The sequence below is a fragment of the Prevotella sp. P3-122 genome (assembly GCF_002251365.1).
In the GTDB taxonomy this organism is placed as follows: domain Bacteria; phylum Bacteroidota; class Bacteroidia; order Bacteroidales; family Bacteroidaceae; genus Prevotella.
This window is the reverse complement of record NZ_NPJH01000076.1, coordinates 1-99839: the sequence shown is the minus strand read 5'-3', so window position 1 is coordinate 99839 and position 99839 is coordinate 1. Positions and strand designations below refer to the sequence as shown.

The 99839-nt window shown below is 45.5% G+C and carries 86 protein-coding genes and 1 pseudogene; 40 read left to right on the top strand and 47 right to left on the bottom strand.

Annotated features, from left to right (window positions below; all coding sequences use genetic code 11):
- From CIL02_RS11730 to CIL02_RS11655, 14 genes are all read right to left on the bottom strand, one after another.
- Positions 1–1250 (bottom strand): YcaO-like family protein (locus tag CIL02_RS11730; protein ID WP_094401908.1); only part of this gene is annotated, 1250 nt, incomplete at its 3' end.
- 3 nt (positions 1251–1253) lie between these two features.
- A complete protein-coding gene (locus CIL02_RS11725; RefSeq protein WP_094401906.1) occupies positions 1254–2642 on the bottom strand; it encodes a radical SAM/SPASM domain-containing protein in 1389 nt (462 codons plus the stop codon).
- A 74-nt stretch (positions 2643–2716) separates the two neighbouring features.
- Positions 2717–2899 (bottom strand): hypothetical protein, encoded by a 183-nt coding sequence (locus CIL02_RS11720; protein ID WP_094401904.1) that lies wholly within the window; start codon positions 2897–2899, stop codon positions 2717–2719.
- Positions 2900–2943: 44 nt separating this feature from the next.
- Positions 2944–5232, bottom strand: coding sequence for an outer membrane beta-barrel family protein (locus tag CIL02_RS11715; protein WP_240513672.1), 2289 nt, complete (start codon positions 5230–5232; stop codon positions 2944–2946).
- A 23-nt stretch (positions 5233–5255) separates the two neighbouring features.
- Positions 5256–6236, bottom strand: a complete 981-nt coding sequence (locus CIL02_RS11710) for an IS982-like element IS1187 family transposase (RefSeq protein WP_094401902.1) — start codon at positions 6234–6236, stop codon at positions 5256–5258.
- A 272-nt stretch (positions 6237–6508) separates the two neighbouring features.
- Positions 6509–7906, bottom strand: coding sequence for a leucine-rich repeat protein (locus tag CIL02_RS11700; RefSeq protein ID WP_094382715.1), 1398 nt, complete (start codon positions 7904–7906; stop codon positions 6509–6511).
- 53 nt (positions 7907–7959) lie between these two features.
- Positions 7960–9669 carry an MAC/perforin domain-containing protein gene (locus CIL02_RS11695; RefSeq protein WP_094401898.1) on the bottom strand — a complete coding sequence of 570 codons (1710 nt, stop codon included), beginning with the start codon at positions 9667–9669 and terminating at the stop codon, positions 7960–7962.
- Positions 9666–11060, bottom strand: a complete 1395-nt coding sequence (locus CIL02_RS11690; RefSeq protein WP_094382717.1) for a hypothetical protein — start codon at positions 11058–11060, stop codon at positions 9666–9668. The genes CIL02_RS11695 and CIL02_RS11690 overlap by 4 nt, the downstream gene beginning before the upstream one ends.
- Before the next feature lie 235 nt (positions 11061–11295).
- Positions 11296–13485 (bottom strand): peptidase domain-containing ABC transporter, encoded by a 2190-nt coding sequence (locus CIL02_RS11685; protein ID WP_094382718.1) that lies wholly within the window; start codon positions 13483–13485, stop codon positions 11296–11298.
- A 5-nt stretch (positions 13486–13490) separates the two neighbouring features.
- Positions 13491–15767, bottom strand: coding sequence for an outer membrane beta-barrel protein (locus CIL02_RS11680; RefSeq protein WP_240513671.1), 2277 nt, complete (start codon positions 15765–15767; stop codon positions 13491–13493).
- 118 nt (positions 15768–15885) lie between these two features.
- Positions 15886–17172, bottom strand: a complete 1287-nt coding sequence (locus CIL02_RS11675) for a radical SAM/SPASM domain-containing protein (protein WP_094382719.1) — start codon at positions 17170–17172, stop codon at positions 15886–15888.
- A 61-nt stretch (positions 17173–17233) separates the two neighbouring features.
- On the bottom strand, positions 17234–17428 hold the full coding sequence (locus tag CIL02_RS11670; protein ID WP_094382720.1) for a hypothetical protein: 195 nt from the start codon (positions 17426–17428) through the stop codon (positions 17234–17236).
- A gap of 624 nt (positions 17429–18052) precedes the next feature.
- Complete coding sequence (locus CIL02_RS11660) at positions 18053–18418, bottom strand: hypothetical protein (protein ID WP_094401893.1); 366 nt, start codon at positions 18416–18418, stop codon at positions 18053–18055.
- Between the two features lie 739 nt (positions 18419–19157).
- Entirely contained in the window at positions 19158–21242 is a 2085-nt protein-coding gene (locus CIL02_RS11655) for a hypothetical protein (RefSeq protein WP_170935085.1), read from the bottom strand.
- A 438-nt stretch (positions 21243–21680) separates the two neighbouring features.
- Between CIL02_RS11655 and CIL02_RS11650 the strand changes: the two genes are divergently transcribed.
- The 4 genes from CIL02_RS11650 (at position 21681) to CIL02_RS16135 (ending at position 36847) form a co-directional block, all read left to right on the top strand.
- Positions 21681–24656 carry a T9SS type A sorting domain-containing protein gene (locus CIL02_RS11650; protein ID WP_094401889.1) on the top strand — a complete coding sequence of 992 codons (2976 nt, stop codon included), beginning with the start codon at positions 21681–21683 and terminating at the stop codon, positions 24654–24656.
- A 34-nt stretch (positions 24657–24690) separates the two neighbouring features.
- Complete coding sequence (locus tag CIL02_RS11645) at positions 24691–33915, top strand: SpvB/TcaC N-terminal domain-containing protein (protein WP_240513670.1); 9225 nt, start codon at positions 24691–24693, stop codon at positions 33913–33915.
- A gap of 357 nt (positions 33916–34272) precedes the next feature.
- Positions 34273–36231, top strand: a complete 1959-nt coding sequence (locus CIL02_RS11635) for an RHS repeat domain-containing protein (protein ID WP_240513668.1) — start codon at positions 34273–34275, stop codon at positions 36229–36231.
- 421 nt (positions 36232–36652) lie between these two features.
- Positions 36653–36847: a hypothetical protein gene (locus tag CIL02_RS16135; RefSeq protein WP_141210225.1), complete on the top strand. Its 195-nt coding sequence runs from the start codon at positions 36653–36655 to the stop codon at positions 36845–36847.
- A gap of 340 nt (positions 36848–37187) precedes the next feature.
- Here CIL02_RS16135 and CIL02_RS11625 read toward each other — a convergent pair whose 3' ends face one another.
- The 3 genes from CIL02_RS11625 to CIL02_RS11615 all read right to left on the bottom strand — a co-directional run bounded on the left by CIL02_RS11625 (position 37188) and on the right by CIL02_RS11615 (position 39215).
- Complete coding sequence (locus CIL02_RS11625; protein ID WP_094401883.1) at positions 37188–37955, bottom strand: hypothetical protein; 768 nt, start codon at positions 37953–37955, stop codon at positions 37188–37190.
- Positions 37952–38425 (bottom strand): hypothetical protein, encoded by a 474-nt coding sequence (locus tag CIL02_RS11620; RefSeq protein WP_094401881.1) that lies wholly within the window; start codon positions 38423–38425, stop codon positions 37952–37954. The genes CIL02_RS11625 and CIL02_RS11620 overlap by 4 nt, the downstream gene beginning before the upstream one ends.
- A 142-nt stretch (positions 38426–38567) precedes the next feature.
- Positions 38568–39215: a M23 family metallopeptidase gene (locus tag CIL02_RS11615; RefSeq protein WP_094401879.1), complete on the bottom strand. Its 648-nt coding sequence runs from the start codon at positions 39213–39215 to the stop codon at positions 38568–38570.
- 246 nt (positions 39216–39461) lie between these two features.
- On the opposite strand from CIL02_RS11615, the gene CIL02_RS11610 reads away from it, so the two are divergent.
- The 16 genes and pseudogenes from CIL02_RS11610 to CIL02_RS11535 all read left to right on the top strand — a co-directional run.
- The gene (locus CIL02_RS11610) at positions 39462–40208 is read left to right on the top strand and encodes a DUF4099 domain-containing protein (protein ID WP_094401877.1); all 747 of its coding nucleotides are present in this window, start codon (positions 39462–39464) and stop codon (positions 40206–40208) included.
- A gap of 12 nt (positions 40209–40220) precedes the next feature.
- The gene (locus CIL02_RS11605; protein WP_094401875.1) at positions 40221–40439 is read left to right on the top strand and encodes a hypothetical protein; all 219 of its coding nucleotides are present in this window, start codon (positions 40221–40223) and stop codon (positions 40437–40439) included.
- 12 nt (positions 40440–40451) lie between these two features.
- A complete protein-coding gene (locus CIL02_RS11600) occupies positions 40452–42074 on the top strand; it encodes a hypothetical protein (RefSeq protein ID WP_094401873.1) in 1623 nt (540 codons plus the stop codon).
- Between the two features lie 21 nt (positions 42075–42095).
- On the top strand, positions 42096–43337 hold the full coding sequence (locus CIL02_RS11595) for a toprim domain-containing protein (protein ID WP_094401871.1): 1242 nt from the start codon (positions 42096–42098) through the stop codon (positions 43335–43337).
- A complete protein-coding gene (locus tag CIL02_RS11590) occupies positions 43334–43834 on the top strand; it encodes a PH domain-containing protein (RefSeq protein WP_094401869.1) in 501 nt (166 codons plus the stop codon). Before CIL02_RS11595 ends, CIL02_RS11590 begins: the two co-directional genes overlap by 4 nt.
- A complete protein-coding gene (locus CIL02_RS11585) occupies positions 43815–44507 on the top strand; it encodes a hypothetical protein (RefSeq protein WP_094401868.1) in 693 nt (230 codons plus the stop codon). The genes CIL02_RS11590 and CIL02_RS11585 overlap by 20 nt, the downstream gene beginning before the upstream one ends.
- Positions 44508–44517: 10 nt before the next feature.
- Entirely contained in the window at positions 44518–45204 is a 687-nt protein-coding gene (locus CIL02_RS11580; protein ID WP_094401866.1) for a hypothetical protein, read from the top strand.
- A gap of 26 nt (positions 45205–45230) precedes the next feature.
- Positions 45231–46157: a hypothetical protein gene (locus tag CIL02_RS11575; RefSeq protein WP_094401864.1), complete on the top strand. Its 927-nt coding sequence runs from the start codon at positions 45231–45233 to the stop codon at positions 46155–46157.
- Positions 46158–46169: 12 nt separating this feature from the next.
- Entirely contained in the window at positions 46170–46796 is a 627-nt protein-coding gene (locus CIL02_RS11570; protein WP_094401862.1) for a hypothetical protein, read from the top strand.
- Between the two features lie 51 nt (positions 46797–46847).
- Positions 46848–47672, top strand: a complete 825-nt coding sequence (locus CIL02_RS11565; RefSeq protein WP_094401860.1) for a M23 family metallopeptidase — start codon at positions 46848–46850, stop codon at positions 47670–47672.
- Entirely contained in the window at positions 47666–47962 is a 297-nt protein-coding gene (locus CIL02_RS11560) for a hypothetical protein (protein ID WP_094401859.1), read from the top strand. Before CIL02_RS11565 ends, CIL02_RS11560 begins: the two co-directional genes overlap by 7 nt.
- A complete protein-coding gene (locus CIL02_RS11555) occupies positions 47962–49827 on the top strand; it encodes a hypothetical protein (protein ID WP_094401857.1) in 1866 nt (621 codons plus the stop codon). Before CIL02_RS11560 ends, CIL02_RS11555 begins: the two co-directional genes overlap by 1 nt.
- A 22-nt stretch (positions 49828–49849) precedes the next feature.
- A complete protein-coding gene (locus CIL02_RS11550; RefSeq protein ID WP_094401856.1) occupies positions 49850–52540 on the top strand; it encodes a zincin-like metallopeptidase domain-containing protein in 2691 nt (896 codons plus the stop codon).
- 2 nt (positions 52541–52542) lie between these two features.
- The gene (locus CIL02_RS16910) at positions 52543–54111 is read left to right on the top strand and encodes a glucosaminidase domain-containing protein (RefSeq protein WP_094401854.1); all 1569 of its coding nucleotides are present in this window, start codon (positions 52543–52545) and stop codon (positions 54109–54111) included.
- 21 nt (positions 54112–54132) lie between these two features.
- On the top strand, positions 54133–54771 hold the full coding sequence (locus CIL02_RS11540; RefSeq protein ID WP_094401852.1) for a hypothetical protein: 639 nt from the start codon (positions 54133–54135) through the stop codon (positions 54769–54771).
- A 1-nt stretch (position 54772) separates the two neighbouring features.
- Positions 54773–55843: pseudogene (locus CIL02_RS11535) on the top strand (ArdC family protein); the annotation flags it as partial.
- 235 nt (positions 55844–56078) lie between these two features.
- Here the strand turns inward: CIL02_RS11535 and CIL02_RS16395 are convergent.
- The 8 genes from CIL02_RS16395 to CIL02_RS11500 form a co-directional block, all read right to left on the bottom strand.
- Complete coding sequence (locus CIL02_RS16395) at positions 56079–56237, bottom strand: hypothetical protein (RefSeq protein ID WP_160246872.1); 159 nt, start codon at positions 56235–56237, stop codon at positions 56079–56081.
- 739 nt (positions 56238–56976) lie between these two features.
- On the bottom strand, positions 56977–58401 hold the full coding sequence (locus CIL02_RS11530) for an OmpA family protein (RefSeq protein ID WP_094401848.1): 1425 nt from the start codon (positions 58399–58401) through the stop codon (positions 56977–56979).
- Between the two features lie 28 nt (positions 58402–58429).
- Positions 58430–59905 (bottom strand): MobV family relaxase, encoded by a 1476-nt coding sequence (mobV, locus tag CIL02_RS11525; RefSeq protein ID WP_094401846.1) that lies wholly within the window; start codon positions 59903–59905, stop codon positions 58430–58432.
- A 230-nt stretch (positions 59906–60135) separates the two neighbouring features.
- Complete coding sequence (locus tag CIL02_RS11520) at positions 60136–60966, bottom strand: hypothetical protein (protein WP_094401845.1); 831 nt, start codon at positions 60964–60966, stop codon at positions 60136–60138.
- Between the two features lie 52 nt (positions 60967–61018).
- Entirely contained in the window at positions 61019–61633 is a 615-nt protein-coding gene (locus CIL02_RS11515; RefSeq protein ID WP_094401843.1) for a hypothetical protein, read from the bottom strand.
- 23 nt (positions 61634–61656) lie between these two features.
- Positions 61657–62010, bottom strand: coding sequence for a hypothetical protein (locus CIL02_RS11510; protein ID WP_094401842.1), 354 nt, complete (start codon positions 62008–62010; stop codon positions 61657–61659).
- 19 nt (positions 62011–62029) lie between these two features.
- Complete coding sequence (locus CIL02_RS11505) at positions 62030–62479, bottom strand: hypothetical protein (protein WP_094401840.1); 450 nt, start codon at positions 62477–62479, stop codon at positions 62030–62032.
- A gap of 20 nt (positions 62480–62499) precedes the next feature.
- Positions 62500–63414, bottom strand: coding sequence for a hypothetical protein (locus CIL02_RS11500; protein ID WP_141210224.1), 915 nt, complete (start codon positions 63412–63414; stop codon positions 62500–62502).
- 535 nt (positions 63415–63949) lie between these two features.
- Between CIL02_RS11500 and CIL02_RS11495 the strand changes: the two genes are divergently transcribed.
- Together CIL02_RS11495 and CIL02_RS11490 are read left to right on the top strand one after the other, a co-directional pair.
- Positions 63950–64576 carry a recombinase family protein gene (locus CIL02_RS11495; RefSeq protein ID WP_094401837.1) on the top strand — a complete coding sequence of 209 codons (627 nt, stop codon included), beginning with the start codon at positions 63950–63952 and terminating at the stop codon, positions 64574–64576.
- A gap of 169 nt (positions 64577–64745) precedes the next feature.
- Entirely contained in the window at positions 64746–65633 is an 888-nt protein-coding gene (locus CIL02_RS11490) for a bacteriophage abortive infection AbiH family protein (protein ID WP_094401835.1), read from the top strand.
- 88 nt (positions 65634–65721) lie between these two features.
- Here CIL02_RS11490 and CIL02_RS11485 read toward each other — a convergent pair whose 3' ends face one another.
- From CIL02_RS11485 to CIL02_RS11465, 4 genes are all read right to left on the bottom strand, one after another.
- On the bottom strand, positions 65722–66087 hold the full coding sequence (locus CIL02_RS11485; protein WP_094401921.1) for a hypothetical protein: 366 nt from the start codon (positions 66085–66087) through the stop codon (positions 65722–65724).
- Positions 66088–66541: 454 nt separating this feature from the next.
- The gene (locus CIL02_RS11480; protein ID WP_094401834.1) at positions 66542–68254 is read right to left on the bottom strand and encodes a ParB/RepB/Spo0J family partition protein; all 1713 of its coding nucleotides are present in this window, start codon (positions 68252–68254) and stop codon (positions 66542–66544) included.
- Positions 68255–68688: 434 nt separating this feature from the next.
- Positions 68689–69204, bottom strand: coding sequence for an SLOG family protein (locus tag CIL02_RS11470; RefSeq protein WP_094401832.1), 516 nt, complete (start codon positions 69202–69204; stop codon positions 68689–68691).
- Positions 69194–69766 (bottom strand): phosphoribosyltransferase, encoded by a 573-nt coding sequence (locus CIL02_RS11465; protein ID WP_094401830.1) that lies wholly within the window; start codon positions 69764–69766, stop codon positions 69194–69196. Before CIL02_RS11465 ends, CIL02_RS11470 begins: the two co-directional genes overlap by 11 nt.
- A gap of 8 nt (positions 69767–69774) precedes the next feature.
- Between CIL02_RS11465 and CIL02_RS16390 the strand changes: the two genes are divergently transcribed.
- Entirely contained in the window at positions 69775–69948 is a 174-nt protein-coding gene (locus CIL02_RS16390) for a hypothetical protein (protein WP_170935084.1), read from the top strand.
- A 210-nt stretch (positions 69949–70158) separates the two neighbouring features.
- On the opposite strand, the gene CIL02_RS11460 is transcribed toward CIL02_RS16390, so the two are convergent.
- The 5 genes from CIL02_RS11460 to CIL02_RS11440 are packed head-to-tail and all read right to left on the bottom strand — an operon-like array spanning position 70159 to position 71895.
- Positions 70159–70632, bottom strand: coding sequence for a hypothetical protein (locus CIL02_RS11460; RefSeq protein WP_141210223.1), 474 nt, complete (start codon positions 70630–70632; stop codon positions 70159–70161).
- 36 nt (positions 70633–70668) lie between these two features.
- A complete protein-coding gene (locus CIL02_RS11455; protein WP_094401827.1) occupies positions 70669–70950 on the bottom strand; it encodes an LPD28 domain-containing protein in 282 nt (93 codons plus the stop codon).
- Between the two features lie 22 nt (positions 70951–70972).
- Positions 70973–71368, bottom strand: coding sequence for a hypothetical protein (locus CIL02_RS11450; protein ID WP_206073495.1), 396 nt, complete (start codon positions 71366–71368; stop codon positions 70973–70975).
- Positions 71365–71610, bottom strand: coding sequence for a hypothetical protein (locus CIL02_RS11445; protein ID WP_094401919.1), 246 nt, complete (start codon positions 71608–71610; stop codon positions 71365–71367). The genes CIL02_RS11450 and CIL02_RS11445 overlap by 4 nt, the downstream gene beginning before the upstream one ends.
- Positions 71611–71622: 12 nt before the next feature.
- A complete protein-coding gene (locus tag CIL02_RS11440) occupies positions 71623–71895 on the bottom strand; it encodes a hypothetical protein (protein ID WP_094401825.1) in 273 nt (90 codons plus the stop codon).
- 1013 nt (positions 71896–72908) lie between these two features.
- Here CIL02_RS11440 and CIL02_RS11430 point away from each other — a divergent pair.
- Genes CIL02_RS11430 through CIL02_RS11415 form a run of 4 tightly spaced genes read left to right on the top strand, consistent with a single transcriptional unit; the run spans position 72909 to position 76140 of the window.
- Positions 72909–73568 carry a hypothetical protein gene (locus CIL02_RS11430; protein WP_240513666.1) on the top strand — a complete coding sequence of 220 codons (660 nt, stop codon included), beginning with the start codon at positions 72909–72911 and terminating at the stop codon, positions 73566–73568.
- A gap of 57 nt (positions 73569–73625) precedes the next feature.
- Positions 73626–74639, top strand: coding sequence for an alpha/beta hydrolase (locus tag CIL02_RS11425; protein WP_094401822.1), 1014 nt, complete (start codon positions 73626–73628; stop codon positions 74637–74639).
- A 35-nt stretch (positions 74640–74674) separates the two neighbouring features.
- Entirely contained in the window at positions 74675–75457 is a 783-nt protein-coding gene (locus CIL02_RS11420; protein ID WP_094401820.1) for a helix-turn-helix transcriptional regulator, read from the top strand.
- 59 nt (positions 75458–75516) lie between these two features.
- Entirely contained in the window at positions 75517–76140 is a 624-nt protein-coding gene (locus tag CIL02_RS11415; protein WP_094401915.1) for a CatA-like O-acetyltransferase, family 2, read from the top strand.
- 399 nt (positions 76141–76539) lie between these two features.
- Here CIL02_RS11415 and CIL02_RS11410 read toward each other — a convergent pair whose 3' ends face one another.
- The 3 genes from CIL02_RS11410 to CIL02_RS11400 form a co-directional block, all read right to left on the bottom strand.
- Complete coding sequence (locus CIL02_RS11410; protein WP_094401819.1) at positions 76540–77073, bottom strand: hypothetical protein; 534 nt, start codon at positions 77071–77073, stop codon at positions 76540–76542.
- Between the two features lie 12 nt (positions 77074–77085).
- On the bottom strand, positions 77086–77280 hold the full coding sequence (locus CIL02_RS11405) for a hypothetical protein (protein ID WP_094401817.1): 195 nt from the start codon (positions 77278–77280) through the stop codon (positions 77086–77088).
- Positions 77281–77755: 475 nt separating this feature from the next.
- On the bottom strand, positions 77756–82771 hold the full coding sequence (locus CIL02_RS11400; protein ID WP_094401815.1) for an N-6 DNA methylase: 5016 nt from the start codon (positions 82769–82771) through the stop codon (positions 77756–77758).
- Positions 82772–83178: 407 nt separating this feature from the next.
- On the opposite strand from CIL02_RS11400, the gene CIL02_RS16385 reads away from it, so the two are divergent.
- Positions 83179–83346, top strand: coding sequence for a hypothetical protein (locus tag CIL02_RS16385; RefSeq protein WP_170935083.1), 168 nt, complete (start codon positions 83179–83181; stop codon positions 83344–83346).
- Positions 83347–83458: 112 nt separating this feature from the next.
- Here CIL02_RS16385 and CIL02_RS16130 read toward each other — a convergent pair whose 3' ends face one another.
- The 9 genes from CIL02_RS16130 to CIL02_RS11360 form a co-directional block, all read right to left on the bottom strand.
- Positions 83459–83659: a hypothetical protein gene (locus CIL02_RS16130; RefSeq protein WP_141210222.1), complete on the bottom strand. Its 201-nt coding sequence runs from the start codon at positions 83657–83659 to the stop codon at positions 83459–83461.
- A 40-nt stretch (positions 83660–83699) separates the two neighbouring features.
- Positions 83700–83867 carry a hypothetical protein gene (locus tag CIL02_RS16380; protein WP_170935082.1) on the bottom strand — a complete coding sequence of 56 codons (168 nt, stop codon included), beginning with the start codon at positions 83865–83867 and terminating at the stop codon, positions 83700–83702.
- Positions 83868–83893: 26 nt separating this feature from the next.
- The gene (locus CIL02_RS11395; protein WP_240513664.1) at positions 83894–84175 is read right to left on the bottom strand and encodes a hypothetical protein; all 282 of its coding nucleotides are present in this window, start codon (positions 84173–84175) and stop codon (positions 83894–83896) included.
- Positions 84168–84416 carry a hypothetical protein gene (locus CIL02_RS11390; protein WP_094401911.1) on the bottom strand — a complete coding sequence of 83 codons (249 nt, stop codon included), beginning with the start codon at positions 84414–84416 and terminating at the stop codon, positions 84168–84170. Before CIL02_RS11390 ends, CIL02_RS11395 begins: the two co-directional genes overlap by 8 nt.
- A gap of 341 nt (positions 84417–84757) precedes the next feature.
- Positions 84758–85156, bottom strand: coding sequence for a single-stranded DNA-binding protein (locus CIL02_RS11385; protein ID WP_094401813.1), 399 nt, complete (start codon positions 85154–85156; stop codon positions 84758–84760).
- Between the two features lie 789 nt (positions 85157–85945).
- Complete coding sequence (locus tag CIL02_RS11380; protein WP_094401811.1) at positions 85946–86122, bottom strand: ribonuclease P; 177 nt, start codon at positions 86120–86122, stop codon at positions 85946–85948.
- A gap of 410 nt (positions 86123–86532) precedes the next feature.
- Positions 86533–87231 carry a hypothetical protein gene (locus CIL02_RS11375; protein ID WP_141210221.1) on the bottom strand — a complete coding sequence of 233 codons (699 nt, stop codon included), beginning with the start codon at positions 87229–87231 and terminating at the stop codon, positions 86533–86535.
- 4 nt (positions 87232–87235) lie between these two features.
- Complete coding sequence (locus CIL02_RS11370) at positions 87236–87664, bottom strand: hypothetical protein (RefSeq protein ID WP_240513662.1); 429 nt, start codon at positions 87662–87664, stop codon at positions 87236–87238.
- Positions 87665–88055: 391 nt separating this feature from the next.
- Positions 88056–88532, bottom strand: coding sequence for a hypothetical protein (locus tag CIL02_RS11360; RefSeq protein ID WP_094401806.1), 477 nt, complete (start codon positions 88530–88532; stop codon positions 88056–88058).
- Positions 88533–89132: 600 nt separating this feature from the next.
- On the opposite strand from CIL02_RS11360, the gene CIL02_RS11355 reads away from it, so the two are divergent.
- Together CIL02_RS11355 and CIL02_RS11350 are read left to right on the top strand one after the other, a co-directional pair.
- Entirely contained in the window at positions 89133–89852 is a 720-nt protein-coding gene (locus tag CIL02_RS11355; RefSeq protein WP_094401804.1) for a hypothetical protein, read from the top strand.
- Complete coding sequence (locus CIL02_RS11350) at positions 89839–90867, top strand: ComEC/Rec2 family competence protein (protein WP_094401803.1); 1029 nt, start codon at positions 89839–89841, stop codon at positions 90865–90867. Before CIL02_RS11355 ends, CIL02_RS11350 begins: the two co-directional genes overlap by 14 nt.
- Before the next feature lie 144 nt (positions 90868–91011).
- Here the strand turns inward: CIL02_RS11350 and CIL02_RS11345 are convergent, their stop codons facing one another.
- Positions 91012–91593, bottom strand: coding sequence for a hypothetical protein (locus tag CIL02_RS11345; RefSeq protein WP_094401801.1), 582 nt, complete (start codon positions 91591–91593; stop codon positions 91012–91014).
- An 857-nt stretch (positions 91594–92450) separates the two neighbouring features.
- On the opposite strand from CIL02_RS11345, the gene CIL02_RS11340 reads away from it, so the two are divergent.
- From CIL02_RS11340 to CIL02_RS11295, 10 genes are all read left to right on the top strand, one after another.
- A complete protein-coding gene (locus CIL02_RS11340; protein ID WP_094401799.1) occupies positions 92451–92666 on the top strand; it encodes a hypothetical protein in 216 nt (71 codons plus the stop codon).
- A gap of 17 nt (positions 92667–92683) precedes the next feature.
- On the top strand, positions 92684–92878 hold the full coding sequence (locus CIL02_RS11335) for a hypothetical protein (RefSeq protein ID WP_094401797.1): 195 nt from the start codon (positions 92684–92686) through the stop codon (positions 92876–92878).
- On the top strand, positions 92875–93075 hold the full coding sequence (locus CIL02_RS17005; protein ID WP_094401795.1) for a helix-turn-helix domain-containing protein: 201 nt from the start codon (positions 92875–92877) through the stop codon (positions 93073–93075). The genes CIL02_RS11335 and CIL02_RS17005 overlap by 4 nt, the downstream gene beginning before the upstream one ends.
- Positions 93076–93200: 125 nt before the next feature.
- The gene (locus CIL02_RS16550) at positions 93201–93767 is read left to right on the top strand and encodes a hypothetical protein (RefSeq protein ID WP_094401793.1); all 567 of its coding nucleotides are present in this window, start codon (positions 93201–93203) and stop codon (positions 93765–93767) included.
- A 3-nt stretch (positions 93768–93770) separates the two neighbouring features.
- Positions 93771–94925 (top strand): DUF2800 domain-containing protein, encoded by a 1155-nt coding sequence (locus tag CIL02_RS11320; protein WP_094401791.1) that lies wholly within the window; start codon positions 93771–93773, stop codon positions 94923–94925.
- Positions 94926–94959: 34 nt separating this feature from the next.
- Positions 94960–95547 (top strand): DUF2815 family protein, encoded by a 588-nt coding sequence (locus tag CIL02_RS11315; protein ID WP_094401789.1) that lies wholly within the window; start codon positions 94960–94962, stop codon positions 95545–95547.
- A 95-nt stretch (positions 95548–95642) separates the two neighbouring features.
- Positions 95643–97595 (top strand): DNA polymerase, encoded by a 1953-nt coding sequence (locus tag CIL02_RS11310; RefSeq protein WP_094401787.1) that lies wholly within the window; start codon positions 95643–95645, stop codon positions 97593–97595.
- 51 nt (positions 97596–97646) lie between these two features.
- A complete protein-coding gene (locus CIL02_RS11305) occupies positions 97647–98315 on the top strand; it encodes a DUF1566 domain-containing protein (RefSeq protein ID WP_170935081.1) in 669 nt (222 codons plus the stop codon).
- A gap of 57 nt (positions 98316–98372) precedes the next feature.
- Positions 98373–98657 carry a hypothetical protein gene (locus CIL02_RS11300; protein WP_094401784.1) on the top strand — a complete coding sequence of 95 codons (285 nt, stop codon included), beginning with the start codon at positions 98373–98375 and terminating at the stop codon, positions 98655–98657.
- A gap of 275 nt (positions 98658–98932) precedes the next feature.
- Positions 98933–99745, top strand: coding sequence for a DNA cytosine methyltransferase (locus tag CIL02_RS11295; RefSeq protein ID WP_240513660.1), 813 nt, complete (start codon positions 98933–98935; stop codon positions 99743–99745).
- Positions 99746–99839 lie beyond the last annotated feature (94 nt).

Genomic DNA, 99839 nt, shown 5'->3' with positions numbered 1-99839 from the left:
TTATTATATAGCTCTGTAATGTCCGTACAAATACTGCTAAGACCAGGGGCAATTACATAATAAGTAGGAAAGCCCAAATACGAATTATCCCTTATATACAAATTACTACCTAAATGTTCAATTAGCTTACAACCATACTTTAAATCAACTAAATTATCTATCCCTAATGATTCATTAAATCCAGAGAAATGATACGATGGACGTGCAAAAAAAATAGATTCTGGCCAATTCCCCGTTCCATTTTGGAGCATTTTTGAATAACATTCATAATCATTACTCGTCTCTTGTTTCAACAAAGGAAGTCCAATAAAACCGTGCTTTGATTGATATACCTCCGTTAAACACCTCTCAAGTGCTATAGCCGGAACAAAATCTGCTCCTAATTTAAAATTATATGTATTATTTTTGTGATTAATGATTAACAATCCTATTACAGGTAATCCTTTCCCCAAAGAACAATCTTTAATTATAAATTCATAGCCATAGCGTTTTCTTAATAGTTCCATTTTTTCATATACTACTGTATCTTTGAAAAGTTCAATGTCTAATGTGGGTGGCGTTAAGTGATTAAAAAATATTTGTGATGCTGAATATCTTTCAAAGATCTCACACATACCTTGGAGGATTGCTTCTGATGGAGTATTGCCTGCACACATTCCATTTGAGCCAGTTGTCATTAATGCCCAATTTATAGGATATAAGATTTCTTTTCTTTCAAATACAGAATATACTGGAATCATTAGAGCTTGCTCATCTTTCACAATTCTCTTTATTTCGCTATAAATGTCTTTGTCTTCCTCGATATGGTAAAACTTTTTCAAATCATTTCGAAAAGCTGCAATTACAGTATCAGCATTCCAGAATGTTTCATTTGCATCAAAAATAAAATCGCTCTGTAACTTTTGATCAAAAATTGCTCGCTTAATAGGAGATGTTTCATCATGAGTTTCTAAAATGTTTTTCACCACAAAATTCAGAAGTGTTTGATTATAAACAATTCCATTCTGTAGTCTTTCCATAAATTCAGCATATCCACTGGCAAGAGCATATTCATAAGAACGTCCTTTACCATTTGTTCCAATATCCAATACGGATAGAGAATCATTATTAACAGTTAATCGACAGGCATAAAGACCATCTTTGACGCATGAACTTTCTTTTAAAAGAATGCCTGTTTTATTTAAGATAACTCTGATTCTGTAAATAGTTTCTTCTGGAGAAACAGCTTTGTATTGTTTAAACTTCATCATAATTTAATTGAATATAAAATATCTTGAACTTATTATATTTTGTTGTAATAAATACATATACTTTGGCAGTATCAACTTAGTAAACTCACACATGCTATGAGGCTGAAATAGATCTCCAGTCCTATAATATGAGTCAGATGGACATTTGAATGGACATAGTCTGTTTATTTGGCATAGTTTACATTTCTCTATTGAGTTGTTATTCCTATGAGATAGTTTGGTAAAATTGTCATTCTTTATATTTTCAGTTGAAAAATCTCCAATTCGAATATTACCGAAACGAAAACTAACATCTCCTACAAACTCATCACATGGATATATGTCACCATTAACATCAATGGCAAACAAGTTTTTTCCAGCACTACATGGTGTTGAGAAACATGCTCCCAGTGGCTTATGAGATAAACTATATATTAAAACACTAATTGTTCTTTCTGATATATAATCCTCCAAAACATGATGTGCATTATAATCATTTATATAACAAGCAAGTTTTATATAAATATCAACAAGCTCATTTACTAATACCTCGGTATTCTTATCAGCACCCCGCCCCTTAGATAAAAAGAAATTGAACCCAAAGTGTTTTACTCCTTTGTCAACAAAAAAAATTACACTATCAAACAAATCTCTATAATTTTCTTTTGTTATAACTGATAAAAGGCCAATTAATATATTGTTATGCATCAATACATCAATATTATCAAGAACCCTTTTTAAAAAATTATTATTGTCTTTGCCAAATCTATTTATGTTCGCTTGTTTATTAAAGCCATCAAGACTTATTCCTATTTTAATTTTATTGGATTTAACGAAATTAACTATTTGCTTGGTGATTAAAATTCCGTTTGTCTGTATTGAATAAGAAATGTTCTTAAATCTACTATTTAGTTTTATTATCATTTCAACAATATTATCCCAACACAATAAAGGTTCTCCACCATGAAACACAATGGATATTTTTTGGTTTTCATTATTTCCAACCAACTTCGTAATATCTGCTATTATAGAAGCGGGAGAGAACTTTACATATGTTTTTTCATTAGAGTATGCATAACAATATTTACAATGTATATTGCATCCATTCGTTGTATTTATAATTATTGTTATGACTCTTTCTGCTTCCCTAATTACTTGCTCTGTATAATATGATTTATTGTTAATTTCAAGAATCCCTTGATGAAAAAGCGTTTTCAATAATGATAAATGAGACTTGCTCAAATGTAAATCTCGAAAGTGAATCGTTTTACCAACAAACATTGAAACAAAATCTATATCTTCAGCACTTATTACACTCCAACATCCATTAACAGGATTCACTATATAAAACAGATTATAATCAACTATTTCGCGAATAGAACATGTTTTAGCTATTTTGAAAAAATACTCCATAAAAAAGATTTAAAATGATAGCAAATTCCTAAAGCATTTCTGCTCAGACAGAATTTGCTATCACATTTTACTCATTAAAACGATTTACTCCAAATAGTAACAGTATGATCTTTGTCTATATTTGTAGCACTTGACAAATTGTTGTCTTCATTCGCTACAACAGGAGAAACACCACCTACGACCTTAATAGATTCACTGTCTTCGAACTCATTCCATAACGATGCAGCATCGTCATTTACTAAAAATCTTTTCTTCATAATTGAAAATTTTTAAATTAAACATTGATTATTACTCACTAGGACTAATGTCCAAAGCGAGATGTGTCTATATTTTTTCCTTTTGTATTTTTAAACCCACCAAACTTGTAAACTAATTTAGCATATACAGTTCGGGAATAAAAACAATTATCCGAAATAAGATTTTGGCCTTTGTAGTCAACTGTTAGTTTTGGTGATGAAGTGTTGAAAATGTCGTTACAATATACACTTAAAGACATTTTCTCTTTCGCAAAATTCCACTTTATCCCAGCGTTTACAGAAGATATTATGCCAACATCAAAAGTTCCTTGTATAACAGGGGATTGAACATTAGCATTCAACTCGAACAATAAATTTTTATTTACTATAAACGTATTGTCTATGCGCCCCATAAAAGCGAGCTTTTCTCGATTAAAGGGTATGTTAAAAAAATTATCACATCGTTGATGTAGATACATTCCAACTCCTGTTAATCTTGTTTCCAGCCATTTACTGATGCTTATAGGCACTATTATGTTAATACCCGCATTTTGCATATAATTCCAATTCATGCTTTTATATATCAAAGCAAGCCTTTCTGTAGATTGATAAGGAACTTGAGCAAAGAAATCATTTGTATATGAATAAAAGGCTCCTACTATATATTTTTTGTTATAAATGTATGTTGCATTCAAATTATAATTCGTAGAAGGTCGTATTCCGGGGGAACCTTGAATTTCAGAATAACCGTCAATATAACTTACCGAAGATAACATCGACCAAAACTTTGGATATGTTTTATCTGTTGATAATCCCAATTGATAAATGTGTTTTGAGTCTTTGGCATAATTGATAGAACATTGTGGGTATAAAGCCCATTTTTGGTAGTCTCCTATTTTATAATACTCACCCTTTACCGAAATACTAAAAGAAAGCCCTTTTTTAAATTGTTTAGAAGTAGAAAAGTAAAAATCTGTTTTGTATTCTTTTAGTTTGGAGTCTGTGTTCTGTACTTGATTTGCGGTTTCCGCTACATGATAAAATTGATAATCCCTATCGTATGAATAGGTGTAAGATACCCCATACCCGATAGTCCATCCATTTTTAATGGAATGACTTTGGTCTGCATATATTGCATATCTGTCAATTGTTTGCGCACTTTTGGAAGCAATCTTACCTATAGCTCCATTATTATAATCAATATTAAGATTTTGTCGGTCATCCGAATTATAATGCGTATAATCAATACCTACAGACAACCCTATTCCCAATTTTGAGTTTAACGCAATATTATGCATATTGGTGTTTGCGTCCTTATTACTAAAGCTGTTCTGGAAATCACCAACAGTATGGCTCTGATTTTTTTTATCGGGTGAAAACATCGCCGTATAAGCAACATTTATATCATTCTTATCATTGAATTTATAATCAAATGATGTTCTTATATCGTGTTCCCAATATTTACTGCTTATTCTTTCCGTTTGATTTATATCGTATAACACGTCATGTAATGTATGGTGAGATTCTATTTCCGAGTATTGCATATTTTTCTTTCTATTGATTCCATACATAACATCTAATGTCGTTTTAGGTGTGGCCACTCTTAGGTTTGCGTTTACTCCGCCATCACTAAAATATTGATTTGCATAATTTGCCGCAATTTCACCTTCAACGCTACTATTTTTAGGACGTTGCATAACAAGATTGACGACAGCACCATTGACGTGATATTGGGGTGGGGCATTATAAATAATTTCAGCCTTTTCAACTCGATTCGCAGGCATGTTGTTAAGCATAGTATATAGTTGATCCATTGTTAGAGTGGAAAGTTTTCCATCTATCATGACTGAAACCTTATTGGCTCCAATGAGTGATATAGATGAGCTTGTTGAAGATATACCAGGTAGTTTATTCAATAAATCCCAAACATTATCTGCAATTTTATTTTGGATTAATTTTTTCACATCATAGATAAATTTACCATCCTCCACTTTTGCATAAGTTTTTTTAGCGGAAACAACTACTTCGTTAAGAAATTGTTCCGCTGAGGTCATTTTTATCATTCCTACATTACCATTATGAAATGTTTGTTGAAAGGTTTTGTAATTGATATGTTGTATTGTCAAAATAAATGGAATAGTATTTTTAGAAAATGAGAATGTCCCATCTTCTTTTGAAACCACTGCCTCAACAAAAGTAGAATCTACCGTTTGCAAAACAATAGTTGCACTGGCTATAGGAGTAAGAGTCGTGTCAACAATCTTACCGGCAATCTTTTGTGCCATTGTATTCAATGTTCCAATAAAGGCCAAAATAATAAAGATTACTAATTTTAAATTTGTTTGATTTTTCATATGGTTTCTACCTGTTGGCGGAATTAATTTAGTGCATACTTAATTCTGCCAATGGGCTTGTCGTTAATGAAGTTTACGTATTGCAGAATGGTAAGTGCACTAATTTTGCCAATGATTCTGGCAAACAAACCATTCGTTATTTTCGCGTAGTTCCTGATGACCAGGAACTGGTCTGTAAGTTGAGAGAATATTGTCTCAATCCTCTTTCTTGCCTTTGCAAACGGAATGAATGTTGGTTTCCAATCCTTTTGGTTGAGCCGATACGGACACTCCAGTCTTATGTGTGCGGTTTCGAACAAGTCAAGCTGTACGTCAGCTCCAATATACCCTTTGTCACCATAGATGCTACAGTCGTGATAAGTATGTTTTACATCCTTCATATAATGGAGGTCAGCTACACTTGCCTTTGACAGATCATAGGAATGGATAACTCCACTTAACCCACAGAGAGCGTGTAACTTGTAACCAAAATAATACGTGTTCTGCGAAGCACAGAATCCGAAGTCGGGAGCTTGAGAGAAATTTCCGGTACGCCCCATCTTGCAACGTTTTCCTCTTGCAACCCTACAAACCTCTATCGGCTTGGAGTCAACAAAGAATTGTTCCTCTCCGCCATCCATTTCCATGGCAATCCTCTTGCGCAGTTCCTCACACAGGCCTGCCGTTTTCTTCCTGCGGTCATTGAACTGTCTCCTTGATATGAGATTGGGAATGCTGTCCTTGTATTCTTGCAATTTATAGTCGAACAACCACTTCTCACTATCAATGCTCTCGGTCTCTGCCGTCAGGGATAGCGCCACCACTTCCAAATCCGAAAACTTGGGAACAGGACCACGACGTGGAACATTACCAGATTCGTTGATGAGATTTTCAGAGAATTGCTTGCATATCTCAAGTATTTTGACGAATTTTGTATAAAGGTTGTACATACGATGGTTTGAACTTAATGTTTTGATCACCACTAAGTTACTAAAAATCAGCGATATGTACAACTTTTTACTCATATTTATCAACTTAAATTAATTCCGCCAACGGGTATGGTTTCTATATATTTTTCATCGTTTCGATTACATTAATATATGCTGAAAAATGCTTTCTCCTTGCGAATGAGGGTAAGGCATAAAACAGACAACTAATAACAATATAAGGAATATAGCAACGATTATCACCGTTCCCCATCTTACAAGCGATGGAGGAATTTCGCCTAAAAGGTTGCGAAACTTCTCTGAACGCAACTCTATATCAGACGAAGTGTTTTTTTTAGTGTCCATCATATCTATTCTTCAATTATTTCTTTAAAATTACACCAATTTCGGGTGTTTCTGTACAACTCAGCAGTACCTTGGGGCACAAAAAGTGAACATCCTTCAGTTTTAGGTACTATTTTTATTTCAAGAGGATCCAACCATTTAAGATGGAGACGTGAAACAGAACAACCTAAAAAAGCCTCACTTGATACATTCATTACAGTTATTGGAATATTCAAGTCCTTCAATAAAGATCCAGTCGTAAAGGCTTGGTTTCCTATTGATGAAAGATTCGAATCAGCATTAATTTGTATTTCTTCCATCCCAACGCAGCCATAGAATGCCATGCTATTAATTTCCTCTACAGAATTGGGAATTTTAATTTGTTTCAAATTTTTACATCCCTTAAAGGCTGAAGCACCTACGATTTTCAAACTTTTGGGAAGAACTACTTCCTTGACATTAACGGCATTTGTGAACACGCCAGAGGGAATTTCTGCATATAGAAAGATTTCTTCGTATTTTTTCTCAGGTTTCCATCCGTAGTATTCAAATGGATTTCCTAAACCGGCAACTATAGAACATTCAGAGAGGTCAATACTTACAGGATTTTGTAAATTGTTGTTTTCTTGTTCTGAGAACAAACTTCTTATTACCGGGAAATCAAGGCCATTAATCGGACCAACAACTTTAAAAGAACGTATGCATTCAAGATTGCCGACATTATTTCCCAAAAGAATCTGAAGACTACCTGGCTTATCGACAGATATTTCAACCTTGTTTTCAAATGGTGCAGGCTCTTGAATAAGACAAGGACCACAACCTTTTATCACAGGACGACCATTGATTTTAAAATCCAGAGATGCAATACGCCCCAATCCTTCGTTCTTTTCAAGAATCAAGAATACATCGTATTCATTCTCATTGACCGCTTTAATTTCTTTGATTTTTATCCAGTCCGCATTTTGTGGATAGATTTCGGCAGCCGGAATAGAACCAGACTGTACCCTTACTCTAATTTCTCCACTCTCATAATTATGGCTATAACAATCTTTTTCCGGTATAACATTTGGAACTCCTTCTTGGGTTATGGGAATAATGATTCTTTCTCCTTGGGAATACACAACCACATTTCCTTGTCTTGAAAAAATTTCGGAATTCTCCAAAACACTGACACATAGTTCTCCAACACCATCTGTCAAAGATAGTGAAACGTCAATCCATGATTCGTCCGAGGACACAGAAACATCTGAGTATATAGAGGTAAAACTCAAAATTACTTCCGCCTGATTGTGATTAAGATTAATTCCTTCCCTTACAATAACCAATGCGTCCTCAGACCATGATATATTTTCAATTTCATTGTCATGGCATCCAGACATAAACAATGTTACTATGACGCCTAATAAATATTTGATCAATCTCATTGTATAGTGCGTTTAAGAGGAGAGACAAGTATTTGTCCCTCCCAAGTTATTATTTAAAGACCGATTATCGTATAATTCTGAAGTATCATCATGGAAATCTTACGCTTTGGTAATGACTCCACCCACTCACGTATTCCATAATAATCCAAAACATAATCTTCGTAATCTTCATCATAAAGATATGACAACGCTATTTTGTTGGTAGGATCATAAATATACCGCATATTAGAATTTGTATCTTCATACAGGTACATATTATCCTCATTAAAACCATTCATGCGAACACAAAGAGGTTTACGTACATTCGGATTATAAGTGGTATTGTAATTTGTTGAAAATTGCAGTCCCTGAAATATCGTTTTTTTCTTGGCATATATTTCCTGAACTTTGTTCATCATCGTTTGGTTATTGTTATTAGCACGAAGTTCGTTGTCTGTTGAGCTGTTATATGCTCCATCACTTAGAACAATTTTGTCTCCTTGGCGTGTGGTCATCACAGCTGCCACCTCATATAATTTTTCACCAGATGATGTTGTTCTTGCTAGCACCTTTACTATCTCGAATTTTGGATCTTGAACTTCATCTAAAGATTCAAGAAAGCCGTTTGTCGTGTCATCCATTCGGAATTTGAAATTTTTCTCCAATACAAAATCTGACATTGGATATAATCCACATTCCTCTTCATTATAACCTGATGTTATATCTATCATAGTATAAGTATTACTATTATTCAGTGAATTTAACCATGGAGTTAAATCTATCGACAGGTTATCTAACTTCGTAGGTGAAACTATGGTCTGCAAAGTAGGTGTTCCTCCAAATGTTTGAATGTAGATTTCTGTATTTTCTGTTTCATACTGAGAAGAGCTACCGGATCCTGTATTTTTCCCAAAAGAAAGAGTTCCTGATGCAGAATTGGAATCAGATCCGGATTTCCATGAGAAAGAGGCATTAATATCTTTTGTCAACCCCTTCTCTCTTGACTCGGAATCAGATCCGGTCTCAGACTTTCCTGCATAAAAAGCTGTAGCCTTACCTCCAGTAATATAACTACGGAGTACGAATGGCCCATAAGAGTCTATCAGGTTTCCTATTGTCCCACGATATAAATCAGTAAGGAATGTTTGGCTCAAGCATTCACGGGCATAAATTTTCCTTTTATCTATCGTTGATAATAATTCATATTGACTTCCTTTAACTTCTATATTTAATTCGCCATAAACACATTTTAAACCAAAGGAAGAGGCTGATTTAAAAAGTTCAGTCATCTTCTTTTCTCTTCCAATTTTGAAAAGTCCTACATTCAGACTAAAACCACTCTTTACTGTTTTTGATATTTGGCTGTTCGTTTCATATCTCGACATTCCATTATAAGTAAATGAATAAGCCGAAGAAGACCTCAAAGGTTTCGCTGTAATCAATGAAGAATATTTAGCTTTAATTCTTCCAAGATCAAGAACAGGAAACTTTACATTTTCTATATCACCAAGTATGGAGTTCCCAATTGTGTATGAATATCCAAGCATCAATTCAGAGTCTCCTATCAAACCTCCATTATTAGAACCACTTCTTGTAGCGTTATTGTCTAATGCTTTGAGTGGAAGTTTTTTGACATGCGGTACCGAAACTTGCCTGTCCTGAAGAATAATATTCTCAGTATTATCATTGCAATCCAATGAAGACATATAATTGTCATCATTGGTGCAGCTTACCATTAAAAAAATGGATATAACTACCGTTAATATGCTTTTAAGTCTATTCATAATTGTGGATTTATAAGTATTAATGAATCTTTCTTTATAACAAACATAGGCTCTTTAAGGATGATATCTCCGTCTGAACCAATAGGTGTATAGGTAATTGTCTCCTCGGGGGCTATTTCTTCCGGATTCTCTACAATACTACCAGACCAAGTACCTTTTAAAATACATTCTCTTCGGTTTCCTCCTTCTTCATATACCGCTTTAGCAGTATATTTTACAGTTACGTTGTATTTTACAAATTTCAGAGTGACTTTAGCTATTGAAGATGGATTACAGCGAATAGGATGACTATATTTAATAGGCCTATCTATATATTGGGTATTAGTGTTGATGAAATTAGCATCAACAGGACTGTCTGGTTCTGGTGAAATTACGATACCAGCAACAACAGAGGGACGTTGAAATTTTATGTCTTGATTACTGAAGTTAAGATTCACATTCCACGTGTTACGATTAAAATAAGAATTTTCAGTCTCATGAAAATCAAAAGGAACATTTATTTCTTTTTGTTGAGACGATGTATTTTTTACAGTAACCGTTTTTGTGAATGAGGATTGGGAAACTGTAGTTGAATTCACATCATATTCCAAAGAATAAATTTCAAATTTCTTGTCAGGAGTGATTATAAACTCTTGTTGCGCTTTGTTAGAAACTCTTTTTGCGTAGCGAATTTTATTGCCGCTTACAGCCTCTAAAACATAATAGAAGATTGACCATGAATTGTTTGGGTCTGATTGTCCAAGATAACTCTCGCTTTGAATTGCATAATAGTTTTTGTATGAATCGGATTTCAAAAGGTCCCAACCACAACCCATCAAAGAACCACTATTGTCTTTCGATGCCATTAAAATCTTATCATCAGGTTTGTTGGTATAGTACCCAACAGTCAGAGGTGTCCCGGATGCTTCAGAATAGATTAAATATGGAACTCCTGCTGAAGGAGGTAGAACCTTTATGTAGAAACGATTTTTAGTTGCATCATTAGAATTGTTCAATATAACCTCTTTTCCCTTTCCATCACAATAAAGATTGACATATTCGTTAGTTGAACCACTTGTAGCCTTAGCACGAACTTTTATCGTAGCAGGTAATTCGCGGATGGCGTACATATTGTCCCAGAATGTATCATCGTATAAATCTTGGTTAGAGATTGGAAGATTTTTACGCTGTGAATGAAGCTGTTCATATAATTCTTTCATTCTCATCATATCATCAGACATAACGAGTTCTTTTGGATTTTCCAAAGAGACAGAATCTTCTAAGATCGCACGAGTTTGAGGCATTTGTACCTCAGATTTTTCAAGAGAGGATACAACATCCTCCATGGTGTCAGTACATCCGCTAAAGAGCGTGATTGCACACATAGCTAAAATTAAAAATTTTGGTTTCATATCATGTTATTTAAAATGAATTAATATCTAATTATTTTTTTTAAGTTATAAGCCTCATTTCAAAGAATAAAGCTATAAATAATCTCAATGACTTTACTGCCAAGTTGTTGGTGACCTTGACTTATGATTGCCAGTGTGCAACGACATTGCTATACAAGAATCATTAATGTCAAAGCTTAGTCGCATAATTTTACACATGACAGAAATTAAAAGATTCAGTTCCATATTTTAACAATTAATTACCTAATTCAAGTTGATTCTTAACAAGATTATAGTATCTTCCTCTCTTTTCAATGAGAGAAGAATGATTGCCGGCTTCGACAATCTTTCCACCATCTACCACTACGATTTGGTCTGCGTTTTTAACCGTGGATAGTCGATGTGCAACCACTACAACTGTACGACCTTTGTAAAATTCATCGAGGTTCTCGACTATTGCTCTCTCATTTTTTGCATCAAGGGCATTGGTGGCTTCGTCTAAAAATATGAAATCCGGATTCTTATAAACTGCGCGGGCTATGAGTACACGTTGTTTCTGACCTTGGCTCAGTCCAACTCCGTCACGTCCGATAATAGTGTTATACTTCAGCGGAAGCCCCATGACATAGTCATGGATATTTGCAATTTTCGCAGCTTGTTCAAGCTGTTCCACATCTATCTCACCATCATCGACAGCAATATTCCGGGCTATGGATTCAGAGAATATCACTCCATCCTGCATTACTACTCCACAATGGCGACGCCACCATTTGAGGTTATATTCGTTGATATTACGTCCGGCAATAAAAATTGAACCGTTCATAACTCGATAATAACCGAGCATGAGTTTAATTAGTGTGGTCTTTCCACTTCCTGATGCTCCTACTATGGCAGTCACTTTCCCTTCTGGAATGTCAAAAGATACGCCCTCAAGTGTTTTCTTCAAAGCATGAGGGTCGTATTTGAAATCTATGTTCTCAATTTTGATTGACTTTTCTTTATCAAATGATTTTGCCTGATTTTCTTTTGATTCTTCATTCTTACCTTCGTGAATCTCGTTAATTCTTTCAAGAGAAATTTTTACATCCTGCAAAGAGTATATAAATGACATAAACTGCTCGACCGGAGAGTTAAGCTGCCCAACGATATATTGGATAGCAAGCATTGCGCCCAAAGTAATCTGGCCGTTTATTACAGCAGTTGCCGCAAAAACGGTTATCAGTATGTTCTTGATCTCGTTAATGAATACAGAACCTGCCTCCTGTGTCTGTTGCAGTTTCAACGACTTCATTTGGACATTAAACAAGTCTGCTTGTGTATCTTCCCATTCCCACCGTCTGCGCTGCTCACAATCCTGCAACTTTATTTCCTGCATTGATGTAATGAATTGGTATGTCTTATTTTGATTAATCGCTTGCTGCTCAAATATCTCATAATCAATTACTTTGCGACGCCGCAGAAATGAGAATATCCATAATCCGTAAATAATGCTTCCCATAATAAAAACGCCAAAAATTACTTTGTTATATATCAACAGAACAATACCAAATATAATGAAACTCAAAAATGTGAAGATAACATTCAGAACTTGCCCTGTGAGGAAATTCTGAACACGCGAGTGGTCTTCAATACGTTGCAATAAATCTCCCATCAGTTTTGTGTCAAAAAAAGCCATAGGTAATTTCAACAACTTGACAAAGAAATCACTTACTAATGAAATATTTATCCGCATGGAAATATGAAGCAACAACCAGCGTCGTATAAAGTCCGTGGCTGTACGTCCAATAACAATCATAAGTTCTCCTAACAATACAAGCCAAATAAATCCAATGTCATCGTATTTTATGCCTATATCAACGATTGATTGGGTCAGAAATGGCATGATCAGTTGAAGTAAACACCCCAATAAGAGACCTAAGATAATTTGAATAAGATTTGTTCTATATTGCAGTAAGTAACCAAATAAAAATTTGAAAGAACGTCTCTCTTCTTGCACTCCCGCAACATTTCTTTCTCCAAATTTTTCTGTGGGTTCAAGAATCATAATAATGCCTTTTTCTTCTCCATTCAAAGTTGAACTAATCCAGTGCTTCTTAAACTCCTCCAATGAATAGCACATTAATCCTTTACCAGGGTCTGCTATATAGAATTTCTTTTTGCTCTTTACTTTGTATAAAACAACGAAATGGTTTTGATTCCAATGCAATATGCTTGGCAGAGAAATGGTGACTAATTGCTCAATAGAAGCCTTGCCGTATACTGAATTGAATCCTATTTTTTCTGCAGCGTTTTTTATTGCGAATAGCGACACACCTTCAGTTGAAACACTACATAGCTTAGAAAGTGCTTCAATACTATATGCGTTTTTATAATATTTGCAAATCATTGCCAAACAGGCAACTCCGCATTGCATTGCATCCAATTGTTTAACAAAATGAAATCTCATTTTTATTATTTAGCAGTATTAATATTAATCAAACCTGAATCTTTATCAGAGTTACTGATACGCTTTCCTACGTGACCACGAGATTTGCCTTTGTAGAAATAGTAGGTGAATTTCAAGGATACGAGATTCTTGAAGTTGTTCCACTTAGTTTCTTCCGAATAGCTGAAGCCGTTGATGTCAGCATAGATTTTTGATGGATTCGGATTGTAAATATACTCCAAGCCTACTGACATTGATTTGAATTTGTAAAGTATCGAAGCACTCATATTGAATCCCATACGAGTGTGTATGTCACCATCGACCAATGTCATCGGCATGTTGCCGTTCCACATAAGCTGCCAGTTCTTTGGCAGGAACTGAACACCGATGCCGGCATTATGGAGATTATGCTTCACAACCTGATTAGGTGTTCTGTATGTTGAGTATTCATAGTTGTAGAATGGTTGAATGACAAACCAGTTGACAGGCTTATAGTTCAACGACAAAGAAGCTCCTAATGAATGAACATTATCAATTTTCGCCATCCGGAGGATAATATCGTCACCTTCGGTAAACAATACAGGCATATTCTTATTCGGATAATACGAATAGGTCACAGACGGGGCAATGTAAAATTTCCCGTTGTCAGAAGCATATTGGTAGTTAAGGTTGGCGTAATAGTAATAATACGGCTTCAGTGCCGTATTCCCTTGTGAGTAGAAATGTTCGTCAATTGTCACAATACTATTGGTCAGATCTCCGACATTTGGAACTGATGAGTTTATGGCGGCGGTAAATTTCATTGCTGAATGTTTGTTATATTGAACATTCAAGACCACTGACGGACGGAATACCAGATAATTGAATCTTTCGTTTGTCGCAGTCTTATAATGATTGTTTTCCAACCCAAGACCTATGTTATATGAAAATTTGCCTATCGCATTACTATAATCGGCATATACATATTCTTTATGTGTGTCGATTGTTGAGTAGTCTGTGAAGTTATATTTTTGGTCCAGATTCTTATATTGATAATAAGTTCCCAGATTGAAATCTCCGTTCCATAGTTTATCGCTATACAGAGCTTCTGCAATCAAGGAATATGATTTGTTGTCGATATGGTTCTCAAACGTATATCCACCTGCGTTGTTTGCGAGGGTGTTATCCGAGTTTGAATGATGGTAGGTGTTCAATATGTTTATGGATAAATTCCTGTTCTGATTGAACATATACATATAGTACAAGTCAGCAGCAACGGAAGAATAATCACTTTTGAGACTTCTACTGTTGATTGGCGGATTGTCGTTTTGCCACATCAGTTCTTGTTCGTATTCTTGTTTGCCGGGAGATTTACGGTATTCGACTTTGGCATTGAAAAGATTCTTGCCTTGATAACGCTGATAGGCAATTTGTCCGATATGATATTGTCCGTTATATCTGCCGGGCAGTCCTCTGTATTCATTTGTTTTATCAGCATAGGAATACGTGTTATTCATCCGGTTGTCGTTCAACACACGATAATCTACGAAATATGCGGCTGTAACCATATTCAATGAGTCCATATATGCCATAGAGAGCATATCTGTACCATATCCAGTCGTAACACCGTTCTTTGTGTCAAGATAAAGACTATATAATTTATCTGTCTTTCTCTTTGTTTTCACATCAATCACTGCACCTATATTCTCATGAGCATATCGTGCCGGAGGTTCGCTATAAAACTGTATGTTTTTGATTTCATCAGCTTGCAGCATTTTCAGTTCCCGTGAGGAACGCCTCATTCCGTCTATCAGTACAAGAATACTTTTATTGTCCACCGTAACTAAAGCATCATTGCTGATATCTGTCTTGAATTGTGGCAGGCTGCCGATTGCATCCAAGGCGTTGTTGCCTACCTTTTTTGATGATTCACTCAGTGTCAATTGATTTTTATTGCCGAAAGTATTCAGGATTTGCGGAGTAACGACGACTTCGTCAAGAAGCATAGCATCATCGTTCAGAATAATATCTCCCAAATTACCAGGCTTACAAACTTGGTGCTTCTTTTCATAACCCATACAAGACAATTGGAGAATGTATTCTTTTGCCTCTTTTACTGTCAATTCAAACCGTCCCTCCATATCACTTGTCGTTCCTGCAATTTGTGTCGAATCGGGCAAATTCAAAAGCAAACAGTTAACTCCAGCAATAGGATTCTGTTCAACATCCAAAATCCTACCACTGATAATGGCTTGTGCATTTGCAATTTGGGCACAACCAAGCAACATAATCGAAAACAAAAAAATATATCCAAGCTGTCTCATATATGATTATTTTTGAATCAAAATCGAACAAATCAAGATTCTGAGCCAATCAATATTCTTCATTTGGTTGTCCAATTTTGATATTATATTTTATAATTAGTTCATTACTGATTAAAGATTACTTGCTTTCATTGCACATTGAATTAATGTAATTTACTAAAGCATCTTCTATCTTCATGTCCATTCCATTGAATTTACAATATGATGCGCTTCCATAATCGCGTGGACATATACCCATACATATTGGTAAATATTTGCAAGAGAGGCATTCTGTATTCTCAAAAGATTTGGCCTTGTATTTTTCTATAAAATCACTATTCCACTTGATTGAACCGTCATCATTTATGATTCCATGAGATTGTTTGTCATACAAATCATTACAAGCTGTACATTTGAGCACATCACCATTATAGTTAATGGCATTATAGTATTTCCTGTTGGCATAACATGGAACAAAATCCCAAACAAAGTCTAATCTATTTACTTTATAGCCAGATGATTCGAACAAATTCAATAATGTACTAACATTATTATATCTGTCTTTACTGACCGTTTCTTGCCATACTTTCTTTGGATTGATTTGAATTCGGCAACGATTTGCAGGAGAAATTAAATCGTTAACATCATCTACAATTTGATAGCTAAGATTTGATTCTGTATAATTTATTCTTAAGAGAATCTGTATGTCATCTAAATTATTTAGAATATTCTCTATGTTTTCTAAAACATGTACAAATGTCGATGCACAATTATGCTGAAATTTCACCTTGTCATGCTCTTGTTTCGGCCCATCCAGAGTTATTTGAAATCTTTTGAATCCTAGTCTTTTAATATCACAAATTTTCTCTGGGAAAAGGAAATATCCATTAGTAGTAGCACTTGCTATATACGGAATACTATGCTCTTTACAAATATGCTTGGCATATTCGCATACGGGATTAATAATTTGATTGAAGTACATAAATGGTTCCCCACCAAACCACTCTATTTGTAAAGACGTTATTTGTTCTACATTGACCATATAATTAATGTGTGCTTTGACAGATTCAATAGTCTCAAGCGACATTCGTGATGGGATATGATCTTGTATGCAATACCAGCATTTATAATTACAATTTAAGGTCGGAAGAATAATCAGCAAATAATCTTTCCGATTTATTCGTTCTTCATTTCTTGTTCTGATAACATCCAATTCGTCAGTATCATCGGGAATGAGAAATCCGCCGGTTGTAAGTTTATCTACAAGTACATTCGGCAGCAATGTTATTCTATTCGGAGTATTGATTATTGTCTCAATTTTACGACTTAAATCAATCGGCAAACTAAAATATTTGTGCTCTATTCCATTATACCAATAGGCTATATTCGTTCGCTCAATTATATAATTATATTTACTCGCTTTCATAATTGTTATTCTTAAAGTCGGGCTATCACATGATAGCCCGACCAATGTTAAGCAATCTCAGTTATTTGAAGGTTGGAATTGTCGGAACAGTAGGAACAGTAGGTTTAGGGCTCACGATAACAATATCACAAGCGCATCCTGCTACATTGTTTGAACAACCATTCTGAGTAACAGCAAGTTCTGCTATTCCACCTTTGACATTAAGTGCTTCTAACACTGACATCTCTTCAATTGAGAATAATTTCAGATCTTTCATGTTTCTTCTGATTTATATATTCCTACTCTTTTCGCTTTTCGGATTCCGCGCCTTTTATCCAGTTCGGTCTGTGGGATTATTGTCGACTTTAATCTTTCGTGTTATAATTTTTATCTTTAAGAAGGACTTTTGTTGAATCGCAGTATATCACACTCTCGGGCACGAAGAAGTCGCTTTGAGAGATGGATTTCAACTTATTATTAACGAATAGTAGTTTCGTTGATACTATAAATTCGCAATTAGCTACCGGCTTGGGCGATTTATATGACAAAACCACTATAGTATCATTGCCTGAAATCTGAGCATCGAACGAAAACGGTTGCCCGTATTTGGTTAGAATAGATTCTTTATCCATTCCAATATTCAGTTCTCCAATAGAGATAGATGCAGATGCACTATTTCTATATACACTACATGATGCCAATCCAATTACAGCAATAGTAACCAAGCTCAATATTCGCATGTTAATCGACTTTGACATAGCCATTAGAATTTGAAATCATCTCATCGGTAATTTGTATCTTTCTACTTGCTGATTTCGTTCCATTAATTTTATTAATGTTATTTGAACGCCAATTTGTTAAAACGATAGATTTGTTTATGCAATTATTATGATTTCTTGCTTTATATTGTTATGCAACCAGTAGCAACCCAATTATCACATTCTATACTGATGGAGAGTCGTCCATTATAATCTTCCGGAATATCCAATGTGGTATTAGTAATTGAAGAATAGGCAATAATATTTCCATTTTCATCACATAGGAATATTTGTACATCAATATCCACTGAACCGGAAATCTCTATTTGACGTAGTTCGTCGTCATAATATACATCAATAGGGATTCTCATAGGAGAACGATGAACTGTTGTGTTTTTGCCTTCGTGACCATACTTGTAAAAGTCCATATAGACTCCAGATTTTGCGGCATTGGCTTGAAGACATCCAATAATAATTAAAACTCCGAGGAGTGAGAGTAACTTTTTCATTGTTATTACTTTAATTGATTAAACTGATGCAAAATTACTGTAGAAAAAGTTTTCAACCAAGGGTAAAAGTTTGACAGTCAAACTTTTTACTACGCTGATAATCAATATATTGCAAATGGGGGGGGGTGATTGATTTCTGCGCGGGGGAGTCAAAAGTTTGACGGTTGGATACAATAGGTCTAAAAATGCTAATTAATTACAGTGCCCAAGAATTATATATTATTGTTCTCAAATCCGCTAAAAGAATAAAATTATGGACTATACTTTTCTCATGAGAACAAAATATCAGACTTACTCTATCGTTAAACGAAAATAGCATGAACAGCGAAAAATCTCATGATTTTTCAGATTCCGTTTAAGCGGATAAAGGGTCAGGATGCCCGTCATGGAAAGGAAAATAGTACGTAACAAATACAGAACTATATCGTATCACTTATACTGGTTTTATTGCGAGGTTTGAGAACTGATGATTCTTAGTTCTTTATTGATGGTTTCAACTATATAATGGTTAAAGATACTATGATCTTTATTTTTAAGCGACAATAAAAGTTTAACGTGGTAATTTTGTATTATATTGAATGATAATGTATTACTACTAAAAAATAGTCTATTTTTTGTACATTTATCATCAAAATCTGACACTTTGAATTGTATATAGGGACAAACTATAAAAAACAATCCATTTACCTGATTTAGTAGATAGGCTGTTCGGAACGTATAAAGTAATTATCTGATAGAACTACAGTTGTTTCATAAGTTTTCTAATGTAAATGCCTATGTTTGTTTGATGTTCATCAATATCAAGTTTCTTACGTACATCACTGCTAATATGATAATGCCTTTTCAGCTGCAGATATTCACCAACTTCCTTTCCACGGAGTCCAATCGCATAAAGACATACATAATTTATCTCTGATTCAGTAAGTTCATGTTGTTCAAGGTATTTAATAAATTTAGGATGGGAAGCCTTAAACGCAAGACGAGTGGTATTCATGAACTCGTCCTTATCTTGAATAATTTGATCTTTCCAAGTACCATACGGTTCTGCGTATGAGTCATTATCTGTGATACGTGAAGCCAATAACCCATTCAACATTTCTATTCTTATTTTGATAGCATCTTCAATGGGTTTGGCTAAATCTTTTTGTTTTTTCAATACTTCTTTAAGACTTTCACTTTCATTCTCAAGTTGTACAATTTTGAGCCGAAGGTTTTCTGCGGCCAAAGATTGACGTTCACACTCTAATTGAGCAGCCTGTTTCTCAAGAACAGCATTATGCCTCTCTAATTCGAGTTTTTCATTTGCTTGTTGAAGACTATGTCTTTCCAGTTCAATTTGACGACTTCTCAATTCAAGGTTTTCATTTTCTCTTTTGAGATTCTCCTGTTCCAGTTGTAGTCTTTGTTTCTCTTGGGTGTCTAACAAGCTTTTGGCCTTTCCCAGCCTATAGCGATAGTAAACATATCCGATGATAATCAGCAATACAAATACAATACATAAACTTAACCAAATAATTTTATCAACTCTTTGTTTTTCCATCAAATTATCTTTCTCCATTTCATGGCGTTCTTGGGCAAACAGCAGATCACGAGAAAAGATATTCATATGAATAGAGTCAATGGTGGTCGAAAACTTCCGATATGCCGTCAATGCTCCAGCAATATCACCTTGTGATTCCAAAATGTCAGATTGAATTGCCAGATATTTCAAAGAAGTTCTCACTTTTGAAGTAGAGTCTATTGAATCCATAAAACGGTTAGCATTAGAAGAATCACCTATTTTGCAATATGCCTCTACAATATCCAATTTAGTCTCGTCACTCAGATTCTGCATGTGTTCATAATAATGGAGAATATCTACAATATCTTCCTTATTACCAAATTTTAAAGCGTAAGAAAGGGCGTATGGAGCAATAACCATGCCTAACTCTGAATTTTGCTTTACTCGTTCTTGCGCGATTGACATAACACTGTCTGCCAGAGTTCTATCGTTGTTAAGAATACTACCGTCCAAGACATTGGCAAGGCAAGATATTTCATAATCTGGACGATTAATGGCTTTATATAATTTTGCTGCACCAAGATTATTCTTTATATAATCATCTATCTTATATGTCGAATACAGAATAGTCGCCTGAGCGACCATGAGGTTTGCCATAGCCAAGGTATCGGATGCTTCTTGACAAAATTCTTTTCCCCGCATGAAGCTTTGCATAGCTGCATCATCATCACCCTGATTCTGATAAATCCTACCTTGATAATAATATGTCCGTAGTCGCTCATCGGGAGTACCATGCTCAATATAATAATCAATAGCAGGTTGAAGGATGTTAAATGTTGTTGTATCAATATAGTTCTTGTCCAACGCCATAGATTTAAGCAGCGCATACCTGGCTGATGCTTCTTTTCCTTTTACATCAGAGACTGGGATGCCATCCAATACCGCAAGAGCTGAATCTGGCTTGGCATTCATAAGATTCTCTGCGATATCCATTTGTTTCCATGTTGGTGTGTGTCTTTCACAGGCAACCAACATAATGACAGAAATCAGCACAATAACTAGGGCTTTCGCATGAAGCAAATTGGCACAAGGAAGAATTTTGCCGTCAGCCATAGAAGAATTTTCTTCTGATGACAGCAAAAAGATGATATGTTGTATCTTATTTTTAATCATTGTCATTAACAAAATAAAGCCTTCTGTATTCACCTTCTCAGCAAGAATATTGCCAACAACGGTGATACTAAGGCGCAAAGGTACTATAAAATCTTCAGTCTGACAAGTTTTTAGCCGAATAAAATAACATTTGTTATCTGTTTTGTCCAAATTTGCTATATTATATATAAATAAAGGTGTAAATGCCGTTTTGTTCATCATTGAAATTCGCATAATACTTGCCACGTCACTTTTCCTTGATATAAGCCTTAAATAAACATATCTGATATTGCGTCTCAAATACCTTAAGTTCAAAGACATTCTGATATATTTTGATTCGATAAAACATCATTTTTGTCATCTAAACAGGGCATACTTAAAAGATTTTTATTAATTGATGTTAAATCTAAGAATTAATTCTGATTTAAATAACAGTTGTTATGTAAACTTTGTATCTTTGCCGTGAAGTTACAGTTTAGAGGGGTTTAAAATGAACATCTACTCCCAAAAGGACTCTACGTCCTGCCACACCCCCAACGAACTTCACGCTGATAACCGACATACAACAAAAACATTACATAATGTACAACCATTTAACACATTGCGCTTATGAAAAGGACTCTCCTCTTTTCTGGCCTGTTCGGGTTATCGGCACTCATGCTTCCCGCTCGTTCCCCTAGTGGATTCGACGATGGCGTGGATGTCTGGTTCAGGACCGCACCGGTCAGCAGTAATTTGCAAGGTCGCTACCTTTGGTTCGACTTTGCGGGTGATTCATTATCACTGTATGCGTACAACCGCACCGCCGGGACTTACGTTTTCACGCAGGACAAGAGCCTGCTCAAGTTTCTCAACTTCAATCCGGCGATTGATTTCTCCAAAGGCGACTCCCCGAAGTGGGGCGACCTTCTCCGTTCCAATCTTACGCAAGCCACCATTATCGGTGTGTTTGCCCCTTATTCCTTTACAAACGAATCTGTCATTTACGGTGTCGCAAGCGGTGACGGCGGCGGCAGCCTTGTCACCAACGACAAGATTGTGCGCCCCGGCTCGGTTGCGCCGCTTGACTATGGAAATACCGAAGGTGAGGATCTGCGGCATACGGGCAAGGATTCCGTGACGCTGGACATTTTCAAGGAGCATGCCACCAAGGTACTGACCTATTACCGAGCGGCGGCACCCAACACCTCGATATGGGGCGGCCCGAACGGAACGCTGACCATCGGCGGGACATACAGTGCTACCAACGAGCATTTCAACGGCCCGTTCGACACATCCGCCTTCGGCAACAACGTTTTCGAGGGCTATACGCCAGAATTGCTCATCTACAACCGTCTGCTCACTCCCGGTGAGAGGCGCAGGGCGGAAAGCTATCTCGCCATGAAGTACGGCGTCACGCTCAACGACTCCTATCTTGACGGAGACGGGAACCTCGCTTGGGACAGGGATGAAGCCGGTGCCTACCACAACAGGGTGACATCCGTGGCACGCAACAGCACATGGGATTTCCGCCAGCCGGTATCGACTACCTCCTACGAGGAAGGACCGTTGTATGCATCCCTCCCGGAAAACGACAGCTATCACAATGCGAACGCCTACGGACTTCCGTCAGAGACGCACCTGCTGGTCATGGGACGCGAGTACGGGAACAGCATGCCGGACAAGGGTTTCCTGTTCTGGGGCGATGATGGCGGCTCGCTGGAGACATACACCTCTCCCAACGACACGCTGTGGCATATCATGAACCGCACATGGCTCGTGAAAACGAATATGCCGGTCATGGGTGACACCGCCACTGTGCGTTGGACAGGAAACGGCATGACGGTCACTTCCAAGGGCTTCCTCGACATGATAAGCCAGGATGCGGGAACGGCAGGCAAGGTCGTGACACCCAATATGGTTGACAACAACGGATTCATCGAGTTCTCCTGTCCGTCCGCACACCCGACATTCGATGTCGGTTTCAGCGGTTCCGCTGACGAGGGATGTTCATACGGCTTCCGCTTCGGCAATGACGGTACTGTCTGGAGTATTACCGGCGGGCAGGTGTCCGCAACTTCCGTGGGTACGGATGCCAGCGGCGGCGACATTTCCGTGACGCTTTCCGACGGCGTGGCCAGTCTGCGCATCGACGGCGTGGGCAAGGAGGCTTACACCGTCGTGATTCCCGACGAGGCGAAATCTTCCGCTTTGCACGGTGTCATCAACGCGGAAGCATCCGAGACTCCGCTGGTTTTGGCTTCCGTCCGCACCAACGGTATTGCCGAGACCGGCTACTTCGCCGAACTGGCCCATAACCTCACCCCAGAAAAGGAGTTCTACCATTACAGTCGTCAGCGTACTGTCATGCTCATAGACCCTTCAGGGGAAGGGCATTTCGACACGGGCACGACCACGATGGTGAAATGCTCCACACCTGACATCACCAGAGGCAAGACGATGTTCCACAACATCCTGTGGGATGCCGACGGCAGCGGTTCCGATGTGTTCACCTTCGCCTATTTCGACGGCATATCCGCCGATGTGGAGGCGCATCCCACGACCTGCCTTGACGGTGTTCCGCAGAAGGACGGCTCTCTTGACATAGGGATAAACATCGGCACTCCGATATACAAGTATGTCCTTACGGTCGATACCGTTGCAGGCATGAACAAGGATGATGTTGTGGCAAGCGGCAGCTTCATGGGCGACACGCACAGGATTGACAACCTGGCGACCGGAACCTACACGCTGACGGTCACACAGGGCGGCGGCAATGACATCCACGGCAAGGGCAATCTGCTGTACTCCACCTATTCGCACACCGACCGTCGGTTCACAGGCGGTGAGATTGAATGGACCGTGACCGAGACAGGCTCATGGTACCGCATCGGAGCAGAGCCCTCCGTTGTCGAGGACATCACGCAGTGGGGCTACGATGTACGCGGCGACAAGGCGTATTTCATCATCGACGGATATACGAGCCTGACGCAGGGCGTGAACATCAAGCCGGGCGACACCCTCGGACTGAAAATCAGCGGCATCTATGTACGCTGGTACCATAACGGAGTGGAGGTCCTCAAGAAGAGCGCGTGGACGCTGCGCCTCTGGAGGGTCTGCATCAAGTACGGACGCGGTGAGACGCATATCACCGACCTCACCATCGACGGCAAACCGGTGGAGGACTTTGAGATAAACGGCAACGTACAGATAGAGACCCCGAAGACCAGTACGGTGGCATATACGGTACATATCGGCAACGAATGTGACCCGTCAGCACCCAATGGCATCGAACCGAAACCGGATGTTGTCATAGGCGAAGCTGAACATGATACCCAGGATGCCGGCCAGTCCGAAAGGAACAGCCAGCTCACGGTACACGGGGAAGACGGCACGACCGGCATCTTCAATGCCGTACTCGACCGAGGCAAGTCAGGGCCTGCTACCCTCATGGTATTTGACACCACGGGCAAACTCGTATATGAAGGACAGATGGAGGGGGATGTCGTGAAGACATCGCGTTTCCGTGTTCCGGCTACAGGCGTATATATCGTCAAGGCTATCACCGACGATGGCGAACACACGCAGAAGATTCTGGCAAAATAACAAAAACCACATTATCAAATACAACTAATACATTATGAAACGGTCATATATCATAGCCGTTGCTTCCGTCATATTGTCGGCGGCAGGTCTGGCGGGGATATTCCTGTATCCCGGTTCGACTGCAGACGCCATGCCCCGGCAGGAGGACAGCGGCACCAGCATAGTGGTAGACGCTTCCGGCGCATCGCCCGGATTGGCGGCTACAGAAAGCGGCAATCCTTCTCCGCAACAGAAGGAAGAGGTTACATCATGCAATACAAAAGCGGAAGAGGCTGTTCCCGACAATAAGACGGAACAGGGTAAGCCCAAAGGCGGCAAGGTTTCCGCCGACGGGTCCGTCCGCAAATATTTCACCACGGCACAGTCGGACAGCATCTCCGTGGCTGGCGGTACCCTCTCCGTAGCGAAGGGACGGCTGCTGCGCCCGGTAAGCCTCTCCATCTGCGCGGTGGACAGTGCGGCGTTGCCGGAGCTTGACTTCGCCATGTGCAATGTCACGGGCGAGAGCGACGGCTACCGCTTCCTCCCTCACGGCACGCACTTCACGGAAGAGGGTGCCACCGTGCGGCTGAAGTATGACCGCACGAGGATTCCGAGCGGTTACACGGAAGACGACATCCGCACGTTCTACTACGATACCGAGAAGGGCCACTGGGTGGCTCTCGACCGTGTGAGGGTAAACAAGGAACTGGCATACGTGGAGTCCAGGACCACCCACTTCACCGACATGATCAACGGTGTCATACAGGCACCCGAGTCTCCCGAGACCGACGGCTTCGCCCCGACCATGATGAACGACATCAAGGCGGCAGACCCGACGGCGAAGCTCAACATCATCGCACCGCCGACGGCGAACAACCGTGGTTCGGCGAACATGCAGTATGCCTTCGAGATGCCTCCCGCACGCAACGGCATGGCTCCGTCTCTCGCCATAAGCTACAACAGCGACGGCGGCAACGGATGGCTCGGACAGGGCTGGGACCTCTCCGTACCGTCAATCACACTCGATACCCGCTGGGGTGTTCCGCGTTATGACCTGGCAAACGAGACCGAGACATACTCGCTCTCTGGTTCCATGCTATCCACGATGGATGACAACGGCGCGATGAGCGTCGCACACCGTGGCGACAAGATAGCACGCAAGGCCGACCGCCAGTTCTACACCCGTCAGGGCGGCGACTTCTCACGCATCATCCGCAAGGGCGACAGTCCTGCTAACTACTACTGGGAAGTGACCGACAAGCAGGGCGTGGTATATACCTACGGCGGCGAGGGTGCCGTGCTCAAGGGCACGATTACCGACCTCTCCGGCAACACGCGCGAGGTGATTTCCGAATGGAAGCTAAAGAAGGTTGTCGAGACACACGGTGACTGGATAGAATACGAGTACACGGCGGCTGACGAGCCTGTGCGCGGAGGACTGGTGGCAAAGGCCGTCTATCTTTCCAAGGTCAGCGCGGGCAACACCGAAAGCACCGAACCTCATACCGTGGTGACGCTGACCGGCAACAAGACCAAGCGGCAGAAGGTCAACAACGCACGTTACGGTTATCTGACTTCTTCAAACAGGCTGCTTGAGAAGGTTTCCGTCAGCTTCATGGGCGAGGAACTGCGCAGCTATACGTTCTCATACGTCGATGGCGCGTTCCACAAGGACCTGCTTGAGGGTGTACGCCAGTTTGACGACCAGGGACAGGAGTTCGCATTCCAGAAGTTCGACTACTACGACGACGTACAGTCGGCAAGTGGATACGTGCCGTTCAAGGATGGCGAGGAAACATGGAACACGCATAATGACGGACTGGATGCAGGGTTTATCAATCCCTTGCAGGGAATGGATATGTTCAGCGACAAGCCTACCGCACTCGGCGGCACGACAAGTTCTTCTATCGGCGGCTCTTTCTATGCTGGTGTTGGTATTTATGACGGCAGTTCGTCCACATCTTCCACTATCGGTGGTAGTTTCAGCTATTCCAATGACAATTCAAAAGGTCTTTCCACCTTTGTGGACTTGAATGGTGACGGTTTGCCAGATAAGGTATATAAAGATGGAGGTTCAGTCTATTACCGTCCGCAGATTAGAAACAGCAATAATACTGTTGAATACGGAGAGCCGATAAAGGTAATAGGAATATCCGGCTTTTCATCTTCCAGCAGTAATACTTACTCCGGCGGTGCCGACGTAAAAGCCGGATGGGGTTCTGCTGTAGCCACCATTGGTACAGATGCTTCTAAAACCACGACAAAAACGACAGTTTATTTCTCTGATATAAACGGTGACGGTCTGATAGACCTTGTATCAAACGGCAAAGTATATTTCAATCATATAGAATTTGACGCACAGGGCAATGCTGTTCCGACATTTACCCTCAGCAGTGCCGATACACCGAGTCCGATTATTTACGACCCCACCAAGATTGATGTTTCTGTCGGGGCGGTTGATCCGGAAGAACAAGCTGAGATTATCCGATTGTCTCCGATGGAAGATGCCGTCCGTGTATGGGTTGCACCAAGAAACGGTATTGTAAGCATATCCGGTACGGTTTCTCTGATTGCTCCGTCCGGTGATTATGATACAGAAGCGTATGACAAGGCTGATGGTGTACGGGTAGCCATTCAAAAAGGTGGGTCCGAACTGTGGAGCCAATCAATTTCCAAAGGTGATGCCACTGCGCATAATGCTACGGCACAGTCTGTACCTGTAAACAAGGGCGACCGCATCTATTTCCGTGTTCAATCCGGTAACGAGGAAATGAGTAACGGCGCATTTGACGAGGTGGCATGGCATCCGGTCATTACATATTCAGGTACGGAAGAATTTATGCCGAATGGCTATTCCACAACTGTATATAAGCCGGAGGAAGGCGCATTGTACTTTGCTCCCACATCATTAAGTATAGACGGTGGAAACGAGACGGTAGAAATTACCGGAACTTTCAACAAGCCCCAGACAACGGATGACATCACATTAAGTATTATCGGATTCAACGACAAGAAAGATGGCAATGGCAACGATAATCCTGCTTATTTGGAGAAAACAGTGTTTACGAGGACATTCGCATGGGATGAAATTCACGACGGCGAACTTCCTGTCACACTCGACAACAGCGATGGGCTTACCAACTTCCGTTTTATGGTAAGTGCCCAATCCAATGTACGATGGGATGCTGTAAAATGGTCTCCGATACTGTCTTTTACGGATTCTTTGGGGACTCGGCAGAACAGACAGGTTTCCCCAGACTATACCATATATGCAAATCATCTGAAAGACGCTCCGTCGTTTGTTTCAAGCACGGCTGATACCGTCATATATGTTAAGCCGGTTGTCACATTCTCAAATATGCTCTATAACGGAGAGCTGACACTCACGGTAAAGACTGTGGACAGACTGCTCGGAAAGAAGAAGTTTGCTGTGACTACCGGTGCTGTGGCGAATGATTCCATTGCCATTTTGAAATCTGACATTGGTACGGATAAGATATGGTTTGAATTATTCTCGGCCGACAGCTATGTGGGCAATTCCATTTCCAATGTATCGGTTCAGGTAAGTTCTCCAACGGCTCTGACATACCAGTCTGCCGGTGCGAACCTTTATGCGGTTAATAATCAGACTGGATTTGGACCGTTATACCGTGGCTGGGGCGGTTTTGTTTATAACGCATCAGAAAACCGTTATTCACAGCCAATCAATGAGTCTTTGCTCGTTTTGCCTCAAGATGAAAATGCGCAGCCTGACCCATTGACAATGGCGTTCACGCCATTAAGCACAGACTTGAATAAGATTGACCGTTGGAGTGGGCAGCGCGAGGAAATATATGTTACTGCGACCCACATGGGCGCAGCACGCTTGACGGAACAGGATGTCGTGCTTACCAATCCGTTTGAGAATATCGGAAACGTATCAGGACTTGCCGGTGAGCATCTACAAGGGACAGGAGCTGTCGCCATTTCACAGGAAATGGTAAGCCATAACAATGTCGTACAAGGCGGTGCCATATTCACGTACAATGACGCTAACGGTGACAGCAAAACAAAATCCATGATGATAGACCTAAATGGTGACGGCTATCCGGATATTGTCGCCGGTGGAAAAATCCAATATACCAACACGCTTGGCGGTATCAGTGGAGAGGCTCTGGAAGGCATGGGAACTGTCAGCAGCGGCAGTAAGGCTCAGGGATTTGCACTCGGTAGCGATCCTATCCTCTCAGCAGTAGCGACCATTAAACAGATTGCCAACGGAAAGAACACCTCCGCCAATCAGGAGTCAAGCAATAAGGCGAAGGGGTCGATTTCCGCTTCTCTCAGCATCCCACCATCGAACGAAGACTGGAATATTGAGAATTTTATTGATGTGAACGGCGATGGCCTTGCTGATAAAATCATATCAGGGAATAAGGTTAGGCTAAATTTGGGCTATTCCTTCACAGAGCCTATCGACTGGGATATTGACCGCATACAGGGTGGCAAGAGCCAGTCATATACGGCAAATGTCGGTGGCGGATATAACCAAGGTTCAAGTAGCTTTGCCGGAGGATATAATATAGTAACTTCCGCGAATGAGGAACAATACAATCTTACTGATGTCAATTCAGACGGATTACCCGACAAGGTTTGGAAATCCGGCAATGGCATCATGGTCGCTTTGAATACCGGCGTAGGATTCGACACTCCGTTTGTATGGCAAGGTGCGAACGCATTAAGCAAGTCTGCTTCTACATCCGAAGGTGGAAATGTCGCATTTACAGTGTCTATTCCTGTTCCTCTTTCACCCGTTGGTCCGATTCTGAAAATATCTACAAATCCCGGTGTTTCGTTGAGCCACAGCATTAACCGTACAAATTACTCTTTGCAGGATGTGGACGGTGACGGCTATCTTGACATCGTGACCTCTGACAGCGAGAGCGAACTTACCGTAAGACGTTCGGCCATCGGCCGCACCAACATGCTGAAGTCCGTCACCAACTCCATCGGCGGACGCTTCGAGCTGGATTACGCGCACTCGACCCCGACCTACGGGCATCCAGGTGGCAAGTGGGTGATGTCGGCATTGACCGTCGATGATGGCATCCATGATGATGGTCCGTTGATGAAAACGGCATTTGAATACTCGGACGGCTTCCGTGATCGCCATGAGCGTGACTTCCTTGGCTTCGGCAAGGTCATCACCAAGAGTCTTGACACAGAGAAAGGCGACGGCGTATATCGCCAGTCCGTTCAGGAATTTGCCGTTGACAACTACTACAAGTCCGGCAACCTTGTGGCTTCATACGTCTCTGACGCAGCAGGTAATAAGTTCACCGAGACTGTCAACGAGTATGACACATACAGCATGACCGCCAATGCGGACAACTACTCCTTCACAAAGCAGGATGTTATCTACAGCGACCGTGCATCGGCTTTCGTTCCTCTCCGCTATACGGCCAACAAGCAGTACGAGGGTACCTCGCAGGGCATGGTAATTTCCGAGGCATGGAACGAGTATTACCTCAACGGCCACCACGGAGAGCTGAAGTCCTACCGCTACAGCGACAAGGGCAGCCTCGGCAGCAATGGCTCGGGCAGCTATGACTATGCGACGAACATCCAGTACACCTCAAATGCTGACAGGCACATCTTCGGACTTCCCACGAACGTGACCATTGTCGGCGGTGATGGCTCGATGTATCACAACGTGTCGGCAACTTACGACACGAAGTACCCGAACCATCTGACGCAGGTGTCGCAGCAGCTCGGCAGCGGAACGGCTGTCACCGACTACAAGTATGACCGCTACGGCAACATCATACAGAAGACGCTTCCGGCCAACGGCACGGGACAGCGTATGTGGTACAAGTATCGCTATGAGCCTGAGATGAACATGTACGTCGAGCGTATCGACGACGCATGGGGCTACCGCAGCGAGGCGGGCAACTTCGACTACCGCTATGGTATGGCACTGGAACGCCGCGACCTCAACAACTTCTACTACGAGACGGAGCTTGACAATATCGGTCGTGTGACTAAGGTTCGCGGTCCTAACGAGCTGGCGACCGGTGTTCCTTACATCATCGCGTTTGAATACCAGCAGAAGGCAGGTTTCAGCGAGACGGGTATAACAGCCCCGGCATACGCAGTGACCAAGCATTACGACATCCAGCACCCGAACGACGACCTTGAGACCGTGACATTCGTTGACGGTTTCGGACGTCCCGTCCAGGTGAAGAAAGACGGTGTCGTGACTACGGCGGCGAAGGGTTCCGGTGCATCCGACCAGAACGTGATGATTGTCAGCGGACGCAATGTCTATGACGCTTTCGGACGTGTGGCAAAGGCTTACTATCCCACTACTGAGGGTATGGGCAGCAAGACCTCGTTCAGCACCACGTTTGACAATGTAACCCCGACGGTAACGGTATATGACGTGCTCGACCGCGCGTTGAGCGTGAAACTGCCTGACGAATCGGAGACGACCACAGAATACACCCTTGACAGCGGTTCAAACGCTCTCGTGACAAAGGTGACGGACGCTCTCGGCAACAGCCAGTCCACTGTCACCAACGGCAGCGGAAAGACGCTCAAGTCCATCCAGCACAGCGGCCCGGACGGTGAGATTACCACCACCTTTGAATATGACGGCATCCAGCGTCTCGTGAGGGTGACGGACACTGAGGGCAACGTGACGACATCAGTTTACGACATGGGCGACCGCCGCACGGAGGTCAACCACCCAGCAAGCGGAAAGACATCGTTCACCTACGACCCGCTCGGCAACGTGCTCACCAAGCAGACGGCGAATATGGCGGAGGAAGGCAAGATGATAACCTATACCTACGACTACCACCGTCTGACGGGTATCAGCTATCCCGACCATCCGGAAAACAACGTGAAGTATTACTACGGCGGACGCAATGCCTCGCACAACCGCATCGGCCGCCTGATGATGCGTGAGGACGGAACGGGTGCCATCGAATACTTCTACGGCAAGATGGGCGAGGTGACGAAGACCCGCCGCACGCTCATCGTGCCCAACCAGGCGATTGCCACCTACGTCACCCAGTGGACTTACGACAGCCACAACCGCCTCCTGGAGATGATCTATCCCGACGAGGAAAAGGTGACTTACTCCTACAACCTCGGCGGCCTTCTTGAAAAGGTTCGCGGCGAGAAGTCATACGGCTATGACTACATCACCAAGTTAGGCTACGACAAGTTCGAGCAGCGCAGCTACCTGAAGTACTGCAACGGCGCGGAGACGTTCTACACCTACGACAACCGCCGTCGCCTGAGCAACCTTGCGGTGAACAGCGGCAACACGGCCATCATGGACAACGACTACACCTTCGACGCTGTAAGCAATGTCCTCTCGGTGGCGAACAATGCCTCGCTTCCTGCCAGCGGCAATGCCGGCGGCCGGATGTCGCATGCCTATACCTACGACGGACTGTACCGTCTCGTTTCCGCTACGGGTACTTATACAGGAGCCGACAGCAAGTCTGCGTCCTACACCCTTGCCATGGGCTACGACAATATGCACCGCATCAAATCGAAGAGCCAGCATCTGACTCAGGACAACGTGCAGTTCAACGGCACGCTCAATGTAGGCTATGACCTGTCATACACATACGGTACTGAAGCCGGTAAGAAATTCCAACTTGCAAGTGTTAAAGATGTGAATTATCGCACGGAAGAGACTCCGGGAGACAATAATATCGAAAACAATCACGTATATTTGTATGACAAGAACGGAAATCTTGTATATGTGAACACCGGACGTATGATGAAGGATGGACATAATGAAGTCGGCACAAGAGAGCGCAAGCTCATCTGGGACGAGGAGAACCGTCTGCTCGCGGTGGACGACAACGGCTTCGTGTCCAACTACTGGTATGATGCTGACGGCGAGCGCACGGTCAAGACTTCCGGCGAAAGCGACCAGGTATATGTCAACGGAGTGTTCTCCGGTGGCTCTACCAATACCGCGAAGTTCTCACTCTATGTCAGCCCGTACCTTGTTGCCAACCAAGGCGGCCGTTACACCAAGCATATCTACGCAGGTTCGCAGAGAATCGTGTCGAAGATAGGCGATTTCGCCTCCTACGGCTCTGACCCACGCCGCATAGAGTATGCCGGTGCAAACACCGACGGTCTGTCAGTTGACTACAAGGCGAAGTATGCCGCACAGCAGCAGGTCATCAAGGACAACTACAAGTCCTTCGATGTACCTTATAACGGCGAGGATAACGACAACTACGCTGACGGCGAAGGCTTCTGCTGCAACGACGGCTCAATGGAGGCGGCGATGGCTCGGACGAAAGCACAGGCACGTGCTGTCGCAAGGTCGTTCAAAGACCCGGACAACTACGAGAACCTGCAGTTCTTCTATCATCCCGACCACCTCGGAAGCTCCAGCTTCATCACAAATCTTGACGGTGAGGTAGTTCAGCACATCGAGTATGTGCCGTTTGGAGAGGTGTTCATAGAGGAGCGCAACAGCGTATGGAACACGCCTTATCTCTTCAATGCAAAGGAATTTGACGAGGAGACGGGTATGTACTACTATGGGGCAAGATATTATGACCCGAGGATTAGCTTATGGACGAGTACGGATCCTAAGCAGGAAGATTATTATAACGTTTGTACATATTGTTATGTAATCTGTAATCCTACAAAGTTTATAGATATTGAAGGTTATAAACCGAGAATTTACTATGAACTTCAACAATTGGGACATACTTTTGTAACGACAGGAAGCGGTAGTACTACAACTGTATATACTTATGGTCGTTATGCTGCATTGGGTAAAGATAAATCATCAGCTCGTAATTCTACTCCTACAGGGGAAGGTGTCCTTATTATATTAAAGGGTCAAGAAGCTAAAAATTTCATTGAGGATCAAATCAATAACCGAAAGGCAGTCGTGTACGAGTTTGTTTCTGGTTCAGACGCTAAAGTAGATAAGTTTTTCCAAGACAAATTCAACAATAGTGACAAAATACCGACTATCGGTAAATATGCAGGAAATGAAAATGCGCGTGTCATTGATGAATACAATTTATTAACCAATAATTGCACCACAATTTCAATCGAAGCGATTCAAGCAGGAGAAGGAGATACCTCATTTTTCAGTACTGACTTTTCACCATTGGGAGCATCTAAACATACTTCAGATGCAATCATATTTGATAATATCAAATCTTGGTTTGGTGCAGATAGAAAAATTATAAGGATTGATCCCCAAAAAGTCTTAAATGAGTTTAAAGCTAAAACAGAAGAATAATCTCTAACACATTGTCGGAGGAATAAATTATTCCTCCGACAATAATAATTATTTATAATGAAAAATATAACAACTTATAGTATAGGTATAGTAGTATGGATAATAATAAATTTCGTACTGTTGGTGTGTTTAACATTCAATTATATTAATTTCTTAGATATTGTAAAGTATCGTGTCGAGGTTTACAACGCAGAAGAACCTGTTAGTTTTGACTTAAATGAAGTAAAACAAGCTGTTGAATTATTCAAATTTTTGTCATACATCGGAATTTTATATGTAGTTTTGACTACTGTTTTATTATTTAGGATATTTAAATTTATACACAGAAGATAATATATTGTAAGCAATGTCCTCTCGGTGGCGAACAACGCCTCGCTTCCTGCCAGTGGCAATGCCGACGGCAAGATGTCGCACGCCTATACCTACAACGGGCTGTACCGCCTCGCTTCTGCAACGGGTACATACACTGGAGCAGACAGCAAGTCCGCGTCCTACACCCTCGCCATGGGCTACGACAACATGCACCGCATCACTTCCAAGAGCCAGCATCTGACTCAGGACAACGTGCAGTTCAACGGTACGCTCAATGTGGGATATGACCTGTCATACACATATGGTACTGAAGCCGGAAAGAAGTTCCAGCTTGCAAGTGTCAAGGATGTGAATTACCGTACCGAGGAGACTCCGGGAGAGAACAACGTGGAGAACAACCACGTTTACACATACGACAAGAACGGAAATCTTGTATATGTGAATACCGGACGCTTGATGAACGATGGACATAACGAGACCGGCGTTGGTGAGCGCAAGCTCATTTGGGACGAGGAGAACCGTCTGCTTGCAGTGGACGACAACGGCTTCGTGTCCAACTACTGGTATGATGCCGACGGCGAGCGCACGGTCAAGACTTCCGGCGAGAGCGACCAGGTGTATGTCAACGGAGTATTCTCCGGCGGCTCCACCAACACGGCGAAGTTTTCACTCTATGTCAGCCCGTACCTCGTGGCGAACCAGGGCGGCCGCTACACCAAGCATATCTACGCAGGTTCGCAGAGAATTGTGTCGAAGATAGGCGATTTCGCCTCCTATGGCTCTGACCCGCGCCGCATAGAGTATGCCGGTGCTAATACCGACGGCCTCTCCGTGGACTACAAGGCGAAGTATGCGGCACAGCAGCAGGTCATCAAGGACAACTACAAGACCTTCGATGTTCCCTACAACGACACTGACAATGACAACTACGCCGACGGTGAAGGCTTCTGCTGCAACGACGGTTCTATGGAGGCAGCAATGGCTCAGGCCCGGAAGGCACAGGCACGCGCGGTTGCAAGGTCGTTCAAAGACCCGGACAACTACGAGAACCTGCAGTTCTTCTACCATCCCGACCACCTCGGAAGCTCCAGCTTCATCACCAACCTTGAAGGCGAAGTCGTGCAGCACATCGAGTATGTGCCGTTCGGAGAGGTGTTCATTGAGGAACGCAACAATGTATGGAACACGCCTTATCTCTTCAACGCAAAGGAATTTGACGAGGAGACAGGTATGTACTATTATGGTGCGAGATATTACGAACCGCGTCTTAGCCTTTGGATGTCAACGGATAGATATGAAGAGAAATATCCTTATATATCGACATATTCATATTCTCTATGTAATCCAATGAAAGTGATGGATGTTCACGGAGATTCTACTGTAGTGGTAGTAAGTGGATACGGTCAAAAGGTTGGTCCTCATATTATGTATGATGTCAATGTTTATCGGAATATGAGTCTGGAAGAATTCCAAAATCTTAATTCGAGTAACAATCTACCGACTCCAGATTATAATATGATGCTTGCTCGTGATGCTCATGATTTGAAATCCTCAAAGGAACCAGTTGTCGTTCATTCTGATAAGCGATATGGTAAGAATAATGAATGTCCACCAGGTACATATTATTTGTCTCCTAAAGGAAATGGTGGAGGGTCGTATGAACTATATTTAGAAGATAAGATAGGAACACGAACAATTCATGGTCCGGACGGAGATAGAAAAGGAATTGCTATTCACCAATATTCGCCTAATGACTCTCAAGGATGTCTAACCACATGTAGTGGTAGAGATACGGGACCAGTTAAAGCCTTAATCAAGGCAATACCAGACTTAAATGATCCCTCACAACCTGTCCGTATAATTCTTATGCCCAGAGAAGTAACAACAGGGAAGTATGTGAATTCTGCAAATGGTAGTATCAAATATACTGGTGTTGAGCATATTTGGAATGGTGGAACATTAGCCCCAATTACAGTAACGCCAAATAATAGAAGAACACCATGAGAATTCTGAGTATCTTAATAATAATTCTAATAATTCTAAGCAACAGCGAACAGCTAAATGCTCAGGATACGTTAGAGACGGATTCAGTCGCTTATGTGGCAAATCGTCTTATGAGCTATGATGTTTATATCAATTCATTCGAGATTAGCGATGCTGAACTGGATTGGATTGAGAAAGAACACTCCAACTGGGTTGTAAAGTTTTTTCCTCAAATTCTAACCCAGTATGACTGTACACTCTACACTCGATTTGCTCTTGCTGCGAGCTTATATCAAAGAGGCTGTCCAAAATACTTATGTTGCTTATGGAACAAATTTGGGTATCTTTTTGAAGTTAACGGCATACGATCGGAAGAGGAACCTATTAGACGAATTTGGGAGCTATTTGATTGGCTTAAAATAAATCCCAAAGTTTTAAAAGGATGCTAAATAGAAATGAGGTGATGTTTCTAATGACATCACCTCATTTTTTCATAAAGCCAAACGAATATGGACATAACGAGACCGGCACGGGTGAGCGCAAGCTCATCTGGGACGAGGAAAACCGTCTGCTGGCAGTGGACGACAACGGTCTCGTGTATAACGTACTATTAAAGCGTTCCTTGATAGTGAAGTGATCCCAAAAAGTCAGGTGACGCTTTTTATAGGGCTATTTCCAATCGACTTATATGTGGAACTGGCGGAGAAGCCCTATTATATGCTCAAAATAAAAATGTCCCGCTGGGTACGCTAATCTTACGGGAAGCGAGCGGGATTTGTTGTTGCAAAGGTACTGCTTTTTATGGGAATCCCCAAACGTCATTGTCAAATTGAGGCTTCACGCTTCACATTTTTGGTCGTTGAGTAATAGAAATATGAGGATAATCAGTTGCTTACAAAACAACGTGAGGCTGTATCACTTTGAACACAGCCTCGCTTTTCTTTCTATTATAGGACAGGACAAGCCAGTAGTAAAACTTAATTCTCTATTTCTATATATTTCTTATCAATAGGGAATGCAGCTATTACTTTTCCTACAATATTTGATATCGGATGTATAGAGAATCGAACTTTCTCTATATCCGTATGAAACGTTGTAGAAATAATGATTTTCTCATCACTTGCATTTGGATACTCACAATTAATGTAGTCAGTTTCGTATCTTTTCAAGCGAGTGTCGAAAAAATCGTTTATTAACTGTTCATCGCCATCATAGCTTGGACGTCTGCGCACTTCTTGAAATTCGGGAGATTGAAGTATAGACTTTAATATCTCCATTAGATTGTCGCGGTAATTACATACCCTCCATAGACGGCGTAATTTATAGAACATAGGGTTCTTTGGTGCGCTTGCTCCTTTCTTTAATATAAGAATGATAGGTAACTTTCCGTTATAGTGTTCTACATCAAATCCTTTTGTGGCAAAAACTAAATCATTAGGATGTATATCTACATATTGCATGCATTCTCCCGATACGAGATACAAATCATAATCGTTTGGATTGAGAATATTGCCATTATTATCCTTAAATTCAATTAGGCCAAGGGACTTAAGGGCAACAGTATGATTTATAGGAGTACATCCTGTATCAGAACCGGCATGAACAATATTTGCTTTGGAAATACATGTTTCACATTTAGATTTGAATTTCGTTTGAGCATTGTTGCGTACATTATACGTAACGACACCCAAGTAAATGAAACCTCCTATCAACAGGATGGATAAAACTATTATTATTATATTCATTGTACAGTTCTTGATTTAATTGAGCACTCACACATTTTATGCATAAAGGACTCTTGATTTTTAGTAAAGAGAAGTTCTGATAACTTCAGTAATATAACCGTTGCTACAATTGCATACAAAAGATTATTTGACGCATTGGGCATAAGGCTGTGACCTATAAACGAAATACTCAACCAAAATGTTGTGCCTATATTTATTATAAACCATGCGATCAGACACAGCAGATTTGCTCTAAATTTTTCTTCTTTGTTTATCAAAGCCGTATCTAATAGTGCCAAGAACATTTCCATTAGATAAACAAAATATATGGTAATAACACCTAAAAAGGCATGTCCGTTAGGTACATTCTCCAAAAAAGACCATTGGTCAAATAATAATTGAAAACAAGAAAGTATGCCAATAGTCCAAATGATGGTATGGATAATCGGCACAACAAATCTATGGATGATATTTATATTTTTGTCAGTCATCTCTTTTTGTTTCGTTGAAATCGGTTTGCAAAGTTAGTCATTTTTGCGGAGATAACAGATTTTTTTTCGATAAAAATGATTGGAAAGACGTTATAATTGAAAAGATTAAACAAAATCGAGCGTTTTTCTGCCCTTTACCGTATTATTTTGTCGCGTGAGACAATTTTTCCAACGCCTGCCGCCGTGTCTTGTCGATGAACTGAAGCAATACTACCGGGTTGATGTGCCTCCGCCCCAGCCGCACCGTCAGGTGCAGATGCGGACCGGTCGAGCGGCCTGTACTGCCGCTTATACCCACCACATCCCCCGGTCTCACGCAGTCACCCTTCTTCACTCGCCATTCCGACAGATGGCAATAGCTGACCGAGAAATCCCCGTGCCGCACGGTAACATATTTCCCGGACACCCTGTCCTGCCCGGTCTTCACCACGATGCCATGCATCATGGCGTAGGTCTCGCAGCGGTCAGCCCTCAAGTCCAGACCGTTGTGCCTCTTGCGCTTTTTCGTGAAAGGGTCAGTACGCACACCGAAAGGTGATGTCACATGAATCTCTTTTAACGGATAGGACACGCTCAGGTAACTGTCTATCCACTGTTTCCGTATGGAAGTGGTATCAGTCGATGTCTCTTCTGTCGCCGCCTTTTCCGTTACTTCCGTTGTTTTCCCTGCCGTTCCCTGTTCGACACGTTCAATCCTGTAACGTGCCGTGTGGGGCGTTACCGTATGGAACTGTGCCGACGCTGCCATGCAGCAGCCCAGCCCCGTTGAAATCAATAATATCCTAAACATGGTGCAAAGGTAACAAACCCATATAAGACAATACCATATTACATAAGATATTCGGTTGTAACAAATATCATACTCTAAAACACTGTAATACTCATTTTTATGCTGTCAGAGTATGAAAGTGAGTATGATTATAGCGTCTTATATTAAATAAGCATAAACCAAAGCAAAATCATACTTATAAACACCCCGGAATCGGAGCGTCGCATATAATTTTGCGGAAACGACAACCCACAAAAAATAAAAAAAATGAAGATTCAGAGATTCCAAAGCGAGGAACTGCCATACGGCATACTCGAAAGATTCGGTCTGACACAGGAGATGCTTGAAGACCTGCCGCAGAAGGCGATAGAGGACATCCTCGACGGCCGCCGTTCCCCGGTGCTTCCCATCCATGTCACCGACGAAAGCGGAGAGGAAATCCATGCCCGCACCCGTTTCGCATTTATCCGCATGGATGACAGTAGCGTGGATGTGGTGTTCTACCCGCAGCTCAAAGCCGGACGGCTTGACCGTTTCACGGAGGAAGAGCGCAAGGCACTTCTTGAGCACCGTCCCGTCATCGCCCCCGTCACCACACCCGAAGGAAGGGAGATACAGGCTTTCCACCAGATAGACCAGGGCACCAACCAGATCATCTACGTTCCCACACCCGTCATCGGCCGTAACCTCGAATACGCCGCCAACGAGATGAAGCTCACCAATGCCGAGCTTACCTGCCTGCAGAAAGGACTGCCCGTCACCGTCATGGACGGCGACGACCTCTACACCATCGGCATCGACCTCAATGAAAAGACCGGCATACGCCTCACGCGCGGCGACGAGAAGAAATGGCGCGAGGAACAGCGGCAGGGCTTCGGCAGATACAACTTCGGTCTGAACGGCTGCTGGGTAGCTGACAACGAGGGCAACCTCGACTATGTTCCCGAAGCGTCCTACACCGAGGAACTGTGGGAAGAGATGCGCAAGCGCAACAACATGACCCTCAAACACTAAACCGCAAGCGATATGAAATACGAACCCGAAGAGAAACTCATCGAGAAAGTGCAGTCCGGCGAATACGGCTGGAAAGAATACATCAGCCATCACTCACGCGAGCTGTCGCAGGAATACGAATGGTACTGCCACCGCAAGGGGCTTGACCCGAACCTTGAGGAATCGGCGGCCGCCTTCATGGAAATGAGGAACGCCCTGCTCGACGAGGCACTGGAAAACGGAAACGCATAAACAATAAGTATCATGCCTATAAGGACAAACACCAATCCGCGTCCGCTTGAACTCACTCCCGAACTGCAGGACATCCTGCTCCGAAACGGGATGCAGGCTCATGTGGCCGCAAGCAGCAACGGTTTCGCCTTGCTCGTGCAGGGGCATGATTCCCCGTTGCTGAACTATCCGATTACGGAGAAACAGCTGAAAGCCCTCACCGACTGGGGCACCAATACCGCCAACCGCAAGGCATACAACACCTTCGCCAGCATTGTCGCCGCAGACTTCGACATGCCGAAAGATTTTGTCCATGCCCGCAACGCCAACGGGCGTGTGGCTATGGGACTTCACGGCTACCGCGTCGGCGTGGGCGAATACGGCAGGGTCGCACCGTACCGCCGCTTCCCCGTACCGCCGCATCACATGATGGGCCGGTCGTTTTTGGGATGGACACCGAGGATGCAGGAGGGATTCCACCTGCGCCGCATCGGAGGACAGCTCTACTATCCCGGCGCGCCGATGGTGCCGAACCGCCCCGACGGGCGCATGAAGCCCGGAGAACTGCAATCCGGAGGCTACGGCTTCTATTATAAGGGCTACAACACCGCACCCGTGGCGGAGAAAGACGTGCTTGCCGAACTGCAGACGGTGATAACCCCTGTCAGACAGCCGCAGAGACCGACCGCACCCGCTATCCCATATAAGGAAGCCATCACCTCCGATGTCTATTTCTCCAACGAGAAATGGCAGGAGGTGCTGGCAAGCCACGGGATATTGATAGATGCGGAGAAAAAGACCGTCACCATACAGTCCTCGGCATTGGAAGCGGACTTGCAGTACAATCTCTCCGATGAAGAGTTGGCTGTGCTGACCTCCAACTCCATCAAAGACCAGCCAATAGCCAAACGCCTTGAGACACTTAACAATGTCATCAAGGAGGACTTCGCAGATGCCGTCACCATGGACATGCTCAACAGCGACAAACTGATAGACATCAAACTACATCCCGAAGTGCAGGCTGACCTTGACCGGCAGATTACCCGACAGAACGAATATTACCGTCAGGAGACGAATGCGCAGGAGTATCAGGTGGAGCGAGAGCCGTCGCTCCGTGACAACCTGCCCAAAGGCGGCGTGGTCATGGACGGTAACGACCTGAGCCTCATAGATGAGAACAAAGGCTGGTTCCGCGAAGGACGGCACGGCCGTGAAGTCACCGTCGATGACATCCGTGTGGAACCCGTGCAAGGCGAGGGCGAGGCGAAATACCGCATGACCGCCGTCATCGACGGCGAGGTGGTGAGCCACGAGATCTCGCAGAAACAGTACGAAAAATTCATGGCACTGGACGACCTGCACCGCATGAAGCTCTTTTCGAAAGTATTCAAGGAGGTGGACATGAAAGACCGCTATCCCGTGGGTCTCGGCACGAAAATCTCTGCCGCCCTGTTTGCCGGAGCCGTGGTGACGCATGACCTCCTCCGAGGTCCCCGTCCCATGCCCGACATCTATGTGGAAGGGCACCGAGGTCCGATGCCGCATGTCTATTTCAAGCCGGGTGTCGATAGCCCCGCAGATGTGGCGGCGCGACAGTTCGACGCCATGAGGAACCTTCCCGACGACCGTGTCCCCGGCATGGGGCACGGCCTTTAACAATAACACGAACCAACGGCCATGTCAGAACTAACATACGACGATTTCAAGAGCAGGGTGAACATCCAGGACTTGCTGGTGGACGCCGGCTACCAGCTCAACCGCAGGGACGGCATGCGCTATCCCTCCTACGTCCGTATCGGCAGTGACGGGAAGCGCGTGCATGGCGACAAATTTATTGTGACCGCCAACGGCCTGTGCTGCTTCCAGCCCCCGGAGATAAAAAACTACAATGTCATCAGCTTCATCAAGGAGCACCCGAACCTTTTTGCTGAGTACCGTCCCGGAATGTCAACCGACAGGCTCGTCAACCTTGTCTGCAACCGCCTCCTGAACCATCCTGTGGCCGAACGTGCGCCACGGGACTTCGGGAGACAGCGCGAGGCACGCCCCTTCGACATCTACGAATACGAGACGCAGGCGTTCGTCAACGGCGACTGGGACTCGCAAAAGCGGTTCTATCCCTACTTCCAGAACAGGGGCATCAATCTCCAGACCCAGCGGGCCTTCTCCGACCATTTCTTTTTGGCTACGAGAGAACGGGGTGACGGCAAGAAATACACCAACCTCTCGTTCCCCTTGTCACTCGCCGCAATGCCTGGCAAGGAAATCGTGGGACTGGAGGAGCGCAGCCGCCCCAATGCCGAGGGCAAGACCGCCTACAAGGGCATGGCGGCAGGCAGCAACGCAGCGGAAGGCCTCTGGATAGCCCGGCTGGAAAACAACCGCAGCGACATGGGCTTCACCCGTCCCATCGGGGCGGCACAGGATGTCTATTGGTTCGAGAGTGCGTTTGACGCGATGGCCTACTATCAGATAAAGATGAACGAGCCGGGAAATGTGGGCTACCACGACCTCGCCAATGCCGTGTATGTGTCAACCGGCGGCTCACCCACCAAAAAGCAGTTCTCGTCGATGATAGAGCATACACCCGAAGCCATACATCATCTTTGCTTTGACCGAGACCGTGCCGGACGGATGTTCGCGGTCAACTTCGCCCTTCAGAAAGACGGGAGGGTGTTCACCTCCCACCTGACGCAGGACAAGGAAAAACTGGTCGTCACCGACTTGACCAAAGGCTTCAAGCGTCACGAACTGCCGATGGAGCCTTTCGATTTCAGGGACGTGTGCGACAGGTTAGGCATCGACAGCCGTGGAATCAGGTATGAACCCTGCGACGGCCGGTACAAGGACTGGAACGACCAGCTGCTTGACAAGCCCATGGAGAATGAGGAAACGCAAACAAGAGGGATGAGACGATGAAAACACAGACACAACCATCAAACAGTTTCGGGACATTGGTGTTCCGTCCCCGAATCAGGCAATATTTCGCCAATGACCTGATTATTACCATCGTCTGCATAGCCGGGCTTGCTGTGGCCGGAATTGACGGCATGTTCATGGGTAACATCCTGTTGTGGGCATCGCTGGCAATCGCCCTCTGCCTCATATACCGCTTCCTTTATCTGCGGAGCATGAGGTTTGTCATCACAGACGAGCAGTTCATCTACGAACATGGCGTGTTCCAGCGTACCCGTGACTTCATGGAACTCTACCGTGTGGTCGATTTCCGGGAAGAGAGCAGCTTCTTACAGCAGTTGTTCGGACTGAAGACCATACATATCTATTCCGGCGACCGCTCCACACCCCGCCTTGACATGGTGGGCATGGACAAGAGCAGCAATCTTGTCCCCTTTATACGTGAACGTGTAAGTGCAAATCGCAAACGAAATGGAATATATGAGATTACGAACCGCTAAAATACTGATAGTTGTACTTGCCGTCTTCGTCGCTGTGTCAGCGAGGGCGCAGGTTGTCGTGTCCAATCCGTTGGAATGGCTTGCCCTTGCCGAGGGTAACGAGGCCATCAACGGACAGGTGAAAGACCAGACAGACGCACAGACCAGGACAGCGGTCCTGCAGAATACCATAGCCGCCGAGTTTACCAAGATGCACGAATGGGAAAAGAAATATTCCGGCTACCTGCAGACCGTTTCCGGCTTTGCCTCTTCACTGAAAGCGTCCGCCACACTGTATGAAGACGGTGTGCGCATTTTCATCACCCTGGGCAAGCTCAAGAAAGCCATCGGTTCCAATCCGCAGGGCATTGTCGCTACCATGTCAATGAACAACCTCTATCTGGAAACAGCGACAGAGCTAATTTCTGTCTATACGCTCTTGAAGGATGCCATCGCCACCGGAGGTAAGACAAATATGCTCACCGGTGCGGAACGCTCACAGACGCTGTGGGCATTATCCGACAAACTCGGCGCATTTTATAAAAAGCTCAACAGGCTGTACCTGAGCATACGGTACTATACGCTTACCGATGTGTGGAACAACGTCAGTGCAGGAATGATGGACAGGGACATCGGCAGTATCGCCGGTGATGCCTTCGGCCGGTGGAAACGGGCAGCAAGAACATTAAGATAAAGGAGACAGCATGATAAGGACGGCACTAATTATATTGATATTGGCTTTCGGCATCTGCAAGGGTCACGCACAGACAGACCCTGTATTGTCCGGAATGATTGTCCTGTACACCGACAAGGCAGAGAAGCAGCTCAAGTCACAAGAGAAAGTAATGTTGCTGCAGACTACCGGGCATATATGGACGAAGGAGGAAGTGAAAGCCACGACCGACTTTCAGCGACAGTTCAACGACTATCTCGACTCGTTCCGGTCGGTAATCAGCTATGCGGCACAGATATACGGTTTCTACCACGAAATCGGGAAACTGACAGAGAACATGGGCGCATTGAGCCGCCAGTTGGAGAAATCTCCTGAAAACGCGCTTGCCGTGGCACTCACACCTCGCCGGAGCGGTATATACCGGGAACTGATACTCGGCAGCGTGGACATCGTGAACGACATCCGGCAGGTATGCCTCTCTAACGTGAAGATGACGGAGAAGGAGCGCATCGAGATTGTATTCGGCATACGCCCAAAACTCCACCTGATGAACCGCAACCTGCGCCGGCTCACGCTTGCCGTCAAATACACCTCCCTGTCTGATGTGTGGCGGGAGATAGACTGCAGGGCAAAGAGCTACGACGTGGACAAATGGAAAATCACGGACGAAGCCTTCTCGCGCTGGCGGAGTAACAGTAAGATAAGACCCGGAAAATAAAACATGAACAACTTGTAACAAGGCTTATGAAGATTGGACTGATAGACGTTGACGGACACCACTTCCCGAATTTCGCACTGATGAAACTCTCGGCATGGCACAAATCAAAAGGAGACATTGTCGAATGGGCAGACGCGATGTTCGGAAACGGCTATGACCGTATTTACAAATCAAAGATATTCACATTCTCGCCGGATGAGAACAGTCCCTGGAGCTGTGAGGTCATCAAGGGTGGCACCGGGTACGATATAAAGAGGCGGCTGGCTCCGGAAATCGAAGCATCTACCCTGATGGACTACACCCTCTATCCGCAATACGACTATTCCATACAGTTTTTCTCCAGAGGCTGCATCCGTCGCTGTCCGTTTTGTCTGGTACACGACAAGGAGGGCGGCATACACCCCGTGGAACCTGTGCAGCTGAACCCCAACGGAAAGCATATCGAGGTGCTCGACAACAACTTTTTCGCCAATCCGGAATGGCGATCTGCTATCGACTATCTTATGAAGGCCGGGCAAAAGGTCAATCTTCACGGTGTTGACGTGCGCATCATGGACGAGGAACAGGCATACTGGCTCAACAAGCTCCGTCTTTATAAGTCCATACATATCGCATGGGACTTGCCGCAGATAGACTTGACCCCAAAAATCACGGAAGTAACTCGATACATAAAGCCGTGGAAGATCATGTGCTACATTCTTGTCGGCTACAACTCGACCATGGAGCAGGACTTATACCGCATCGAGCGGTGCCGGGAACTTGGCATCAAGCCTTATGTGATGCCGTACCGTGACTTCGACAACAGAACACAGCCCTCGCAGTATGCGAAGGATCTCGCGCAATACGTCAACAAGCCTATGCTTTTTAAGTCATGCAGTTTCAAGGACTTCTCACCCCGGAAAGGATTCAGGTGCGAGGCATATTTTCAAACAGATAATACGATAACAACCTAAAAGACAGTAGATATGGGCAAATGGGCAACAATACTCAAAGGTGGCAAATACATCTTCAACAATCCGGCGACAAGAAGCCTTGGCGGAGCCGTCATCCATCCCCAGCGCACCCTTGTGGGCGCAGGTCGCGCCGTGAAAACCGCCACAGTCGGAGCCGGTGTGGGCTATCTCAGCTGGGAGGCACTTGTCAATGACAAGCCGGTAGTGAGGACGGTCGCCGACATAGCAATAGGAAGCGACAATGTGGATGCGGTGGTGGACACCACAAGCAAGACCGTCGATAGCGTGCAGGAAACGGTACGGGATGTAAAGGAATCCGTGTCCGGTTTGAGCGGTACCGTGCAACAGGCCAACAGTACATTCGGAGGCATCTCCGATTTCCTGAAGAACGTATGCGGGGGCAACGGTGCCGATATGTTCGGCAACTTCTTCTCCAACATAGGGAAAGGCAACGTGTCTGGACTGAGCATCGTTGGACTGCTTGCCGCCGGACTGATGATATTCGGACGGTTCGGCTGGCTTGGCAAGATTGGCGGCGCACTGCTCGCCATGATGCTTATCGGCAACAATTCCCATGTGGCACAAGTACAGGAGAACCCTCAGACCGAGAACCGACAGCCGGGAGGACGGCACAGATGAATCGTACCCGGACATGTTTGACAAGACAACAAGTAAACATATAAAAAGAATATGGAATATACACAGGAGATGAACCTGCAGTCGGAGAGCGGCTACTGTATGCCGTTCAATGACAAGAAAGAAGAAGTGGTGCTGACCCGGACTTACGGAAAGCAGGAGGACGGGAGTTTCAACCACGGCATAGACCTCGCCGCAGACCGCTATGTGCTTCGTGCGGTGGCGGACGGCATCGTCACCGCCATCGGTACGGACAGGGAACACGGCCTATACCAGACGGCCCGTTACGGGAAATATGACGTGACCTACGGCGGCATACGCAACGCTATGGTGGCTTTCGGCAAACGTGTCAAAGCCGGAAGCATCCTTTCCATCAGTGGTAACACCCTTCATCTGGAGGTGAAGTACGACGGAGTGGAGATAGACCCCGTAGAGTTTCTGAAAATGCTTTTCGGTAACATGAAGATGTCCGGCACGGAAAGCGGCATGCCCGATTTCGAGACCCTCGACATGGATATTCCGACGGACTATGACGAGAACATGGAAGAGATCGAGGGCCTGATGGCAAGGTTCTATCCCGAATATCTGATGGAGGTGGCCGGAGGTCTGTACGTCGTTCCCGACAAGACAGAACAGTCCCTGCGCAACATCTTCTCCCTGTCGGCGGCACGGAGCTATTTCTATGACGCCATACCGTCGATGGCCAATCCGCTCGGACTGTCTGAACGGTCTGTGCCCATCGCCGCCAAGGTGCAGAACCTGCTTATCGGGGATTTTCTCAATTATCTCGCCCTTCGGCACAGGATATTCCTGTCGGCCATGGATGAATCGAGTAAAAAAAAAGCTATGACGAAGCCGTCGCCACCGCCGGAATCATAGACCCGCTTGTCGACCTTGACATCGACGTGCGGAGCTTCGACATCCAGCGGCAGGTGACTGTCTATCCTGACAGGTCTGGCATACGCTGGTGGACGAAAGCCTGGTTCAACGGTTCGGAAGACGGTGAGGCGGCCGTAGAGATAGAGCGTGAATGTGCGATACAGTTCCTGCTTGACCGGATAGACAAAGAGAGGATGCTTGAAGAGTATTATCCCAAACAGATGGAGGTGTATCACAATGCCATCGAGCAGACAAAAGAAAATTTATTGAAACAACTGAACATATCATAATGGCGCAACCGAAAAATACAAAAAGGCTGTCGGAGGTGGAATACTGCCTTAGCAGCTATTTCAACGCACATTTCGTGCCGGTCATGAACCGGGAGAAGTCTGCATTGCAGGCGGCACAGGCAAAAGAGATAGCGGACTATTCCACTTCGTTTGCCGGCATCATGCGGTCGCTTGCACAATCATCCTCTTCCGCAGGCATACCGGGTCCTGATGATACCATGCAGTACCTACGGCTTACCGGAAAGGAATGTTCCAAGACCGCGGAGGATTATGTGGGGATGTGCAAGGAGAGCATACTCGGCAACAAGGATTTCGTGGCCGACCTCCAGCGTCTTGCCGGGGAATGGCGCAATGCGGTAGTGGCTGAAGTGGGACGCAAGCGTTATGACGAGCTTTCCGCAAAAATCGGTTCGGATCTGGCACTCGCCTATGTCGATCACCGTGTCGAGCAGATGATGGTTGACCGCATGGTGCGTGAGCAGATGCCCAAAGGTTCTTTCGACTATATCATCCGCAAGGGGGCAGCTGGCAGCCTTTTCGGATTGCCACAGGAAATGATGAAGTCACCGTTGCAGCGTGAGATAGAGGAACGGGGTGAGGCCATATACAAACCGTCGAAAGCGGAAAAAGGCACGGCTAAGGGTGTGAGCTTCGCTGCAGATGTGGTGACTTTTGGCGGCGTGTACTCATGGGGCTCGCTTGCCAGACTTGCCGGTGCGGAAGTCGTGTTTTCCGGGCTTGAGTCCGTACTTGACAAGAAACAGCAGAAACAGGGACTGACCGTTGACCAATGCGTCAGCACGGGACTGTTTGGCAATGGCGATACACTATCGGATATACGCAAGGAGAGTTTGCGCATCAAGACATACGAGAGCAACTATATCCAGTCGGTCAACGGCACTCTGTCCAAAAAGATGCTCATTCTGAAAGAAAAGCCCGCATGGGAGATGGACTGGAACCTCGGCAATTTGCAGAATCCTTTTTTGAATCAAGGAAAAGGACTTATTCCTTTCAAGTTCTCTCCGATAACTCTTGGCAAACCTCAGACGGCAGATCGTGGAAAGAACTTCGCCAACGTGCCGTCTGTCATCGCTCCCGGTCAGGAACAGGCATACCTTGACTGGAAAACGCAGCATGACAGGGAGCAGGCACAGAAAGCACAACAGGAAAGTACCGCCACAGAAGAAAAAGCTGAATCACGTGGACAGGAAACGACAAACGATAACACTCAAGAAAATGAGGACAACGGTGAAGAAAGGGAAAAGGTGACACAGGCACAAGACAATAACGACGGCTGGGCGCATCTTCTCCAATCTGTCGGACTGGATGGCATCGGTGACATAGGGCGCAACCTTCCTTATGTAATAGCCATGCTGCCGGACATGCTTGTTGGACTGTTCACCGGAAAGACCACCTCCTTAAACCTAAAAAGCGGAATGTTGCCTTTGGCTTCCATACTGGTAGGAATGTTCGTCAGGAATCCTCTGCTGAAGATGGTGCTGATAGGCATGGGCGGTGCCAACCTTGTAAACAAGATCGGGCATGAGGCGATAGAGCGTGAACAGGACGGACACCGTCCGACCGTCCGCTACAGGCAGTATGACGATGAAGAGCTGAATCCACGCATATCCGGCGCTGTTATCCGTGGCAACACGTTGATAGCCACCATTGACAACGTGCCTTGCTCGGTGATGCTGCCCGAAAACGCGGCGCAGGCATACGCCGCCGGAGCATTGCCTTTGAATACGCTTGCCAATGCGGTGCTCGCCCGTCACGACCGCATGAAGGCGATGGCGGAAGACAATTACCGCAGTCTGGAGATCGAACAGGAACGACAGCAGGAACGCGGCATAATCCTCAGATAAACCAATACATCAATATATAGCAATGAAAGAAAAGACACCTCAGGAACAGACGGCGGCCGCCAGACAGGTGGAGCTGCTGTCAAATGCTCTAAACGGGGCATCGACGGAAGGATACTGGCTGAACGTGTCGGGACGCCTCTCTCCGAAAATCTATCCCAAAGGGGCTGCACTCAGCCCGTTCAACAGTCTCACGCTGATGCTCGACGCTGACAGCCATGGATATTCCACCGCCTTGTACACCACGTTTTCGGAAGCAAGGAAACGCGGCGAATCCGTCCTCAAGGACGAACGCTCCGTACCGATGAACTGGTACCGGTGGGACTCATACGTCAACAAGCACGACGAGAAGGACATCATATCCCGTGACGACTACCGCAGCCTTCCGCCTGTGCAACAGGAACAGTACAAGGCTGTAAGAAAACGTGAGATACATACACTTTTCAATGTGGAGCAGACCACTCTTCCCCATGTGGATGAAAAGGAGTTCGAGAAGCTGCGACTGCAGTTCGGCGGACGAACCGACCGAGGCAATATCCTTGCGGAGGAACGCCAGACACGTTCCGCAGTCAACAGGTTCCGAGAACAGATTTCGCAGAACCTTGTGCCTATAAGGAAATCGACCACGGGAACGGCGGCATACGACACTGGCAAGGATGCCGTCTATATTCCCGACCAGAAGCATTTCGGCAATTACATGGATTATGTGCAGGAACTGGTGCGTCAGGTGGTGAGTGCCACCGGCCACCGTGAGCGCATGTCGAGGGAAGGCATGGTGATGAACGGCGGCAAAGCTCCGTCAGGTGACGCCCTGCGCTATGAGCGTCTTATCGCCGAGATTGCCTCCGGCCTGAAGATGGCGGAGTTCGGTCTGCCGGCGAAACTGTCGCCCGAAAGCCGTGGCATGGTGGAATACTGGACAGCGGAACTGAAAGAGAATCCCTGTCTGATAGACGCTGTGGAGAGCGATGTGAACAACGCCCTCGATGTTATCCGCAAGGCCGAGCAGGGTGAACGTATGGAGTCTGCCCATGAGCGCAACAGGCAGCAGACGGAGGAACTCAGGAAGCAGGAAGAGGGACGGCCGCAGGTATCGGCTGCGGATGCTCTGGTATTGCAGGATATCCTCCGCAAGGGAGGCATGGAGATCAGCGACCGCAATTTCCCGGGAGGACAGGATGACAAGCGTGAGTTTCTGGCCCGCTTTGACGGACTTGGACATTACGACACGCTGACACAGGACGCGCTCACCAATGCACGTCTGCAGCATGACGACCCTGAGCTTGTCAATATCGCCTATACACAGGCCGCCGGTTCCGCAGCACGTATCCACCGCCTCTGTACCGAATGGCTGCCGCAGGAATGGGAAGAAAAGGGCGCGCATGTCATAGCCGATGACATAAATGCCGTTCCGGACAAACGCAGCCGTGAGTTTGTGGTGGTACTCGACAAGAACACCGGGATTGCCGATGTGGTGTTGCCCACTTCAGCCCGTTCAGGAGGCGATGTCGTGATGCCCAACGGCGACCGCCGCAACTACTGGATGTCACCTGACGAGGTTCTGACAGCCGATGAGCGCAAAGAAGCCGGAGCGAGGGTGGTGTCACACACCATCCCCGGATTCAACAAAGAGAAGATAGCGGCCGCGTTGATGGCACAGGGTGCCTCATACGTCAGGTTCTATAACAAGGACGGGCAGTTGCGTTACCATCCTGATGATTCCTATTTTGCGGACAAGCAGGTGTATTCGGCCAAGCTGGACGGCAAGGAGATAAGGAATGTTTCCTCTTTTGATGTCAGCGAGGCTGTAAGCCGCGCCACGGAAGTGCGGTTCGAGCGAATCCAGATGCTCCGTGACGATGACGGTGGCTGGGCATTGTACCTCAAACCTGAAAACGAGCCGTCGTTCAGCATCCGTCCGGACAAGAACGACATCAACCGCTTCTTCTCCACCGTCAAGCAGGATGACCGTGTGGCCGCAGGTGCGGTACGCAACGAGCTGGCCCAGAAATACTATGCTCTCGCACAGGCTGAACCCAACCTGAAGGTTGACCTGTTCGGCGCCATGCCGGACGGCATCGACCCGCTGCGCATCAAGCGCGTGAACGTGTTCAAGAGCAAGGACGACAAGATATTGTGTGTTCCCGTAATCGACGGCATCGACAAGGTGCAGCCCCGTGAAGTGAGCAAGCAGCAATGGCAGCGGATGTGGGTGGCGGAGGATGTCGCCCAATACAAGACCTGCCTTGCCGCCAGCCTGTTCGCCGACCTTCTGATGCAGAAAACGGAGGAACAAACCGTAGAAAAGCAGCAGGACGAGGACGCTGCCGTTGTCCGTCCTGATGTGGCGGCGGTACGTCCCGAACTTCAGCAGTATGAGGAGTTGAAGGGAAAGCATCCCGATGTCATCCTGCTGTTCCGTCATGGCGGCAATTATGAGGCTTATCAGGATGATGTGCCAAGGATGGAAAAGACACTGGGACTTGAAAAAATCGAATTCGGAAACCAAAGGGAAGATTCCCATGCCGTGAAAGTGTCATTCCCGACAGATATGCTGGATGTCTATCTGCCGAGACTCGTGCGGTCAGGAGCAAGGGTCGCCATTTGCGATGCTGTTGAAAACATTTCTGCTGACAGAAAGGCCGGCATGTCACTTCCTCAGAATGCAGTTAGCGGAGCGGAAAATATGGAACGTCACACAGGAATAAGAATGTAGCTATGGCAGGAAAAAATCAGGCATACGCAGAGAAATATGCGGAATTTGCGATGGAGCAGATGCGTCTGTACGGCATACCGGCTTCGGTGACACTCGCCCAGGGCATCCTTGAGAGCGCAAGCGGCCAAAGTCGTCTCGCACAGAACGAGAACAACCATTTCGGCATCAAGGCAACGCAGTCTTGGATAGCCAGTGGTGGCAAATACGGTCTCTATACCGATGACAAGCCGAATGAGAAATTCTGCAGCTACGACAGTGTGGGCGATTCCTATGCCCATCACTCCAGATTTCTGAAAGAAAACTCCCGGTACGCATCCTGTTTCAAACTTGATGCGGACGATTACAGGGGATGGGCACAGGGTCTTGACAAAGCCGGATATGCCACGGCCGGGAAATATGCGCCCGCGCTTATATCCATTATCGAGCGTAACGACCTCCAGCGTTATGACCGTATGGTAATGGAAGAGATGAACGCCAAAGGGCTGAAACCGGGGCAAAGAACACCACAGTTGCAGTCCGGCAATAACAACAGTGCGGAACATGATTACTCTTTCCCGTTGAAACGTGAAGAGTTCCTGTTCGTTACATCGCCTTTCGGTATGCGTACCGACCCGACAGACCCTTCCAAAAAGCAGATGCACAAGGGGATGGACATACAATGTAACAATGAGGCTGTACTGGCGACGGAAAAGAACGGCAAGGTAGTAGCGGTGAATGAAAACGCCAACACAGCCGGTGGAAAGTCCGTCACCGTAGAATATACTCGTGAAGGCGGAGCCAAGGTACAGGTCAGCTACCTGCACCTTAATTCATTTTCTGTCAAGGTCGGCGATACAGTAAATGCCGGACAGCAGATAGGCGTTTCCGGAAATACAGGAACACGCACCACGGGTCCGCATCTGCATTTCGGCGTGAAGCAGATAGCGGAGGACGGTACGGCCAGGGACATGGATCCCGCAGCTTATCTTGCGGAGATAGCAGAGAAAGGAAATATCCGTCTCACCGCCATGCACGATGGTCAGAACCTGTTGGCGAAATACAAAAGCCAGAACCCTGACAGTCCGGCAATAGACACCTCGCTTTCCCCGGAAGAATGGATGAAGAAGCTGCTTTCATCCGAGGACAGCGGCATCAGCATGGGCGGAAACGGCCAGGACCCGGTGATGGAGATGGTAATGACGTTATTCACTTCCCTTATGGCATTGGCCGTGCAGATAGATAACAAGACGGAAGAAGAGAAAATGGCATCTGCAACAGCCGCTGCCATCGACAAGCGCATAGACCTTACACCGCTTGTGCAGGGAATGAGAGAATGCACGCTTATGGTCAAGGAGGGCGAAACTCCGCTACTGTCCGTAGATACCGGAACAAACCGTTTCACGGCACAGCTGTCTTCGTCAGACATGAACCGTATGAACCTCGTCCTGTCAGACAGTACCCTGACCGCTGACGAAAAGAAAGAACGTATTTCCGGTATCATCGGTAATATCGCGCTCAACGCCCAGTTGTCGCAGGATTACTGTCAGGGAATATCGCAGCAGTCACAATCAGAGAATATTTCAATCAGATAATCACCATTAAAACAAAACAGTATGATTAAAGTACAAGCAACAATCAACGGCATCATCAGCAAACCGGCAACAATCCGTGTGTCTGGTGACGGTAACAAATTCATTGGTTTCCTTGTTAAACTCTCTGTTCCCGGTTCGCGTAACAATATGCCGGGCAAGGAACTGTCCATATCCGTAAGCAAGGACGGGGAGGAATCAGAGCTGCCTTCCCTTGCAGCAGGAACACGTATAGAAGCGACGGGAACACTGACCTTCCGAAAGACCGGCGACAACCTCTATTTCAATTTCCATGCAGACACGGTGAATCTCAGCCCCGAATCGTCCAAGGATGCCATTGAAGGCACTATGGAGTTCAAGGGTACAGTCGGCAAGGGTGTCGATGAGAAAACCGACAAGAAAGACAGGAAATATGTGTCGTTTTCGGCATATTCCACAGAAAAGTCCGGGGATGCCCTGCAGTTTACATGGGTACGCTTCATCAAGTTCGATTACGTCAAAGAAGCATTCCTCGAAGCCAAAGCGAAGATACATGCCACCGGTAAGCTGACGGTATCGGCATACAATGGACGTATTGACCTTGACTGCCGTCTGGAAGAGGTCAAACCGTGGGAACGCCAGCCATTCCCACAGACAAAGGACAACGAAAACCCACCGTTCTGATATGGCATACAGGAAATACAACGACAACGGTGACGGACGCAGTGCCGAAGACCGTGCTCTCTACAGATTCGCAGACCTGATGGTGGAGAAAATAAAAAATCTCCAATCTGATTGGCATAAACCTTGGTTTACCGAGGGCAGCCTGAAATGGCCCAAGAACCTGAACGGGAGGGAGTATAACGGTATGAACGCCGTGATGCTCATGCTCCTATGTGAGAAGAACAACTACCAGCTTCCTGTGTTCTGTACTTTCAACCGTGTAACCGGCATGAATTACTCCGTAGGGAAGGACGGCAGCCGCAAGCCGCTGGTGGATGGGAACGGAGAGAAACTCCCGGCCGTCACAGTCAACAAGGGAGAGAAGTCATTCCCGATATTCCTCACCAGCTTTACGGTCGTGAACCGCGAGACCAAAGAGAAAATCAAATACGAGGATTACAAGAGACTCTCCGAGGAAGAGAAAAAACAGTATAATGTCTATCCGAAGCTGAACGTATATAATGTGTTCAACGTGGATCAGACCAACCTGAAAGAGGCCCGTCCTGAACTGTATGCTAAGTTGGAAGCACAGAACCAGATCACCAGACCGGCATCCCTTGATAGTGAGAAATTCTCTTTTCCTGCCATGGATGAGATAATCAAACATGGGCTGTGGCTGTGCCCCATTAAACCGACACATCAGGACCAGGCATACTATTCCATATCAAAGGATGAGATAGTTCTGCCGGAGAAATCGCAGTTCATCAACGGGGAGGCGTTCTATGGAACGGCGTTCCACGAAATGACACATTCGACTGGGTCCGAAGACCGTCTCAACAGGCTGAAGCCAACGACATTCGGTTCGGATGATTATGCCCGTGAGGAACTTGTGGCTGAGTTAGGCAGTGCCCTTGTAGCTTCGCGCTACGGCATCGTGAAGAATGTCAAGGATGAATCAGCAGCATACCTCAAGTCATGGCTCGATAGCCTCAAGGAATCCCCCGAGTTCATCAAGACAACCCTGCAAGATGTACGTCGTGCAACTTCCATGATAAGCCACCGCATCGACATTGTTCAAGGACAGATAGACAGCTACCAAGCCACTCCCGGACATACGACCGAATACCCTGATGTCTATGACATCGACAATGACGGCAACACGACAGAGGTCGTTCATATAGAGGATACACCTTTCGACATGATGCGTGAGGACGAGGAAGTGCCGTTCCAAGGGACTCACCGCAGCCGCTGATTAAACACAGTAAAACCTTTCGCAATCCGCCGGGACCTGTCTTAGGCGGGTTGTTTTTTATGCAGTCATGGAAGTGTCAGCGTCCATTCCTCTTGTTGAACTCTTCCCAGTCATATTCGTCCATGTCCGGTTTCCAGAATGAACGCTTACGTTTGCGTCGTGGCTTCTTACGCTCACGGAAGCCCAGGACTCCCGACAGCCACCATCCGACCAATAGTAGAAGTATTATTTCCATATTCTGTTATTTTCAAGTTAGTATTTGCCATATTAAAGATACAAAATAATCTGCACATACACAAGTTTTTAGCGGATTATTTTCCATTTATTTTTATGTATTCGGATGCGAGCTGAATAAAAATCGCCTCGAAATTGTCCGAAACGACATAAATCTTTTGCAGATAGAAAAAGCCTATTACCTTTACACCCGATAGAAGCAACCAAGCCTCTTCGCAATGCTCAAATCGGCATATATTAGGTTATTTCAGGTTGTCCGCATACTTTTTCCCTTACTTTAATTTTCTAAAACCGAACATCAATATAAATCCTATGTCTCTTTCCAAAATGCGATGTACATGTATCGTTTTGACCGTAAACTCAGACTGATTTTATTATTTCCTAACGACTGGGAACAGGATGATTTTTGGAAATAGACGATGTATAACAATCATTGAATAAACAGCTCCGGCCATTGCGGTCGGGGCAGTCTGCATAGTTCAATACCTCATTTAACCTTTGAAATTTTGATGATTTTTCAAGTGTAAAGCCGCCTTTGTTTATTGAAACGACCACAAGACATAGTAGTATCTAAACTCAGTTTTTTGTATAATCAGGCGTTTTAAGCGCAAATATTTGTACCTCGACGTTCCCTTAATAGTCATTTTTTGTATGTCTGTTTATGCAAAAGACAGCCCTAACCTCACGGTCAGGACTGCCTGCAAAAAAAATGAAAAAGTTAGCTCCTTAGTGCTCGTTTCTTATGGCAAGAAAAGTCTTACGATAGTGTTTCTGTTTGCTTTTCCCGGTGTATAATCATCAATACCGCCCCTTGAGATTTTCTTGATATTGTTTTCCAGAACACCTCGTTCTTTTAGGCATCCGGCGATAAAGGCGGCTCTTTGGGAACCGAGATTTGAGTTGATCATTTCCGTTCCGGTGGCTTTGTCAGCCGCTCCTGTAATTTCAATTCTAAGGTTGTATTTCTTAGCGATACGTGCAATCTCGTCGATGTTCACCAGTTGTGATTCCTCCACAAGATTGTCGGTGCCGAGTTCAAAGAAGAAATATATCGGTGCGCCAAGTGCGGCATTGCCGTTAATGGCATCATCCGCATAACTGTTTTTGTTCCCGTCACTACCGACTTCAGCCGTGCTTCCGTTGCCATTCCAAGACGCTATTTTGTCGGATTGGTTATCATTTTCGTTACGGGTGTTTTTACCATCACGGAGGCGTTTTCTAAGTGAGTTAAGCCCGCTGTAGTCGTTCATGGTATAGCCTCCTGCCGAGGTATTACCGTGGTCATCGACACGTTCAAAACATCCGGCATATTTGTCAAGCAGCCCCTCGATTTCAAGAATCTTTCGGAGTTCTGCAATCAGCCTGTCTTTTGCTTCATTCTTTTTGACAAGCCTTTCATTCTCCTTTTCCTGTTCGTATGCCGCAGCTTCCAGTCGCTCATTAAGGATGACATAAGGCCGTGCGTCAATGACCTTTTTCCATCCACGATTCTTTCCGAAAGTCCATGAGACACCCGCAGAAAGCGTCAGTAGATGGTCTCCGATTTCTCGTGTAGAACCAAGACCGTCGGCATCCTTGAACGTGGTCGCATTGCCTATTTCGGCTGTGATATGGAAGCCGTCGGCAATGTGGAAACGCCCCTGGACACCATAATTGAAAGCGAAAGGATTGCGTCCGGCATCACGATTGTCAATCAATCCGACACCGACAAAGGGAATAATATCCCACCGACATTCCTTATTGCCCTTAGCTATCGACGGCATCAGGTTTACAAGGAGGTCGGCATGATAATGATGGTATCGCTGATTCGTCAAAGCCCCGCTTTCCCACTCGAAACCTTGAAATACGAGACGGTTTCCTACCGATGGCGTGTGCCATTTGCCTAATGATATTTGTAAGGCGGGTTTGATGCGTCCGAACAGATCATCGCATCCCAACGGCGAACCGATAAAGGATGATGCGCCTCCCGAGACGCTTATAAACCAGTTGTCTGTCCATGAAGGAATGATTGCACCGGAGAGATACGTCGGCTTTTTGCGGAGCGTAATTTCTTTTTGTCCGGCTTCGATTTCCTTCAACTTCAGCTCCGCATGGCTAACTGCATGGGCATCCGCGTCAAGCAGTGCCACAAAGGTCACAAGCATTGAAAATAAGATTTTCTTCATCGTTTGAATTATTTGAATTAGAGTTATATCATTTACGTTTTACAGATTTTCCGCCTGACGGACGCATCATTTTTGCCGCACGGAAGAGACAACGCCGTGCCCAAAGAAGGTCGTCCTCGTCATCCTTCCGTCCCCATGGCAGGCCGCTTCCGCCTCCGCCGCCACCGTGTCCCTCGGCAAAAGTTGTGGCGCCATCAACATATCCGGCGAACAACAGTCCAGCACATTTTAGAATCTCCTCGCCACGTTCCGCAAGGTCTCCGAGCAGTGTGTTGTCAAATGCCGAACCTGCTTCGCCGAGCGTTGGTAAAATGCTTTTAAGGCTGTCAATGACATCATTCACGAAAGCATCCGCAATGCGAAAACGAACCTGTTGGGCAAGGTCGCCGGATGCCTCTCGGACATCTTTCTTGTAGTCCTCTGCCTGTTGCCGGTATTCGTTGGCTTTCTCTTTTGATTCTTCCTCCAGCTCCCGGTATTCAGATAATTTTCGACTTGCCTCGGTCAGTTTCTGACGCTTATCCGTAAGGGAATCCAGCACTTTCTCATAGTCTTTGCTAAGCCTGTCAATGTTCCTTTGCAACTCGTCTGCATTTCCTTTTCCGGCTTGCAAATCGTTGGAAAGCTGCACCATTTCCTGCTCCAGTTCGGCCTTTCGGTTCTCCAGATTGGATATCATCGTGGTCAGTCCTTTTACCCTTCTTTCGGCATGAGATACTTCAAGTTTCAACTGTTGCAGCAACGATTTGTCCGATTCTATCTGTGTCTCAAGGTCTGCACATTCCCTGCTCAACAGCCGTCTGTATTCATGCGGAGGGATATTTCTTGCCCCAGTCTTTGATATGTCGGAGCCTCGCACCAGTCCCCATTTCTCATTCACTTTTGCAAATTCATCGTGGAGCGACCGCATATAGTCCTTGTAGTCGTACAGGTCTTTCCCTCCGAATATTTTCTTGAAAGCGAAGCGTCCGTCCTTGATCGGAAGCAAGGTGCAATGGCAATGCGGGTTCGTCTCATCGAGATGCACGACAAATCCGGCAATGTTCTCTTCGCCCCATTTGTCGGCGACAAAACGATACACATCCAGTGCCCATTTTTCAATGTCCGGACAGCGTTTTATATGGGAATTGTCGGCATCCTTATTCAGATTTACAGTCTGAGTTCTGAAAGCTAACTCGTGCATCCTTGCACGTGAACCACCGAAAATAAAGTTCACCACCGTACGGAATTTCGGCTCCGGCAATCCCTCGTTAGGGTCTTTGATTCCACGTGCCGACAGTATCTCACGGATGCGGCCAGGAATGGATTTTTTCTTATCGAGAGGGATGATTTTTCCCTTCACAATCTCAAAATTCAGGCCGTCTCGTGTGCGGTCGTAAGCACCATATCCCGATGCCCGGCCCCATTTTTTGTCGTCCCAGTTGCGTTTATGCTCGTCGCTTTGGGCTTCGGTGAAGCCCTTTGCAACCTTGAGATCCATGACTTGTTTTGGTGAATTTGCCATGATTTTTTTAGTCGTTTTTTTTGATTTCCCGAAGGCTTTTTTTGGAGCCATCCGGCTTCATTTTTTTGAATTTTGCGAAGAAAATTCTTCCATAACGTCACAGCTTGCTGCCGCTTTTGGCGGTCTGTCCCGGTTTTCTGCTGAAAATCCGGGGTATTATGCTTCCCAACAGCCGCAAAGCGGCCTTTTTGGGCGTAGCCCGTCCGATAATGAGGCGGCAAGCCGCCGCGTTATCCCGTATGCGGAATCGCATCGGTTCCTGCTTCGGGCGCAGCCCGTTCCTGACAGCCAAAGGCGGTCGGGTTGGTGAGGACACCGTGCCTTATAAAAGGAGAATAATATTCGAGGACCGTAGCGAGCCGTTGCATCGTAGTGTCCGGTAACGACAGCGGGAACTCCGTGTTGTCGCAGCGGTCATCTATCAGTTTGAGTCCGCCGATGGTAAGCAAGGTGAAGAACCTTGCAAAATCGGAATCGCAGTCATCAATGAACAGACAACGCAAGGCATCCGCCACACGGTCGTTTTTTGGAAAGAAACCGGAGGGGTGCAACACAAGGTGATTGACCAACCGGTGCAGCCGTCGTCCGATTTTAATGTCGTGCGGGTCGTCAGCTTCCAGCTTTCCGATATCCTGTTCGGTCTTTGAAATAACAGTATCGAACATGTCTGCCAGCTCCTCGATGGACATCGTGCCGAAGATGAAACGCAGACGGTCACGTTCTTCACGGGACGGAAGCCTTGTGAGAGTCGGAGTGCCGGTCATGCATACGGGAATGGATATGACCGTCGCCTTCCCCTGGCGTTCAACCAAAATGGCTCCGGTCTTGGTCATCTCAAGAAAGAAATTGCGCACGTTGTCGCGTGACCATCCCCAAACGACAGCAAGCTCGCTATATGAAGTCACAAGCTGGCCAACGGAAAGATGAAATTCCTGTCCGTAGGATATAGCTTTGCCCGGCTCTTTGTTCGCACGTTCCAACAAATAGACAAACGCGCTGTAACGTGACAGCCGTCCGCCATCAGCAGGCCTGTCTTCCTGAAGGCTGCGGAGCAGGACCATGTTTAAGGTGAGACTAAAAGTATTTTCTGATTTCATATTTTCTGGTTTATGATTACGCTTCGTCCTGTTCATGCCCGATCTCTTCAAACTCCGCATCCTCTATTTCTTCGTTAAACACATGCTTCCGTTCTCGCTCTGATTCCTGCAACATAGAGTTTCCTGATTCATTCCAACGGAAATATAATTCGGAAAGCTCCAGCAGGTCTTCGTAGCAATCCGGGCGATACGCACATTTCGTCAGAAGGATTAAGTCCCTGAGCAGACGAGACGGATAGAAGACTGTTCCGCAGAGCAGCACACCGATGGAAAAGCCAAGAGGCATGAAGTGCGGAATGAAGAGGCACGTCAAGGAGAGAACCATGCCGACCCACAGGACACGGCGATCCTGAAGGAAGTCGATGAATCTTTCACAGAGATTGTGGGAGAACATCGCAAAGCACAGTACCGATGACGGGATAAGGTCATAATGGTTCTGGAAAATCGTCAGGTGATAGAAGTGGAATGCCAGCAGAAAAAGCAGCAACATTTTGGTGTACACTTTTCTGAAAGCGAAACTCATTGCCATGTTACGGTAGAAGATGAGCATGGCAGGCCGTTTGTTTTTATACAGGAACGGTACGACAAGGAATGTCGGAAACATCAGTGTGTAGAGAATCTTTATTAGCATGGTTGTGTTATTTGGGTTGTCAGTTATAAATCGGAAAGTTCGAGCCGGATGAATCCATAGGATGCACGGTTTATAATCTCTTCAATGTCATCAGGATTTATTGCATCTTTGTTCCACCGCTCCTTGAAACGAGGATCGCGTTTGAGTGAGCGCACCGCCTTTTCAAGATTGTACTCCGGAATGTCCCACACATGACCTTTCCCATACAGCCCGTGTTTACGCAGGGCGACAAGTGTAAGCACACGGCAACGTACTTCCCGAAGTTCACGTCCTACCTGAACCATCATGTTGCGTCCCCTGTCGGCATGAAGCACGGTTATCCAGGTGTGTTTTACACGGATTATCTCGACAATCCTATTGTAAGCGGTCTCTTTCATCCTACAAATGGTTCTGGTTTTATTTCATAAAATCGCGCAGGAGATCTTCCTCCTTGCGGGCAAAGACAACCTTGCTTTTCGCCGTCTGGTCGTTAAGCTCTGCCTGCAGGTCAAGCCCGAAATTTTCAAGCGAATCGTAAAGCGAGGCATACAGCGTATCGCAGATGCCGTTGTCATCACTGATGCCGTTGACTTTATACAGATAGTCGAATGACGGATTGGAATAGGCGCAGCACTGGTGTCCCATGACTGTTGCTTCAGACGGGATGATATGGTAAAGGATAATCAGTTCCATCTGGTCGTCAAACTCGTCAAGCAGGTCGCTTATGTCACAGGGCTTCGGTAACTTGAACTCAAGGATGGCCATGCCGTCGAAGATTTCTGCACCGGCATAGTTCGCGCGTGACATCAGTGATGGCATCTGCATGGAGATGTATGTGATGAATCTCTCAATTTTGTGTTTAAGCATAATTGTATTCGTTTTTCGTGTCAGAGATTTGTGATGGTGGTTTTGATAAGCAGCGAGGGAAGCTCGTCCGTATCAATGGGAAACTGCGGTTTCCCAAGTTTGACCACGCACTTCGGCGTTTCTGTGGCCAATATCTTCAGTGTGCCTATTTGTGCTTCGCTCATAAGCGAGAGGGCTAAGCCGTCAAATGAAATCCATGGCTGTAACAGCATCCACAGATAGGCTGCCGCCTGATCTCCGCCCTTGACTTTGCGGTTGTTGATGTCGTTCACGCATTGCAGGGCATTTTGCAACAGACGTCGGTTATTGCGCATCGTAAGCAGTATGATAACTTCGGAAGTGGTAAATGCCGGATTATCTCCTTGGCACAACTCGACCATCTCTTTCATCAGGGCAGACGAGCCGTCACGGACTTTGGCGAGAGGGATGCCACCGAGTGTCGGCAGATGAACGAGAAAAGAGCGGAAGGCTCTGTCCTCATTCCGAAGGAACAAGAACAGGTCTCGTTTTGTATGAATCCCACGGCGGGTTGCATCATCGAGGATGTCTTCATACCTGTGAATGGTAGAAACATTGTCCATATTGAAAACAGGAACGGAATCCATCGAGGCGTAGAATCTGTGTGCTGACATCATCAACTGGTTTGAGAGCGAGTCAAGTCTCGGTCTGTTGACGGCCAGCGAGAAGTCAAGATAATCCTGAAACGACCGTTTACGGCTGTCAACAAGCGAAGTCAGTTTATCAGTAATGGAATCGCGCAGGGAAAAATATGTCGAATCAGCAACTGCACGGTTCGTATGTACGCTGTCACGGAACATGGCAGCTGTCACCGAATCATCAAGAGCTTTCCATTCCAAGACGGAAGATACAAGCTCAGAGTTTGAAAGTGTCTTCTGTTTGGATACAGAGCGCAGGAAGGCTTCGTAATCTTCCAACGCAGCATTGGCACCAGAAAAACTTTTTGCTTCGGAATCACTGCCGTTGCAGGCGGAAACCAACATTCCCAGCAAGAACACTGGTAACAAGGCGGCAATCTGTCGCGCCATTGTCTTTTTTGACGGATAATCAGTCATATCAATATCTGTTTTTGTCGCACAAGCGATTGTTTGATGCTGCGAAAGTAGAGTATAATTTCGAGATATAAGTTCAATCGTGATTATATTTATATTTAATTGAAATATCATACTCTAAATGCGATTTTTGCAAATGGCTGTAACTTTTGAAGTTGCAAAGGAAAGACATTGAAAGACAATTTGTAAATGAGTGTAATCATACTCGGTTTTTGCTGTGAAAAATCTGTTGTTGACAACAGATAATAATCTGTGAATATGATGAACTTTATATCGTTTAGCAGTTATATTCGATAAATAATCATAAAAATGGCGTCAGAATGGCTTATTTTGGGAAGAGTCTGATAAGTTGTCGGATTATTTAGCTAACTTTGCAGACGAAATCATACTCTTATACACGATGGCAAAAATAGGATATATAATGACGGCTCCCGGTTACGAGGACTTCTCTGCGGACAGCGGATGGATGGAAGACTTCGGCTGTGTAGAGATTGTAAGGGAGGAATTGTTGTCTGCGGACAAGGCGAGGACAATGTGGGACAGCCTTATGGGGCGTGTCCAGTTCGGGGATACTGTTGTCATACCCAAACTGTCGAATGCCTTGCGTGGTGCGAGGCAGCTCGTCTTCTTTCTGGAGTTCTGCCGGGTGAAGAACATCAGACTGGTGTCCATCCGTGATAGGATTGATTCGGGCAACGAGCTTTTTCCCGGAACGCAGACAAGTGACGTGCTTACCGCCATTGCCCTGCTACCACAGGAGGCAAACGCAATCCGTAAGTCCTCACACCATATAAGCAGGATAAAGAAGCATATCGAGAGCATTAGCGACAAAGCGATGGGGCGTGTCGAGCGTAACAAGCGTATTGTCAACATGTATCTCGAAGGGTTCTCCATTGATGAAATTTTCAAGGAGTCTGGATTTAGCAGTCGGAGCAGCGTGTTCCGCATCCTGAACGAAGCCAATGTGCAGCTTGATCGCGGTCGCTGGAAAGGACCACTCGGCCCTCGAAAGAAAAAGGAGGACTGAGAGCATATAAAAAGGAACGTCTTTCTGCCTGCTCTCTAAAAATAGGTGTGAGACTGTTCCAATAGGCTGAAAATATATTATCACTTATGTAATGAAGCTATGTATCAATCAGCTTTGGGAAATCTGCATGCACGTAAAATAATATAGATTCTTACAAACACCACATTATATGAATTATTTATTTCCGGAAACGAAGCAACAAAATAAAAAGACACTTATCGTTATAGGCAATGGATTTGATTTGGCAAGCGGTATTGAATCCAGTTATAGCAATTTTAAAGAATGGTTACAAAAGAACGGTAAGCATCGCCTTATAGGTCTGATGGACACTTTTTTTAGTAATCAGCGGGATGTATGGGGTGATATTGAAACAGCCCTTGGAGAATATGATGAAGATAGTATTCTGGAGTATTGTAAACCTGATGAGAATTTCGACTATGACCATCCGACCCGTTCTATGGCAGCAGTGGAAGATTCCCCAGACTGGATATTCAAACCCATATTAGATGAGTTCCTTGAAGAATTCAGGAGTTGGGTGGATAGTATCAATATAAATGGGGCTAAAAAGATTCGTGATTTACCTATAGAAAGCAAATATCTGACATTCAATTATACGGAAACACTGGAAAGGATATATGCTATACCAGAATCTAATATATTACATATTCACGGGTCACGATTATCCGATAAAGAATATGTTATGGGGCATAATAATTACCGAGATCCTGAAGATGCGTATAATGATGAAAGCCAAATGTTATACCTGCAACAAACCTGGAAAAAAATAATAGCGTGGATGAATGGCTTAATAAAAGACTCGAACGCTATCATTCATCAAAACCAGAACTTCTTTAATAGTTTATCAGATATAGAACAGGTTGCTGTTTATGGACATTCTTTTTACGAAGTTGATTGGCCATACATGGAAGAAATTGTAAAACATATCGGGATTGATAAACCATGGACAATATTCTATCACGTTCCTGCAGACTTGAAGCGAATTGATTCGTTTGTAAAAAAGGTAGGACTAACTAATGTCAGGAAAATCAACAGGTAGTTTTATATTATAAACGGTTACGGCTGTAGCTTGTAAGGGCGGTGAGACATCCTCGGACATCTCACCGCCCTGTATCTGTCATAACCCGTTAACCCGTCACGAGCTTCATCAGTTGGCTGTTACAAAACTTATCGTATTCTTCTTGATTGTCTCCGCGCTCGATATGGCGGTCTATCAGTTCTCCAAATTCGTCAAAGCAGACTTCATCGCTGACAAGTCTCGTCTCGGTATCATTTGTAAGATAGACCTCGTAATAGTCGCTTCCGTTCAGGGCTATTACTACAAACCCCTTGAACAATCTTCCGTTGACTTTAAGTTTCAATGCCGGCATGTCCTTGAACTCTGTGGCATATAAACCACTTATGCCCCATGACATTAGAACAGCAGTCCGGGTCATACCAAATAGTTGTTGCCTTGCCGTTTCAGCAACAGACATCACATAATCTTTTTCCATATAGACGCTCATGTTTAAGTGTTTATGAATAATTTTTATTTCCCCTTACATCAGGATCTTCGTTCCGTCCGGTCGGGATTTGATTTTTACTTGCGTCCATCACTGCGATGACAGGGGAATATGCACAAGGAATCGAGACTTTATTTTGTGGAATACCCGATTTGGCCACAAATCGTGGAAGGCATCCGCAAAATAAAGTCTCGATAGCATGGCGGTACTTGGGCCAAATTCACCTCGCAGTAACTTTGCAAGAGAAAAACAGAGCCGACAGGACGGTTGACATGATATAGCACCATTGTGTATAAGTGGAAGAACCCCAAGTGATTCGTATAAAAGTTTATTACTGGAAGATGAATTGAGAATTAGTATAACAGGAAGTGTCGCCGCACGTTGTTATCTGACGGTATGTTAAGCATACAGGCAGGACGGATTTCTCCACCCTGCCTGTCGTTCATTATGCCGCTGCTTCTTCCGGCTTCGCTTCTTCGGTGGACGCCTCTGCTGTGCCGTCATTTTCTTCCGTTGGCTTTTCCTTAGCCACAATAGCGGCTTTCCTTTCCTCAATGCGTTGGTGTCGCTTCTCATAGATTTGGTTATAGCCGTCCTCAATCGCTGCGAGTTCTTCCGGCATGTGCTTACGTGCGAAGTCAAGCATAAGGTCTGCTGTGGCATTGTTCCTGTATGCGTCCTTGAATTGCGCTATCAGAAAATCTCTGCGGATAACAGCCTTCGTCTTTGCCGTCAAATTGGCGATGATGCTCATCTTATCCTCGTCATTGAGGTATGGGGAGTGTTCTTCGGATATACCTAACAGGGCAAAGTTCTCTCTCCGTAGGCTTGACAGCAAAAAGAAATAAACCATTCTGTCCTCGTCCGCTCCGAACTTGACTTCTGCCACATCTATGTTAAGGATTTGCTTCTTGGTGTCCTCGATAGTCTTTTCGAGGGCGATTTCCTTGTTTCGCTTGTCCTGTTTCTCCAGCTTTTCCACAGGAGAAAGTGGCTGTCCTTGTGTCGTATCGTCTGCGATGTTGTTCTTCTTTACATAGCACAGCGTTATGTTGTTGCTTCCTATTTTCACGTAGAGCGATATTTCGCCATTCTCGCTTTGGCGGTGTATCTCAGCGCATTTTTCCCTATAGTCGTTCTGTTTCTGCTCGTAATCACTGTATGCGGTTTCAAAGGCTTCCTCGTTGTCATAGTCCTCTTTTTCGGGTGCTTCGGGCTGTCGTGGATAAACCGTACCGTATGACATGGCACTCTCCACCTCATGCCCCATAGCCATAAGACGCTCCACAACGGTAAGGTTGTAGTCATAGTCAGAATGTCCGAGCGTTGCAGTGGGGTTTTCTGCCAATACCTGCAGGGCTTTCTCCACAAGGTACGATGCGTTCATTTCGGCAAGACAGGTACGGTTTGCACATTTTCCACAACCCTCACAGAAAAGCGACATATTGTTTGTGTTGTGGGGGCATGACAGGCACAGGGTCTTGTCAAAAGAATAACGGTCAAGGTCTGCGGTGTACTGCCGTTCAATGTTCCTTGCGATTTCAGAGGCTTTCTGTCCTCGCCAACTGCTATATGTCACATCTTCTTTCAGGTGCTGTTCGTACACCTCACGCTGTATGTCCTCACCATAACGGCAAATTTCGCTTGCCATGCTGACCGTGATTTCGTCCGTTTCCAACAAGGCGGCGATTTCGGGAATAAGCGATGCGAATTTCAGTCTTGTACGGATATAAGCCTCACTCTTGCCGAACTGCACGGCAAGGGAAGAAAGGTCGTGCCGTCCGCTTTCCATGAGCCGTTGGTAGGCATTGGCTTCTTCCATGGGTGTCACATCTTTGCGTTGGAGGTTCTCGGTAATGGCGATTTCCTCGGCTTCTTCATCGGAAAGGTCGTTGATTATGGCAGGGATTTCTTGCATGCCGACAATCGTTGCAGCACGGTATCTTCGCTCACCGAACACAAGTTCATAGCCGTTGCTGTCTGCTGTGGGGCGCACGGTGACAGGCTGTAGTATTCCTTGCTGACGAATACTGTCTGCGAGTTCGTTCAAACTCGTCTCGTCAAAGTGCTTGCGTGGGTTGAAACTGTTAGGACGGATTGCGGAGATTGCAACCATTGTGATGTCCTTTACTGCTGTCTGATTAAATGTTGCTTCCATTTCCTTGTAATTTTATGGGTTATTATTGAATGTTTATTTTTCCCTTTCTTCAGTCCCTTTTTCCCGGAACCGCTTTGGGGTTTTACAGATGCAACACACGGCTGTCTTATCAGCTTCATACGACGGCTTTTCTTGCCAAATACTCTCCACTGGAGGAAGATTTTGCAAGAAATGCACTTCAAGCCGCCGGATCAAGCGGGCCGGCCGAACTTCGCATCTGATAAAACCAAACCGGTGACGAAGGGAAAGAACCAGGGCAAGACCAGAGAATGCGAATGATATAAGTGAGATAACACCGAGAGGTTGTAAACAAGGTAAATGCGATAAAACAGGTTAAGACGGCCTGGATGACCGGCCAGGATATAAGAGGGCAGCCTTGCGCTTTCCGTGAAGAGGTTTTTTCCCTCTCCACGGACGGATTATCCCATTGTATATCATCTCGACAAATGGTCATACAAGTTAAGGACAGGAATGTTCATGACTCCAGCCTTGTTGCAGGTATAGTATGTGCCACCACGACGTCGCCCGTCATAGTAGGCAACAATCCGGCTCGCATGTTTGAGCATGAAGTCATTACGCACAAGCAAACAGCCTTTATAATACACCTCGCTCAGCAATATGTGAAAATCCGCCTGTTGTAAAATGGCATGGTAGCGTTGGCGGTCATTCCAATTCCACATCTCGCACTGGTCGCGGAATGGTATAACGGCTGTAAGCGTGATGTCGTTGAAATCCGCTTTTGCCTGCAGCACACATTCTGCCGCCATAAGGTCGAAGCCCAATGCCATGCCGCACATATAATTGGTGATACCTTCTCCGTGCCAATCTCTGATAAGCTCCGTCAAGGCAGCCTTTACGTTTGCCGTTCCTCCATTGGGAAGTGAGCGGTGTCCCGTAAAGGCCGCGGAACACCGCCTGTCAATGGCAGTTGGATTTATGTTATTTCCCATAGCGGTAATGTGTGCGTCCAAGGAAGATGCCGCCCAATACGTTTGCCCCGAACACTTCAAGTTGGTTGGCGAACAATGCGTAACTCATGCCGGTGGTGATGATGTCATCCATGACCACGACATCCTTTCCATAGAAATAATCATCATCAAACTCTATCACTTGTGCCGTGCGGACAGCCTTGTCGTGGCGGTGCTCATGCACTGCAAGCCTGTCACACGATATTCTCACGTGTGGAAAGCCGTTGCGGATGCCTGTCATTTCGTTGACCCTCTCACAGAACTTTCGGTAGCGGTTTTCGTTCTGCTCCTGCGTGCTTGCAGGAACACAGACAAATACGATGTCTTTGGCTCTGCCTCCATACTCCTTGCTGATGTGGTCGGCTGTCATCCGTGCCACTTTCTCACATGCTCCGTCTTCCGCATCCTTAAACGCCCAGACCAATTTGCGTGCTTCCACAGCGTCCTCGCCCACGTTCTTTATGCGCACGGGGAAGTATTTAAGGAAGAACGTAGTCTTTTTCTCCAGCTGTCTCTTGACTTTCTCATCAATTACCTTTGCCATAATACGATATGTTTAATTTTTATCATTTCCCTTTTTTCGGAAGCTGTCCGGCTTGCCGCGAGGGATTTTTCTGCCGGCAAAGGGGCATGGCGGCAATAAGGCAAATCAAGGATGAGAAATACACTCCATACAAATGGAGGAAGATTTCCCATAAGGCTTGCCGTCCGGGATTTGCCGTTTGACAAGGCCTGCCGCTACCTTTGCAGAAATAATCCGTAGAGGTAAGGCGGTATGTATGAAATCATGGCAGAGAACTATAACAGGCAGGTACGACGGATAAAACCGGGAGATAAAACAGGTATGGACTGTTACGCATTAAAAAGGGGTTGCGCTTCAGCGTTATAAAAAAGCATGCTCCCTTTGCCTCGGTGGGGAAGGCAAAGGGAAAAAGGTCAAAGTTGGTAATTGCGGATAAGCAGGGCGATATTATCTCCTTCGGCGATAACACCCTTTATGTCGAAATGCCGTTGGAGCTTCTCAAGGTCGCAGAGCCACAGCATACCGCCGCCGATGTTGCACCGTACCGTGTCAAACTCGGTGCGGTCAACCAAAGAGTCACACTCCATTATCTCATCGACAATATCCTTTATCTCAATCAGCGTGAGGTTTTTCCTGACGTTTTCGGAATTGTCGGGCAACAGCATATTGGCGATGATGATATCGTCATTGTTTCTGCGGAGCGATAAGACAGGTACTTTCTCCACTACCTTGTCGCCGTCGAAGTCAAAGACAGATATGTGGGCGGCTTCAGACTGACCGCTTAAGATTCTTCGTGTCGCCTCGTTCTCCATAGCGTGTATGCTTCCGCTGTCTATCATTTCGCCGTCAACAAACAGCCCGAATGTCGCAAAATTCTTTACTTTCATATATCCATGTTTTAAGTTATATACAGGGGCGGTCATTTACCAATCCCATTCTGTTATCTCCAGTTCGTCACCGTCTTTCATTTCGTCTATCGGGTCGCAGATGAAAGTGCCGAAAAAGTTTACAACCACGCACCCCCTTTTCAGCGATGCGGGTTCTGAGCCATCATCGTCACAGTGGCGTATCTGATACCACTGCTTCCCTGTGGGCAGGGTATCGACTGTTATTCTGAGGTCGATAAACTCGCCCTCTACTGAAATACCGTTCTCAAGCACCAGCGACATGGATGTCTTGTGTTCCTTGTTGTAATCGAATGTCATAATACTTTTTGTTTGATGGTTATCACTTGTTGAACCGTTTTACAGGCGGCTTGTCCCAATCTGTTTCGTCATACTCATAGGTCGTATCCTCGTCCTCATACTCGTATTCATCGTATGATATGCGAATAGTCCGGGGAGTATAAAAATGTCTGAAAGCATAGATGATGCTTTCCGTTAGAGCCTTTCCTACTGTGCTGACAAAATGCAGTTCAAGCGTCCAATAGTCGAAACTAAAATCTGCGAGTTCACCACCATATCTGTCATCTGTTTTGTACAGTGTCACAGAAACATAGCCTCTTGTACCGCTTTGCAGTTCCACAAGATGCCCGTAATAGGTAAAACTGTCATTATTTGATTGACCGGACTTGGTTATCCGGTCAATCAGTCTGTAGATGTAGTTGTATTTTGGCTTTTTCATAGCAGTGTCATTTCTTCGACTGTCACCGTATAGCCGTAACCGTCCTCTGTTCTCCATTCCTTGCACCGTGGCAGGTCTATCAGGGTGCTACCGTGTTGCACGTTGAAGTTTTCTTGGCAATCTGCGATTTCATCTTCAAACGCTTTCATCGCATCGTCAAGTGAACGATATGGGGCGTGTCCGTCAGAAATGCTGTCCTGCATTTCAATGAGGGTTGTAAGTAGATAGAGTGTCTGTTCCATATCCATAAGATTTTATACGAACGGAATGTGCCGTCCATGTTTGTTTAAGTATTCAAGCATCTCCTTGGCTTCAAGATGTGACGCCATGTTGCGGTCATCGTGTCCTGTCTTATCGTCAGCGATAACCTTAATGCACTCCTTTATGAGCCGCCAAAGCGACTGCTGTAACGTGCGGTGCATTGTCGGGATAACTGCTGCAAACAGTTTGGGGCTGAAGCTGAAGGAGTTTAGAGCCATTTCCACCTGTTTTGCAAGTTCCTGTTCCTTGTTGGGCCTGTTGTCCATAACTGATATTTTTTAAGTTTACTTTTCCCTTTCTTCCGGTGTGTTCCGGACTTAGAGGAATTTTTTACTGCAAACACGAAGCTAACGGCAGGCATAAAGGCAAGGCTGACACGAAAATACGCTCCGCAGGAGGAAGATTTTCGGAAGTCACCGACAGGTATGGCCTTGACGGTTGCCGGACGGACTTAACTTCGCGGTAAAACAATCATCTGAGGCCGGCCAACCGAACGAACACAAAAAAGACAATATAGAAGAGGTGTTTCAGAACATAGCGTGTTCTGATTTCATATAACTGGATTTTGGGGAGTGCGAGAATACGATGTGAGGCAAAATCTTACAGCCCAAACGCAGAAAGCCATTAAATTATAAGAGATTGCCGCAAAAAATGAGTAACTTTGCACCCGGATAGAGGCAACTCTTGTCCGAAACATACGAAAAGATAAGAAGCGTTATGCTCATCAGGTATTTGGAAACGTAGGAAATTTTCAAATTGCATACTAAGATGGCATGGTGGTTCTCACGCTATAGCGTGGGCTGCTATTACTACATCTGTATGCAAGGTTTCCTACGACCTCCAAATTAGAAGTGGTATTGCGGTCCGCGCTTTTGCATTTAATAATCAGCCTTATTGGACTATGGGGCGCACATGTGAATAGTAGTGAAAAAGATTGAAGCAAACAAACAACTGATAGCTGCGTGCGGGCTGTATTGTGGCGCATGTCGTAAGTATCTTACGGAACAATGCCCCGGTTGCCACCTTAATGAGAAAACTTCATGGTGCAAAATCAGGACATGTGCCAAAGGCTGCGGTTTTCACACCTGTGCTGAGTGCGATAGGGATGTTACAGATTGCAGGATTTTCTCCAATCCCATAGGGAATGTTTTAGGTCTCTTGTTCGGGTCAGACCGTCCTGCATGTATCAACTATATCCGTGAACGTGGTGAACAGGCATTTGCCGATGAAATGACCTTACGCAAATGTCATGCAATAAAAAAGCAGTAAAGTAAAATATATGGAAAATATATTCAATTCCAATACTGGAAAGACTAATAATCGTTTAGATATGAAAGATAAAATTATTCACTTTTTAGAGAATCACCTTATTGGCAAGAAATTGGCTACTGATGAGGTTGTCTATACACTTGGAGATGGGAATTTGGAAGGTATATACAGCGACCAAATGGTGTTTTCCAATCTGGAAAGAACAGTAAATGGCTTTAAGTTTAATCTCACTACCATAACCCATGAACAGATTTTTAATTTAGATGAGAACGGTGTGAGAACTACCATCGCTAAAGACTATACAGGTACAAGTGTGTTTTGTTATGAATTGGCAATGAGGAAAAGTACAAATCAATTAACAGGGTATATGCATTGTGTTTCCACGACAGTTCAAAACCAAACGATGGATGCAGTTGTATGTGGTATATTTGATGTCGTCTTTGATGGAAAGGAACTCTGTTGGCAGGAAAACCAATTACTGTATAGGGATAATCCTATTGATGAGGATAAATATAAGCCTGTAGCTTTTGATTCCAGAATCCGTGTTTATCTTAATGAAGGAAAAGTTGTATATGAGTATCTTCCTACACTTTGGGATGTCAATCCGAAAACATTGGAAAAAAGATTATCAAAAGACGATTATCCTCCATATATATCAAAAGAAGTATAGACAACATAAAGAACTCTTTTTTCTATAAAGATAATTCCATTTAGATCAATGTTTTTGATGTCAAAATTCAACAGGTTGCTTATTGTTGCACTTGTAATATGGTGCGCATGCTCACTATATTCCGCAAATACCGACTGCGACAAGAATACGGAACGTATTGAAGCCGATTCATTTCTTGCCAATATGCCGGACAAACTTCAGGAATGCCAGACAGAAGCGATCCGCAAGGCGATTGCCGGCGATGACGACTTGCTTTTTAACGTAAGAAATGCAAGAAACCTGGCAGCTGAATTACCCATTGGAGTGACCCGCACTGACATAGGCAACAACCTGACATTCTTCCGTAGCGATCGCTATGATAACGACACGATACCACTACTTGTCTATTTCCACGGTGGCGGTTGGGTGATTGGCAGTGTAAACAGTTGTTCCCGATATTGCGCAGCAATGGCTGAGAAGGGCATTGCTGTGCTTGCCGTAGATTACAGGCTTGCGCCTGAGCATCCTTTTCCCGAAGGTTTGAAAGATTGCATTGATGCCATAAAATTTGCTCAAAGCAAGATGACGGAGTGGAAATGTGACAGCATCTCTGTTGGTGGAGACAGTTCCGGCGGAAATCTTGCCATAGCCGTGGCACTGAGTTTCCCCGAGAATACTTTCAACAGTCTGATTACCTTCTATCCTGTCACAAAAGCTTATGCAGACGACTCTGAATCATGGAAACAATTCGGGAAAGGGTTCGGACTTGACAGTGAACTAATGAACGCTTTCAACGATGCTTATACCTCAGAACCACACCATCCGTTGGTATCTCCTGCAGAAGCGGCTGATTCGGCTCTTGCCAAACTGCCACCAACATTGCTTGTGGCGGCTGAACGAGACATACTCCGGTGTCAAGGGGCAGGCTTCGCAGACAGGCTGACGCAACTTGGGGTGGAGCTGAAATATGTTCTGATTCCCGGATCAGTCCATCTGTTTATAACGGTTGCCGGACAGCCGACGGCATTCTGCCGTTCCGTGAAAGAATCTGTTGAGTTCATCTCCAGACATTCAGATCAGACTGCAAAATAAAGGAAAACAGTATTCACATACAAAACACGTATGTCATGAGGATTATCCAACCGAAACAAGAGTTACGCCCGTATGTGCGTTATTACTGGATGCTGGAGGACGATGAGCCGTTCAGTGTCCTGACATTTCCCATTGGTTGTCTTCAGATTATATTCCACCGCAAATCACCACTATATGTTCCCGAACTAAATAGTCTCCAGAACAGGTTTACTATAAGTGGGCAAGTGAATTTCCCGTCACATATTCAATCGGATGGAAATTTGGACATGATTGTGGCTGTGTTTTATCCGCATACCATAGGGATGTTCATAGACACACCGCCATCTGCCTTTTACAACCGGGAGATTTCAGGATATGATATTGATAACCGACAGCTCAGCGAGATTGCCACAAAGATATTCGATTGCCAAAGTAGTGACGAATCCCTTGGCATCCTTGAACGGTGGCTGCTGGGTAAAGTAAAACCGACATTGAATATTCAAAGAATAGGCAATTCGATAAGGGAACTATTGAACACCTCGGCCATTCCAATCAATATCCTTGCCGACAACGCTTGTCTGAGCAAGAAACAATACGAACGTGTGTTTCGTGAACAGGTGGGCATGAATCCGAAGGAATATGCCCGGATTGTCAGATTTCAAAAATCGCTCAGGATGTTGCAATGCGGTTCACGGGATTATGCCTATATAGCTTACCATTGCGGTTTTACCGACCAGTCGCATTTTATCCGGGACTTCAAGGTTATGAGTGGCTACACACCCAAATCACTATTGAACCATTGTGAGCCATATTCCGATTTGTTCACCCATCCGGTGTGAATGTCTCTTTTCTTCTATCCCATGCAAAAATGTCTGCGTAACTTTGCATCAAAAAAATGATGCAAGAAGTCAATCCTGTGGAGACAACCCGCGCATACGCATTTGAAATGTGGATGAATGTCCCAATGCCTATGGTTACATTGTTTCGTACCATAAATGTCAGTAAATTGCGAAAAATCAGTAAACGAAGCGGCTTGAAATTCAATATGCTGCTTTGCTGGTGTATCGGCAAAGCGGCAAGCCAGGTAAGAGAGTTCTTTATGCTTCCTGTGGGCGACAGACTTGTCCGCTATGATTCGATAGCGGTCAATACCATTGTTGCCAACAAGACCGGAGAAGTAAGTTCATGCGACATTCCATATTCTCCGGATGTGGCTAAATTCAATGCCAATTATCTCCGTCTGACGCAACGAGTGGCGGAGACTTGCGAGAATCATGATATAACCGACAGCATGGTGATCGGCACATCCGCATTGGCCCAATATGCAATCGACGGAGCCGTGGGGATGTATAGTGGTATCTTCAATAATCCGTTTATGATATGGGGGCGATACCGTAAGAGTTGGTTCAAAACAAAGTTGACTTTATCTTTCCAATTCCACCACACTCAAATGGACGGTGCCCATGCCGCAAAATTCCTCGATATACTGCAGACCGAGATAAATAAGGTGGCTATTGACTAAAGGCAAGTCCTTACCATGAAATCTGTTGGATAAAAATAGGAATCGGCCACCTGGACGACTTGAAAGACATAGGCACGGGTGGGTATATGATGTCTGCCAGGCAAACTGAAGAATGACTCTTGCCGTTTGTGTCAGCATACGGCATGTGTCATGTTTGCCGATAAGATTTCCTGCAAAAAAGAAAGAAGCGTGATGCCGGTCATCCGGTCCTCGCTCCTGATGTTTTGCTGGAAATTTACAGACATTCCGCTATTATAGGGCGGGAAGCCTATGTCACAAAAGGGAATATTCCGTATAACAGGTCGGATGGCAAACGGAGATATAAAGGGAAAGGACGGCATGCCGTTCCACCATGAAGGATTTTTACAACCCCTCATGGAGAAATCAGCGTGTCATCGGTCACACCGCTTTTTGAAAAGCCCTTCTGAAACGTCCTGTTTTCCACCCATAAATCTCCGCCACATACGGATAAAGCGAGCGTGTTTTTTTGCGGAAGCCGGCTTCGTCTATTTCACGGTTGTAAATCATTTCACCTATACGTTCCGCCTCGTCAATGTCTTTCGCCACACGGTAAAGTACATAATGGGTGCCGTCATGATGTGAGAGGCTGCCACGGATGTTGAAACCGTCGCCATACCATTCGTTATCATCTTCCGACACGTTTAATATGCCGTTGATGTTATGTCCGAGTATCTTGTACCCTTGCCGTCTGCCGTCCCATAAACCGAGGTCGGCAAATGCTATGACAACACCTTCTATCTGTTTGTCAAGGTTCATGCGCTCGTCCGACAGATTATCATTGACAACCTCTGCCCATTCCGTATCGCTGACTTTGTAATCGTCATCATCGAGTAGGTAACGCTGTGAGTTCTCGTATTCCTTTCTCGCCTTATCATCTAAAAGATAGTCACTTGTCCATATTATCTGTTTCATGTCCGTATGAAATTATATTGTTGCTTGATTGTATATTGACGGCTCGCTTGTCACATTATAGACATACTGCCCACACCTTACAAGAAGCGCATCATTTCCGTAATAGAGTTTCTTCATGCCCTTTATTGAGCCTGTGCAGTGGCAGTTTGGGAAGCGGCTGATGCCACATCTTCTGCCTTGTTCTGCTGTCATTCTTTTTGTTCGCATCGCTGAATTTTGTTTTAATTTTTATTTCCCTATCTTGGAATCTTCCTTCCGAAGCCTTCCGCAAGAGGTTTATCTGCGCATAACAATGGCATCGTCAAGGGGCGAAAGGCAAGGTTTTCAAGATGATTTTTCACCCATGCTGCAAAATCTCGCTGAAACAAAGCCTGACCTTGCACATCGCTCCCGGATGCCGAACTTCGCGCCGTAAACCACGGTCGGACGGCTTTCAAGGAAAGATACTCTAAAAAGATTAGTATAACAGGTGCTTCTACATACAAAAGGCAAGTAGGATCAGGTGGTTCCCACTATGTAAAAAGGGACCGGTGGACAGTGGATAAGAGGGTATCTGATATGTATAATAGGTATGCCGGAGGGTAGTCCGGGAAACACCCAAGACAATCTTTTCTATACAGAAGAAACCCTCTGCCCGGTTATCACAACCAAACAGAGGGAAAGGTCAGAAATTATATTGTAATCAGGCAGCGTAATCAGTTGCTCTTCTGCCGGGTATCGGGGGCGTGTCTGTTTCCGCCTCTTCCAGTTCCGGTCTGTTGCCCTTGAGACTCTCTTCAATCCGCTTTTTCAACTCGTCACATTCCTGTTTGAGTGTGGTCAGTTCATCCTGTCTGCCCCATGTGCGGCTGACGATAGCCTGTAATGTGGGAAGCTCGCTTTCCTGTTTGGCTATGCGTTCACGCTGCTGCTTTATGATAGAAGGCAGTTTGTCAAGCGTGGCTTGCGGATAGAGTGCCGTGTCTGAAAAGCCCAATGGCAATGCACCGGAAATTCCGTAACGGTATTTCAGACCGCTTTTGCCCTCGACAAAGAAAGTGTTGCGGTCAAATGAGCCGTCAAGGTTATACTCGCTCTTTACCAAGAGGTCAAGCCCCATGTATGAGCCGATGACGGTATAGGCGTTCCCTCTGTATGTCTTTGCTATCCTGTGAAGCTCACGGCCTGTCTTTTCCGCCGTGTCCTCGCCGGTTGAGAGCAGGGAAACGATTTTGTCGCCGCTGTATGATGCCACATACTCAAGGTCATCTTCCATACGCTGAATAAAGGATGCCGCCTTTTCCGTGTCCTGTCCGTTCTGTGCGATCTTGCGCTCCGCACGTCCGCGCTCTTTCTTGAATATGGCAAACTCCTTTTCAAGCTGCATGATTTTATTGTCGAGCTTCGCCTTGTTCAGCAGGTCGGTATTTCCCGAAAGGATTGCCACGAACTCCGCAAAGTTCATGCCGTTGTCCTCGTCCATGCTGTCCTCGTCGATGCGGCGCACGGCTATCGTGCCGTTGTTTATCTGATTGATAAACATTTGCTTGTTCTTTAAGAGGTTGAACTTGTAGGCATCAAGTGTCTTTTCTGTACCATAGATTACCACATCCACGGTGTTGTTTCCCCACAGCTTCACGGTGTTGCCCTTGCGTACCGCCCGACCGTTGCGCTGTTCCATGTCGGCAGGTCGCCAAGGTATCTCAAGGTGATGCACCGCAACAGCCCTCTGCTGGGCGTTTACACCTGTACCCAACATGGATGTAGAGCCGAAAAGCACACGTACCCTGCCTGTGTTCATATCGTCAAACAGCCGTTTCCTCGCCCTCTCGGTGGTGGCGCACTGGATAAACTGTATCTCACCTGCAGGGATGCCGAGCATTATCAGTTTCTCCTTTATGTCGCAATAGATGTTCCACTCATTAGGCTTGTAGGTGGAAAGGTCGCTGAAAACGAACTGTGTGCCACGGTTTGCGTTTGAGCGCACATAGTAGTCATAGACCGTCCTTGCGCATATGGAAGCCTTGTTGTTTTCATCGTCAAGGAACTTGTCACCGAACAGCCTCATGTCGAGAGCCATTTTTCTTGCCACGTTGGTAGCGATAAGCATTTTAGCCTTGTCGAGATTGTCCGGTTCGGGTGTGTCAAGTCCCAGATCCGTCCAATTTCCGGAATTGGCGAATGACACAAGCCGTCCTATCATTTCTTCCTGTGCCATGGTCGGGGCATGGGAAAGGAAGCGCACGTTCTTCTCCGGCACATCGAGGTTAATCATGTCGGCGGTGCGGTAGTCCGTTATCTCACGCAGGAAAGCGGCGAGTTCCGGCACTTTGATGTAGGTGCGGAAACGCTCTTTGCGTTTGATGTTTCCTGTCACGTTCAGCTCGTAGTCGGCGCATTTCTTGGTAAATATAGCCGCCCATGCGTCAAAACAGCTTATCCTCTGCCGTTTCAGTTCATCAGGACGCAGATACTTGAACATCACATAAAGCTCCGTAAGGGCATTGACTACGACAGTACCCGACAGGAATGTTGCACCCAAATCGCGCCCTGTACGCTTCTGTATGTCACGGATAGCAAAAAGCAGGTTCGCAGCCCTTTGTGAGCCTTTCGTGTTGCCGATGCCCGCAACCCTCGTATGGCGTGTTTGGAACATAAGGTTCTTGAACATGTGGCACTCGTCCACGAAAATATGGTCTATTCCCATGGAGTGAAAATCCACCGTGTCATCCTTGCGGCTGTTGATGCTCATGCGTAGGTTGGCGAGTTTTGCCTGTAGGTTCTGCTGCCGTTTCTCCAATCCGCTCTGCATCCTGCCACTTCGGTAACGCATGGTGCTTTCCTCCAATACCTCAAGGCTACGCTCGACATCCTGCAGTTCTTCCGAAAATATCTCAAACATCGTTTCATCAGACTGCGGTATCTTGGCAAACTGGTCGTGTGTGAGAATGATGCAGTCCCAGTTGTTGTTTTGGATTTTTGAGAACACCTCTTTACGGTTGGCAGGGGTGAAATCCTCTTTGCCCGGATAGAGTATCTTCGCTGACGGATAAGCCTTTCTGAAAGTGTCTGCTATCTCATGCACATTGGCTTTCAACCCGATAATCACAGGCTTGCGCACAAGTCCGAGACGCTTCATTTCGTATGCGGCTACGCACATTATCATGGTCTTTCCTGTACCGACCTCATGCCAGCAGATGCCGCCGCCGTTCTGCTTAATCATCCAAATAGCATCCTTCTGTGAGGAATAGAGGTCATCGTAAGGGAACTGTTCAAACGAGAGACCGGGGAATGTCTGCGCCGAGCCGTCATAATGAGGACGGACATAACAGTTAAAACGCTCGTTGTAGGCTCTCACAAGGTCATCACGCACCTCTATGGGCTGGTTGTCAAGCCACGCATTGAACTTGCTGCGAATTTCCTGTATCTTGGTAGCCGCTTCCTGTATGGCTTCCTCGTCCGGCACACGCACCTTGTCACCATTGCGGTACACCTCTTTGGTGATTTCGGGCACGGTGTCCTGCAAGGCGTGAACAAACAAGTCCTCACCGTTATAGTTGCGGACAGAATAGGTGTGATAGGCTACAGCTGAATATCCCTGCAAGGAAACAACATAGGTGTCGTTCACATCGAAATACATAACCATGGTATCGGTCTCGAAAAGCTCTTTTGCAAAAGCGGCATACAGGCTTGAGTCAATCCAACGCTCGCCCATATTGATGTCAAGCTCCTCATAAGGGATTGCTTCGGGTGTCGCTTCTTCCAATGCTTTCAGCGAGGCTTCCGTATAATCCTTTTCGCTGCCCTCAAGTTCCTGCAGCAGCGACATGATTTCCTTGTGCTTCGCAATCACATTCCCGGCAATGAACTTACCTTTGTTCTCCCATTCTCCCGATATGGGGTTGTAGAATATTTCGCCTTTTAGGTCGTCTATGGCTTCCGTCTCGCTCCTGTCCGAGCTTCGTGCGATAAACGGCATATCCACCTTGCCGTAAAAATTGAGGCTTGTCGCCAACGCTTCCATTGGAGAAAGCACGGTCATGGTGTCTATCTTCTTGAACGCCACCGGCTCACGCATGATGTCAGCCTTGCCTATGGTATCGCCCGACTGCATTTCAATGGTGAACACCTCGACACCGAGGCTGTCAAGCATGATAAACTCCTTGTTGTCGTTGTCATGGAAATATCCCCACTTGGCTACGAACTTGTCATATAGGGCGTTAAGCCGTTCCCGCAGTTCAGGATGTTCCTGTTCTTCCTCACGCTCCTTGTTTGACAGCTCAAGATAGGTCTCACGGATAGGGAAATAGTCGTTTGCCCTTTCTTTCGCCGCTTCTATATCAGCCATAGGCACGAAATCCACGGCTACATCGGCATAACGGCTTGACTTGCGCATCTTGAGGTTGCCGAGCTGCCCCTCGAACATCACCATTGCGCCGTCTTTCATCCACCATGCCACGGTGTCGGTGTATGCACGTTTGCCCATATCTTTGGGCTTGGCGGTTATTTCCTCACCGAAAAGGTCAAAGAGCGACATCTGCCCCTGTGCGGTGTCCTGTCCGTCATTGATAAAAAGGCTCTTGCGGAAGAAACGGCTGAAGTCCATTTTGAGCAATGCGGAGAAGTATTGCCGCATCATCGCTTCCTCACCCTGCCACTGGTATTTCCTTACATACTTGCCAAACTGGTTCATGGAAATACGGCTGTCGGTGGCAAGTGCCGTCTTGGGCTGCATGAAAAGTTTGTTGGCATATTCCGTCACGATACCGTCCGTGCCGTTTTCCCTGCCTACCTGCATGAACAGCTGCTCACGGTGTGACAGGGTTGTTTTCCGTGTGTGCTTCTGGAACACCAACAGGTCAGTGCCTACCTCTATGCCGCCGGTCTCCATGAAGATGTTGTCGGGAAGCCGTAATGCGGTTATGAGGTCTGCATGGTTCACAAGGTACTCGCGCACGAACTTGTTGCCGGGAGTGTCGGCGATGCCCCTTGAGGTCACGAAAGCGAGTATGCCGCCCTCGTTGAGCAAATCCATGGACTTTATGAAAAAGTAGTTGTGTATGGTCTTGGTGGACTGCTCGTATATGCCGCCCTTTTTCCACATATCGGCATCGAACACACGGAAGTTTCCAAACGGAATGTTTGAGGCGATGACATCAAATCCCTTGTCCTGCAGGTCTTGTTCCCCGATAGTCTCATATCCTGCGCTTATCGTGGTGGCGTTGTCATGGAGAAGCGAGAGGATAAGCCCTGTGATGGCGTCTTTCTCAAATGCGTATGCCCTTGTTCCCTGCATGGCGGTTTTCATAAAGCCGCCAATCCCTGCGCTCGGCTCAAGGAAAGTGCGCATCTGCATACCGTTGTCCTTGAAAGTGGCGTGTATCTGCGCCGCCACGGTGTCGATGATGAACTGCGGAGTGTAGAACGCCGTCAGCACGGATGACTTTATGCTGTCAATGAGGGTTTTGTACTCCGTAATGTCGGACTTTGCAAAAGCAAGCAGGATTTCCTGCAAGCGTTTCATAGGCTCTGCCATGCCGTCGGGCATGGGCTTGTCCGTGCCGATGTTCAGCACCTCTTTGATGCCTCCGAACCCCGAATAAAGGGCTAATGTTTTTTTCTCGCTGTCAGTGGCTTGTCTGCCCTGACCGTGTACCGCCAAAGCTGTCTCTATGGCGTTTACGTTGTCGGCTAATGCCTTTTTCTTGTTGTATCTCATATCTGACCTTAATGTTGAAGATTTATTTCTTCCCTCACTTCCTGCTCCTTCCGGAGCCGTCCGTGAGGTGGTTATCTGCGCAACACAGGGGCATCTAAGAGGCTTTAGGGACAAGGTTTTCAAGATGATTTTACCGCCTGTCCGTAAAATCTCGCAGAAACTCCGTACAACCTTGGCTTATAAGCCCGGATGCCGAACTTCGCGCCGATAACCACCGGGAGTGACGGTTCCGGACAGAAAAGGATTTTTCTATAAATGGCGGAGAATTTTTATAAAAGGTCTGATTATAAAAGGCAGCGGCGGAAGTCGCGGGACTGGCCGCAGCAGAGGCACGGCAGCCCGGAGTGCAGGGGAAGTCGGGGCGAAGAGCGAACCGTGGGTGTCACCGACAGGCTGTGTGTGGAAGCATGACACACTCTGCCGGCCCACGCTCGCCCTGTGCCGGAGGCCGCCCGGACTTGAACGGAATACAGGGTGTCGGCGTGCCTGGCAGCATCGGGTGTCCTTGCGATCCGCCAGTGTTGCCGAAAGGCTATAAAGGGAGAATCGGTCATGTCGGACAAGTGTCATTATAAAATGGGCTATATGTTATAAAAGTAAGCAGGCGGAAGTCACGGGGCTGACAACAGCACTGGCACGACAACCCGGAGTGGAGGGTGAGTCGGGGTGAAGAGCGAACCGTGGGTGTCACCGACAGGCTGTGTGTGGAAGCATGACACACTCTGCCGACCAACGCTCGCCCTGAGCCGGAGGCCGCCTGGACTTGAACGGAATGCAGGGCGTCGGCGTGCCTGGCAGCATCGGGTGTCCCTGTGGCCCGCCGGTGTTGCCAAAACTTATAAAAGGCTCGTTCAAGGACATCATGTCTGCTATAAATGGATTTCGCATGGAAAAGGACTGCCGAATGTCAGCAGTCCCTCTGTCATGCTCAATCTTCCCAATCCACATCGGCATCTTCCATGATGCGCCGTAGGACTATGCGGCATCGTTCTGTGTCGGCTTCCTGTATCATCGTGCGGATGCTGCTGCGGTAGGTAGTGGAGTATGCGAGTTCTATTAGTTCCTCGTCATGGGCTGTCACTTTTTCTTTTTCCATAATCAGTGATTTTAGAGGTTTGATTGTCAGTATGCCGGTTTCTCCAGTACAGCTTCCGCCATCTGAACCCCGCCGTGCCACAACGTGATTGTGCCGGGAACGAAACCCATATCACCGTATGCAACGTGTTTCAGATAGTCCAGGTATTCCGCTCCCGAAAAATTCTTACCGCTGAGATTGCGGAATATCATCGGAATAGAAACGCCGTCACTACTTGACAGAACGGTTTGCCCGTCCTGCCTTATTTCATCCAGCTTGGCTTTGCTGAACACGATGTTGCGGTCATCTGTATTCATGGCACTAATCATTGTTCTTATAGATTATGATGCAATCCTCCACTTCGGTCGGCTGCCCGAACAAAGGGACGCTGCTGAAATACGGTTCCGCGCCCCCTTCTTCGCTTTCTGTGATGGGGACGACTACTTCGATGCCCTGTTCGCGGCAGATGTCGTCAATCTGCTTAATCTCGTCAGCGTTCAGGTTGCTTGCATCGCCATTCACCAGATAAGGCAATGCGTAGGTCGGGATTTTTTCGATACTCTTTTCCATTTTTTTGAATTTAACTGTTAGACTTGTGGAATGACCTTTTCCCTGCCTTAGCCCGGCTTGCGGTTCGGCCATTCCTGTTTTCTTGCGGCATTGAGGGGATGGTGGTCATAAGGGGAATTAGGCAAGGCCTTCAGAACGGAGTGTGCCTTGATGTTTGCCCTGCCACCTCCAAATTCGCCGCAGAAAACGGATGACCGGCCGCCGGATGAACTATGAGATATAAACGGTGATTATGATATTACAACCGGTGACAATCAGAATATATAAAGGGCTTGGTCGCAGCCGGTGAGCAAAAGAAAAGACGGCCGTAGCCGTCTTTTGAGAAGAGAGGTTGGGAAGCGTCACGCAGCCTTCTTCTTGGAAGTCTTGCCTTTCGCTGGCTTTTTGCCATCGGTTTTCTTTTCGGTGGACAGTTCGCTGACGGATGTTGCAACGAAGACGATGCGGCTGTGCTTGGTTCCGTCTTCCGATGTCCATTCTTCTGGACGGATGAAGCCTGAAACCTGGACGAGCTTGCCTTTCTTGAGAAGCTCGAAGGTCGATGCCTCTTCGGACTTGCGCCAGCACTCGCAGTTTACAAGGGCCGACTTGCGGGTGGTTTCGTCGCCGTTGGTTTCCGTGCGGCTGATGGAGAGGGGAAAACGGGCAACCGAGTTCTTCTCGAAGTTGCGGATGTTTGCGTTGACGGCTACGAAGCCACTGAGGTTGAAAGAGTTGGTGTTGTTTGTTGAAGTTGCCATAACTTTAAGTATTAAAGAGTTAAACATTTAATTTTTACGATGCAAAAAGATGACATGGGCATAGGGTAGCACCAGCGGAAGGTTCGGCAAATACTCTTTTTGTTGAGCCTGTGAAAAGAAAAAGGAAGATTTGTTGAAAGCCGTTGGTCAAAGGCAATGTCCGTCCCGTAGGAGCTAAAGCTCCGCCATGATCATAACTTCGCATCAGGAAAAATAAGTGTGTATGACTCGCCGTAATACTGTTGTGGTGACTTGACGACACCATACTTTACCGGTTGGCTGTACGTCATAGCGATTTCCGCATAAACTCGGGAACCGGATATTGCACGTTCTTTTCATTTTGACGCAGTACCGACAGCAAAGAGACGCCTCGAGGCTGTATATGTGAGTGCGGCTGTACGTGGACATATAGACCGCTACCCAAGAAAGGCTGGTCCATGGTCGATGCCCATACGGATAATGGATGATTGGAAAGATGACGGATAAAGTGCCGCAGTCTTTGCCACATCCGGTGAACCGCCTACAGAATATATCCGGCAAAAGTAGAAAGAGCAAGCCCAAAAGGAAATGCACGCTCCCGGCGTGTCTTCAAGGAAGGTACGGACTGACTGTCTCGGCGAACCAGTCTGCCATTAACAAAGGAATTATCAGGTAAAAGAGGGAATCACTGCGCAACCGTGTCCGGCGAGTATAAAGGGTGACCTTCAAAAAAGAAATATAACAGGAAATACCAGGACGGTACAATCCGAGCATGTTGCCCGGATTGCCGCATCCATACATTGGCACGTGTCAATCGAAAACAATCACTTCGTCCCGATGGGTTGCCATCTCTATGCCGTTTGAAAGCCGTACTACGACCTCTGTGCCGTAATCTCCAACAATCTGACCGTCACAGATGCCTTGATAGTCCTCTATAAGCGTGCAGTATGCGCCGATGATGTCCGATGTTTCTTCTGTCTCATACATGGTTTTGTCTGTGTTAAAGTTATTGGTTTTTATCCCTGCCTTTTCGCTTGTGCGTCGGGATTTTGAATATTACAGTGCCTGTAAAGGTGGCGCATGGCAGACAAGGCAAGGTTTTGGAGGGAAAGATAGAGCGAAGTCTCCATCTTGCAGTGACAAACACCGTGTGCCAGACCTTGACGATCTGACAGCGGCTTCTACCTTTGCACCGTAATATTCTGTAACCCCGACCGACAAGCAGGAATTGATAAATCCAAAATAGAAAAGGACGGAGCTGACTATATAAATGGACGGTCATGTATGGCTATAACAGGAAATCGTAGATATAACCACAGGTGAACTCCGTGGAATACAAGAGGAATGGCAACGGATGATTTAAGAAAACAGGCAGGGGCTTCCCTGCCTGTCCGTCATTATCCCCCCAAATAGCAAGAGGCGTCTTTGCTGTCCTTGTTTATGGTGGTATAGTACAGGATTTCATCGACGCTGTTTAATCTCCGCCACCCGTTGTAAATCCGTTCTCCGTTAAAGTCGATAATCGAAAGACGGCAGTTGTCCACTCCGTCACGGCTCCGTTCAGAGTCAAAGGTAATGCTGATGCCGTTAGCATAGGTCAGGTATAGCGAAGTGTAGTTTATCTTTACCAATGGCTTTTTCACAGAGTTGCTACCGTTGAAATATCCTGCGGCAAGCAAAAGCTGTTCGGCGAATTTCACTGCTTCGGCAGAGTATTTCACCATGGCTGACCTGATAGAGATTTCGTCATGGCTGTTTCCGATGAAGTTATATGGCAATACCCTGTTACGATACGAGAGCAAGAACGGTTCGTGGAGCTTCTCCTTTATCGGGAGGTTTGTTGCCAAGTATTCCTCTTTCGTGACGATGTAGCTGTCAGTCATCTCTTCGTTCATGTAGATGCAGTAGGCTCGCTTCGCACGTTTGCGTTTTTCCTCATAGGCTCTTTGTTCCATTTCATCCATGCAGTTGTATTTATGTCGGGGAACACGCTTTACCGCATTGACAAAAGTGGGGGTCTTGCAGTACCCGAACTTTTCTGCAAATTCGGGTACTGTCCCTATAAAATCATAGCCTTTCCAGTTGTACTTATTCATCTTGTTATAAATCATTGGTTAAATAGTTGCAGGCTGTAAGGACGAAATCTTCAACACCAAATTCAGCGAGAGATTTAAGGTCTTCGATACCATCGCAATAGAAGAATATCTTTTCATCAGTGGCATCGTCCGCATCTGAGGACAACTTTACGGTTACAGGGGACGGCTCGACAAATTTTTCATCTTTCCACACGATTTCACACATCGCATAAAGCGGCTCTGTTCCATGCTCGGCACAAAAATCTGCATAGAGTTTGTCTATATCCTCTTTGATTTCATCAATATCAGAGAGGACAACACCGTTGCCACAGTCATCACACCATCCATAAACAAACGCTTCGTCCGTATAATTCCGGAAAGATTTGTCATTGGGGTTAATCATGGCTTCACACGCCACATTCATACCTCCGCATTTTGTACATATCACTTTCATATTTCAGTTTATTTATTTCCCTGCCTTTGAAGCCTTCTAACTTCGCCGTAAGGGTTTGTTTTACGTGCGGTTCAAACGGGGGAGGCAAGAACATAAGGCAAGGAACCGGGAATGAAATTTTATGAAAAGCCGGAATCTCTGATTCTGGAAAGTTTCCGTCAAATTTCATCGGAGGTAGCACGGCGGTACTTGAGCGGTGTTCGTCCACCGTAACTTTGCACAGGAAAACAAACCGTGGCGATGTCACGGCAAGCAGATCCGGCTTTATACAGGGATATTGGATGGGTAAAATAGGATAAGCATGAAACGGAATTATAAAAGGGATAGCCCGGATATGGTTTTGAAGTATAAGACCACCCGTATTATAACGGATGGTCTATGCTTAGGTCTGTTATTCTGAAGCTCTCTTGCTTATCAGTGTCAGTTGGCTCGGACGGTCTGCAAACCAATAGGCATCACTGTCAAGGTACACACATCTGTCACCGTTCCATGGCTTGCCGAAAGCCAATATCTCACAAGGTCCAAAGACCACACCGTAATCGTTTGTGAACGCCACCATGTCGCCTACTTCCAAATCAAATTCGGTAGCGATAACATCCGAAAGTCTGTTGTAAAACACAGAACCGTCTGCTTCTTGTTTCTCTCTCCATTTCAGAAATTCCTCTTTATGACTTCTTGTCTGGGGTATCGGTGATAATTCTGAGGCAAAGACCTCCGCTTCGGAATGGCGGCTTGCAATCAGAATAATGCTGTCCTCATGTACTTCTTCAGGAACGGAAATGACTTTGTAGTCACCGCTGGATATGCCGTTATCGGGGTCATTCCAATAAAGAAGGTTGCCTGCCTTGATAAAATCATATTTGCTCATTGTCTTATAAATTTTGATTGTTATTATTTCCCTTTATTCGGCCTGTTTGCGACCGCTGGGATTTATTTTTCTGCAATAAAGAAGGAGGCTGGGGCAATCCTGCAAGGCTGATACGAAAAATACGCTCGACGGAGAAGAGGAAGATTTTACGGTTCACTCGCGACTACAGTCGGCATTGACATGATTGGGAAAGCCGATTTACCTTCGTAGAAAAATAGAATCCTCCACAGGGCGCAGAGAAAAAGCTGCTGGAAGCCTTATAAAAGAAAAAAGATTATAACCGGATAACTTGCAAAGGTTTTGAACAAATCCTTGTACCTTATAACATGGCGCAACTGTCGGCAGACTGAAATTCAGTAATGAGGTTGTGCCTCATGTTCTTCATCATTTTGCCTTAAACTCATTTATATTACCCGCCACGCTTATATTCTTATTCACAGTTTTGGGGAGTTGTTCTTATGTATGTCCTAAATGCTGTCATAACGACAGAGAACCTGACATGCTATTATAACATCCTCGATTGTGAAATACTATAGAATTAGCCAAAATGACTTTGGCATGAAGTTTGCGATTTTTTCATTAAATTAAATTTAAGAAACAATGAATAAGTACGTAAAAGAGGCAAGAGTGTATCCAGCTATCGTGGGAATGATAATCCCCATCATCTTGACTACATTGTATGTTACATCATTTGTACCCGATACCATTGAGGTATGGAAGTCGATAATTGCAAAAATCGGATTATTTATCCCGGTGGCTTTGATTTATGGCGCATTGGCCTATTGGATGCGTCAACTTTTTATCGATGCCTCTAAACTGTTGTTTCAGTTCCGCCTGTTTAAGGAAGATGAAACAGAGATGCCAACAACAAAACTTCTTCTATGGAGCAGTGATATGAGGAAGTCTGAAACTGAAATAAAACAGATTGCGGCAAAAGTGAAGGCTGACTTTGGTATTCAACTATTGTCAAAAGATGAAGAACTTGCGAATCCATCCGAGGCTAAACGTGCTATTGTTGATGCTGTTGGAAAGATAAGAGAGGTGACTCGTAAAAACGAAAATCTTCAGCAGTATAATCGAAAGTACGGATTCTGTCGTAATTATCTTGGAGCTTGTGTGTATGCTATCGGCACAATCATTCTTGCACTTATTGTGAATCTAATCTTAGATATGCCATACACAAGGATATTGTTGGTGGCTTTATTTGTTCAGGTTTTGTTTGGTTTAATAGATTATACATCCTACAAATCTAAAGCCAATGATTATGCAAGGGCTATGTATAACGCATATATTACTGGAGAAGAATATGAAAGAGACTAAAAATGGACTAAAATATGAATACGAAGTCCTGAAAGTAGGAGATGCTGATGCAATACTTATCAGACACTATATTGGTGATGAACAGTTCATCGTACTGATTGATGCTGGTAATGCAGGTGATGCTGCTATAATAAAAAAGCATCTGAATGATTATTATGGAAGTTACTATATTGACTTGGCAATATGTACACATCCAGACAGTGACCATAAAGATGGCTTCTTTGACCTCTTTTTAGACGAAGAAATTACTATCCAGGAATTATGGCTAACAGATCCTGCATCTTTCATTGACGAAAACGATATACAGCGTTATCGTAACCACGATAACGCTGTATCGGCTGTTCGTAAAATATGGAATAAGTCAACTGACGATAATTTGAATTTGATCGAATTGGCCATTGATGAAGGTTGTGACGTTTACAATGTTGTAGATGGCTTCAAACATGATAAACTTCCAATATGTGTTGTAGGTCCTTCTGCTGATTATTATGTTGAGGTAGTAAAGGCTATGGTGGCAAACTATGGTATAAAGACATACGAAGATAGCTCAAAAGAAGCATACGACGATGCGTTCAAGATTGATGAGAAGGATATAAAGAGTGTGATTGACAATGAAGAAGACCCATCTCCTTACAATGCTTCCAGCCTTATTGTCTTGTACGAGCCTGGTGATGGTAAAAGACTACTCTTTGCTGGAGACGCAAATACTACCTCTCTTCAGATGATGCTGGACAAATATAAATGGTTGAGAAATGTTGAGTTTCTTAAAGTTCCTCATCATGGAAGCCGTAGGAATCTGAATACGTCAATCATAGAGAATCTTTCTCCGAAAAAATGCTATATATCTGCTGCTGGGAACAAAAAACACCCGAGTGGGCGTTTAGTATATTGGCTTGCGAAATATGGGGATGTTTACTCTACTCATGTTTGCAATTCCTTTATTCATTGTTCGTCGGCAGCAATGCCAGATAGGTATGGTACAATAAAACTATCTCCATTTAAGGAAAAAAAATAATGCCACACTAAATCTATTCGCTTCAATTCTTACAACACTAATTAATTTATCACTAATTGAAATGGGGCTATGTTACGGCCCTATTTCAATTAGCGTAAATTAGCGATTCCTAATTAACACTCTGTGCATTAGTAATAAATCCAGTTAATCGGAAATTTTGTACTCGTGGATATAGCAGTAGGCATGTGCGTATTTTTTTCTCCATTGTCCTACAATCGCATCCACATCTAGCTTTGACTGGACTTGCATATCGCAGATTTCCTCCAACCACTCATATACACTCTGCAAATCTGTAAAATACTCGGTGTAGTATTCCTTTTTTGAAATGCACACTTCGACAACAAATCTATCAGGAAAGTATCTGCCTTCATCGTCATTGGTATAATACAGAGCCATTCCTGGTTCCTCCGACCGATATAGATAGTTTAATGTCGGATATTTCCTACATACCACATCGAGCGTCTCATTGCATGGAGCCCATGCTGTTTCTGTATTGAAAGTAAGCACTCTGCCGTCAAACTCTAAATCGTTCCAGCTTCCACGGCAAGATACATCTTCACATTTTTCGCCAAGGGCATCAACAAGACATCCCAACCAAGTAGTCCCAAATCCATTCGGAACAGAAGGGTCTTTTGACTCCTGTAGCTTGTTCATCAAGTCATAGAGGCTTTGTAATTCCTTTGCGTCGCCCTCTATCGCATACGCTGTGCAGCACCAGTTAGGCATATTCTTAAACTTTAATTTGTTAAACTTGTTCCCCTTTACTCAAGGTCTTTCGACTTCTCCTGAAAGGATTGTTTTCATGTGCCGTCTCAGACGGAGAGTGAAAGGACGACAGACAAGAAATCAAGGATAAAATTTTATAAAATGCCGGAATCTGTGATTGCGGAAAGTTTCCGTCAAATTTTGCTGAAGATAGGGAACGCTTCTTGGTGGACGTTCTCTCTCCGTAACTTTGCACACGAAAACAAACTTTCGTGGGAATCGTAAATGCTGAAATCTCTATAAATGGAACATCATTAACACAACGTGGAAACAATAAAAGAAGAGACCTTCAAAAAAAAGAAAAAAGACCTTATACGAAACAAGTCAGAAAGTCGTGTTATATATACACGAACTGACTGACTAATATTTTGACTTGATTAAAGACGGGGCTCTACGATGACAATGAAATCGAATTCGGTCAAAAGACAAAACAAGTCAGAAGTCATGTACTATATATACATGAACTGACTGACATATTTATTGACCTGTTCATGTATATCTTTGAACAAGGTCGAAAGCAAAGACGATTTTGGATGGGTATAAAAAAGGAGGGAAGCGGATAATTGGTCTTATTTTTTTCTTTGAAGGCAAAAAATAATTCCAAGGAAAAGGTAAAAGTAGTATATTTGCAACTGTCTTTCAATTATAAATCAGGCTAATTTTTTTCGACGAATATGTTACCTTTGTGTTAGTCGTAAATTTATGCAAGTTTGAATTGTGTTGATATTTAGATAGTTATAGTCATAGTTTTAGGGAAGTATAAAGTATACGTGTGTAAGTAACGAATTTAAGTAAAATTTAACACAAATCGTCGCATTATGCAAACAGAAGAGCAAAAAAAAGAGCACATCGTATTAAAAGGTCAAACGATGTACCTCCCCACCGACCTAAAAAAAGAGTTGGTAAAATTGAGGGTCATGATTAGGATTTTGGCCCAAGCGTCAGACAGCCAAGAGCATTGCATTGATTTAGAGGAATACGAGCAGCGTATGTATGTGCTTAATTGGCTGATTGAAGAGATTGATTTCAAGTAACCCAAACAACATTTCGTATGGAAAGAATAACCAGAGAAGATTTAAGAGGCATGGCGATGGGTGAGACACGCACGTTTATTCTGCCAAACGCCCAGCAGTGTGACAACGGAAAATCCACGGCCTACCAGATGCAAAATCTGTTAGGGTGCAAGTTCAGTGTGCAAACGGATTATGCCAAGAATGAATTAACCATTACCAAGAGCGCGATATGATTAACACCAGGCCCCAAGTCGAACCCGATGGCCGTTACACCGTGCAGGAAGCGGCAAAAGCGTTAGGCGTGGAACGACACACCATATATCGCTATTTTGACAGTGGTAGCCTCAAATTCCGTGTGCGAAAGGCAGACAATCGAAGAGTGACAACGGGCAAATGGATTGTCGAATGTTGGGAAGAAAACTATTTATAAGTTATGCCAATAATCGGAACTATCATTGAAATTGTACTTTGCATCGGACTGATAATCATTCTGGCAAAGGACATCAGAGAGTTAGCAAAAGAAATGAGTGAATAATCATTTAATTTTTCAGTCGTATGAAAACAGATTTTAGCGTACACATTCATGTGGATTTAGGCGTAACGCCTGAATTGGTGGCATTGGTTAATGCCGTCATTGGCCACAGACGGATGCCGACCGTTGAGGCCCAGAATCCCGAACCGTCAGCAAGTGAGCAACCAGAAGCCGCCGCCCCTGCAAAGAAGCGTGGCCGTAAGGCAGAAACAGCCGAAGCACCAGCCCCAGAGGTTGAAGCCCCGGCAGAAGAGGCAGCACCAGAACCCGAACCAGAGGCAGAGGCCGAAGCCCCAGCCGAGGAAGAACCCAAGGAACTGACAGAGCAAGACATCCGCGATGCCATGCACCGAACCCGTCAGCGTATCGAGGGCGAGAACTACAAAGACGAGACGGATGGAGAACTTTATAAGAAGTACCACCGCCAACTGACATCGTGGTTTAAGAACACAGCCGCTTTGTTAGGCTCAGACAAGCCGTCAGCCCTCATTACAGAAAAGGGCCAGGATGAGGCGCGACAATTCATTGCAGAGTGTGAACGTCTGGAAGTATTGGAAGATGGCACAATCGGAATTAAAGAGGCATTTTGAGTTATGGCAGGACACGCATTATTAAGCCCGTCAGCGGCCCACAGATGGCTCAATTGCACAGCCGCCCCACGTCTGGAAGAGAACATTGCCGACAGCGGCAGCACCTTTGCAGAAGAGGGTACATTGGCACACGCCTATTGCGCCAAGCACCTCAAAGGATTTTTGGGTTTGCCAACAGTCGATGAGGATGCCGAGATTAAGCAGCTTTTCGACAAGTACCACACGGGAGAAATGGATGAGTACACCGACACGTACAAAACGATCGTGCTGGAAAAGTACAATGCCGCCCGTGCCAAAACACCCGATGCCCAATTGTTGGTTGAGGTCAAATTGGATTTCTCAGAGTGGATGCCAGAGGCATTTGGCACGGCCGATGCCGTTATCATTGCAGATGGCACGATGGAGATTATTGATTTCAAGTATGGCAAAGGTGTAAAGGTGTCATCCGTCAAGAACCCACAAATGCAGATTTACGCTTTGGGCGCATACTCACAGTTTAGTTTTGAGTACAATATCCAACGTGTAAGAATGACCATCGTACAGCCACGTATTGACAACCTGAGCGAGTATGAGTTAAATACCGTTAATTTGCTTGCATGGGCAACGTACCAACTCATGCCGAAAGCCAAAGAAGCGTTTGAGGGTAAAGGCCACCAGATACCCGGCGAATGGTGTCAATTCTGCAAGGTCAAAGCGACCTGCAAGGCATTGGCCGACCTCACATTTGCAGCCGTGAAGCAGCACCCCGACCCAAAGACAATCAGCCCCGAAGAAATGGCCAGCCGCGTTTTGCCCATGTTAGACACAATCAAGACATGGATTAAGGGCGTGGATGAGTACACATTGGAGCAGGCATTGAACGGCCAGAAGTACCAAGGTTTCAAGTTGGTTGCAGGGCGCAGTGTCCGCAAAATCACAGACCAAGAGGCCGTGATGGGCGCATTATCCAAGGCAGAGTTTGCCGAAGATGCCTACATGAAGCCAAGGGAACTGAAAACCATTACCGATTTGGAGAAAATCATTGGCAAGAAACGATTTGCCGAGATTTGCGGTGAGTGGATTGACAAGCCCCAAGGCAAGCCGACGTTAGTGCCTGAATCTGACAAGAGGCCGGAGTTAGACACCGACGATTTTTCCAAAGTTGATTTAAGCGAATAATAACTAAAGTTTAATTTTTAATTTCATTACAACTATGATGAAACCAAACATTTTGCCCAAGAACGACGAGCGTACAGTTGTAATCGGCCCGTGCCGATTGAGTTACACACATCTTTTCGAGAAGTACACCGGCCCCGATGGTGACGATAGCCGTGCCAAGTACCAAACGGGCATACTAATTCCGAAGAGCCAGAAAGAGACGGTTGAAGCCCTCAAAGGCTGCATCAAAGCCGCCTACGACCAAGCCATTACAAAGTATTGGGGAGGTAAGAAGCCGAAGATTGACGAAACATCGGATGCCTACCCATTGCGTGATGGTGAGAGCAAAGACGATGAAGCCTACCAGGGCCACGTTTACATCAACGCCAAGACAGGCAAGAAACCCAGCGTGACCGACCGAAGCGGCCAGCCCATCATTGATGAGGATGAGATTTACAGCGGCGTGTGGGCATGGGTATGTGTCACATTCTATGGCTACAAGGTCAATGGTAAGTGTGGCATTGCAGCAGCTTTGGAGGCCGTGCGTAAGTGCAAGGATGATGAGCAGTTTGGCGGCAGCGTCAGCCAGAGCGAAGCATTTGGCAATATCCCGATGGATGATGAAGATGATGAGGATTTGTAAACCGTGAATGATTGGCCGTGGGTGGTGGTAGTGGTAACACCCACATGGGATTAAAGGCTTAGGACACCCACGGCCATTCTTAAATAACAGAGAGAATGAAAGAATTAGGAATTGACATCGAAACGTACAGCAGCAACGATTTGGCCGATTGCGGAGTTTACAAATACGTTGAAGCCCCAGATTTCATGATATTGCTTTTTGCATATAGCGTGGATGGTGGCCCCGTCGTATGTGTGGATTTGGCGCAGGGTGAAGAATTGCCAGCCGATGTTATGGCAGCACTCACAGACCCATCCGTGACAAAGACAGCGTTTAATGCTGCATTTGAGCGTATTTGCATCAGCAAGTGGATGGGATTGCCAGAGCCATTGCCAGCCTCACAATGGAAATGCACGATGGTACGTGCAGCCCGTATGGGTTTGCCGCTGTCATTGGGGCAATGCGGTGAGGTGCTGAAATTGGCCGATGGTAAGATGAAAGAGGGCAAAATCCTAATCCGTTATTTCTCCATCCCGGCCAAGAACGGAAAGAGGCATTTGCCAAGCGACGCGCCCGACCGTTGGGAGGTATTCAAAAAGTACAATATCAGAGACGTGGAGGTTGAGCAACAGATTTTGGCCAAAGTGCGCCGTCTGGAGGCCCCTGCATTTGATGATGAGTTGTACATTGCCGACCAAGAAATCAACGACCGTGGCGTGATGATTGATTTGCCGTTGGTTGAGGCCGCTGCAAGGTTTGACGATGAGTTTAAGGCCGAGTTGCTGCAAGAGGCAAAGACCATAAGCGGATTGGAGAACCCCAACAGCCCAGCCCAATTGAAAGCCTACATTTCCAAGGTTACGGGCATGACCGTGGCCAGCCTCAACAAAAAGAATCTGGATGAGTTGGACGGCCAATTGAAGTATTGGCCAAAGGCCCAGAAGATTTTGGCATTGCGCCGTGAAATGGGTAAGACCAGCAATAAGAAGTATGCAGCCATGTTGAAATGCGTTTGCAATGATGGCCGTATTCACGGGCTTTTGCAGTTTTGCGGTGCAGCACGTACAGGCAGATGGGCAGGCCGATTGGTGCAAGTACAGAACCTACCACAGAACCATTTGGAAAGTCTGGACGATGCCCGTTATTTGGTACGTCAGGGTGATTTGACAGAGTTTGAAATGAATTATGCTAACGTCACTTATGTACTCAGTGAGTTAATCCGCACAGCGTTCATTGCAGCACCAGGCCACACATTTCATGTATGCGACTTTTCAGCCATTGAGTGCCGTGTAATTGCATGGTTGGCAGGTGAGCAATGGGTGTTGGACGTGTTCCGGAAAGGCGGCGACATCTATTGTGCCACGGCAAGCCAGATGTTTAACAAGCCCGTAGAGAAGCACGGCCAAAATGCTGAGTTGAGGCAGAAAGGCAAGATTGCAACATTGGCATTGGGATATGGAGGCGGTGTGTCTGCATTGGAGGCAATGGGTGGCAAGCGTTTAGGTTTGGCAGAATCCGAAGAAAAGGAAATCGTGAATCTTTGGCGTAATTCCAACCCCAAAATTGTGAAGATGTGGGCCACGATCGAGAAAGCTGCTATTACAGCCCTAAAGACGGGAAAAACCGTACCCGTACATCGTGGCATTGAGATTGGCAAGCGATGGGGGATGCTGACAATAACATTGCCGTCTGGCCGTGTTATCTGTTACCCCAGAGCGAATGTTGGCATTGAATATGGTGACGGATGGCGTGGCGACCATGAAATTATTGAGTATGAGGGTTTGAACCAAACCACTAAGAAATGGGGCAACGTCAGAACGTATGGCGGCAAACTCACAGAGAACATTGTGCAAGCCATTGCCCGTGACATTTTGGGCATTGTCATTCTGAGGGCCAGGCAACAGCACCTCAACGTGGTTTTCCATATCCATGACGAAATTATTGTTGAGGCAACGCCCGACCAGACGTTGGCCGACGTTGAGGCACTGTTTAGCACCCCGATTGGTTGGTGTGCGGATTTACCACTCAAAGGTGCAGGTTACACCACACCTTATTATTTGAAAGATTAGTTTAACAACCCCTAATTTAATTATTGTATGACAGAGAATCAGAAACTAAAGATGGAACTTTTGAAAGAGTTTGCCATCAGTGACGAACCAAAGAGCATCGAGGTTTGCCGTGAAATGTACAAATTCATGGTGGAAGATGAAGCCCCGACCCCATCAGTACCGACAAATGGCAAACACCCAAAGGATGGTGTTTACTACATTTGCGACGATGAGAAAAAGACCATTGCGCCGTACAAGGCCACGTTGACACCCCCAGAGGATGCAATGGGTGTTTTGTTGGTGCAAGGTGAACGCAGTATCATTATTGCACTCCGAGATTGCAACGATGGTGAGGAAACGACGTTGACCAAGCAGAAAGACCCGTCGAACCTCAAAGGCAACTACATTGACACCTGCATTGATGCCGTGTCCGATTGGAACGGCCAGAAGAACACCGAACATCTAAAGGCCGTCGGACTGTCTGACAATATCAGCCTGAGCGATGGTTGGTACATTCCAAGCATTGGTGAAATGCTGTTTATCTTCACACATCGTAAGGAGGTCAATGCAGCATTGGAAAAAGCAGGTGGCCAACCCATTGCCGATGATTGGTATTGGACTTCGACCGAGTACAGCGCGACCAACGCATGGACTCTGAACCTCAACAACGGCGGCATGAACACCATCACTAAGGCCACGGGCACGTATCGAGTGCGCCCCGTCTCAGCATTTATTTCTTAATCTTCAAACTTTAATCTTTGGCACGGCGAAAGCCGTGCCGATAATAGGCAAACGACAATGAAAGTAACATTTAAGCATACAAGGCAAACAAGAGCCATTGAAGAGACCATTGACACCAAGGTTGCAGTCCAGATGGCTAATGACAACAACGGTGCAGCCATTATTGATAATGTAGATTATCCCGTTTATTACGTGGTCAAGGTACAAGTGAAAGTGTGGTGTTTCTGGATTACCATTTGGGAAAAGCATTGCGACATTTCCGATGGTGACACACGCCAACACATTATTAACGAAGCAAATGATTTTCTCAAAACGATGGAGGGCCAGGACGATGAAAACTAAAAAGCAAAAAACGGCATTTCGTACAGTTAGAGTTATTCCCCGAATACGCTTTACCACAAGGGAAGGGGAAAGTAACGAACAACCCCAGAATGTGAAAGATAACAAGTAACCGACAGCAGCATCATGGCATTTGTGATTGACCTTTTCCATCAAGTCGTTTATGAGTACGACCGTCATACAGTCGTGGCCGATTTTACCGACCAATGGCCCCAATATAATGTGTACGACCCTAAAGGACGATGGATAGGTTGTACAAATTCCGTGTGCGAAGCGAGTTGGAAAGCGAATTGCAGACAAATAATCAAGCATACCCCTTTATGATTGTTTTATCCTTATTTGACGGCATGAGTTGTGGCCAGATTGCATTACGCGATATGGGCATACCCGTCACACGCTATTATGCAAGCGAGATTGACAAATGGGCAATCAAACAAACTCAACTCAATTTCCCGGACACCGTGCAATTAGGCGACGTGCGTAACGTCGAGGCACGGACGTTGGGGCATGTTGATTTGCTCATTGGAGGAAGCCCGTGCCAATCGTTCAGTTTTGCAGGCAAGCGTGTTGGCATGAGTACGACAGCCCATGAAAAGGTGCTGACATTGGCACGTTACATGGAACTGAAAGAGCAAGGATTTGAGTTTGCAGGGCAAAGTTATCTGTTTTGGGAGTACGTGCGAATTTTGGCAGAGGTCAGAGAGGCCAACCCCAACGTGCTTTTCATGCTGGAAAACGTGGAAATGGGCAAGCAATGGGAGGCCGTCATTGACCAGGCATTGGGCGTGAAAGGTGTGCATATCAATTCCGCGTTGGTATCGGCACAAGTCAGAAAGCGCATCTATTGGACTAATATACGAACATTCCAAGCCGATTTGTTTGACGTGCCGGAAAGTGCAATACCACAGCCGAAAGACCGTGGCATTTTGCTTAAACACATTCTGGATGATGAAGTGCCAGACAGATTTTATTTGAAGCCAGAGACCATTGAGAAGTTATTGCAGCATAAGCAAAGGAACAAGGCCAACGGCAACGGTTTTGGTGCAAAATTCCATCAAGGGGGAGACTGTCCGAAAACTATAGCCACGTAGGTTAGATTCGTTACCAGTCGTGTGATTTTGTTTGTTTTGTTATAGTTGTTTAACTCAGAATCGTCTTTATTCTCAAGTATTTTTCGTACCTTTA

Bases quoted from the DNA above. Each gene is read 5' to 3' on its own strand.
- CIL02_RS11725 (WP_094401906.1), bottom strand. From the start codon at position 2,642: ATGGAGTATTTTTTCAAAATAGCTAAAACATGTTCTATTCGCGAAATA.
- CIL02_RS11720 (WP_094401904.1), bottom strand. From the start codon at position 2,899: ATGAAGAAAAGATTTTTAGTAAATGACGATGCTGCATCGTTATGGAAT.
- CIL02_RS11715 (WP_240513672.1), bottom strand. From the start codon at position 5,232: ATGAAAAATCAAACAAATTTAAAATTAGTAATCTTTATTATTTTGGCC.
- CIL02_RS11710 (WP_094401902.1), bottom strand. From the start codon at position 6,236: ATGAGTAAAAAGTTGTACATATCGCTGATTTTTAGTAACTTAGTGGTG.
- CIL02_RS11700 (WP_094382715.1), bottom strand. From the start codon at position 7,906: ATGAGATTGATCAAATATTTATTAGGCGTCATAGTAACATTGTTTATG.
- CIL02_RS11695 (WP_094401898.1), bottom strand. From the start codon at position 9,669: ATGAATAGACTTAAAAGCATATTAACGGTAGTTATATCCATTTTTTTA.
- CIL02_RS11690 (WP_094382717.1), bottom strand. From the start codon at position 11,060: ATGAAACCAAAATTTTTAATTTTAGCTATGTGTGCAATCACGCTCTTT.
- CIL02_RS11685 (WP_094382718.1), bottom strand. From the start codon at position 13,485: ATGAGATTTCATTTTGTTAAACAATTGGATGCAATGCAATGCGGAGTT.
- CIL02_RS11680 (WP_240513671.1), bottom strand. From the start codon at position 15,767: ATGAGACAGCTTGGATATATTTTTTTGTTTTCGATTATGTTGCTTGGT.
- CIL02_RS11675 (WP_094382719.1), bottom strand. From the start codon at position 17,172: ATGAAAGCGAGTAAATATAATTATATAATTGAGCGAACGAATATAGCC.
- CIL02_RS11670 (WP_094382720.1), bottom strand. From the start codon at position 17,428: ATGAAAGATCTGAAATTATTCTCAATTGAAGAGATGTCAGTGTTAGAA.
- CIL02_RS11660 (WP_094401893.1), bottom strand. From the start codon at position 18,418: ATGAAAAAGTTACTCTCACTCCTCGGAGTTTTAATTATTATTGGATGT.
- CIL02_RS11650 (WP_094401889.1), top strand. From the start codon at position 21,681: ATGAAAAGGACTCTCCTCTTTTCTGGCCTGTTCGGGTTATCGGCACTC.
- CIL02_RS11645 (WP_240513670.1), top strand. From the start codon at position 24,691: ATGAAACGGTCATATATCATAGCCGTTGCTTCCGTCATATTGTCGGCG.
- CIL02_RS16135 (WP_141210225.1), top strand. From the start codon at position 36,653: ATGCTAAATAGAAATGAGGTGATGTTTCTAATGACATCACCTCATTTT.
- CIL02_RS11625 (WP_094401883.1), bottom strand. From the start codon at position 37,955: ATGAATATAATAATAATAGTTTTATCCATCCTGTTGATAGGAGGTTTC.
- CIL02_RS11620 (WP_094401881.1), bottom strand. From the start codon at position 38,425: ATGACTGACAAAAATATAAATATCATCCATAGATTTGTTGTGCCGATT.
- CIL02_RS11615 (WP_094401879.1), bottom strand. From the start codon at position 39,215: ATGTTTAGGATATTATTGATTTCAACGGGGCTGGGCTGCTGCATGGCA.
- CIL02_RS11610 (WP_094401877.1), top strand. From the start codon at position 39,462: ATGAAGATTCAGAGATTCCAAAGCGAGGAACTGCCATACGGCATACTC.
- CIL02_RS11605 (WP_094401875.1), top strand. From the start codon at position 40,221: ATGAAATACGAACCCGAAGAGAAACTCATCGAGAAAGTGCAGTCCGGC.
- CIL02_RS11600 (WP_094401873.1), top strand. From the start codon at position 40,452: ATGCCTATAAGGACAAACACCAATCCGCGTCCGCTTGAACTCACTCCC.
- CIL02_RS11595 (WP_094401871.1), top strand. From the start codon at position 42,096: ATGTCAGAACTAACATACGACGATTTCAAGAGCAGGGTGAACATCCAG.
- CIL02_RS11590 (WP_094401869.1), top strand. From the start codon at position 43,334: ATGAAAACACAGACACAACCATCAAACAGTTTCGGGACATTGGTGTTC.
- CIL02_RS11585 (WP_094401868.1), top strand. From the start codon at position 43,815: ATGAGATTACGAACCGCTAAAATACTGATAGTTGTACTTGCCGTCTTC.
- CIL02_RS11580 (WP_094401866.1), top strand. From the start codon at position 44,518: ATGATAAGGACGGCACTAATTATATTGATATTGGCTTTCGGCATCTGC.
- CIL02_RS11575 (WP_094401864.1), top strand. From the start codon at position 45,231: ATGAAGATTGGACTGATAGACGTTGACGGACACCACTTCCCGAATTTC.
- CIL02_RS11570 (WP_094401862.1), top strand. From the start codon at position 46,170: ATGGGCAAATGGGCAACAATACTCAAAGGTGGCAAATACATCTTCAAC.
- CIL02_RS11565 (WP_094401860.1), top strand. From the start codon at position 46,848: ATGGAATATACACAGGAGATGAACCTGCAGTCGGAGAGCGGCTACTGT.
- CIL02_RS11555 (WP_094401857.1), top strand. From the start codon at position 47,962: ATGGCGCAACCGAAAAATACAAAAAGGCTGTCGGAGGTGGAATACTGC.
- CIL02_RS11550 (WP_094401856.1), top strand. From the start codon at position 49,850: ATGAAAGAAAAGACACCTCAGGAACAGACGGCGGCCGCCAGACAGGTG.
- CIL02_RS16910 (WP_094401854.1), top strand. From the start codon at position 52,543: ATGGCAGGAAAAAATCAGGCATACGCAGAGAAATATGCGGAATTTGCG.
- CIL02_RS11540 (WP_094401852.1), top strand. From the start codon at position 54,133: ATGATTAAAGTACAAGCAACAATCAACGGCATCATCAGCAAACCGGCA.
- CIL02_RS16395 (WP_160246872.1), bottom strand. From the start codon at position 56,237: ATGGAAATAATACTTCTACTATTGGTCGGATGGTGGCTGTCGGGAGTC.
- CIL02_RS11530 (WP_094401848.1), bottom strand. From the start codon at position 58,401: ATGAAGAAAATCTTATTTTCAATGCTTGTGACCTTTGTGGCACTGCTT.
- mobV (WP_094401846.1), bottom strand. From the start codon at position 59,905: ATGGCAAATTCACCAAAACAAGTCATGGATCTCAAGGTTGCAAAGGGC.
- CIL02_RS11520 (WP_094401845.1), bottom strand. From the start codon at position 60,966: ATGGTCCTGCTCCGCAGCCTTCAGGAAGACAGGCCTGCTGATGGCGGA.
- CIL02_RS11515 (WP_094401843.1), bottom strand. From the start codon at position 61,633: ATGCTAATAAAGATTCTCTACACACTGATGTTTCCGACATTCCTTGTC.
- CIL02_RS11510 (WP_094401842.1), bottom strand. From the start codon at position 62,010: ATGAAAGAGACCGCTTACAATAGGATTGTCGAGATAATCCGTGTAAAA.
- CIL02_RS11505 (WP_094401840.1), bottom strand. From the start codon at position 62,479: ATGCTTAAACACAAAATTGAGAGATTCATCACATACATCTCCATGCAG.
- CIL02_RS11495 (WP_094401837.1), top strand. From the start codon at position 63,950: ATGGCAAAAATAGGATATATAATGACGGCTCCCGGTTACGAGGACTTC.
- CIL02_RS11490 (WP_094401835.1), top strand. From the start codon at position 64,746: ATGAATTATTTATTTCCGGAAACGAAGCAACAAAATAAAAAGACACTT.
- CIL02_RS11485 (WP_094401921.1), bottom strand. From the start codon at position 66,087: ATGGAAAAAGATTATGTGATGTCTGTTGCTGAAACGGCAAGGCAACAA.
- CIL02_RS11480 (WP_094401834.1), bottom strand. From the start codon at position 68,254: ATGGAAGCAACATTTAATCAGACAGCAGTAAAGGACATCACAATGGTT.
- CIL02_RS11470 (WP_094401832.1), bottom strand. From the start codon at position 69,204: ATGGGAAATAACATAAATCCAACTGCCATTGACAGGCGGTGTTCCGCG.
- CIL02_RS11465 (WP_094401830.1), bottom strand. From the start codon at position 69,766: ATGGCAAAGGTAATTGATGAGAAAGTCAAGAGACAGCTGGAGAAAAAG.
- CIL02_RS16390 (WP_170935084.1), top strand. From the start codon at position 69,775: ATGTTTAATTTTTATCATTTCCCTTTTTTCGGAAGCTGTCCGGCTTGC.
- CIL02_RS11460 (WP_141210223.1), bottom strand. From the start codon at position 70,632: ATGAAAGTAAAGAATTTTGCGACATTCGGGCTGTTTGTTGACGGCGAA.
- CIL02_RS11455 (WP_094401827.1), bottom strand. From the start codon at position 70,950: ATGACATTCGATTACAACAAGGAACACAAGACATCCATGTCGCTGGTG.
- CIL02_RS11450 (WP_206073495.1), bottom strand. From the start codon at position 71,368: ATGAAAAAGCCAAAATACAACTACATCTACAGACTGATTGACCGGATA.
- CIL02_RS11445 (WP_094401919.1), bottom strand. From the start codon at position 71,610: ATGGAACAGACACTCTATCTACTTACAACCCTCATTGAAATGCAGGAC.
- CIL02_RS11440 (WP_094401825.1), bottom strand. From the start codon at position 71,895: ATGGACAACAGGCCCAACAAGGAACAGGAACTTGCAAAACAGGTGGAA.
- CIL02_RS11430 (WP_240513666.1), top strand. From the start codon at position 72,909: ATGGAAAATATATTCAATTCCAATACTGGAAAGACTAATAATCGTTTA.
- CIL02_RS11425 (WP_094401822.1), top strand. From the start codon at position 73,626: ATGTCAAAATTCAACAGGTTGCTTATTGTTGCACTTGTAATATGGTGC.
- CIL02_RS11420 (WP_094401820.1), top strand. From the start codon at position 74,675: ATGAGGATTATCCAACCGAAACAAGAGTTACGCCCGTATGTGCGTTAT.
- CIL02_RS11415 (WP_094401915.1), top strand. From the start codon at position 75,517: ATGCAAGAAGTCAATCCTGTGGAGACAACCCGCGCATACGCATTTGAA.
- CIL02_RS11410 (WP_094401819.1), bottom strand. From the start codon at position 77,073: ATGAAACAGATAATATGGACAAGTGACTATCTTTTAGATGATAAGGCG.
- CIL02_RS11405 (WP_094401817.1), bottom strand. From the start codon at position 77,280: ATGCGAACAAAAAGAATGACAGCAGAACAAGGCAGAAGATGTGGCATC.
- CIL02_RS11400 (WP_094401815.1), bottom strand. From the start codon at position 82,771: ATGAGATACAACAAGAAAAAGGCATTAGCCGACAACGTAAACGCCATA.
- CIL02_RS16385 (WP_170935083.1), top strand. From the start codon at position 83,179: ATGACACACTCTGCCGGCCCACGCTCGCCCTGTGCCGGAGGCCGCCCG.
- CIL02_RS16130 (WP_141210222.1), bottom strand. From the start codon at position 83,659: ATGCGAAATCCATTTATAGCAGACATGATGTCCTTGAACGAGCCTTTT.
- CIL02_RS16380 (WP_170935082.1), bottom strand. From the start codon at position 83,867: ATGGAAAAAGAAAAAGTGACAGCCCATGACGAGGAACTAATAGAACTC.
- CIL02_RS11395 (WP_240513664.1), bottom strand. From the start codon at position 84,175: ATGATTAGTGCCATGAATACAGATGACCGCAACATCGTGTTCAGCAAA.
- CIL02_RS11390 (WP_094401911.1), bottom strand. From the start codon at position 84,416: ATGGAAAAGAGTATCGAAAAAATCCCGACCTACGCATTGCCTTATCTG.
- CIL02_RS11385 (WP_094401813.1), bottom strand. From the start codon at position 85,156: ATGGCAACTTCAACAAACAACACCAACTCTTTCAACCTCAGTGGCTTC.
- CIL02_RS11380 (WP_094401811.1), bottom strand. From the start codon at position 86,122: ATGTATGAGACAGAAGAAACATCGGACATCATCGGCGCATACTGCACG.
- CIL02_RS11375 (WP_141210221.1), bottom strand. From the start codon at position 87,231: ATGAATAAGTACAACTGGAAAGGCTATGATTTTATAGGGACAGTACCC.
- CIL02_RS11370 (WP_240513662.1), bottom strand. From the start codon at position 87,664: ATGAAAGTGATATGTACAAAATGCGGAGGTATGAATGTGGCGTGTGAA.
- CIL02_RS11360 (WP_094401806.1), bottom strand. From the start codon at position 88,532: ATGAGCAAATATGATTTTATCAAGGCAGGCAACCTTCTTTATTGGAAT.
- CIL02_RS11355 (WP_094401804.1), top strand. From the start codon at position 89,133: ATGAATAAGTACGTAAAAGAGGCAAGAGTGTATCCAGCTATCGTGGGA.
- CIL02_RS11350 (WP_094401803.1), top strand. From the start codon at position 89,839: ATGAAAGAGACTAAAAATGGACTAAAATATGAATACGAAGTCCTGAAA.
- CIL02_RS11345 (WP_094401801.1), bottom strand. From the start codon at position 91,593: ATGCCTAACTGGTGCTGCACAGCGTATGCGATAGAGGGCGACGCAAAG.
- CIL02_RS11340 (WP_094401799.1), top strand. From the start codon at position 92,451: ATGCAAACAGAAGAGCAAAAAAAAGAGCACATCGTATTAAAAGGTCAA.
- CIL02_RS11335 (WP_094401797.1), top strand. From the start codon at position 92,684: ATGGAAAGAATAACCAGAGAAGATTTAAGAGGCATGGCGATGGGTGAG.
- CIL02_RS17005 (WP_094401795.1), top strand. From the start codon at position 92,875: ATGATTAACACCAGGCCCCAAGTCGAACCCGATGGCCGTTACACCGTG.
- CIL02_RS16550 (WP_094401793.1), top strand. From the start codon at position 93,201: ATGAAAACAGATTTTAGCGTACACATTCATGTGGATTTAGGCGTAACG.
- CIL02_RS11320 (WP_094401791.1), top strand. From the start codon at position 93,771: ATGGCAGGACACGCATTATTAAGCCCGTCAGCGGCCCACAGATGGCTC.
- CIL02_RS11315 (WP_094401789.1), top strand. From the start codon at position 94,960: ATGATGAAACCAAACATTTTGCCCAAGAACGACGAGCGTACAGTTGTA.
- CIL02_RS11310 (WP_094401787.1), top strand. From the start codon at position 95,643: ATGAAAGAATTAGGAATTGACATCGAAACGTACAGCAGCAACGATTTG.
- CIL02_RS11305 (WP_170935081.1), top strand. From the start codon at position 97,647: ATGGAACTTTTGAAAGAGTTTGCCATCAGTGACGAACCAAAGAGCATC.
- CIL02_RS11300 (WP_094401784.1), top strand. From the start codon at position 98,373: ATGAAAGTAACATTTAAGCATACAAGGCAAACAAGAGCCATTGAAGAG.